The organism is Streptomyces sp. NPDC037054, assembly GCF_055606745.1.
This window is the reverse complement of record NZ_JBVJSJ010000013.1, coordinates 172,429-287,218: the sequence shown is the minus strand read 5'-3', so window position 1 is coordinate 287,218 and position 114,790 is coordinate 172,429. Positions and strand designations below refer to the sequence as shown.

General features: G+C 72.3%; 93 protein-coding genes, 1 pseudogene and 2 riboswitches (1 of these 96 cut by a window edge). Of the genes and pseudogenes, 61 read left to right on the top strand and 33 right to left on the bottom strand.

Translation table 11 applies throughout. From position 1 onward, the window contains the following. Positions 1 to 334: 334 nt before the first annotated feature. The 7 genes from ACZ7D7_RS28290 to glgX all read right to left on the bottom strand — a co-directional run bounded on the left by ACZ7D7_RS28290 (position 335) and on the right by glgX (position 13,382). A complete protein-coding gene (locus tag ACZ7D7_RS28290) occupies positions 335 to 2,386 on the bottom strand; it encodes a M4 family metallopeptidase (protein ID WP_470827912.1) in 2,052 nt (683 codons plus the stop codon). Positions 2,387 to 2,681: 295 nt separating this feature from the next. Continuing rightward, complete coding sequence (locus ACZ7D7_RS28285; protein WP_470827910.1) at positions 2,682 to 4,580, bottom strand: ABC transporter ATP-binding protein; 1,899 nt, start codon at positions 4,578 to 4,580, stop codon at positions 2,682 to 2,684. Then, positions 4,577 to 6,313, bottom strand: a complete 1,737-nt coding sequence (locus ACZ7D7_RS28280; RefSeq protein WP_470827923.1) for an ABC transporter ATP-binding protein — start codon at positions 6,311 to 6,313, stop codon at positions 4,577 to 4,579. Before ACZ7D7_RS28280 ends, ACZ7D7_RS28285 begins: the two co-directional genes overlap by 4 nt. A 214-nt stretch (positions 6,314 to 6,527) precedes the next feature. After that, positions 6,528 to 8,387 (bottom strand): ABC transporter ATP-binding protein, encoded by a 1,860-nt coding sequence (locus tag ACZ7D7_RS28275; RefSeq protein WP_470827909.1) that lies wholly within the window; start codon positions 8,385 to 8,387, stop codon positions 6,528 to 6,530. Next, a complete protein-coding gene (locus tag ACZ7D7_RS28270; protein ID WP_470827908.1) occupies positions 8,384 to 10,219 on the bottom strand; it encodes an ABC transporter ATP-binding protein in 1,836 nt (611 codons plus the stop codon). The genes ACZ7D7_RS28275 and ACZ7D7_RS28270 overlap by 4 nt, the downstream gene beginning before the upstream one ends. A gap of 11 nt (positions 10,220 to 10,230) precedes the next feature. Continuing rightward, positions 10,231 to 10,995, bottom strand: a complete 765-nt coding sequence (locus ACZ7D7_RS28265) for a DinB family protein (RefSeq protein WP_470827907.1) — start codon at positions 10,993 to 10,995, stop codon at positions 10,231 to 10,233. 134 nt (positions 10,996 to 11,129) lie between these two features. Next, positions 11,130 to 13,382 (bottom strand): glycogen debranching protein GlgX, encoded by a 2,253-nt coding sequence (glgX, locus tag ACZ7D7_RS28260; protein ID WP_470827906.1) that lies wholly within the window; start codon positions 13,380 to 13,382, stop codon positions 11,130 to 11,132. A 203-nt stretch (positions 13,383 to 13,585) separates the two neighbouring features. Between glgX and ACZ7D7_RS28255 the strand changes: the two genes are divergently transcribed. The 7 genes from ACZ7D7_RS28255 to ACZ7D7_RS28225 all read left to right on the top strand — a co-directional run bounded on the left by ACZ7D7_RS28255 (position 13,586) and on the right by ACZ7D7_RS28225 (position 20,231). Then, the gene (locus tag ACZ7D7_RS28255) at positions 13,586 to 14,818 is read left to right on the top strand and encodes a L,D-transpeptidase (RefSeq protein WP_470827905.1); all 1,233 of its coding nucleotides are present in this window, start codon (positions 13,586 to 13,588) and stop codon (positions 14,816 to 14,818) included. A 157-nt stretch (positions 14,819 to 14,975) separates the two neighbouring features. Then, positions 14,976 to 16,229 (top strand): L,D-transpeptidase, encoded by a 1,254-nt coding sequence (locus ACZ7D7_RS28250; protein WP_470827904.1) that lies wholly within the window; start codon positions 14,976 to 14,978, stop codon positions 16,227 to 16,229. A gap of 77 nt (positions 16,230 to 16,306) precedes the next feature. Further along, the gene (locus tag ACZ7D7_RS28245; RefSeq protein ID WP_470827903.1) at positions 16,307 to 17,074 is read left to right on the top strand and encodes an enoyl-CoA hydratase/isomerase family protein; all 768 of its coding nucleotides are present in this window, start codon (positions 16,307 to 16,309) and stop codon (positions 17,072 to 17,074) included. A 191-nt stretch (positions 17,075 to 17,265) separates the two neighbouring features. Then, positions 17,266 to 17,874: an ATP-binding protein gene (locus ACZ7D7_RS28240; RefSeq protein WP_470827902.1), complete on the top strand. Its 609-nt coding sequence runs from the start codon at positions 17,266 to 17,268 to the stop codon at positions 17,872 to 17,874. A gap of 107 nt (positions 17,875 to 17,981) precedes the next feature. Then, on the top strand, positions 17,982 to 19,202 hold the full coding sequence (locus ACZ7D7_RS28235; RefSeq protein ID WP_470827901.1) for a YncE family protein: 1,221 nt from the start codon (positions 17,982 to 17,984) through the stop codon (positions 19,200 to 19,202). Positions 19,203 to 19,302: 100 nt separating this feature from the next. After that, positions 19,303 to 19,920: an ADP-ribosyltransferase gene (locus tag ACZ7D7_RS28230; RefSeq protein ID WP_470827899.1), complete on the top strand. Its 618-nt coding sequence runs from the start codon at positions 19,303 to 19,305 to the stop codon at positions 19,918 to 19,920. Between the two features lie 98 nt (positions 19,921 to 20,018). Continuing rightward, positions 20,019 to 20,231, top strand: coding sequence for an EF-hand domain-containing protein (locus ACZ7D7_RS28225; RefSeq protein WP_470827897.1), 213 nt, complete (start codon positions 20,019 to 20,021; stop codon positions 20,229 to 20,231). Positions 20,232 to 20,304: 73 nt separating this feature from the next. Here the strand turns inward: ACZ7D7_RS28225 and ACZ7D7_RS28220 are convergent, their stop codons facing one another. Further along, positions 20,305 to 20,859, bottom strand: a complete 555-nt coding sequence (locus ACZ7D7_RS28220; RefSeq protein ID WP_470827896.1) for a glycoside hydrolase family 25 protein — start codon at positions 20,857 to 20,859, stop codon at positions 20,305 to 20,307. A gap of 271 nt (positions 20,860 to 21,130) precedes the next feature. Between ACZ7D7_RS28220 and ACZ7D7_RS28215 the strand changes: the two genes are divergently transcribed. Continuing rightward, entirely contained in the window at positions 21,131 to 22,099 is a 969-nt protein-coding gene (locus ACZ7D7_RS28215; RefSeq protein ID WP_470827894.1) for a tetratricopeptide repeat protein, read from the top strand. A gap of 13 nt (positions 22,100 to 22,112) precedes the next feature. On the opposite strand, the gene ACZ7D7_RS28210 is transcribed toward ACZ7D7_RS28215, so the two are convergent. From ACZ7D7_RS28210 to gcvT, 5 genes are all read right to left on the bottom strand, one after another. Further along, the gene (locus ACZ7D7_RS28210; RefSeq protein ID WP_470827893.1) at positions 22,113 to 23,873 is read right to left on the bottom strand and encodes a hypothetical protein; all 1,761 of its coding nucleotides are present in this window, start codon (positions 23,871 to 23,873) and stop codon (positions 22,113 to 22,115) included. Between the two features lie 117 nt (positions 23,874 to 23,990). Next, on the bottom strand, positions 23,991 to 25,358 hold the full coding sequence (locus ACZ7D7_RS28205; RefSeq protein ID WP_470827891.1) for an L-serine ammonia-lyase: 1,368 nt from the start codon (positions 25,356 to 25,358) through the stop codon (positions 23,991 to 23,993). A gap of 92 nt (positions 25,359 to 25,450) precedes the next feature. Next, entirely contained in the window at positions 25,451 to 26,713 is a 1,263-nt protein-coding gene (gene glyA / locus ACZ7D7_RS28200; RefSeq protein WP_470827890.1) for a serine hydroxymethyltransferase, read from the bottom strand. A 14-nt stretch (positions 26,714 to 26,727) separates the two neighbouring features. Then, entirely contained in the window at positions 26,728 to 27,105 is a 378-nt protein-coding gene (gene gcvH / locus ACZ7D7_RS28195) for a glycine cleavage system protein GcvH (protein WP_470827889.1), read from the bottom strand. A 122-nt stretch (positions 27,106 to 27,227) separates the two neighbouring features. Further along, positions 27,228 to 28,346: a glycine cleavage system aminomethyltransferase GcvT gene (gcvT, locus tag ACZ7D7_RS28190; protein ID WP_470827887.1), complete on the bottom strand. Its 1,119-nt coding sequence runs from the start codon at positions 28,344 to 28,346 to the stop codon at positions 27,228 to 27,230. A gap of 38 nt (positions 28,347 to 28,384) precedes the next feature. Beyond that, positions 28,385 to 28,503, bottom strand: a riboswitch (glycine riboswitch). Then, positions 28,504 to 28,598: riboswitch (glycine riboswitch) on the bottom strand. Positions 28,599 to 28,777: 179 nt separating this feature from the next. Here gcvT and ACZ7D7_RS28185 point away from each other — a divergent pair. From ACZ7D7_RS28185 to ACZ7D7_RS28140, 10 genes are all read left to right on the top strand, one after another. Continuing rightward, positions 28,778 to 29,452 (top strand): AAA family ATPase, encoded by a 675-nt coding sequence (locus ACZ7D7_RS28185; RefSeq protein WP_470827885.1) that lies wholly within the window; start codon positions 28,778 to 28,780, stop codon positions 29,450 to 29,452. Between the two features lie 67 nt (positions 29,453 to 29,519). After that, positions 29,520 to 30,308, top strand: a complete 789-nt coding sequence (locus ACZ7D7_RS28180; RefSeq protein ID WP_470827884.1) for an enhanced serine sensitivity protein SseB — start codon at positions 29,520 to 29,522, stop codon at positions 30,306 to 30,308. 92 nt (positions 30,309 to 30,400) lie between these two features. Then, entirely contained in the window at positions 30,401 to 31,198 is a 798-nt protein-coding gene (locus ACZ7D7_RS28175; RefSeq protein WP_470827883.1) for an enhanced serine sensitivity protein SseB C-terminal domain-containing protein, read from the top strand. Between the two features lie 311 nt (positions 31,199 to 31,509). Beyond that, complete coding sequence (locus ACZ7D7_RS28170; RefSeq protein WP_470827882.1) at positions 31,510 to 32,517, top strand: ABC transporter permease; 1,008 nt, start codon at positions 31,510 to 31,512, stop codon at positions 32,515 to 32,517. Positions 32,518 to 32,587: 70 nt separating this feature from the next. After that, positions 32,588 to 34,369 (top strand): ABC transporter substrate-binding protein, encoded by a 1,782-nt coding sequence (locus ACZ7D7_RS28165; RefSeq protein WP_470827881.1) that lies wholly within the window; start codon positions 32,588 to 32,590, stop codon positions 34,367 to 34,369. Positions 34,370 to 34,483: 114 nt separating this feature from the next. Continuing rightward, a complete protein-coding gene (locus ACZ7D7_RS28160; protein ID WP_470827880.1) occupies positions 34,484 to 35,482 on the top strand; it encodes an ABC transporter permease in 999 nt (332 codons plus the stop codon). Then, positions 35,479 to 36,576 carry an ABC transporter ATP-binding protein gene (locus ACZ7D7_RS28155; protein WP_470827879.1) on the top strand — a complete coding sequence of 366 codons (1,098 nt, stop codon included), beginning with the start codon at positions 35,479 to 35,481 and terminating at the stop codon, positions 36,574 to 36,576. The genes ACZ7D7_RS28160 and ACZ7D7_RS28155 overlap by 4 nt, the downstream gene beginning before the upstream one ends. Before the next feature lie 23 nt (positions 36,577 to 36,599). Further along, positions 36,600 to 37,856, top strand: a complete 1,257-nt coding sequence (locus ACZ7D7_RS28150; protein WP_470827878.1) for an ABC transporter ATP-binding protein — start codon at positions 36,600 to 36,602, stop codon at positions 37,854 to 37,856. Positions 37,857 to 37,922: 66 nt separating this feature from the next. Beyond that, a complete protein-coding gene (locus ACZ7D7_RS28145; protein WP_470827876.1) occupies positions 37,923 to 38,603 on the top strand; it encodes a trimeric intracellular cation channel family protein in 681 nt (226 codons plus the stop codon). A 69-nt stretch (positions 38,604 to 38,672) separates the two neighbouring features. Further along, positions 38,673 to 39,518 (top strand): thioesterase family protein, encoded by an 846-nt coding sequence (locus ACZ7D7_RS28140; protein WP_470827874.1) that lies wholly within the window; start codon positions 38,673 to 38,675, stop codon positions 39,516 to 39,518. A 69-nt stretch (positions 39,519 to 39,587) separates the two neighbouring features. On the opposite strand, the gene ACZ7D7_RS28135 is transcribed toward ACZ7D7_RS28140, so the two are convergent. Continuing rightward, the gene (locus ACZ7D7_RS28135; protein WP_470827873.1) at positions 39,588 to 40,208 is read right to left on the bottom strand and encodes a TetR family transcriptional regulator; all 621 of its coding nucleotides are present in this window, start codon (positions 40,206 to 40,208) and stop codon (positions 39,588 to 39,590) included. Positions 40,209 to 40,321: 113 nt separating this feature from the next. Here ACZ7D7_RS28135 and ACZ7D7_RS28130 point away from each other — a divergent pair, with 113 nt between their 5' ends. From ACZ7D7_RS28130 to ACZ7D7_RS28115, 4 genes are all read left to right on the top strand, one after another. Continuing rightward, complete coding sequence (locus ACZ7D7_RS28130; protein ID WP_470827872.1) at positions 40,322 to 40,489, top strand: hypothetical protein; 168 nt, start codon at positions 40,322 to 40,324, stop codon at positions 40,487 to 40,489. A gap of 44 nt (positions 40,490 to 40,533) precedes the next feature. Next, positions 40,534 to 40,800, top strand: a complete 267-nt coding sequence (locus ACZ7D7_RS28125; protein ID WP_470827871.1) for a DUF4190 domain-containing protein — start codon at positions 40,534 to 40,536, stop codon at positions 40,798 to 40,800. Positions 40,801 to 40,881: 81 nt separating this feature from the next. Beyond that, on the top strand, positions 40,882 to 42,045 hold the full coding sequence (locus tag ACZ7D7_RS28120) for a cysteine desulfurase family protein (protein ID WP_470827869.1): 1,164 nt from the start codon (positions 40,882 to 40,884) through the stop codon (positions 42,043 to 42,045). A gap of 76 nt (positions 42,046 to 42,121) precedes the next feature. Next, entirely contained in the window at positions 42,122 to 42,499 is a 378-nt protein-coding gene (locus ACZ7D7_RS28115) for a DUF1304 family protein (protein ID WP_470827868.1), read from the top strand. A gap of 1 nt (position 42,500) precedes the next feature. On the opposite strand, the gene ACZ7D7_RS28110 is transcribed toward ACZ7D7_RS28115, so the two are convergent. Then, complete coding sequence (locus ACZ7D7_RS28110) at positions 42,501 to 43,166, bottom strand: N-acetylmuramoyl-L-alanine amidase (RefSeq protein WP_470827867.1); 666 nt, start codon at positions 43,164 to 43,166, stop codon at positions 42,501 to 42,503. Positions 43,167 to 43,241: 75 nt separating this feature from the next. Here ACZ7D7_RS28110 and mnmA point away from each other — a divergent pair, with 75 nt between their 5' ends. Continuing rightward, a complete protein-coding gene (mnmA, locus tag ACZ7D7_RS28105) occupies positions 43,242 to 44,375 on the top strand; it encodes a tRNA 2-thiouridine(34) synthase MnmA (protein WP_470827866.1) in 1,134 nt (377 codons plus the stop codon). A 92-nt stretch (positions 44,376 to 44,467) separates the two neighbouring features. Here the strand turns inward: mnmA and ACZ7D7_RS28100 are convergent, their stop codons facing one another. Beyond that, positions 44,468 to 45,247: an alpha/beta fold hydrolase gene (locus ACZ7D7_RS28100; protein ID WP_470827864.1), complete on the bottom strand. Its 780-nt coding sequence runs from the start codon at positions 45,245 to 45,247 to the stop codon at positions 44,468 to 44,470. Between the two features lie 54 nt (positions 45,248 to 45,301). Then, complete coding sequence (locus ACZ7D7_RS28095; RefSeq protein WP_470827862.1) at positions 45,302 to 45,625, bottom strand: DUF427 domain-containing protein; 324 nt, start codon at positions 45,623 to 45,625, stop codon at positions 45,302 to 45,304. Between the two features lie 77 nt (positions 45,626 to 45,702). On the opposite strand from ACZ7D7_RS28095, the gene ACZ7D7_RS28090 reads away from it, so the two are divergent. From ACZ7D7_RS28090 to ACZ7D7_RS28015, 16 genes are all read left to right on the top strand, one after another. Continuing rightward, positions 45,703 to 46,506: a class I SAM-dependent methyltransferase gene (locus ACZ7D7_RS28090; protein ID WP_470827860.1), complete on the top strand. Its 804-nt coding sequence runs from the start codon at positions 45,703 to 45,705 to the stop codon at positions 46,504 to 46,506. Then, positions 46,503 to 47,042, top strand: coding sequence for an LOG family protein (locus ACZ7D7_RS28085; protein ID WP_470827858.1), 540 nt, complete (start codon positions 46,503 to 46,505; stop codon positions 47,040 to 47,042). Before ACZ7D7_RS28090 ends, ACZ7D7_RS28085 begins: the two co-directional genes overlap by 4 nt. A 17-nt stretch (positions 47,043 to 47,059) precedes the next feature. Continuing rightward, positions 47,060 to 47,758, top strand: a complete 699-nt coding sequence (locus ACZ7D7_RS28080; RefSeq protein WP_470827856.1) for an SDR family oxidoreductase — start codon at positions 47,060 to 47,062, stop codon at positions 47,756 to 47,758. A gap of 60 nt (positions 47,759 to 47,818) precedes the next feature. After that, the gene (locus ACZ7D7_RS28075; protein ID WP_470827855.1) at positions 47,819 to 48,820 is read left to right on the top strand and encodes a methionine synthase; all 1,002 of its coding nucleotides are present in this window, start codon (positions 47,819 to 47,821) and stop codon (positions 48,818 to 48,820) included. Positions 48,821 to 48,835: 15 nt separating this feature from the next. Then, entirely contained in the window at positions 48,836 to 51,031 is a 2,196-nt protein-coding gene (ligA, locus tag ACZ7D7_RS28070) for an NAD-dependent DNA ligase LigA (RefSeq protein WP_470827854.1), read from the top strand. A gap of 259 nt (positions 51,032 to 51,290) precedes the next feature. Then, complete coding sequence (locus tag ACZ7D7_RS28065) at positions 51,291 to 53,549, top strand: putative bifunctional diguanylate cyclase/phosphodiesterase (protein ID WP_470827852.1); 2,259 nt, start codon at positions 51,291 to 51,293, stop codon at positions 53,547 to 53,549. A gap of 100 nt (positions 53,550 to 53,649) precedes the next feature. Beyond that, positions 53,650 to 53,946: an Asp-tRNA(Asn)/Glu-tRNA(Gln) amidotransferase subunit GatC gene (gene gatC, locus ACZ7D7_RS28060; protein WP_031117542.1), complete on the top strand. Its 297-nt coding sequence runs from the start codon at positions 53,650 to 53,652 to the stop codon at positions 53,944 to 53,946. A 6-nt stretch (positions 53,947 to 53,952) separates the two neighbouring features. Then, positions 53,953 to 55,452: an Asp-tRNA(Asn)/Glu-tRNA(Gln) amidotransferase subunit GatA gene (gatA, locus tag ACZ7D7_RS28055; protein WP_470827851.1), complete on the top strand. Its 1,500-nt coding sequence runs from the start codon at positions 53,953 to 53,955 to the stop codon at positions 55,450 to 55,452. After that, on the top strand, positions 55,449 to 55,688 hold the full coding sequence (locus ACZ7D7_RS28050) for a hypothetical protein (RefSeq protein ID WP_470827849.1): 240 nt from the start codon (positions 55,449 to 55,451) through the stop codon (positions 55,686 to 55,688). The genes gatA and ACZ7D7_RS28050 overlap by 4 nt, the downstream gene beginning before the upstream one ends. A 16-nt stretch (positions 55,689 to 55,704) precedes the next feature. Then, positions 55,705 to 57,216, top strand: a complete 1,512-nt coding sequence (gene gatB, locus ACZ7D7_RS28045; RefSeq protein WP_470827847.1) for an Asp-tRNA(Asn)/Glu-tRNA(Gln) amidotransferase subunit GatB — start codon at positions 55,705 to 55,707, stop codon at positions 57,214 to 57,216. A gap of 89 nt (positions 57,217 to 57,305) precedes the next feature. Beyond that, positions 57,306 to 57,647, top strand: a complete 342-nt coding sequence (locus ACZ7D7_RS28040; protein ID WP_470827846.1) for a hypothetical protein — start codon at positions 57,306 to 57,308, stop codon at positions 57,645 to 57,647. Positions 57,648 to 57,799: 152 nt separating this feature from the next. Next, on the top strand, positions 57,800 to 60,046 hold the full coding sequence (locus tag ACZ7D7_RS28035) for an MMPL family transporter (RefSeq protein ID WP_470827845.1): 2,247 nt from the start codon (positions 57,800 to 57,802) through the stop codon (positions 60,044 to 60,046). Continuing rightward, positions 60,024 to 60,599 (top strand): GNAT family N-acetyltransferase, encoded by a 576-nt coding sequence (locus ACZ7D7_RS28030; protein ID WP_470827844.1) that lies wholly within the window; start codon positions 60,024 to 60,026, stop codon positions 60,597 to 60,599. Before ACZ7D7_RS28035 ends, ACZ7D7_RS28030 begins: the two co-directional genes overlap by 23 nt. Positions 60,600 to 60,634: 35 nt before the next feature. Beyond that, positions 60,635 to 61,219 (top strand): hypothetical protein, encoded by a 585-nt coding sequence (locus ACZ7D7_RS28025; protein ID WP_470827842.1) that lies wholly within the window; start codon positions 60,635 to 60,637, stop codon positions 61,217 to 61,219. Positions 61,220 to 61,403: 184 nt separating this feature from the next. Continuing rightward, complete coding sequence (locus ACZ7D7_RS28020) at positions 61,404 to 61,640, top strand: hypothetical protein (RefSeq protein WP_470827841.1); 237 nt, start codon at positions 61,404 to 61,406, stop codon at positions 61,638 to 61,640. A gap of 149 nt (positions 61,641 to 61,789) precedes the next feature. Further along, positions 61,790 to 64,834: a helix-turn-helix transcriptional regulator gene (locus ACZ7D7_RS28015; RefSeq protein ID WP_470827840.1), complete on the top strand. Its 3,045-nt coding sequence runs from the start codon at positions 61,790 to 61,792 to the stop codon at positions 64,832 to 64,834. 52 nt (positions 64,835 to 64,886) lie between these two features. On the opposite strand, the gene ACZ7D7_RS28010 is transcribed toward ACZ7D7_RS28015, so the two are convergent. Then, complete coding sequence (locus ACZ7D7_RS28010; RefSeq protein WP_470827839.1) at positions 64,887 to 66,053, bottom strand: PQQ-dependent sugar dehydrogenase; 1,167 nt, start codon at positions 66,051 to 66,053, stop codon at positions 64,887 to 64,889. A 73-nt stretch (positions 66,054 to 66,126) separates the two neighbouring features. Continuing rightward, a complete protein-coding gene (locus ACZ7D7_RS28005) occupies positions 66,127 to 67,125 on the bottom strand; it encodes an aldo/keto reductase (RefSeq protein ID WP_470827838.1) in 999 nt (332 codons plus the stop codon). A 76-nt stretch (positions 67,126 to 67,201) separates the two neighbouring features. Here ACZ7D7_RS28005 and ACZ7D7_RS28000 point away from each other — a divergent pair, with 76 nt between their 5' ends. The 6 genes from ACZ7D7_RS28000 (at position 67,202) to serA (ending at position 77,168) form a co-directional block, all read left to right on the top strand. Further along, positions 67,202 to 68,152 carry a 2-hydroxyacid dehydrogenase gene (locus ACZ7D7_RS28000; protein WP_470827836.1) on the top strand — a complete coding sequence of 317 codons (951 nt, stop codon included), beginning with the start codon at positions 67,202 to 67,204 and terminating at the stop codon, positions 68,150 to 68,152. Positions 68,153 to 68,557: 405 nt separating this feature from the next. Beyond that, positions 68,558 to 71,557: a putative bifunctional diguanylate cyclase/phosphodiesterase gene (locus tag ACZ7D7_RS27995; protein ID WP_470827834.1), complete on the top strand. Its 3,000-nt coding sequence runs from the start codon at positions 68,558 to 68,560 to the stop codon at positions 71,555 to 71,557. Positions 71,558 to 71,794: 237 nt separating this feature from the next. Next, on the top strand, positions 71,795 to 73,651 hold the full coding sequence (locus ACZ7D7_RS27990; protein ID WP_470827832.1) for an acetolactate synthase large subunit: 1,857 nt from the start codon (positions 71,795 to 71,797) through the stop codon (positions 73,649 to 73,651). A 20-nt stretch (positions 73,652 to 73,671) separates the two neighbouring features. Beyond that, positions 73,672 to 74,196: an acetolactate synthase small subunit gene (ilvN, locus tag ACZ7D7_RS27985; RefSeq protein WP_470827831.1), complete on the top strand. Its 525-nt coding sequence runs from the start codon at positions 73,672 to 73,674 to the stop codon at positions 74,194 to 74,196. A 117-nt stretch (positions 74,197 to 74,313) separates the two neighbouring features. Further along, entirely contained in the window at positions 74,314 to 75,312 is a 999-nt protein-coding gene (gene ilvC, locus ACZ7D7_RS27980) for a ketol-acid reductoisomerase (RefSeq protein WP_470827830.1), read from the top strand. 266 nt (positions 75,313 to 75,578) lie between these two features. Then, positions 75,579 to 77,168 (top strand): phosphoglycerate dehydrogenase, encoded by a 1,590-nt coding sequence (serA, locus tag ACZ7D7_RS27975; RefSeq protein WP_470827828.1) that lies wholly within the window; start codon positions 75,579 to 75,581, stop codon positions 77,166 to 77,168. A gap of 76 nt (positions 77,169 to 77,244) precedes the next feature. Here serA and ACZ7D7_RS27970 read toward each other — a convergent pair whose 3' ends face one another. Next, entirely contained in the window at positions 77,245 to 78,510 is a 1,266-nt protein-coding gene (locus ACZ7D7_RS27970; RefSeq protein ID WP_470827827.1) for a PucR family transcriptional regulator, read from the bottom strand. A gap of 164 nt (positions 78,511 to 78,674) precedes the next feature. Here ACZ7D7_RS27970 and ACZ7D7_RS27965 point away from each other — a divergent pair, with 164 nt between their 5' ends. The 3 genes from ACZ7D7_RS27965 to ACZ7D7_RS27955 all read left to right on the top strand — a co-directional run bounded on the left by ACZ7D7_RS27965 (position 78,675) and on the right by ACZ7D7_RS27955 (position 81,720). Beyond that, positions 78,675 to 79,601 (top strand): proline dehydrogenase family protein, encoded by a 927-nt coding sequence (locus ACZ7D7_RS27965; RefSeq protein ID WP_470827825.1) that lies wholly within the window; start codon positions 78,675 to 78,677, stop codon positions 79,599 to 79,601. Positions 79,602 to 79,639: 38 nt separating this feature from the next. Further along, positions 79,640 to 81,271 (top strand): L-glutamate gamma-semialdehyde dehydrogenase, encoded by a 1,632-nt coding sequence (gene pruA / locus ACZ7D7_RS27960; protein WP_470827824.1) that lies wholly within the window; start codon positions 79,640 to 79,642, stop codon positions 81,269 to 81,271. 317 nt (positions 81,272 to 81,588) lie between these two features. Beyond that, positions 81,589 to 81,720, top strand: coding sequence for a hypothetical protein (locus tag ACZ7D7_RS27955; RefSeq protein ID WP_010048656.1), 132 nt, complete (start codon positions 81,589 to 81,591; stop codon positions 81,718 to 81,720). Between the two features lie 15 nt (positions 81,721 to 81,735). Here ACZ7D7_RS27955 and ACZ7D7_RS27950 read toward each other — a convergent pair whose 3' ends face one another. After that, a complete protein-coding gene (locus ACZ7D7_RS27950; protein WP_470827822.1) occupies positions 81,736 to 83,310 on the bottom strand; it encodes a purple acid phosphatase family protein in 1,575 nt (524 codons plus the stop codon). A 144-nt stretch (positions 83,311 to 83,454) separates the two neighbouring features. On the opposite strand from ACZ7D7_RS27950, the gene ACZ7D7_RS27945 reads away from it, so the two are divergent. Continuing rightward, on the top strand, positions 83,455 to 84,498 hold the full coding sequence (locus ACZ7D7_RS27945) for a 3-isopropylmalate dehydrogenase (protein ID WP_470827821.1): 1,044 nt from the start codon (positions 83,455 to 83,457) through the stop codon (positions 84,496 to 84,498). 247 nt (positions 84,499 to 84,745) lie between these two features. Then, positions 84,746 to 85,834, top strand: coding sequence for a branched-chain amino acid aminotransferase (locus ACZ7D7_RS27940; RefSeq protein WP_470827820.1), 1,089 nt, complete (start codon positions 84,746 to 84,748; stop codon positions 85,832 to 85,834). A 107-nt stretch (positions 85,835 to 85,941) separates the two neighbouring features. Here the strand turns inward: ACZ7D7_RS27940 and ACZ7D7_RS27935 are convergent, their stop codons facing one another. Then, on the bottom strand, positions 85,942 to 87,402 hold the full coding sequence (locus ACZ7D7_RS27935; RefSeq protein ID WP_470827819.1) for a cytosine permease: 1,461 nt from the start codon (positions 87,400 to 87,402) through the stop codon (positions 85,942 to 85,944). Positions 87,403 to 87,548: 146 nt separating this feature from the next. Here ACZ7D7_RS27935 and ureA point away from each other — a divergent pair, with 146 nt between their 5' ends. The 5 genes and pseudogenes from ureA (at position 87,549) to cimA (ending at position 93,459) form a co-directional block, all read left to right on the top strand. Continuing rightward, positions 87,549 to 88,229, top strand: coding sequence for an urease subunit gamma (ureA, locus tag ACZ7D7_RS27930; RefSeq protein WP_470827818.1), 681 nt, complete (start codon positions 87,549 to 87,551; stop codon positions 88,227 to 88,229). Then, positions 88,226 to 89,896 (top strand): annotated as a pseudogene (locus ACZ7D7_RS27925) (urease subunit alpha). The gene ureA and the pseudogene ACZ7D7_RS27925 overlap by 4 nt, the downstream one beginning before the upstream one ends. A gap of 9 nt (positions 89,897 to 89,905) precedes the next feature. Then, positions 89,906 to 90,943 carry an agmatine deiminase family protein gene (locus ACZ7D7_RS27920; protein ID WP_470827817.1) on the top strand — a complete coding sequence of 346 codons (1,038 nt, stop codon included), beginning with the start codon at positions 89,906 to 89,908 and terminating at the stop codon, positions 90,941 to 90,943. A 9-nt stretch (positions 90,944 to 90,952) separates the two neighbouring features. Continuing rightward, positions 90,953 to 91,552 (top strand): TetR/AcrR family transcriptional regulator, encoded by a 600-nt coding sequence (locus ACZ7D7_RS27915; RefSeq protein WP_470827816.1) that lies wholly within the window; start codon positions 90,953 to 90,955, stop codon positions 91,550 to 91,552. A gap of 302 nt (positions 91,553 to 91,854) precedes the next feature. Next, the gene (gene cimA / locus ACZ7D7_RS27910) at positions 91,855 to 93,459 is read left to right on the top strand and encodes a citramalate synthase (RefSeq protein WP_470827815.1); all 1,605 of its coding nucleotides are present in this window, start codon (positions 91,855 to 91,857) and stop codon (positions 93,457 to 93,459) included. A 51-nt stretch (positions 93,460 to 93,510) separates the two neighbouring features. On the opposite strand, the gene ACZ7D7_RS27905 is transcribed toward cimA, so the two are convergent. Further along, positions 93,511 to 95,400, bottom strand: coding sequence for a ricin-type beta-trefoil lectin domain protein (locus ACZ7D7_RS27905; RefSeq protein ID WP_470827813.1), 1,890 nt, complete (start codon positions 95,398 to 95,400; stop codon positions 93,511 to 93,513). A 257-nt stretch (positions 95,401 to 95,657) separates the two neighbouring features. Here ACZ7D7_RS27905 and ACZ7D7_RS27900 point away from each other — a divergent pair, with 257 nt between their 5' ends. Next, positions 95,658 to 98,681 carry a glycoside hydrolase family 3 protein gene (locus tag ACZ7D7_RS27900; RefSeq protein WP_470827812.1) on the top strand — a complete coding sequence of 1,008 codons (3,024 nt, stop codon included), beginning with the start codon at positions 95,658 to 95,660 and terminating at the stop codon, positions 98,679 to 98,681. 90 nt (positions 98,682 to 98,771) lie between these two features. After that, positions 98,772 to 100,130 (top strand): hypothetical protein, encoded by a 1,359-nt coding sequence (locus ACZ7D7_RS27895; protein ID WP_470827810.1) that lies wholly within the window; start codon positions 98,772 to 98,774, stop codon positions 100,128 to 100,130. Between the two features lie 129 nt (positions 100,131 to 100,259). On the opposite strand, the gene ACZ7D7_RS27890 is transcribed toward ACZ7D7_RS27895, so the two are convergent. Then, on the bottom strand, positions 100,260 to 100,877 hold the full coding sequence (locus ACZ7D7_RS27890) for a YceI family protein (protein ID WP_470827808.1): 618 nt from the start codon (positions 100,875 to 100,877) through the stop codon (positions 100,260 to 100,262). A gap of 176 nt (positions 100,878 to 101,053) precedes the next feature. On the opposite strand from ACZ7D7_RS27890, the gene ACZ7D7_RS27885 reads away from it, so the two are divergent. After that, a complete protein-coding gene (locus tag ACZ7D7_RS27885; RefSeq protein WP_470827807.1) occupies positions 101,054 to 102,337 on the top strand; it encodes a glycosyltransferase in 1,284 nt (427 codons plus the stop codon). Here the strand turns inward: ACZ7D7_RS27885 and ACZ7D7_RS27880 are convergent. Then, a complete protein-coding gene (locus ACZ7D7_RS27880; protein WP_470827806.1) occupies positions 102,305 to 103,261 on the bottom strand; it encodes a DMT family transporter in 957 nt (318 codons plus the stop codon). The genes ACZ7D7_RS27885 and ACZ7D7_RS27880 overlap by 33 nt on opposite strands. 205 nt (positions 103,262 to 103,466) lie before the next feature. Between ACZ7D7_RS27880 and ACZ7D7_RS27875 the strand changes: the two genes are divergently transcribed. From ACZ7D7_RS27875 to ACZ7D7_RS27865, 3 genes are all read left to right on the top strand, one after another. Beyond that, complete coding sequence (locus ACZ7D7_RS27875; protein WP_470827805.1) at positions 103,467 to 104,300, top strand: SDR family NAD(P)-dependent oxidoreductase; 834 nt, start codon at positions 103,467 to 103,469, stop codon at positions 104,298 to 104,300. 191 nt (positions 104,301 to 104,491) lie between these two features. Further along, positions 104,492 to 106,075 (top strand): acyl-CoA carboxylase subunit beta, encoded by a 1,584-nt coding sequence (locus ACZ7D7_RS27870; protein ID WP_470827804.1) that lies wholly within the window; start codon positions 104,492 to 104,494, stop codon positions 106,073 to 106,075. Between the two features lie 57 nt (positions 106,076 to 106,132). Continuing rightward, complete coding sequence (locus ACZ7D7_RS27865) at positions 106,133 to 106,330, top strand: acyl-CoA carboxylase subunit epsilon (RefSeq protein ID WP_470827802.1); 198 nt, start codon at positions 106,133 to 106,135, stop codon at positions 106,328 to 106,330. A 173-nt stretch (positions 106,331 to 106,503) separates the two neighbouring features. Here the strand turns inward: ACZ7D7_RS27865 and ACZ7D7_RS27860 are convergent, their stop codons facing one another. From ACZ7D7_RS27860 to ACZ7D7_RS27825, 8 genes are all read right to left on the bottom strand, one after another. Continuing rightward, positions 106,504 to 107,085 (bottom strand): GTP-binding protein, encoded by a 582-nt coding sequence (locus tag ACZ7D7_RS27860; protein ID WP_026243582.1) that lies wholly within the window; start codon positions 107,083 to 107,085, stop codon positions 106,504 to 106,506. Continuing rightward, a complete protein-coding gene (locus tag ACZ7D7_RS27855; protein WP_470827799.1) occupies positions 107,066 to 107,638 on the bottom strand; it encodes a DUF742 domain-containing protein in 573 nt (190 codons plus the stop codon). Before ACZ7D7_RS27855 ends, ACZ7D7_RS27860 begins: the two co-directional genes overlap by 20 nt. A gap of 94 nt (positions 107,639 to 107,732) precedes the next feature. Beyond that, positions 107,733 to 108,146 (bottom strand): roadblock/LC7 domain-containing protein, encoded by a 414-nt coding sequence (locus ACZ7D7_RS27850; protein WP_004983065.1) that lies wholly within the window; start codon positions 108,144 to 108,146, stop codon positions 107,733 to 107,735. A gap of 10 nt (positions 108,147 to 108,156) precedes the next feature. Further along, on the bottom strand, positions 108,157 to 111,384 hold the full coding sequence (locus ACZ7D7_RS27845) for a sensor histidine kinase (RefSeq protein WP_470827797.1): 3,228 nt from the start codon (positions 111,382 to 111,384) through the stop codon (positions 108,157 to 108,159). 377 nt (positions 111,385 to 111,761) lie between these two features. Further along, positions 111,762 to 112,337 carry a GTP-binding protein gene (locus tag ACZ7D7_RS27840; RefSeq protein WP_470827796.1) on the bottom strand — a complete coding sequence of 192 codons (576 nt, stop codon included), beginning with the start codon at positions 112,335 to 112,337 and terminating at the stop codon, positions 111,762 to 111,764. Next, on the bottom strand, positions 112,318 to 112,713 hold the full coding sequence (locus ACZ7D7_RS27835) for a DUF742 domain-containing protein (RefSeq protein ID WP_159535968.1): 396 nt from the start codon (positions 112,711 to 112,713) through the stop codon (positions 112,318 to 112,320). Before ACZ7D7_RS27835 ends, ACZ7D7_RS27840 begins: the two co-directional genes overlap by 20 nt. Positions 112,714 to 112,824: 111 nt before the next feature. After that, the gene (locus tag ACZ7D7_RS27830; protein WP_279551389.1) at positions 112,825 to 113,238 is read right to left on the bottom strand and encodes a roadblock/LC7 domain-containing protein; all 414 of its coding nucleotides are present in this window, start codon (positions 113,236 to 113,238) and stop codon (positions 112,825 to 112,827) included. Positions 113,239 to 113,247: 9 nt separating this feature from the next. After that, positions 113,248 to 114,790, bottom strand: partial view of a sensor histidine kinase gene (locus ACZ7D7_RS27825; RefSeq protein WP_470827793.1) — the 3' end only. It continues 2,171 nt past the right edge of the window; only the last 1,543 of its 3,714 coding nucleotides appear in the window; the start codon falls outside the window, past its right edge; the stop codon is at positions 113,248 to 113,250.

Below are 114,790 nucleotides of genomic sequence, written 5' to 3'. Positions count from 1 at the left end.
ACCCCCCAGGTCATGCCTTCGACAGAGGGGACACAGTCATACCGGGCCCGGAGGCCAGCAGCCCCATTGCAGGACCGCGAAGAACATAACGGGGGCGCTGGGCGCCGCCGGACGCGGCCTTCGTCCGGGCCGCCCATCAGCGGATGAGGGTGCGGAGTCTCGCGAGGGTGTGGGCCGCTCTGGCGGCGGGCGGCTCGCTCGTCGTGCACCGGACCGTGCTGCGGGTCCTGCGTTGGCGGGCGGTGACGGGCGGGCGCCGCCCCGGGGAGTCGAACCACCGGGGCGGCGCCCTGTCGGAGGAGGCGGCGGGCCGTGTCCGGACGGCCCGGGCGCTCTACGGGAAGGTCAGCTTCCAGCCGTTGATGTGGCCGGTGTCGTACCGGGCCGTGTCCTGCACCCTCAACTGCCAGGTGCCGTTGGCCGTTTCGGAGGACGCGTCGACCGTGTACGTCGCGTTGACGTTGTCCGCCGAGTCGGAGGAGCTGGCGCTCTTGAGGCGGTACGCCGTCCCGTCCGGGGCCAGCAGGTCGATCACCAGGTCACCGCGCCACGTGTGCACGATGTCCACCGCGACCTGGAGGTTGCTCGGCGCGTTGCCCGCGCGGCCCGAGACGGTGATCGACGAGGTCACGGCCGTGCCGGCGTCCGGGATCGCCACGTCGGCGGTGTTCTCGAAGGAGGTGCCGCCACCGCCGCCGTCGCCGGGGCGCGTGCCGACGTTGACGCCCGCCCACGCGTCCTGGACCGCCTTGTACTCGGCGCTGGTCGTGCCGTAGAGCTCACCGGCCGCCGCGAGGGTGCCGGTGCGGGCGCCCGCGTAGTTGGTGGTCGAGGTGAACTTCGTCGTCAGCGCGCGGAACCAGATCTTCTCCGCCTTGGCGCGGCCGATGCCGGTGACCGGAAGGCCGTCCGAGGTCGGCGAGTTGTAGGTGACACCGTTGATGGTCTTGGTGCCGCTGCCCTCGCTCAGCAGGTAGAAGAAGTGGTTGGCCGGACCCGAGGAGTAGTGCACGTCGATCGAGCCGATGCCCGAGTACCAGGCGTCCTTGGACGAGCCGTCCCTGCTGGGCTTGTCCATGTAGCGCAGCGGGGTGCCGTCGCCCCGGATGTTGATCTCCTCGCCGATGAGGTAGTCACCGACGTCGGAGGCGTTGTTGGCGTAGAACTCGACCGTGGCGCCGAAGATGTCGCTGGTGGCCTCGTTCAGGCCGCCGGACTCGCCCGAGTAGACGAGGCCCGCGGTGTTGGACGTCAGGCCGTGCGTCATCTCGTGCGCCGCCACGTCGATCGACGTCAGCGGGTTGGCGTTGCTCGCGCCGTCGCCGTAGGTCATGCAGAAGCAGCTGTCCGACCAGAAGGCGTTGACGTAGTTGTTGCCGTAGTGCACCCGCGAGTAGGCGGCCCGGCCGTCGCCGCGTATGCCGCTGCGGCCGTGCACGTTCTTGTAGTAGTCCCAGGTCAGCGCGGCCCCGTAGTGGGCGTCGGCGGCGGCCGACTCCAGGTTGGACGGGCTGCCGTTGCCCCACACGTCGTCGGGCCCGGAGAACAGCGTGCCGGTGCCCGAGGTGCCGCGGTTGAGGTTGTACGTCTTGTGGCCGCCGCGCGCGCCGTCGGTCAGGTTGTACGTCGTCCCGGACTGCGTGGTGCCGAGGGTGACCGTGCCGCTGTAGACCGTGTGGCCCGTGCCGGTCTCGATGGCCTCCCACTCGTACAGCTTCTCGCCCGTGGTGGCGTCGGTGACGACGTGCAGCTCCTGCGGGGTGCCGTCGTGCTGGAGGCCGCCGACGACCGTCTCGTACGCCACGACCGGCTTGCCCTCGGCCGCCCAGATCACCTTGCGGGGGGCGCGGTCGACGTCCGGGTTCTTGGCCTTCTCGGCCTTCGCCGCGTTCAGCGCCTGCCGCTCGGCGTCGGCGGCGGGCAGCGCGGCCTTCGTCGTCGCCGGCTTCACGGCGGTGCGGGTGGCCTTCACGACGCCCTCGGTCGCGCCCGACTTCGACGTCTCGACGACGAGGTCGCCGCCGAGCACCGGCAGGCCGTCGTAGGTGCGCTCGTAGCGCGTGTGCACGGTGCCGTCGCGGTCCTTGAGGACGTCGCGGACGACGAGCTTCTCCTTGGCGCCGAGGCCCAGTTCGCGGGCGGTCTCCGCCGTGCCGGCGTCGGCCTGCCGGAGCAGCTCCGCGCGCTGCGCGGGGGACAGCCGCACGGACTCCGAGGCCGGAGCCGCCTTCGGGGCCTGCTCGGGGGCGGCGGTGGCGGTGCCCGTCTGGACGGCCGCGGCGATGAGGGCGGCGACACCGGCGAGGGCGACGGCCGCGGTGCGGCGGCGCGGGGTGGTGCGGGGTGCGGTGTGGGAGGTGCGTCTGTGGGAGGAGCTGCTTCTCAACACTGACTCCTTCTGCGGGCCGCGGGTCGCGCGGCCGGGGGGAGACCGGTCGGCGGGTGGGCCGGCCGGGCAGAGCTGGGTCTTGCGCAGAACCACGTGCGGGAGCGTCGGCCGCGCAACAGCGTCTTTTCGCCGAAGCTGTGGGGTTGCTGTGCAGCGGCCGTGGGAAGCGTGGCAGGAGACCCCCGGGTCTGTCAGGGTCGCGTCAGAAAGTTGGCTGGAAACGGTCCGTTGTCCGGGCGTTCACGTTCGATAAACGGACGCTTGGCGGATGTTCTGTGGGATGCGCGGCGGGTCAGACCGCGCCGGACGGGCGGTCGCCGTGCCGGTCCTCTCCGGACGGGCGGTCGCCGTGCCAGGAGTGCCACAGCGCCGCGTACGCGCCGCCGGCCGCCACCAGCTCGTCGTGCGTGCCCAGTTCGGTGAGCCGCCCGTCCTCCATCACGGCCACCCGGTCGGCGTCGTGCGCGGTGTGCAGCCGGTGCGCGATCGCGATGACGGTGCGCCCCTTCAGTACGGCCGCCAGCGCGCGCTCCGTGTGCCGGGCGGTCGTCGGGTCCAGCAGCGCCGTCGCCTCGTCCAGGATCAGTGTGTGCGGGTCGGCCAGCACCACGCGGGCCAGGGCGAGTTGCTGCGCCTGCGAACCGTCGGTGCGGTGACCGCGCTGCCCCAGCTCCGTGTCCAGCCCGTCCGGCAGCTCGCGCACCCACTCGGCGGCGCCGACCGCGTCCAGCGCGGCCCACAACTCCTCGTCACCGGCGGACGGTTCGGCGATGCGCAGGTTGTCGCGGACCGTGCCGAGGAACACGTGGTGCTCCTGCGTCACCAGCACGACCTGACGGCGCAGTGCCTCGGGGCCGAGCGCCACGACCGGCACCCCGCCGACCGTGACCGTGCCCTCGGTCGGCGCGTCGACGCCCGCCAGCAGCCTGCTCAGCGTGGTCTTGCCCGCCCCGGAGGGCCCGACGACGGCCAGCCGCTCCCCGGGCCGCACCGTCAGATCGACACCCCGCAGCACCTCGCCGCCGCGCTCGTAGGCGTAACGCACGCCGGTCACGTCGATGCGGTCGCCGGACGGCGTGGGCGAGCCGTCGTCCGCCGACCTCGGGGCGTCGGCCAGGCCCTCCACGCGGGCGAACGAGGCGCCGCTGCTCTGCAGTTGCTCGACCCGGATCAGGATCTCGTCGATCGGCGCGTTCAGTTGGTGCAGGTACAGGGCGGCCGTGACGACCGCGCCGAGCGACACTTCGCCCCGCGCGTGCAGCAGCCCGCCCACCAGCAGGGCGCCGGCCACGGGCAGGACGTAGGAGAGCTCCACGGTCGGGAAGAGCACCGAGCGCAGGAACAGCGTGCGCAGGCGGGTGCGCCGCGCCACCTCCACCGCGTCACGGCTCGCCGCGATCCGCCGCTCCCGCAGCCCGAACGCCTCGACCGTGCGGGCGCCCGACGCCGTCGCCGCGAGGATCTCCGCGACGTCGGAGGTGGCCGCGCCCTCGGCGAGATAGGCGGTCCGGGCCCGGCGCAGATACCAGCGCAGGGCGACCCAGATCGGCGTCAGGGCGAGCACGCCGACGGCGCCGAGCAGCGGGTCCAGGACGAAGACCGCGCCGATCACGCACAGCGCCTGCACGGTGTTGACGAGCAGTTCGGGACCGGCGTCGCGCAGCGTCGTGCCGACGGCGGTCACGTCGGACGTGCCGCGCGCCGTCAGGTCCCCGGTGCCGGCCCGCTCCACCACGGACGCGGGCAGCGCAAGCGCCCGGCCGACGAACCGCTCCCGCACGCGGGCCAGCGTGCGCTCCCCGAAGCGGTGACCGACGTAGCGGGCCCAGCGGGCGAACAGCAACTGGGCCAGGGTGCACAGCAGGATGGCGAGCGCCATCCGGTCCACGGCACCGACGTCGGCCCCGGCCCGCACCTCGTCGACGATCCGCCCGAGCAGCCACGGTCCGGCGAGACCGGCGGCCGCCGCGAGGGTGTTGAGGACGAGGACGGTGCCGAAGGCGCGCCGGTCGGCACGCACCAGCGCGAGGGCGGCACGGCGGACGGCGTGGCGGGAGGCCACGGGGAGCCGGTCGGCGGGGAGCCCGTCGGCGGTGTCCGGGGCCTGCGGGCGGGCGCCGGCCGGGGTACGCCGCCGCGCGCCGGCCGGCGAGTCCTTCTCCTCCGGGCTCTGCGCCGTCGTCGCGGTCATCGTGCGGATCCCTTCGCCGTACGCCCGTCCTGCGTGCCCCTCGCGTCTTTCGCGTCCTCCGTGCCCTCCGCGTCCTCCGTGCCCTCCGCGTCCTCCGTGCCCTCCGCGTCCTCCGTGCCCTCCGCGTCCTGCGTGCCCTCCGCGCCCTCCGTGTCCTCCCCGTCCCTGGCCACGAGGGCGCGGTAGCCCGGCTCGTGGTCGAGGAGCCAGTGGTGGGTGCCGGTGGCGGTCACCTTGCCCTCGTTGACGTGGATCACCGTGTCCGCGCGGGCCAGCACCAGGGGTGACGTCGTCGCGAGGACCGTCGTACGGCCGGTCCGCGCCGCCCGCAGCCGGTCCGCGACCGTGGCCTCCGTGTGCGCGTCGAGTGCCGACGTGGGCTCCGCGGCGAGCAGCACCTCCGGGTCGGCGTGCAACGCCCGTGCCAGCCGGACGCGTTGACGCTGGCCGCCGGACAGGTCGCGGCCCTGCGCGGCGATCTCCGAGTCGAGCCCGTCCGGCAGTCCGAGCACGATGTCGTCGGCGGCGGCCGCGTGCAGCGCACGCCGGATCGCGTCGTCGCCCCGGCCCTGCGGACCCCACCGCCCGCCGACCAACTCCCGCAGCGGGCCGGCGAAGAGGTCGGCCTCGTGGTCGGCGACGAGGATCCGCTCCCGCACGTGGCGCAGCGCGATCTCGTCCAGGCGCACCCCGCCCCAGGTGGCGTCCGACGGCGCGTACCGGCCCAGCCGGTCGAGGACGGCCGCGGCGTCGGCCGGCCGGGCGCAGGCCAGCGCCGTCAGCCGGCCCGGCAGCACCCGCACGCCGGACTCCGGGTCGTGCAGCACCGACGGCTCGGCGGGCGCGTCCCGCGTGCCGGTGTCCGGCGGGGGCTCGAGGCGCAGGAACTGCGCGACGCGACGCGCGGCCACGAGAGCGCGGCTGATCTGGTAGCCGGCCTCCACCCAGAAGCCCACCGGCCCGACCAGCACCGCGACATAGCCGTACACCGACACCAGCTCCCCGACGCTGATCTCGCCCCGCGCCGCGAGCCGGGCCGCCGGCCACGTCACCGCGGCCAGGAACAGCGTCGGCAGCCCGACCCCGAGCGCCTGCACCCAGCTGGTCACCGCGCCGACCCGGTAGCCCTGTTCGCGCAGCCGCCGCGAGTCCGCGCGGAACGCGTCGGCGACCAGGCCCTTGCCGCCCAGCCCGTTCAGGACGCGCAGCCCGCCCGCGAGGTCGCCGATCCGCGCCGTCAACACGCCCTGCCGCTCCCGGTATTCGGTCTCCGTGCCCTGCAACCGCCTCAGCAGCGGCCCCACCACCAGCACGATCACCGGGATGCCGAGCAGCACCAGCGCGGCGATGAGCGGGGACATCGACACCAGCAGCACCGCGACCGTCAGATACGCGACGATCGAGCCGACCCCCGGTCCGACGACGGTGAGCGACCAGCTGATCGTCTGGACGTCGCCGACGCCGATCGTCATGACCTCCCCGGCGCCCACCTGCCGCGACAGCGCGGAGCCGAGCCGCACGGCCTGCCCGACGACGACCTTCACCGTGCGGAAGTTGGCGTCCATCCGCACCCGCGTCATCGTGCGGTGCCGCAGCGCGCCCAGCCACGCCGAGAGCGCGCCGAAGGCGACCAGCGCGCCGCACCACCCGGCCAGCGCGCCCGTGTCGCCCCCCTCCAGGCCCTCGTCGATCGCCCGGGACATCAGATACGGCGTCGCCGCGAGCAGCACCATCCACACGGTGGCGATCAGCGCCCCCGCCGCACACCGCCCGGGCTGCCGCCGCACGAGCCACCACAAATACCGCGCCCCGCCCCGCGCGTCCGGCGTACCGGGGTCCTCGTACGCGTCGATGCCCTTCACCCTCTCGGCCGTAGGTTCCCCGAACGCTAGCCGCCGTTCCCACGGAGGCGCTGAAATCCGGACCCCGCACCCGACGCGTCCCGCGTCACGCCAGGCTGTCCCGCCAGGCGCGGTGCAGGTCGGCGAAATCGCCCGCGCCGGCCACGAGTTCGGCGGGCGTGCCGTCCTCGACGACCCGGCCCCGGGCCATGACCAGTACCCGGTCCGCGATCTCGACCGTGGACAGGCGGTGCGCGATGACGACCGCCGTACGGCCCTTCAGCACCGTCGCCATCGCCCGCTGCACGGCCCGCTCCCCGGGGACGTCCAGCGAACTCGTCGCCTCGTCCAGGATCAGCACCCCCGGGTCTGCCAGCAACGCCCGCGCGAACGCCACGAGTTGGCGCTGTCCGGCGGAGATGCGGCCGCCGCGCTTGCGGACGTCGGTGTCGTAGCCGTCGGGCAGCGCGCTGATGAAGTCGTGCGCGCCGATCGCCTTCGCGGCCCGCTCGATGTCCTCGCGGGAGGCGTCCGGGCGGCCGATCGCGATGTTCTCGGCGACCGTGCCGGAGAACAGGAACGCCTCCTGCGTCACCATCACCACCCCGCGCCGCAGCTCGGGGAAGGCCAGGTCGCGCAGGTCCACGCCGTCCAGCAGCACCCGGCCGTCGGACGGGTCGTAGAACCGGGCGAGCAGCTTGGCCAGCGTCGACTTGCCCGCGCCGGTCGAGCCGACGACCGCGACGGTCTGCCCGGCCGGGATCGTCAGGTCGAAGCGGGGCAGCACCTCGCCGCCGGTGCGGTACCCGAAGGAGACCCCGTCGAAGACCACCGTGCGGCCGGGCCGGTCACCCGCCGCCGCAGGCAGCTCCTTCGGCGTGACCGGCTCGGGCACGGACGGCGTCTGCGCCAGCAGCCCCGCGATCTTCTCCAGCGACGCCGCCGCCGACTGGTACGAGTTGAGGAACATGCCGAGCCGGTCGATCGGGTCGTACAGCCGCCGCAGGTACAGCACCGCCGCCGCCAGCACACCCAGCGCCAGCGTGCCGTCCGCCACCCGGTACGCGCCCCACAGCACGATCAGCGCCACGGCCGTGTTCGCGACCAGCCGCGAGCCGACGACGTACCGCGCCATCTCCAGCAGCGCGTCGCCGTTGCTGCGCTCGTGCCGCCGGTTCAGGACCCGGAAGTCCGCGTCGTTGACGGCCTCGCGGCGGAACGCGCGAACCGGCCGGATGCCGTTCATCGTCTCCACGAACTTCACGATCACCGAGGCGATGGCCGTGGACCGCTCCCGGTACACCCGCGCCGCGCGCCGCCGGTAGACCCGCACCAGCAGGTACAGCGGACCGAACGACGCCACCGCGACCGCGCCGAGCCCCAGGTCCAGCCAGAGCAGCAGCGCCGAGATGTAGACGAACGACAGGACCACCGAGACGAGCTCCTGGAGCCCTTCGTCGAGGAGTTCGCGCAGCGACTCGACGTCCGTGGTGGCCCGGGAGATGAGCCGGCCCGAGGTGTAGCCCTCGTGGAAGTCGAGGCTGAGCGCCTGCGCGTGGCGGAAGATCCGGCCGCGCAGATCGAGCAGCACGCTCTGGTTCACCCGGGCGGAGGCGCGGATGAACCCGTACTGGAGCACACCCGAGGCGACCGCGCACAGCAGGTAGCCGACGGCCACCGCGATCAGCGGACCCCGGTCGTCGGCCCGGAACGCGGGCACCGCGCGGTCGATGGCGTACGCCACCAGCAGCGGGCCCGCCTGCACCGCCGCCTGCTGGAGCAGCAGCAGGAGCGTGGTCACCGCGACGCGCGCCTTCATCGGCGCGAGCAGGGAACGCAGCAGCGCGCCCGTCGCGCCCGGGGGCGAGGGCAGGACGTCCCGGTCGAACGCGTCGCCCTTCCCGGGCACGGGCTCCGGCCGGTCCTCGTCGCCGGTGGCCGGGGCGGACGTCGTCGGCGCGGTCATCGGTCGGCCTCCGCCTTCTCGGCCACGGGTGCGTCGTGTGCTGCCGGGGCGCCCTTCAGGGGGTCGTCGAGTCCCGACATCAGATGGGCGTACTCGGCGCTCGTACGCAGCAGTTCGTGATGGGTGCCGACGGCGGTGATCCGGCCGCCGGACAGCAGGGCGACGCGGTCGGCGAGCTGCACCGTGGACGGGCGGTGGGCGACGATCAGCGCGGTCGTGTCGGCGAGCACGCGCCGCAGCGCGGCCTCGACGGCGGCCTCCGTGTGCACGTCCAGCGCGGACAGCGGGTCGTCCAGGACGAGGAACCCGGGCCGTCCGACGACCGCGCGGGCCAGCGCGAGCCGCTGCCGCTGACCGCCGGACAGGCTGAGCCCCTGTTCGCCGACCTGCGTGTCCGCGCCCTGGGGCAGGGCGTGCACGAAGTCCGCCTGGGCGACGGCGAGGGCGCGGCGCAGCTCCGGGTCACCGGCGTCCGGGCCGGCGCCCATCAGGACGTTCTCCCCGACGGACGCCGAGAAGAGCGTGGGCTCCTCGAACGCCACGGCGACCTTGGCGCGGAGGTCCTCGCGGGACATGTGGGTGATGTCGACGCCGTCTAGGGTGATCCGGCCGGAGGTCGGCTCGTGCAGGCGGGGGACGAGGGCGGTCAGCGTGGTCTTGCCGCTGCCGGTCGCCCCGACCAGGGCCATGGACTCGCCGGGGCGGATGTGGAGGGTGACGCCGTCGAGGGTGGGCGGGGAGTCGGGGGAGGCATCGGGATACCGGAAGGTGACGTCCTCGAACCGGATCCCGTCGGGCACGTCGGCCTCGCCGGGGACGGACACGACGGCGCTCTCCGCCTCCTCGCCCTCGTCCATCACCTCGAAGTACCGCTCGGTCGCCGTCGCGGCCTCCTGGCTCATCGCCAGCAGGAAGCCGATCGAGTCGATCGGCCAGCGCAGGGCGAGGGCGGTGGACAGGAACGCGACGAGCGTCCCGGCCGACAGATCACCGTCGGCGACCTGCACGGACCCCACGACCAGGGCCGCGCCGATGGCCAGTTCGGGAAGGGTGACGATGACGCCCCAGATCGTCGCCAGCAGACGCGCCTTGCGCAGCTCGGTGCCGCGCAGGGTGCCCGACAGCTCGCGGAACGCCCGCGCCTGACTGCGGTGCCGGCCGAACCCCTTGATGATGCGGATGCCGAGCACGCTCTCCTCGACGACCGTCGTGAGATCCCCGACCTGGTCCTGCGCGAGCCGCGCCACGCGCGCGTACCGCTTCTCGAACACCACGCACGTGATCATCACGGGCACGGCGGGCCCGAGGATCACCAGCCCGAGCGTCCAGTCCTGCATCAGCATGATGGCGACACCGACGAGGATCGTCACGCCGTTGACCAGGAGGAACGTCAGCGGGAACGCGAGGAACATGCGCAGCAGCATCAGGTCGGTCGTCGCGCGGGAGAGCAACTGCCCCGACGCCCACCGGTCGTGGAAGGCGACCGGCAGCCGCTGGAGGTGCCGGTACAGATCGGCCCGCATCTCCGCCTCGACGCCCGACAGGGGCCGCGCCACGAGCCACCGCCGGAACCCGAACAGCAGGGCCTCGGCGAGCCCGAGCAGCAGCAGATACAGCGCGCCGAGCCACACGCCCGCCGGATCCCGCTCGGCGATGGGCCCGTCCACCATCCACTTCAGGACGAGCGGGATGACGAGCCCGAGACAGGAGGCGAGCACGGCGACGAAGGCGGCGCTGAACAACCGCACCCGCACCGGCCGCACGTACGGCCACAGGCGCAACAGGGCACGAACGGCGGAACGGTCCTCGGCGGCGACGGTTTCGGTGGACATCAGCAGCGAGCCTACGGAACACCACTGACACTGCCCACCGAGTTTTCCGCCCGCCCGAACCCGCGTCCGCCCCGCGTGGTCCGCCACAGGTCGCGCAGCAGCGCGATCTCGGCCATGTGGTGGATGAATTCCAGGTTGGCGCCCCACACAACGGAGATGAACGGCTCGTCGGGGGCGGAACCGTACGGGTACTGGCACAGGCCGACCGTGTCGAGCCGGTCCTCGGTGAGGCCACCGACGGCCTCGCGCCAGCGGTCGACCACCGGCCAGAAGCGCTCCAGGGTCACGGAGGCCGAGGGGGAGAAGTCGACCATCCGCTTCGGGTCCCGCCGGCGCTCGCCGAAGGTCCACTCCCAGGTGCCCGCGAACTCGTAGTGCAGATGACCCAGTCGCCACGCGATGGTCGTGACCGCGGTCTCGTCCGGCTCCGGCTCACCGGTGTGGGCCAGGACCTCCCGGACCCGCTCGACGGTCACGCTCCAGTCCTCGGCGATCCTCTCCACCGACATGCCGTCGGCCGCCTGTCTCGCGACCTCCGCGTACTCGCTCGCGGGGATGTCCGGCGCGCCCAGGTCCAGCACCCACTCGCCCGGCCCGAACGCCCGCGGTGTCGTCGCCTCGCCGCGCCGCCGCAGTGACCAGCAGCCGGGCACCGGCTCCCACAAGTACTCCTCGTCGCAGAGACCCGTCAGCCGCACCTCGGCCATCTCCCGGGCCTTGTCGAACTGGTCGAGCAACAGCCCCAGCCGGTCGGTCCGTACGCCCTCGATCTCCATGAAACGGCTCCCCTCGCGGACACGGATCCGGCGGAGCCTAACGGCCCCGCCGCACGAGGAGCGAACGATTTCGCGGCTGACGCGGCCCGTCGGCCACCTCGATGCTGGCCCGCCTCCGCCGGGTCCGGCGGGGTTCACCGCACCCGCAGCAACAACACCGCCCGCCCCGGCACCCCGATCACCGCCCCCGCGGCATGCACCGCTCCCGGCTCCCCGGACTGGTCCTCGCGCGACGTGTCCACCACCACCTCGTACTCCTCCGCCCACGGCGCCCCCGGCAGGACGAAGTCCACCGGGTCCTCGCCGGCGTGGAGTACCGCGAGGAAGCTGTCGTCGACCACCGGGTCGCCCCGTTCGTCGCGGCCCGGGATGTCGCGGCCGGAGAGGTACATGCCGAGTGTGGCCGCCGGGGCGTACCAGTCGGACTCCGTCATCTCCTCGCCCCGTGCCGTGAACCACGCCAGGTCGCGCAGGCCGTCCGCGGAGTGGGGACGGCCGGAGAAGAAGGCGCGGCGGCGCAGCACCGGGTGGCGGTGGCGCAGGGCGATCAGGCGGGCGGTGAGGTCGAACAGGGCCCGCCAGCCGGGGTCGTCCAGCAGGCTCCAGTCGAGCCAACTGATCTCGTTGTCCTGGCAGTACGCATTGTTGTTGCCGCCCTGCGTGCGGCCCATCTCGTCGCCCGCGACCAGCATCGGCACACCCGTCGACAGCAGCAGCGTCGTCAGCAGGTTCCGCAACTGGCGGCGCCTCAGCGCCCGTACCGGCTCGTCGTCCGTCTCGCCCTCGGCGCCGCAGTTCCACGAGCGGTTGTCGTCCGTGCCGTCGCGGTTGCCCTCGCCGTTCGCCTCGTTGTGCTTGCGCTCGTAGGAGACCAGGTCGCGCAGCGTGAAACCGTCGTGCGCCGTGACGAAGTTGACCGACGCGTACGGGCGGCGCCCGCCCCACGCGTACAGGTCGCTGGAGCCCGACAGGCGGTAGCCCATCTCCCGTACGTCCGGCAGCGCGTGCCGCCAGAAGTCCCGCACCGCGTTGCGGTAGCGGTCGTTCCACTCCGTCCACAGGGGCGGGAACGCGCCCACCTGGTAGCCGCCCGAGCCGACGTCCCACGGCTCGGCGATCAGCTTCACCCGGCGCAGCACCGGGTCCTGCGCGATCACCGCGAGGAACGGGGACAGCATGTCGACGTCGTGCATGGAGCGGGCCAGCGCCGCCGCCAGGTCGAAGCGGAAGCCGTCCACGCCCATCTCGGTCACCCAGTACCGCAGCGAGTCCGTGATCAGGCGCAGCACGTGCGGCTGCACCACGTGCAGCGTGTTCCCGCAGCCGGTGTAGTCGGCGTAGCGCCGCGCGTCCGACTGGAGCCGGTAGTAGCCGCGGTTGTCGATGCCCTTCAGCGACAGCGTCGGCCCCAGCTCGCCCGCCTCCGCCGTGTGGTTGTAGACCACGTCGAGGATCACCTCGATGCCGGCCGCGTGCAGCGCGCGCACCATGCGCCTGAACTCGCCGACCTGCTGACCGGTCGTGCCGGACGCGGCGTACGCGGCGTGCGGGGCGAAGTAGCCGATCGAGTTGTAGCCCCAGTAGTTCTTCAGCCCGCGCCGCAGCAGATGGTCCTCGTGCGCGAACTGGTGCACCGGCAGCAGTTCCACCGCCGTCACCCCGAGCCGCGTCAGGTGCTCGACCGCCGCCGGGTGCGCGAGCCCCGCGTACGTGCCGCGCAGCTCCTCCGGGACGCCCGGGTGGCGCATCGTGAAGCCGCGCACGTGCAGCTCGTAGATCACCGAGTCCGCCCACGGCGTCTTCGGCCGCCGGTCGTCCATCCACTCGTCGTCGGTGGCGTCGTCGTGCACGACCACGCCCTTCGGGACGTACGGCGCCGAGTCACGCCCGTCGCGCACCGTGTCGGCGACGTGCTGCTCCGGCCAGTCCCGGACGTGCCCGTACACCTCCGGCGGCAGCCGGAAGTCGCCGTCCACCGCGCGCGCGTACGGGTCGAGGAGCAGCTTCGCCGGGTTCCAGCGCGCGCCGGTCCACGGGTCCCAGCGGCCGTGCACCCGGTAGCCGTACCGCCGCCCCGGCAGCACGCCCGGCACGAAGCCGTGCCAGATCTCGTGCGTCAGCTCGGTCAGGCGCAGCCGCGTCTCCGTGCCGTCCTCGTCGAACAGGCACAGGTCGACCGCCTCGGCGCCGCCCGCCCACAGCGCGAAGTTGGTGCCCGCCACCCCGTCCGGGCCCACCCGGAACCGGGCACCCAGCGGCGTCGGCGCACCCGGCCGCGCGGCCGGCGACGGCGCCCGGCGCGACACGCCGTTCACCACGACGGCCGCGGGCCGCCCGTCCCCGGCGGCGCGCCCGGCCACCGCCTCCTGCTCGGCTGCGCTGGACACCTGTCCGCCTCCCACGGCTCGCGGAACGACCCGACCACGGGGCCCCGGCGGCCCGCCGGGGCCCCGCGTCCCGGCCAGGACCCCCGGCGCCCCCGCCGGAGCGCCGTCGGCCGGCCCCGTGGCGTCGTCCTTCCCCACAGTCTGCCCACCGCACGGCTCGCACTCACGTTTCCCCGGGGCGGGGCTGATCGTTGTGCCCTCACGTGAGGCACGTAGAAGGGCGCGCGCGGCGCGTGGCGGCCGGTCTGGCCGCCGTACTGACATGGGCAGGACTGCTGGCCGGAGCCGTCGGCTGCACGGGTGACACCCCCGGCGGCACCGGCATGGGCGGACTCGGCAAGCCCCCCGCACCCGACGAACACATCCGCATCACCCCCGACGACGGCAGCCGCGGTGTCCGGCCCGACGGGAAACTGCGCGTACGCGTGCCCGAGGGCCGGCTGGAGAAGGTCACGGTGGCCAGGTCCCAGGACGCCCAGGAGACGCCGGTGCCCGGCCGGATCTCCGCCGACGGCCTGACCTGGAAACCCGCCGAGGACCGGCTGGCCCTCGCCGCCCGCTACACCGTCGACGTCGTCGCCCTCGACGGCCACGGCCGCCGCTCGGCCCGGCACGCCACGTTCACCACCCACGTCCCGGAGGAACGCTTCATCGGATACGTCACCCCGGAGAACCGCGCCACCGTCGGCACCGGCATGATCGTCTCCCTGGAGTTCAACCGGAAGATCGCCCACCGCGCCGCCGTCGAACGCGCCGTCCGCGTCACCGCCAGCCCCGCCACCGAGATCCGGCCCCACTGGTTCGGCAGGGACCGCCTCGACTTCCGCCCCGAGCACTACTGGAAGCCCGGCACGCGCGTCACCGTCGACCTCCGTTTCCGCGACATCGAGGGCGCGCCCGGCGTCTACGGCCTCCAGGACAAGACGCTCACCTTCACCGTCGGCCGCAGCCAGGTCTCCCTCGTGGACGCCGCCCGGCACACCATGGAGGTCCGGCGCGACGGCGCCCTCCTCGCCACCGTGCCCGTCACGGCCGGCGCCCCGAAGACCACCACGTACAACGGCAAGATGGTGGTCACCGAGATGCTCGACGTGACCCGCATGGACAGCCGCACGGTCGGCTTCGGCGGCGAGTACGACATCCCCGACGTGCCGCACGCCATGCGGCTGACCGAGTCCGGCACCTTCCTGCACGGCAACTACTGGGCGCCGCCCGCCGTGTTCGGACGCGACAACGTCAGCCACGGCTGCGTCGGACTGCGCGACGTGAAGGGCGGCGGCGCGGACACCCCGGCCGGCTGGTTCTTCGACCGCAGCCTCGTCGGCGACGTCGTCGAGGTCGTCGGCAGCGACGACCGGAAGGTCGCCCCCGACAACGGCCTCGGCGGCTGGAACATGAACTGGCGGGAATGGAAGGCCGGCAGCGCGGTGAAGTGAACCGCACATCCAGCTTCCCCGCTCTCCCCGGGTTCGGTACGGAACGGTGACAGTCGCACCACGTCAACGCCCCTGACCATGCGGTTAATATGCGCCAAGTGCGCGCGGGACGCGCTTGGGGGTGGGCCCCGGCGGGGCCCTGCGAGGGGAGAAACAAGTGAACGTGCGACCGATACCGGGGGCTTCGGTTGACGCGCGGGGGCGGCACCGGCGCCGGGGCGCCACGGCGCTGGTGCTCGGGGTGCTGATGCTGGCCGTCACCGCGTGCGGGGGAGGCGGCGCGGGCTCCGCCTCGGGCGGCGAGGACGGCAAGGGCGGCGGCAAGGGCTCCGGCGCCGCGCAGAGCAAGCAGTCCGAGGCGGTGGTCACCATCGCCCCGAAGGACGGCGCGAAGTCCGTCGACACCAGCGGCGCCCTGAAGGTCACCGCGGCCAAGGGCAAGCTGACCGACGTCGTCGTCAAGGACTCCGACGGCGACCGGATAGCCGGGAAGATATCCGGCGACGGCGCCACCTGGACGCCGTCCTCCCACCTGGCCGCCTCCACCAAGTACTCGGTGCACGCGGTCGCCAAGGACTCCGAGGGCCGCACGGCCGCCGCCGAGTCCGGCTTCACCACCCTCACGCCGCAGAACACCTTCATCGGCCACTTCACCCCGGAGGACGGCTCCACCGTCGGCGTCGGAATGCCGTTCTCCCTGCGCTTCACCCGGGGCATCACCAAGCCCGAGGACGTGGAGAAGGCCGTCACCATCAAGACCGAGCCGGCCGTCGAGGTCGAGGGCCACTGGTTCGGCAACGACCGCCTCGACTTCCGCCCGGAGAAGTACTGGAAGGCCGGCACGAAGGTCACCGTCGAACTCAACCTCAACGGCGTCGAAGGCCGCCCCGGCGTGTACGGCGAGCAGGCCAAGACCGTGAAGTTCACCATCGGCCGCAGCCAGGTCTCCACCGTCGACGTCAAGACCAGGAAGATGAAGGTCGTCCGCGACGGCAAGCTCATCAGGACCATCCCCGTCACCACCGGCAAGCCCGGCTACGACACGTGGAACGGCCAGATGGTCATCAGCGAGAAGCTCACCGTGACCCGCATGAACGGCGAAACGGTCGGCTACGGCGGCGAGTACGACATCAAGGACGTCCCGCACGCCATGCGCCTGACCACCTCCGGCACCTTCCTGCACGGCAACTACTGGGGCGGCGACGCCTTCGGCAACTACAACGCCAGCCACGGCTGCGTCGGCCTGCGCGACGTGCGCGGCGGCTGGGACAAGAAGGCGCCCGCCGCCTGGTTCTTCAACCGCTCGATGATCGGCGACGTCGTGATCGTCAAGAACTCCGACGACAAGACCGTGGCCCCCGACAACGGGCTCAACGGCTGGAACATGCCGTGGGAGAAGTGGAAGGCCTGAGCACCGCGTGCGACGGCGGGCCCGGTGTGAGGTACGGCACCGGGCCCGCCGCCGTTAGTGCCCGTTAACCTGCCTGCATGACCGTGAATCTCGAAGTCGCCGAAGGCGTCGGCACGCTCCGCCTGGACCGCCCGCCGATGAACGCCCTGGACATCGCCACACAGGACCGGCTCAAGGAACTCGCCGAGGAGGCCGGCCGCCGCGACGACGTGCGCGCCGTTGTGGTCTACGGCGGCGAGAAGGTGTTCGCGGCCGGCGCGGACATCAAGGAGATGCAGGCCATGGACCACGCCGCGATGGTCCTGCGCGCCCGCGCCCTCCAGGACTCCTTCACCGCCGTCGCCCGCATCCCCAAGCCCGTCGTCGCCGCCGTCACCGGCTACGCCCTCGGCGGCGGCTGCGAACTCGCCCTGTGCGCGGACTTCCGCATCGCCGCCGACAACGCCAAGCTCGGCCAGCCGGAGATCCTCCTCGGCCTCATCCCGGGCGCCGGCGGGACCCAGCGACTGGCCCGGCTCGTCGGCCCCTCCAAGGCCAAGGACCTCATCTTCACGGGCCGGATGGTGAAGGCCGACGAGGCGCTCACGATGGGTCTCGTGGACCGCGTCGTCCCGGCCGCCGACGTCTACGCCGAGGCGCACGCCTGGGCCGCCAAGCTCGCCCAGGGGCCGGCCATCGCGCTGCGCGCCGCGAAGGAGTCCGTCGACACCGGCCTGGAGACGGACATCAACACCGGGCTCGCCGTGGAGCGCAACTGGTTCGCCGGCCTGTTCGCCACCGAGGACCGCGAGCGCGGCATGCGCAGCTTCGTCGAGGAGGGCCCCGGGAAGGCCAAGTTCCTCTGAGACCGGTCTCGGCGGGACCCCGGAAAACCGGCCGAACGCCTTGCAATTGACACGATGTCTCATCCGGCCCCCTCGCCCCGACGGCGTGTGGCAGCCTTGGGCCTGCCTCAACTCCGCCTTGTCGAGGGAGCTGTCGATTGCCTCCAACCGATCCGTCGCCGCAGGTCACGTGGGGTGCCGCTGACGCCGAGGTGTCAACGGCATATGCCGATCGGCCGCCGGGAACCGTGGCGTTCCGGGGGGCGCATTCCCCCGGAACGGCCCCGGAGCCGCCCCGGGGCGGCCATGATGGGGGCATGGCGGGGCTGGAGGGCATGGATCAGCCGCGGGGAGACGCACGTGCGACCGCCGCGCGCTGGTCGCCGGCGGTCGAGGACGAACGCGCGCTGCGCGCACTGGAGTTGTACGGCAACCCTGCCGAGCGCGAGGTGCCGCTGCCGTCCCTCCCCGAGTCCGCCGCCATCGCCCGCCGCCTCGCCCAGGTCGTCGTCCTGCGGCACTGGGGACTCTCCCCGAAGCTCGCCGAGGGCGCCGTCCTTCTCGTCTCCGAACTCGTCGGCAACGCCGTACGGCACACCGGCGCCCGCATCTTCGGGCTCCGCCTCAAACGCCGCCCCGGCTGGGTGCGCTTCGAGGTGCGGGACCCGTCCCGGGGGCTGCCCTGCCTGATGCCGGTGCAGGAGACGGACGTCAGCGGCCGAGGGCTGTTCCTCGTCGACAAGCTGTCCGACCGCTGGGGCGTGGACCTGCTGCCGCGCGGCAAGACGACGTGGTTCGAGATGCGGGTCACCGACCGGTAACGGGTCGCCGACCGGTAACGGGTCTTCGACCGGTCATACGGGTCGCCGACCGGTGAGAACACCCGCGACCGGGTGAATGACCCGATTTCCCCCCTGACGCCCCTTAAATGGTGCGCGTGACCACGCCTTCACGCCGCAAGACCCGCGCCACACCCGCCCGCGCCACCCTCACCCGCGCCCTGCTCGCGGGCACCGCGCTCGCCGCCCTCGCCGCCTGCGGCGCGGGCACCGAGGACCGTGCCGCGCAGGCCCGCGGCACCGGAGCCGCCGTACCCGCGCCGCGCGAGAAGCACGCCGACGGGCTGCCCGGCATGCCGCCCGTGCTCGACCCGGAGGACGTGTACGCCGCCGACCGCCCCGGCAAACTCTCCCCGGTCGTCAAGGACTTCCCGTCCCGCGTCTACGTCCCCAACACCGAGTCCGACACCGTCACGGTCATCGACCCGAAGACGTACGAGGTCGTCGACACCCTCCGCGTCGGCCGGCAGCCCCAGCACGTCGTCCCGAGCTGGGACCTGAAGACCCTGTGGGTCAACAACAACCGCGGCCACACCCTCACCCCCATCGACCCGAGAACCGGCAAGGCCGGCAAGCCGGTGGAGGTGCACGACCCGTACAACCTCTACTTCACGCCCAACGGCAGATACGCCGTCGTCATGGCCTCCCTCGACCGCGAACTCGTCTTCCGCGACCCGCACACCATGAAGCGGAAGAAGACCGTGCCCGTCAGCTGCTACGGCGTCAACCACGCCGACTTCTCCCTCGACGGCCGCTACTTCATCGTCTCCTGCGAGTTCAGCGGCGAACTGCTCAAGGTCGACACCGAGAGGATGAAGGTCGTCGGACAGCAGCGGCTGCCGTTCGACGGCGCCATGCCGCAGGACGTCAAGATCTCGCCCGACGGCAAGGAGTTCTACGTCGCCGACATGATGGCCGACGGCATGTGGATCGTGGACGGGGACACGTTCGGCAAGCCGCGCTTCCTGCCCACCGGCAAGGGCTGCCACGGCCTCTACGTCAGCCGCGACTCCCGCGAGATGTACGTCTCCAACCGCGGCGAAGGCACCGTCTCCGTCTTCGACTTCACCCGCGGGAAGATCACCAAGAAGTGGCGCCTGCCCGACGGCGGCAGCCCCGACATGGGCGGCGTCTCCGCCGACGGCAAGGTCCTGTGGCTGTCCGGCCGCTACGACGCCGAGGTGTACGCCATCGACACCCGCACCGGTACGCAGCTCGCCCGCGTCAAGGTCGGCAGCGGGCCGCACGGCCTCGCCGTCTACCCGCAGCCCGGGCGCTACTCCCTCGGCCACACCGGCGTCTTCCGCTGAACGACCGGCTCCCGCGGCGGCGGTTGGGGACGGCGCGGGACACGCCCCCGATGGGGTGATGATCCACGAACCGCCGCCGCCGGACGGCCATGGTGCTCCCATGATCACAACTCGCCTGCGGCGGCGGACCGCTGCCGCCGCCGTGTCCCTCGCCGCCGTCCTCGCCACCACGGCGGCCGCCAACGCCGAACCGGCCGCGCCCGCGAAGCCCGCCGCGCCCGCCAAGGCGGCCCCGGCCTGCCCGCAGTTCGACGACAAGCTGAAGGCCGCCGCCAACCGCGACGTCGACGTGAACCGCATCACCCCCGAGCCCGTGTGGCGCACCACCTGCGGCACCCTCTACCGCAGCGACAGCCGCGGCCCGGCGGTCGTCTTCGAACAGGGCTTCCACCCCAAGGACGTGGTGAACGGCCAGTACGACGTCGAGAAGTACGTCCTGGTCAACCAGCCCTCCCCGTACGTCTCGACGACGTACGACCACGACCTCTACAAGACCTGGTACAAGGCGGGCTACAACTACTACATCGACGCGCCCGGCGGCGTCGACGTGAACAAGACCATCGGCGACACGCACAAGTGGGCCGACCAGGTCGAGGTCGCCTTCCCCGGCGGCATCGCCCGCGAGTACATCATCGGTGTGTGCCCGGTCGACAAGAAGACCAAGGTCGAGATCATGAGCGACTGCGAGAGCAACCCGCACTACAAGCCCTGGCACTGAGCCGGACCCCGCCCCTGCCGTGTCCCGATCGCCGGTTAATCTGACCGGCGACAGTAGGACGATCCACGTGATCACAGCATGGAATGAGGGGCGGGCCGGTGGCCGACATCGAGGAAGCGCGCAAGCAGTTCGAGCGGATCGATCTGGACGGGGACGGCCTCATCACCGCCGCCGAGTTCAAGACGGCCCTGGCGCGACAGGGCGACTGGAACGTCACCGAGTCGGTCGCCGAGGCGATCATCAACAGCCGTGACCTGAACGGCGACAAGATGATGTCGTTCGACGAGTTCTGGGCCTACCTGAACAAGTGACACCCACCGAAGGGGCGCCACCTCCTGACGGAGACCCCGGCGCCCCTTCGGCATGCCCGCGCTTGCGCGGCCGTCAGCGCTTCGCCCACTCCCGCAGGGCGGCCCGGCTCTCGAAGTCGGCGACGTTCTTGTCCAGCGGGTCGTCGGTGTACTGGTGGAAGCGCCACCTGGCCTTGATGCGGGGCTTGCCCGCGGTGACGTAGTCGGCGATCCAGAGGGCGTCGCCGGCGTACGAGGTCGTGTCGACGTTGAGCCAGAAATGGCGGTTCGCGTACAGAATCACGCGGTTGTTCGGGCGGAGTTCCTTCACTTTCCGGATAAAGCGGTCCTTCTCGGCGTTGCTCGCATGGGTGCCCTCGCTCGTCGATTCCCAGTCGACCGCGAGGATGTCGCCCGCTCTCTCCGGGGCCTTGCTGACGAAGTACTCGGCCTGGGCCGTGAGGTTGCCCGGCCAGAGGAAGTGGTAGAAGCCGACGACGAGGCCGGCGTCGCGGGCCGTCTTCGTCTGGGCCGCGAGTTTCGGGTTGACGTAGCTGCGGCCCTCCGTCGCCTTGACGAAGACGAAGGACAGGCCGTCGGTGTCGTAGGAGGAGGGCTGGTAGGCGCTCACGTCGATGCCGCGCAGCATGGGGAACTCCCTTGAAATGCCGGTCGGGGGAGTGGAGTCGGGACTGTTGTTATGCCCCGGACCGGCACGGATGATCCCCCTCCGTCCTCCGGATCCTGTCGATACGATTGCGGGCACGGCGAATTGGGGGAGTTCTGCGCGGAACCGCTGATGGGAATGGTGCTCTCGGCCGTCGGGACCGTCGCCTCGGGCGCGCTGTCCGGAGCGGGCGGGGAGATGGGCAGACGGACCTCCGAGCGGCTGTTCGGTCTGCTGAGCCGGACGCCGGGTCATGCCGCTGCGCTGGCGCCTCGGTCCCGCCTACCGGGGCCTCGAACTGCCGCGGGACCGCGATCCGGCCGACGGCAGGCGGGCGTTGGCGGAACTGCGCCGCGAGCGGGAGAACCTGGCGGCCGTGATCCGGGCGGCCGACCACCACGGCTTCGACGACCTCGTGTGGCAGTTGTGCGAGGCGATGTGGGGCCTGCACCTGCTGTTGGGCTTCCACGCCCAGTGGATCGACACCCACCGGCTCGGTGTGGAGGCGGCCCGGCGCCGCGCGGCGGAGTTCGACGACCCGCGTGCGGTGGGCCGCATGCTGACGCAGCTCGCGTTCGGGTACATGGGCGCGGGGCAGGCCGACGACGCCGAGGCGGCGCTGGTGGCGGCGGCGGAGGCGGACCGGGAGTGCGGCCACCACCGGGGGCGGGCGAGCGCGGTCGAGGCGCTGGGGCTGCTCCGCCTGAAGCAGTGGCGGTACGCGGACGCGCAGCGGTGCTTCGAGGAGGCCCGGCGGATCCTGGGCCGGATCCGGGAGGGCGACGACGGGTGGCCGGACGTGCCCCGCGCGACGGCCCTGCTGGAACACCACATCGGCCGCGCCGAGGCCCGGCAGGGGCGCTTCCCGGCGGCCGTCACCCGGCTGAACGACGCGCTGGCGAGTTTCCGCCGGCTGCCGGGCGGGGGCGACGCGTACAACGCGGGCCGGGTCTACATGAGCCTGGGCGAGACGCACCTCGACGCGGGGGACACGGATCTCGCGCGGGTGTGCCTGGACCGGGCCGTCGAGACCATGGAGCGGGCCGGTGCGGGACTCCAGCTCGCGGACGCCACCGAGCTGCGGGCCCGCAGCCACCGCCTCGCGGGCCGCCCGGAGCAGGAGGCGGCGAATCTGCGTGCCGCGGCCGAGCGGTACGAGGAGCACGGCGACCGGATCGGCGCCGACCGCGTGCGGGAGCGGCCGGCCGAACTGGACGCGTGAGCCGCCCGGCCGGTCAGCGCGGGGCGTCGGTCAGCGGCTCGACGGTGACGTGGTGTGCCGTCGCGCCGGTGCGCACGATGAGCCGGGGCACGGCCTCGGCGAGGGTGCGGCCACCGGCCAGCCAGGCGTGCAGCGCGGAGGCGTGGGCGGCGGGGTCGCACAGGTCGGGCCGCCCGTCCGGACCAGGGGCGGCGGTCAGCCGTACGAGGTCGCCGGCGCGGGTGCGGACGACGCAGCGGTCCGGGCCGTCGACGTAGACGGCGAGGGAGCAGTACGGGTGGCGGGTGAGCGTCTCCGAGGTCCACGCGGCCGGTGGTCCGAGGCGCGGGTCGTCCTCGGCGGCGTGCCGTACGACGACGTCCGCGATCCGCAGCCGGCCGGCCTCGCGGGTCTCCTCGTCGACGACGGTGTGGGCGAACGCGGCGTGCTCCGAAGGGCTTTCGGCCTGATCGGGCGCGTCGCCGCCGACGGCGTACCGGACGATCGTGACGCCCGGCGGGTCCGTGTCGAGGGGACCGGCCAGGACGCGGACCGGGGCGGTGCGGCGGGCGGGCCGGAACGGCGGCAGGGGCAGCGGGTCGAGCAGCGCGGGGTGGCTCGTGGGCTCGGTGAGGTCCATGAGGCGGTAGAAGAGGCGGCGCAGCAGTGCGGCGGACTCTCCCGGTGACGAACTGGTCTGCTCCGCCAGGTCCTTGTAGCGCTCCGGCTCGTGGGAGGCGATCGTCCGGTCGAGCTGTGCCCGCAGGCTCGCGCCGGGGCGCAGGCGGGGCGCCGTACGGCCGAGGGCGGCGACGGGGGAGAGCGGGTCGAGGTCCTGGTGCGGGAAGGCGCCGAGCAGGACGGGGACGCCGATGGACGCCGCGTAGTAGGTGACGCTGGAGTGGTCGCCCAGGACGCAGTCGGCGGCGATCAGGGCCTGCCGCCATTCCGTGAGCGGGTCGACGGTGTCGAGGCCGGCCCGGCGGGCGTGGTCGAGCCAGGCGCGGACCTGGCCGGGTCCGTGTCCGTACCAGATGTTGGGGTGCAGGACGGCGACGGCGCGGTACTCGTCGGCGGGCAGTTCACCGGTCAGGCGGCACAGCAGCCCGGGCAGCAGGTCGGCGCCGAAGAGGGAGCGGGCCGACCAGGTCGAGTTGAGCACGATCAGCCGCTGGCCCGGTGCCACGCCGAGGGCGCGGCGGAAGCGGTCGCGTTCCGGGAGGGCGGCGAGGACGCGGTCGTAGCAGGGGTCGCCGGCGAGGACGGCCGTGGGTGCCGCCTCGGGGCAGGAGGCGCGCAGCCGGTCCAGTTGCTCGGGGTGGGACAGGACGGTCGCCCTGGCGATCGGGCGTCCGTCGACCAGGACCCACTCGCGCGAGAGGCCGAAGACCGGGCTTTCCGTCCGGGGGGTACCGGGTTCGGCCAGCCTCTTGTTGTAGCCGACGCCGTGCGACAGCACGACCAACTCGGCCTGGATCTCGTGGAGTTCGCCGCCGTAGCCGGCCGTCACCGCCAGGTCGAACGCGGTGTCCCTGGCCTGGTCCCACGGCAGCACCGGCAGCCCGGCCCGCGCCAGCAGCTCGGGCACGCCGGCCAGGAACGGGGACGATCCGGTGCACGTGGCGAACAACTGCACCCGTACGTCACCGTGGAACAGCGGCAGCACGTCCAGCAGCCGGGTCGCGGAGGTCACGTTGTGCACGACGTACAGCACCCGCCGGCACCCGGCCCGCGTGACCCACCGCTCGGCATCCGCCCCCACGGGCACCCGCAGCCGCGCCCCCTCGCCCGTCACCGCAGTCCCGCTCCCTGACTCCGTCACCAGGCGCCGAGGCCACCAGCTCTCTGACCTGCGCATTCAGGACGGCCCGAAGGACCGACACGCCGTGGGCAAGGCGAGCGCGGTGCGCCCTCAGCACTCGATGATGTTCACCGCCAGCCCGCCCCGCGCCGTCTCCTTGTACTTGACCGACATGTCCGCGCCGGTGTCCTTCATCGTCTTGATGACCTTGTCCAGGGACACCTTGTGGGAGCCGTCGCCGCGCATCGCCATGCGGGCGGCGGTCACGGCCTTCACCGCGGCCATGCCGTTGCGCTCGATGCACGGGATCTGGACGAGGCCGCCGACCGGGTCGCAGGTCAGGCCCAGGTTGTGCTCCATGCCGATCTCGGCCGCGTTCTCGACCTGCTCCGGGGACCCGCCCAGTACTTCGGCGAGCGCGCCCGCCGCCATCGAGCAGGCGGAGCCGACCTCGCCCTGGCAGCCGACCTCGGCGCCGGAGATGGAGGCGTTCTCCTTGAACAGCATGCCGATCGCGCCGGCCGCCAGCAGGAAGCGGACCACGCCCTCCTCGTCGGCGCCGGGCACGAAGTTGATGTAGTAGTGCAGGACCGCCGGGATGATGCCGGCCGCGCCGTTCGTCGGGGCGGTGACGACCCGGCCGCCGGCCGCGTTCTCCTCGTTCACGGCCATCGCGTACAGGGTGATCCACTCCATGGCGAGGGCCTGCGCGTCGCCCTCGGAGCGCAGCTTGCGCGCGGTGTTCGCGGCGCGGCGGCGCACCTTGAGGCCGCCGGGCAGGATGCCCTCGCGGGACATGCCGCGCTTCACGCACGCCTGCATGACGCGCCAGATCTCCAGCAGCCCGTCGTGGATCTCCTCCTCGGTGCGCCAGGCCCGCTCGTTCTCCAGCATCAGCGCGGAGATCGACAGGCCGGTCTCCCGGGTCAGGCGCAGCAGCTCGTCCCCGGTACGGAAGGGGTACTTGAGGACGGTGTCGTCCAGCTTGATCCGGTCGGCGCCGACCGCGTCCTCGTCGACGACGAAGCCGCCGCCCACCGAGTAGTACGTCTTCGACAGCAGCTCCGTCCCGGAGGCGTCGTGGGCCCACAGGGTCATGCCGTTGGCGTGGTAGGGGAGGGTCTTGCGGCGGTGCAGGACCAGGTCGTCGTCGAAGGAGAAGGCGATCTCGTGGGTGCCGAGGAGGCGGAGCCGGCCGGTGGACCTGATCGTCTCCACGCGCTCGTCGGCGCTCTCCACGTCGACCGTGCGGGGCGAGTCGCCCTCCAGGCCGAGCAGCACCGCCTTGGGCGTGCCGTGGCCGTGCCCGGTCGCGCCGAGCGAGCCGTACAGCTCGGCGCGCACCGAGGTGACGGCGTCGAGCAGGCCCTCGTTGCGCAGTCGCCGGGCGAACATGCGCGCCGCCCGCATCGGGCCCACCGTGTGGGAGCTCGACGGGCCGATGCCGATCGAGAACAGATCGAAGACCGAGATGGCCACGGGGGACTCCTCAACAGCGGGGGTGGTGCAGAAGTGGTGCGAAGGGGTGCGGGCGGGGCACGCCGGGTCCCGGGTGCCCCGCCGCCGCGGCGTTACTTGCCGATGTTCGGGTACAGCGGGTGCTTGTCGGCCAGCGCCTTCACGCGGCCCTTGAGGGCCTCGGCGTCGTACGACGGCTTGAGCGCCTCGGCGATCACGTCCGCGACCTCGGCGAAGTCCTCGGCCGTGAAGCCGCGGGTGGCGAGGGCGGGCGTGCCGATCCGCAGGCCGGACGTCACCATCGGCGGGCGCGGGTCGTTCGGGATCGCGTTGCGGTTGACGGTGATGCCGACCTCGTGGAGGCGGTCCTCGGCCTGCTGGCCGTCCAGCTCCGAGTCGCGCAGGTCCACCAGCACGAGGTGCACGTCCGTGCCGCCGGACAGGACGTCCACGCCCACGGCCCGCACGTCGTCCCGGACGAGGCGCTCGGCGAGGATGCGGGCGCCCTCCAGGGTACGGCGCTGGCGCTCCTTGAAGTCCTCGGACGCGGCGACCTTGAACGCGACGGCCTTGGCGGCGACCACGTGCTCCAGCGGACCGCCCTGCTGACCGGGGAAGACGGCCGAGTTGATCTTCTTGGCGAGTTCGGCGGTCGACAGGATCACACCGCCGCGCGGGCCGCCCAGCGTCTTGTGGGTCGTGGTGGTGACCACGTGCGCGTGGGGGACGGGGTTGGGGTGCAGCCCGGCCGCGACGAGACCGGCGAAGTGCGCCATGTCGACCATGAGGTACGCGCCGACCTCGTCCGCGATCCGGCGGAACGCGGCGAAGTCCAGCTGCCGCGGGTACGCCGACCAGCCGGCGACGATCAGCTTCGGCTTGGCCTCCTTGGCGAGGCGCTCGACCTCGGCCATGTCGACGCGGCCGTCGTCGCCGACGTGGTAGGCGACCACGTCGTAGAGCTTGCCGGAGAAGTTGATCTTCATGCCGTGGGTCAGGTGCCCGCCGTGCGCGAGGTTCAGACCCATGATCGTGTCGCCGGGCTTGAGCAGCGCGAACATCGCGGCCGCGTTGGCCTGCGCGCCCGAGTGCGGCTGCACGTTGGCGTGCTCGGCGCCGAAGAGTTCCTTCACGCGGTCGATGGCGATCTGCTCGACCACGTCGACGTGCTCGCAGCCGCCGTAGTAGCGGCGGCCCGGGTAGCCCTCGGCGTACTTGTTGGTGAGGACCGAGCCCTGGGCCTCCATGACCGCGACCGGCGCGAAGTTCTCGGAGGCGATCATCTCCAGGGTGGACTGCTGACGGTCCAGCTCGGCGTCGACCGCGGCGGCCACGTCCGGGTCGAGCTCGTGCAGGGGCGTGTTCAGAAGCGACATGGGACTACGACCTCTCAGCCGGCGGAGTAGGCGGTGTACTCGTCGGCGGAGAGCAGGTCGCCGGGCTCCTGGGTGACACGCACCTTGAACAGCCAGCCGCCCTCGAAGGGCGCGGAGTTCACCAGCGACGGGTCGTTGACGACGTCCTCGTTGACCTCGGTGATCTCACCGGAGACGGGGGAGTACAGGTCGGAGACCGACTTCGTCGACTCCAGCTCGCCGCAGGACTCGCCCGCGGTCACGGTGGCACCGACCTCCGGGAGCTGGACGAAGACGACGTCGCCGAGCGCGTTCGCCGCGTGCTCCGTGATGCCGACCGTCGAGACGCCGTCCTCGGCGGCCGACAGCCACTCGTGCTCCTTGCTGTAGCGCAGCTGCTGGGGGTTGCTCATGGCCTGAATTCTCCTGTACGCGAGGGAGTGCTGGTGAATGAGGTACTGCTCAGAGCGCTGTTGAACAGCGGAAACGTGCGCGGCGTCACGCCGTGACCAGCGTAGGCCGCGCTGAAAAGTGTCTACTTCTGGCGCTTGTAGAACGGCAGCGCCACGACCTCGTACGGCTCGTGGCTGCCCCGGATGTCCACGCCGACCCCGGGCGTGCCCGGCGCCGCGTGCGCCGCGTCGACGTACGCCATCGCGATCGGCTTGCCCAGCGTGGGCGACGGGGCGCCGGACGTGACCTCGCCGATCACCTCGCCGCCGGCGACCACGGAGTACCCGGCGCGCGGGACGCGGCGGCCCTCGGCGACCAGGCCGACCAGGACCCGCGGCGGGTTCTCCTGGGCGCGGGAGGCGGCCTCGGCGAGCGCCTCGCGGCCCACGAAGTCGCCCTCCTTCTCGAACTTCACGACGCGGCCGAGCCCGGCGTCGAACGGCGTCAGCTCCGTCGTCAGCTCGTGCCCGTACAGCGGCATGCCCGCCTCAAGGCGCAGCGTGTCACGGCAGGACAGGCCGCAGGGCACCAGACCGGCGCTCTCGCCGGCCTTGGTCAGCGCCTGCCACAGCTCCACGGCGTGCTCCGGCTTCACGAACAGCTCGAAGCCGTCCTCGCCGGTGTAGCCGGTGCGCGCGATCAGCGCCGGGACGCCCGCGACGGTGCCGGGCAGACCGGCGTAGTACTTCAGGCCGTCCAGGTCGGCGTCCGTCAGCGAGGCGAGGATCCCCGGCGACTCGGGGCCCTGTACGGCGAGCAGCGCGTACGCGTCCCGGTCGTCGCGCACCTCCGCGTCGAAGCCGGCCGAACGCTCCACGAGCGCGTCCAGCACGACCTGGGCGTTGGAGGCGTTCGCGACCACCATGTACTCGGTCTGGGCGAGCCGGTACACGATCAGGTCGTCGAGGATGCCGCCGTCGGCCCGGCAGATCATGGTGTAGCGGGCGCGGCCGACGCCGACGGAGGCGATGTTGCCGACGAGGGCGTAGTTCAGGAGCGCGGCGGCCTCGGCGCCGGTGACGGTGATCTCGCCCATGTGCGAGAGGTCGAACAGGCCGGCCCGGGTGCGCACGGCGACGTGCTCGTCGCGCTCGGAGCCGTAGCGCAGGGGCATGTCCCAGCCGGCGAAGTCGGTCATGGTCGCGCCGAGCGAGCGGTGCAGGGCGTCGAGCGCGGTACGGCGGGGTTCGTTACTGCTCATCGGACGGTCGTCTCCAAGGGCATGACAGGCGAGGTCGGTCCTCCCCATCTGTCATCGGAACCTGAGAGGTTCGCCATGACCAGCCCGGGAAAGGGATGGGCAATGGCTTGCACCTTGGGTGGAGCCACTGACACAGCGGCCCGCTTTTCAGATGTGCCTCGCCCGCGCGGTAACGGGGCCTGAGAGATTCAAGGGAGGGACTTGCTCCTTCGGCGCCCCGGACAGTGCCGGGGACTCTCCCGCGCGGATTCAAGCGGCCGGTATGCAGTTGGCGGCCACATCATTGCACGCCCGGCCGACTCGCCGACAGGGCGTACTTGTCACCGTCTTGTGGCAGTAAGCGAACGAAAAAGCGGGACGGTCTGCATTACCTTCTCTTTACACTCGGCGGGAACGGGACTCCGTACCCGACCCCAGGGGGGACGATCACGGTGAACAGGACCACGGCGTACGCCACGACCTCGGGCCTCACGCTGCCCAAGCAGGCCACTGTCCCGGCCCGGGCCCGGGGAGCCTGCGGCCCGCAGCCCGCCCCCGTCGTCCGCGACCTGCGCGACCGCGGCGGACACAGCCCGCGCGCCCTCCTCTTCGGACCACGCGACCTCGTCGTCGTCACCGGCCTGCCCGGCAGCGGCAAGTCCACGCTGATGCGACGCGCCGTGCCCGGCAGACGCGTCGACTCCCAGGACACCCGCGACCGCTGGGACCGGCGTGTGCCCGGCTTCCTGCCGTACGCCGTCTACCGCCCGCTGGTCCGCCTCGCGCACTACGCCGGGCTGCGGCGCGCGCTGCGCTCCGGCGAGGGCGTCGTCGTGCACGACTGCGGCACCCAGGCCTGGGTGCGCGGCTGGCTGGCCCGCGAGGCCCGCCGCCGGGGCGGCAAACTGCACCTGCTGCTGCTCGACGTGACGCCGCAGGAGGCGCTGGCCGGCCAGCGCGACCGCGGCCGGGGCGTCTCCCGCTACGCGTTCCGCAGGCACCGCTCGGCCACGAACCGGCTGCTGCGCGCGGTCGCCGAGGGCGACCTGCCGGCCGGCTGCGGCTCGGCGGTCCTCGTCGACCGGGACGCGGCGAACGCGCTGCGCAGGATCGGCTTCACGGGCTGACCGGACCGCGCCCGGCACCCGTTAGCCTTTTCAGCCACAGCAGTGGCACCAGTCAGGCGGTAGGCAGATGGACTTCCCGGCGGAATTCTCCGCGGACTTCCCGGCGCAGGCGCACCCCCACCCGCACGGTGGATGGCCCGGCAACGAACTGGAGGAGGTGCTCTCCGCCTCCCTCGGCGTCCCCTCGGCCGGCGGCCGGATCGTCGAGGTGCTCGGCCGCAGCTTCGTCTGGGTGCCGCTGCCGGGCGGCGGCCCGCACAGCGGCCCGCTGGACCTGCCCACACTGGAGATCGAGGGCCAGGCCTACGTGCCGGTGTTCAGCTCCGAGGAACAGTTCCGCCAGGTCGTCGGCGCCCACATGTCGTACGCCATCGCGCCCGCCGTGGAGTTCGCGCGCGGCCTGCCCCCGCAGGCCGGCATCGCCGTCAACCCCGGCGGAGTGGTCGGCATACCCCTGCCGCCGCCCGCCGTCGCCGAGTTGTGCCGCGCCGGGCGCACCCCGCTGGACGGGCCCGCGAGCGGCGGCCGGGTCCGCCTGTTCGAGCCCGACTGGCAGGACGACCCGGTCGGCTTCCTGTCCGCCGCCGCCACCGAGTTCGAGGGCATCGGCGTGGTCCGCACGGCCCGCCGCTGCCTCGCCGCGATCGAGACGGCCGACCCCGTCATGTTCGTCGGCGTCGAACTCTCCCAGTGGGAGGGCGACCTGAGAGCCCTGCCGATGGACGCCCTCGGCCGCGCCCTCGGTACCTCCCCGGTCAAGTGGCCGGTCAACCTCGTCCTCCTGGACGTGGCCCAGGACCCGGTGGGCGACTGGATGCGCGAGCGGGTCAAGCCGTTCTACCAACGGCAGGCGTGAGGACGGGCGCGCGGGCCACCGAACTCCCACCCCGGCCCCGCCACACTTAATCTGGTTTCATAACCGACGGCACTTTCCCGAAGGGGCACAACGTGAGCGCGAGCGGCACAGCCGCGGCCGGACAGGTCGAGCACATGCTGCGCCAGGTGACGCCCGGGCGCTACGACGCCTACGAGGCGCTGCTCCGCGCGCTCGCCACCCCGTCGTCCGGCCAGATCTGGATGCTGCTGTGGCACGGCCAGGCCGGCTCCCCGGACGCCCAGTACGGGAACATGGAGGTCGACGGCCACGGCTACGCCCCCTGCGTGACCTCCGCCCAGGAACTCTCCGCCAGCGGCTGGAACCGCTCGTACGAGGTGGTCGACGGCCTGGAGGTGGCCCGCGCGCTCTACCCGGAGCGCTTCGGCCTCTGGCTCAACCCGCACGCCCCGGGCGGCGGCGTCGGCATCCCCTGGCTGGACCTGCGCCGCATCGCCACCGGCCTGGACCGGCAGCCCGCCGGACCCCTGCGGCTGTCCGAGCCGGCCATCGAGATCCCGCAGTTCTACGCCCTGATCGCGCAGAACGCCCACCGCACCCCGGCAGTCCGCTCGCTGCGCCGCGCCTGGGTGCAGCCGGCGCTGGGCGCGCCGTACCTCGCCATCGGTCTCGACGTCTACGACACGAGCCCGCCCGCCGTGGACGCGGTGCGCGCGATGATGCAGCAGTCGATCGGCGCGGTCCCGGAGGGCCTGCCGGTGTCGACGGTCGCGCTGTCCGACGAACACGACCCGGTGGCGATGTGGCTGCGCGCCAACGCCCGCCCGTTCTACGACCGCGAGGCGCACGGGGCCCCCGCGCAGGCGCCCGCCGCGGGGTACGGATTCCCTCCCGCGCAGGGCCGCTACTGATCCGACCGAATGGCAGACGGGCGGCTCGCCCGCGGTGACTCTCCGCGCGTAGAGAAGGGTGGTAGGACAGGAAATGTGCCGAACAACCCGACTCGCCCGCGTCCGACGGCCGTAACCGTCCGTTCGGATAACGGAACCCCCCGGACAGCATCACGGTTGCGCATCCATTCTCCGTCAAGTCTGGCAACAAAACGCCGAAGCGTTGAAGACTCCCGCACCAGGGGTGTTCACCCCTGCGTACGACGGACTGAAACGCCGCCACAGCGGCAAGTGCTGGCCGGCCACCGCCGGTTGAGAGGGGTCCCTGCCAGATGACGGCACCATTGCACGAGCCGACCGCGGAAGCGGCTCCGAGTGCGGCCGAAGAAGCGGCGGTAGTCAGTTCCGACGCGAAGGCCGTGCAGGGGCGCTCCTTGGGCCGGATCGCCTGGGAGCGCCTGAAGCGGGACAAACTCGCCCTCGCGGGAAGCGTCGTCGTGCTCTTCCTGATCGCCGTCGCGCTGCTCGCGCCGGTGATCACGAGCCTCGTCGGACAGGATCCCGAGACCCACCACGAGGACCTCATCGACCCGCTGTTCGGCACCCCGACGGGCTCCTGGGGCGGCATCAGCGGTGAGCACCTGCTGGGCGTGGAGCCGGTCAACGGCCGCGACATCTTCGCCCGCATCGTCTACGGCGCCCGGATCTCGCTCCTCGTCGGCTTCCTGTCGGCGCTGGTGGCGGTGGTCATCGGTACCGTGCTGGGTATCCTCGCCGGTTTCTTCGGCGGGTGGGTCGACGCCGCGATCAGCCGCGTGATGGACGGTCTGCTGGCCTTCCCGCAGCTGCTGTTCATCATCGCCCTGGTCTCCGTCATGCCGAACGAGATGCTGGGGCTGACCGGTACGGGCGTCCGCCTGTTCGTGATGATCCTCGTCATCGGTTTCTTCGGCTGGCCCTACATCGGACGCGTGGTGCGCGGTCAGACGCTCTCCCTGCGTGAACGGGAGTACGTCGAGGCGGCCCGATCGCTGGGCGCGGGGCGGTTCTACATCCTCTTCAAGGAACTGCTGCCCAACCTCGTCGCGCCGATCATCGTGTACACGACGATGATGATCCCGACCAACATCCTCACCGAAGCGGCACTCAGCTTCCTGGGCGTGGGCGTCAAGCCGCCCACGGCCTCCTGGGGCCAGATGCTCTCGAGCGCGATCGACTACTACGACTCGGACCCCATGTACATGGTGATCCCGGGCGTGGCGATCTTCATCACCGTTCTTGCCTTCAACCTCTTCGGCGACGGCGTGCGTGACGCGCTCGACCCGAAGGGCTCCCGCTGAACTGCCGTACCCCAAGCGACCCGTGGCATCTGGCACGGGACCTCTCATCACAACCGGAGGATCCGAGATCGTGACTACCCAACGCACCTCAGGGCGGCGCAAGCAGGCCATGGCCGCTGCCGCTGTGGTCGCGGCGCTGCTGGGCACGGCGGCGTGCGGCGGCGGCGAAGACAGCAACGGCGACAGCAGCAAGGGGGCCGGCTTCGACGCGGCCAACAACAAGCTGGCCAACCAGGCCTCCGCCAAGGGCGGCGAGCTGAAGTTCGCCGGAGCCCAGGACGCCGACTCGTGGGACACCACGCGCGGCTACTACGGCTTTGCCTGGAACTTCATGCGCTACTACAGCCGTCAGCTGCTCAGCTTCAAGACCGAGCCGGGCAAGGCGGGCGCCGAGCTCACGCCCGACCTCGCCACCGACGCGGGCAAGGTCTCGGACGACGGCAAGACCTACACCTTCACCCTGCGTGACGGCGTCACCTGGGAGGACGGCAAGCCGATCACGTCCCAGGACGTGAAGTACGGCATCGAGCGCCAGTGGGCGCAGGACGTGCTGTCCGGCGGCCCGGTCTACCTGAAGGACATCCTGGACCCGAAGGGCGAGTACCAGGGTCCGTACAAGGACAAGTCCGCCGACAAGCTCGGCCTGAAGGCCATCGAGACGCCGGACGAGAAGACCATCGTCTTCAAGCTCCCCGCGGCCAACAGCGACTTCCCCGAGATGCTCGCGATGCCGTCGGCGTCCCCGGTCCGCCAGGACAAGGACACCAAGTCGAAGTACGGCCTGAAGCCGTTCTCCAGCGGCCCGTACAAGTTCCAGTCGTACTCCCCGGGCAAGTCCCTGGTCCTCACCCGCAACGCGGAGTGGAAGCAGGACTCGGACCCGATCCGCAAGGCGCTGCCGGACAAGATCAGCGTCCGGTTCTTCACCAACGCCAACGACATGGACCAGCGCCTGATCAACGGCGACTACCACCTGGACATCAACCAGACCGGCATGTCGCCGCAGGGCCGCACCACCGCCCTGAAGCAGCACAAGGAGAACCTGGACAACCCGGTCACCGGCTACATCCGTTACGCGGTCTTCCCGCAGACGGTGAAGCCGTTCGACAACATCCACTGCCGCAAGGCCGTGATCTACGGTGCCGACCACGTCTCGCTGCAGAACGCGCGCGGCGGCCCCATCGCCGGCGGTGACATCGGCACCAACATGCTGCCGCCGTCCGTGCCGGGCTCCGAGGGTCAGAAGTACGACCCGTACGAGATCGCCGGTGCGAACAAGAAGGGCAACGTCGAGAAGGCCAAGGAAGAGCTGAAGGCCTGCGGCCAGCCCAACGGCTTCAAGACCCGCATCGCGGTCCGCAACAACAAGCCGGTCGAGGTGGCCACCGCCGAGTCGATGCAGGCCTCGCTGAAGAAGGTCGGCATCCAGGCCGAGATCGACCAGTACGACGGCTCGCAGACCTCCGGCATCATCGGCAGCCCTTCGAACGTGAAGAAGAAGGGCTACGGCATCATCATCATGGGCTGGGGTCCGGACTTCGCCACGGTCCAGGGCTTCGGTCTGCCGCTGTGGAGCAGCAAGTACATCCTCGAGAGCGGCAACAACAACTTCGCCATGATCAAGGACAAGGCGATCGACAAGCTCTTCGACGACTACGTCAAGGAGCTGGACGAGGCGAAGAAGGCCCAGATCTCGACGGAGATCAACCACAAGGTCATGGAGGGCGGCTACTACCTGCCCTTCGTGTTCGAGAAGTTCATCAACTGGCGCTCGCCCGCCCTCACGAACGTCTACACGACCGACGCGTACAACGGCATGTACGACTTCGTGAGCCTGGGCGTCAAGAAGTAATCCGGCCCGGCACACCCGCCATACGGCACGAAAGGCAGGTGAAGGCCGGGGCGGCGTGACCGTGGGCCACCGGACGAACTCCGGTGGCCCTGGTCCGCCGCCGGGCCGAGAGCTGTGCTCGCTTACCTCATCAGGCGGCTGTTCGCCGCCGCAGTGATGCTGGTGGTCATCATCCTGGTGGTCTTCAGCATCTTCTTCCTCGTCCCCAAGTGGGCGGGAGTCGACCTGGCCACGAGCTTCGTGGGCAAGCAGGCCGACCCGGCCGCCGTCGAGGCGGTGCGGCAGAAGCTGGGCCTGAGCGACCCGGTGTTCGTCCAGGTCTGGGAGTTCTTCCGGGGCATCTTCATGGGCCGCACCTACGCGGCCGGCGGCGACGTCACCGAGTGCGCCGCGCCCTGCTTCGGGTACTCCTTCCGCAGCGAACAGGCCGTCTGGCCGGTGCTGACCGACCGCTTCCCGGTGACCCTGGGACTGGCGCTCGGTGCCGCCGTGCTGTGGCTGCTCATGGGCGTCGCGGCGGGCGTGCTCTCCGCGCTCAAGCGGGGCAGCGTCTGGGACCGCAGCGCGATGGTCGTCGCCCTCGCGGGTGTCTCCCTGCCCATCTACTTCACCGGTCTGCTGAGCCTGGCGATCTTCAGCTACGGACTGGGCTGGATCGACGGCGAGTACGTGCCCTTCGAGGACAGCTTCACGGGCTGGCTCGGCGGCATGATCCTTCCGTGGGTCACCCTGGCGTTCCTGTACGCGGCGATGTACGCCCGTATCACCCGCGCCACCATGCTGGAGATCCTCGGCGAGGACTACATCCGCACGGCCCGCGCCAAGGGCCTGCGCGAGCAGGTCGTGATCCGCAAGCACGCCATGCGCTCCACGATGACGCCGATCCTCACCATGCTCGGCATGGACATCGGCGCCCTCATGGGCGGGGCGATCCTGACCGAGACCACGTTCAGCCTCCCCGGCCTCGGCCAGAAGGTGCTGGACGCGATCAAGAACCAGGACCTGCCGTTCATCCTGGGCGTCACCCTGATCACGTCGCTCGCCGTGCTCGTCGCCAACCTCGTGGTGGACATCCTGTACGCCGTGATCGACCCCCGAGTGAGGCTCACATGACCGAACTCAGCAAGACCGGAGCGGCCGTGGGCGAGCCCACCGGCGCCTCGAAGCCGCCCACCGCCTTCCTGGAGGTGCGCGACCTCAAGGTGCACTTCCCGACGGACGACGGTCTGGTCAAGTCCGTCGACGGGCTCAGCTTCCAGCTGGAGAAGGGCAAGACCCTCGGCATCGTGGGCGAGTCCGGCTCCGGCAAGTCGGTGACCTCGCTCGGCATCATGGGCCTGCACACCGCCGGCCAGTACGGCAAGCGCAAGGCGCGGATCTCCGGCGAGATCTGGCTCGACGGCACCGAACTGCTGTCCGCCGACCCGGACTACGTGCGACGGCTGCGCGGCCGCGAGATGGCGATGATCTTCCAGGACCCGCTGTCCGCGCTGCACCCGTACTACACGATCGGCGCGCAGATCGTGGAGGCGTACCGCATCCACCACGACGTCGACAAGAAGACCGCCAAGCGGCGCGCGGTCGAGATGCTCGACCGGGTCGGCATCCCGCAGCCGGACAAGCGCGTCGACAGCTACCCGCACGAGTTCTCCGGCGGCATGCGCCAGCGCGCGATGATCGCCATGTCGCTGGTGAACAACCCCGAACTGCTCATCGCGGACGAGCCGACCACCGCCCTGGACGTCACCGTCCAGGCGCAGATCCTCGACCTCATCCGCGACCTGCAGAAGGAGTTCGGCTCCGCGGTCATCATCATCACCCACGACCTGGGCGTCGTCGCCGAACTGGCCGACGACCTCCTGGTGATGTACGGCGGCCGCTGCGTCGAGCGGGGCCCGGCGGAGAAGGTCTTCTACGAGCCGCGCCACCCCTACACCTGGGGCCTGCTCGGTTCGATGCCGCGACTGGACCGCGAGCAGCAGGACCGGCTCATCCCGGTCAAGGGCTCCCCGCCCTCGCTGATCAACATCCCGTCGGGCTGTGCCTTCAACCCGCGGTGCCCGTACGCGGACGTCCCGAAGGACGACGTCACCCGCACGGTGCGTCCCGAGCTTGCCGAGGTCGGCGACCGGCACTGGGCCGCCTGCCACATGAGCGCGGAGCAGCGGGAGCGTATCTGGACCGAAGAGATTGCGCCGAAGCTGTGAGCGAGAACTCCAAGGACACAGACGTGACCACTCCCGCGACGAGCGACGGTGCCACCCTCACGAAGGACGCCGCCCCCGGCGAGGTCCTGCTGAAGGTGACCGGCCTCCAGAAGCACTTCCCGATCCGCAAGGGCCTGCTCCAGCGCCAGGTCGGCGCGGTGCGCGCGGTCGACGGCATCGACTTCGAGGTCAGGTCGGGCGAGACCCTGGGCGTCGTGGGCGAGTCCGGCTGCGGCAAGTCCACGATGGGCCGGCTGATCACCCGGCTGCTGGAGCCGACCGCGGGCACGGTGGAGTTCCAGGGCAAGGACATCACGCACCTCGGCGTCAGCGGCATGCGCCCGCTGCGCCGCGACGTCCAGATGATCTTCCAGGACCCGTACTCGTCGCTGAACCCCCGGCACACCATCGGCACGATCGTCGGTGCTCCCTTCAAGCTCCAGGGCGTCGAGCCCGAGGGCGGCGTCAAGAAGGAAGTGCAGCGGCTGCTGTCGGTCGTGGGGCTCAACCCCGAGCACTACAACCGCTATCCGCACGAGTTCTCCGGCGGCCAGCGCCAGCGCATCGGCATCGCCCGCGCGCTCGCGCTCAACCCGAAGCTTGTCGTGGCGGACGAGCCGGTGTCGGCCCTGGACGTGTCGATCCAGGCGCAGGTGGTGAACCTGCTGGACGACCTCCAGCAGGAGCTGGGCCTGACGTACGTGATCATCGCGCACGACCTGTCCGTCGTCCGGCACGTCTCGGACCGCATCGCGGTGATGTACCTCGGCAAGATCGTCGAGCTGGCCGACCGCGACCTGCTGTACAAGACGCCGATGCACCCGTACACCAAGGCGCTGATGTCGGCGGTGCCGATCCCGGACCCGCGGCGCAAGGCGGGCAAGAGCGAGCGCATCCTGCTCAAGGGCGACGTGCCCTCGCCGATCGCCCCGCCGAGCGGCTGCCGCTTCCACACCCGGTGCTGGAAGGCGACGGAGATCTGCCGCACGACCGAGCCGCCGCTGCTGGAGCTGCGGCCGGGCCAGCGCGTGGCCTGCCACCACCCGGAGAACTTCGCGGACCAGGCCCCGGGCGACACGGTGCTGCTGACCGCCGCGAAGGAGGCCGGCGCGCTGGTCGGCGACGCGGTGCTGGAGGAGTCGGCGGAGACGTCGGCGGCGGTCGCCAGGGCGGTGTCGTCCGACGAGACGCCCGCCGAGGAGACCCCCGCCACGGACACCCCCGCCACGGAGGCTCCCTCGGAGGAGGCTCCTTCCAAGGACGCTCCCTCCAAGGAGTAGTAAGCCTGAGCGAGCCCCCGCCTTTCATTGGAAGGCGGGGGCTCGCTCGTGGGTCAGAATGGAAGGGTGCTTCAGCAACTGTTCAGCCCGTCCGTCCAGCACACCCTCGACCTGATCGGCATCTTCGTCTTCGCGATCTCCGGCGCCCTGCTGGCCGTCCGGAAGAACTTCGACGTCTTCGGCATCGCCGTCCTCGCCGAGGTCACCGCGCTGGGTGGCGGACTGTTCCGCGACCTGATCATCGGTGCCGTGCCGCCCGCCGCGTTCACGGACCTCGGCTACTTCCTCACCCCGCTGCTCGCCGCCGCACTGGTGTTCTTCCTGCACCCGCAGGTGGAGCGCATCCAGGCCGGTGTGAACGTCTTCGACGCGGCCGGCCTCGGCCTGTTCTGCGTCGCCGGGACGACGAAGGCGTACGAGTACGGGCTCGGCCTCACCGCCTCCGCCTGCCTCGGCCTCGCGACGGCGGTGGGCGGCGGCGTGCTGCGGGACGTGCTCGCCAACGAGGTGCCGTCCCTGCTGCGCTGGGACCGCGACCTGTACGCGGTGCCGGCGATCGTCGGCGCCACGATGGTCGCGCTGTGCATCCGGTACGACGTCCTCACGCCGGTCACCAGCGGTCTCGCGGTGATCACCGCCTTCGTGCTGCGGCTGCTCGCGATGCGCTACCACTGGCGGGCGCCGCGCGCCTGGAACCGCCGCTCGACGGTCAGCGAGGAGGACCGCGGGGCCGCGTCGTTCACCTGACCCGCACCGTTCACACGGCCGTCACGCAGAAAGCTACCGCTTAGTAGTTTCCTGTTGTACCGTACCGCCATGGCTCAGGCATCCCAGGCGACCATCGGCAGCAGCGAGTTCGACCGCGACACCGCCGTCACCCGGCGCGCGGAAGGCGTCTACGACATCGACCTGTCCGCGGGCTGGACGATCATCAACGCCGTCAACGGCGGCTACCTGCTGGCCGTGCTGGGCCGCGCCCTCTCCGACGCGCTGCCGCACCCGGACCCGTTCACCGTCTCCGCGCACTACCTCACCGCCTCCCAGCCGGGCCCGGCGGTCGTGCGCACCGAGACCGTCCGCACCGGCCGCACCCTCTCCACCGGCCAGGCCTCGCTCCTGCAGTACGACGACGAGGGCAACGAGGTCGAGCGGATCCGCGTCCTCGCCTCCTACGGCGACCTCGACGCGCTCCCCGACGACGTCCGCACCTCGGCCCGGCCGCCCGCGATCCCGCCGATGGACCAGTGCTTCGGCCCCGAGGACGGGCCCGCCCCCGTGCCCGGCAGCTCGGCCATCGCCGACCGGCTGATGATCAAGCTGGACCCGGCCACCCTCGGCTGGGCGCTCGGACAGCCGTCCGGCAAGGGGGAGATGCGCGCCTGGTTCGGCCTCAAGGACGGCCGGGACGCCGACCCCTTCTCGCTGCTCCTCGCGGTCGACGCGCTGCCACCCACCGCCTTCGAACTCGGGCTGTCCGGCTGGGTGCCGACGGTCGAGCTGACCGTGCACGTGCGGTGCCGCCCGGCCCCGGGCCCGCTGCGGGTGTCGATCACCACGCGCAACCTCGCCGGCGGCTTCCTCGAGGAGGACGCCGAGGTCTGGGACAGCGCAGACCGGCTGGTGGCCCAGTCCCGCCAGCTCGCACGCGTGCGACTCGGCTGACGCGCGCGCTTTCGGGCCTCGGTCCCCGGTCCTGCCCGGTCCGGCCTCGCGTCGGCCGGACCGCCGGTCTCAGTCCAGCCAGTGCCGGCGGCCGAGGCTGATCAGCCTCAGCCGCCGGGCGGCCAGCCGCGTGACACGCGCCCGCTCCTCGCCCGCCGGCGCCTCCAGGAACAGCGACGCCGTCACGAGCATCTGGTCGACGTAGAGATGCGCGAGCATCGTCAGGTCGTCCTCGCTCCAGCCCGCCGACACCGGGTCCTTGGCCAGCTCCTCCTTCACCTCACCGGCGAACCGGGCCAGTTGGGCCCGGATGGCCTCCCGCACCGGCTGCACCCCGCCGTGCCGCTCCCGCGCGACGAACCGCACGTGCGCCGGGTGCGCGTCCACGTGCCCGGCGATCAACTCCACGGCGCGGTCGATGCGTTCGTCGCTGTCGCCCGTCGTGGCCACCGTCCTGCGGATCATCGGGTGCAGACTGCCCAGCGCCTCCTCGACCAGCGCCACGCCCAGGTCCGCCGTGGAGCGGAAGTGCCGGTAGAACGCGGTCGGGGCGACGCCGACCGCGCGCGTGACCTCGCGCAGCCCCAGGCTGCTCAGGCTCTGCTCCTCCAGCAGCCCCAACGCCGCCGCCAGCAGCGCCTGCCGGGTCTTCCGCTTCTGGGCCTGCCGGGCGCCGAGGGTGTGACTCATGGCATGCAGTCAACAACCGTTCTCCGTCAGGGCAAAGTCGTGACGCGCGTTAGACTGGGTAGTCAGTGAACAACTGTCACCACATTGTTCGCCCGACCGGAGGGGGAATCTCCATGCTTTTCCTGGTCGCAGCGCTCCTGCTGCTCGGCGTCGCCCTGGGCACCGTCGCCCACGCACCCCTGTCCTTCACCCTCGTCGCCGCCGTCGTGATCGCCGCGTGGCTGGGCGTCTTCGCCCTCCGCGAGCGCCACGCCCGCCGCCGCGGCACCACCGCCGGCTGACCCGCACGTCCGACCCTCCACCGACCGCCGGGAGCCGACCCACCATGCATCTGACCGCACCGGCCACTCACCGGACCGGCATCCGCGACACCGACGGCATGGCCGTCGCGTCCTTCGTCCTCGGCCTGCTCGGCCTCCTCGTGCTCAACGTGTTCCTCGGGCCGACCGCCATCGCGCTCGCCGGCGTCGCCCTGTGGCGCGGCACCGCCCGCCGCGGCCGGGCCCTCCTCGGCCTCGGGCTCGGCGTCGCCGACCTCCTCGTCCTCGCGGCGTTCGTGCACGCCGACAACACCATCTCCTGGAGCTTCTGAAACCCCTGGGACCACTGGGGCGGCGGCGCCGGGGCACGGCCCGAAGGGCGCGCGGAACAGCCCCGTAGAATCGGGGTCACCATGGCTTACCTCGACCACGCCGCGACCACCCCGATGCTTCCCGAGGCAGTCGAGGCACTCACCGCGCACCTCAGTGTCACCGGCAACGCCTCCTCGCTCCACGCGGCCGGCCGCCGCGCGCGGCGCACCGTCGAGGAGGCCAGGGAGACCCTCGCCGACGCCCTCGGCGCCCGGCCCAGCGAGATCGTCTTCACCTCCGGCGGCACCGAGGCCGACAACCTCGCGGTCAAGGGCCTGTACTGGGCCCGCCGCGACGCCGACCCCGCGCGCACCCGCGTCCTCGCGAGCCCCGTCGAGCACCACGCCGTCCTCGACGCCGTGCACTGGCTCGGCGAACACGAGGGCGCCACCGTCGAGTACCTGCCCGTGGACTCCTACGGCCGCGTCCACCCCGAGGCGCTGCGCGAGGCCATCGCCCGCAACCCCGACGACGTCGCCCTCGCCACCGTCATGTGGGCCAACAACGAGATCGGCACGGTCCTGCCGGTCCGTCAACTCGCCGACGCCGCGAGCGAGTTCGGCGTCCCGCTGCACGCCGACGCGGTGCAGGCCTTCGGTCAGCTGCCCGTCGACTTCGCCGAGTCCGGGCTCGCCGCGATGACGGTGTCCGGGCACAAGATCGGCGGTCCGTACGGCATCGGCGCCCTCGTCCTCGGCCGCGAGTACACGCCCGTGCCCGTGCTGCACGGCGGCGGTCAGGAGCGGCACGTGCGCTCCGGCACCCTCGACGTGCCCGCCGTCGCCTCCTTCGCGGTCGCCGGGCGGCTGGCCGCCGAGCAGCGCGCGTGGTTCGCCCGCGAGATCGGCGCCCTGCGCGACGACCTCGTGGCCGCGGTCCGCGCCGCCGTGCCCGACGCGATCCTCGGCGGCGACCCCAAGGACCGCCTCCCGGCCAACGCGCACTTCACGTTCCCCGGATGCGAGGGCGACTCGCTGCTGCTCCTGCTCGACGCCCAGGGCATCGAGTGCTCCACGGGCTCCGCCTGCACCGCGGGCGTCGCCCAGCCCAGCCACGTCCTGCTCGCCACCGGCACCGACCCGGAACTCGCCCGCGGCACCCTGCGCTTCTCCCTCGGCCACACCTCCACGGCGGCCGACGTCGAGGCCCTCGCCAAGGCCATCGGACCGGCGGTGGAGCGGGCGCGGGCGGCCGGACTGACGTAGGACGGACCCCCCGGCCTCCGGTCCCGCGGGCCGGGCTCGCCTTGCCGAGAAGCGGGCGGAGGCGGACACTTCGGACGTGAACGTCGTCGCGCAGGCCTTCGCGCTGCTCGCCGCCCTGATCCACGTCGTGGTCGGGATCCTGGAGCGCTTCTGCTACGGCCGCCCGGAGGTCCGCCGCTTCCTCACCACGTCCACGGCGGACGCCCCCGAGGTCACCCTCTGGCGCTCGGGCGTCGCCGTCTACAACATGCTGCTCGGCCTCGGCCTCGTCGCCGGGATCGTCGCCCTGCACACCGGGGACACCACCGCCGGCCGCACCCTGGTCGGTTACCTGTGCGCGTTCCTCGTCGTGTCCGCCGTCGTGTTCGCCGTGTCCTTCCCCCGCCTGTGGCGGGGCGCTCTCGGCCAGGGCCTCGCCCCGGCCGCCGCCCTCGCCGCCGCCGCGCTCGGCTGAGTCAGGCCGTGGCCGTCCGGGCCCGGCGTACGAGCTTCATGTAGCGGTCCCAGTCCCAGTGCGGGCCCGGGTCCGTGTGGTCCGTGCCGGGCACCTCCACGTGGCCGATGATGTGCTTGCGGTCCACGGGTATGCCGTAGCGCGCGCAGATCCGGGCCGTGAGACGGGCCGACGCCTCGTACATCTCGTCCGTGAGGTCCTGCGGCCGGTCCACGAAGCCCTCGTGCTCGATGCCCACGCTCCGCTCGTTGTAGGAGCGGTTGCCCGCGTGGTACGCCACGTCGAGCTCGCGGATCATCTGCGTGATCCGGCCGTCCTGGCCCACGATGTAGTGCGTGGCCGCCCGGTGCCCCGGGTCCTGGAAGGCCCGCACCGCGCTGTCGAAACTGCCCTGCGTGACGTGGACGATCACCATGTCGATGCCGTAGTCGTCGGGCCGGTCCGCGCGGCGCCAGTTCGCCTCCGACGCCGCCCGCCAGCGCGCACCCCGGAAGTCCACCTCGCCCGGCTTGCGCGGCTTCTCCACGCCCGGCGCCCGCCACCACAGCCGGGCCAGCTCGTCCCGGGCGAGCGCGGCCGTACCGACGGCCGCCGCCGCGCCGCCGACGATCACCGCCCGTCGCCCGATGCGCCGGTCGGTGTCCTTGGATGCTCGTCTCGCCCCCATGTGATCGTGAACGGATACCCCGGGGCCCTGGTTCCCGGTTCCGCGGTGCCGCGGCCCCCGTACCCTGGAGAGGCTATGACTGACACCCCGCAGCGCACCCGACCCCTCCGCGTCCTCGCCGCCATGTCCGGCGGCGTCGACTCAGCCGTCGCCGCGGCCCGCGCGGCCGAGGCCGGCCACGACGTCACCGGCGTCCACCTCGCGCTCTCCGCGAACCCCCAGAGTTTCCGCACGGGCGCGCGCGGCTGCTGCACCATCGAGGACTCCCGCGACGCCCGCCGCGCCGCCGACGTCATCGGCATCCCGTTCTACGTGTGGGACCTCGCCGACCGCTTCCGCGAGGACGTCGTGGAGGACTTCGTCGCCGAGTACGAGGCCGGCCGCACCCCGAACCCGTGCCTGCGCTGCAACGAGAAGATCAAGTTCGCCGCGCTGCTCGACAAGGCCCTCGCCCTCGGCTTCGACGCGGTCTGCACCGGCCACTACGCCAAGGTGATCACCCGCGAGGACGGCACCCGCGAACTGCACCGCGCCTCCGACATGGCCAAGGACCAGTCGTACGTGCTGGGCGTGCTGGACGACCGGCAGCTCGCACACGCGATGTTCCCCCTCGGCGACACGGTCACCACCAAGGACGAGATCCGCGCGGAGGCCGAGCGGCGCGGCCTCGCCGTCGCCAAGAAGCCCGACTCGCACGACATCTGCTTCATCGCCGACGGCGACACCCAGGGCTTCCTCGCGAACCGGCTGGGCCGGGCCGAGGGCGACATCGTCGACGAGTCCGGTGCCAAGCTGGGCACCCACGAGGGCGCGTACGGCTTCACCATCGGCCAGCGCAAGGGCCTGCGCATCGGCACCCCGGCCCCCGACGGCAAGCCGCGCTACGTCCTCGACATCTCGCCCGTCGACAACACCGTCACCGTCGGCCCCGCCGCCGCCCTCGACGTCACCGCGCTCACCGCGATCAGGCCCCGCTGGTGCGGAGCCGCCCCGACCGGCCCCGGCACCTACACCGCGCAGCTGCGCGCCCACGGCGACGAGACGCCGGTGACCGCCGAGCCGGTCGACGGCGAGCTGAAGGTCCGCTTCAGCGAGCCCGTCCGCGGCGTCGCCCCGGGCCAGGCGATCGTCCTGTACGACGGCACGCGCGTGGTGGGCTCGGCGACCATCGCGTCGACGGTCCGGGCGACGGCGGCGGGCGTGGCCTGAGCGACGGGACGGGCGGCGGCCGGCGAGGCCCGCGCGAGAGGACCGGCGGCGGCCGGTGAGGCCCGCGCGGCAGGACCGTCCCGGCCGCTCCGTCATTCCGCGAAGAACTCCGTCAGCACCGGCGCCAGCACGTTCGGGTCGACCATGTGGGTCTGGTCCGCCAGCGCGCGGTACGTGCCGGCCGGCGCCGCCTCGGCGACCGCCTCGGCCGCCGCGCGCATCCAGGGCGGGCTCGCGTCGCCCGCCAGCGACAGCACCGGCACGGTCAGCGCGGCCAGCTTCTCGCGCGGCACCCGGCCGTCGCCCAGACACGCGTGGTCGTAGGCGAGGGTCGGCGCGATCTCCTCCATGGCGGCCCACATCGGGGACTGCCGCGCGCCCTGGATCATCTCCTCGGCCAGCCCCGTCAGCCGCAGGAACAGCTCGACCGCGTCCCCGCGCCGCCCCTGCCCCAGCGCCTCGGCCAGCCGCTCGCCGTACTCCCGCCGCTGCCGCGCGCCGTCCTCGTCCATGACGTACGGCACCTCGTACACGGCGGCCCGGCGCACCGGCAGACCGCTCGCCACCGCCTCCAGCACCAGCGCGCCGCCCGACGAGATGCCGTACAGCGACGCCTGCCCGCCCACCACGTCGATCAGCGCCGCCAGGTCCTCCACCTCGCGCGCCACGTCGTACGGCCGCGTGTCGCCGCTCTCGCCGCGGCCCCGCCGGTCGTGCACGACGACGGTGAAGTGCCGGGAGAGCGGCCCGGACAGCGGCGCGACCGTGGCGCCCGTCGACATCGCGCCGCTCACGAGGATCACCGCGGGCCCCTGCCCGGTGCGCCGGTAGGCGATGGACGTGCCGTCCTGGGAATGGGTCTTCTTGTCCATGCCTGTGCAGACTGCCCTACCGCACGCGATTCGTCGCCCCCGACACCGCGGCGGTCAGCCGACCTCCACCTCGTAGAAGCACAGGTGGTCCTTGATCTCCGCCACGGCCGGTTTCGGGTCCGGGTACGCCCACACCAGGTCCGCCGCGTCCGGCCGGGACCAGTAGGACGCGGTGCCCTTGAACGGGCAATACGTGTGCGTGGCGGACGGCGTCAGCAGGTCGAGGCGCACGTCCTCGGGCGGCAGGTAGTAGCGGTCCGGGCAGCCCGTCTCCCGCAGGAGCAGGGCGTCGGCGCTCTCCGCGAGGACCTGGCCGTCGCGCACCACGCGCACGTGGCGGTCACTCTTCTCGACGGTGATCCGGTGTCCTTCGGTCACGATCGCCCCTCCTTGGGTAGCCGACTCCTCCGATACAGCGCACCCTGAAGCCGAGTTCTTCCCGCAGGAGGCCCCCCATGGCGACCACCCGACCGGCCAGGAACCGCAGCAGCCTCGCCCACCAGGTGCGGTACGCCCTGTCCCACCCGGACAGGGTCCCCGCCCACGTCCGGCGCGTGGCCCGCGACACGTGGCTGAGGCTCAAGCACCGCGACCACATCGCGTACTACCGGGCCGTCATGGCCTCCGACGCCGCCCGCGACCCCAGGGCCGCCGTCGGCCACAACCCGTCGGCCGAGTCCTGGGAGCGCATCGGCCGCATGCAGTTCGACTACCTGCTGCGGCACGGGCTGCGGCCCGGGCACCGGATGCTGGACATCGGCTGCGGCAACCTGCGCGCGGGGCGGCTGTTCATCGACCACCTGGACACCGGCCACTACTACGGCATCGACATCTCCCCGGCCATCCTGCTCGCCGCCCAGGACACCCTCGTACGGGAGGGCCTCCAGGCGAAGCTGCCGCACCTGATGCTCGCGAACGACCTCACCTTCGCGTTCCTGCCCGACGCGCACTTCGACGTCGTCCACGCGCACAGCGTCTTCTCGCACTCGCCCCGGCACGTCATCGAGGAGTGCTTCGCGCACGTCGGCCGGATCCTCGCGCCCGGCGGCTTCTTCGACTTCACCTTCGACCGCACCGAGGGCGAGGAACACCAGGTGCTGCACGAGGACTTCTACTACCGCACCGAGACCCTGGTGGACCTCGCCGCCCGGTACGGCCTGACCGCTCGGTTCATGGACGACTGGGAGGACCTGCCGCACCGGCAGTCCAAGCTCCGGGTGACCCCGGCGCAGGAGGCGGCGCGTACCGTGGCGCCATGAACATCTGCGTCTTCCTCTCCGCCGCCGACCTCGACGACCGTTACACGCGCCCCGCCCGGGAGTTCGCGGAGCTGCTCGGCAAGGGCGGCCACACGCTGGTGTGGGGCGGCTCCGACGTGGGCCTGATGAAGGTCGTCGCGGACGGCGTGCAGGAGGCCGGCGGCCGGCTCGTGGGCGTCTCGGTGGAGTTCCTCTCCGCCAAGGCCCGGGACGGCGTCGACGAGATGGTCGTCGCCAAGGACCTCGCCGAGCGCAAGAGGCTGCTGCTGGAGAAGGCCGACGCCGTCGTGATCATGGTGGGCGGCACGGGCACGCTCGACGAGGCCACCGAGATCCTGGAGCTGAAGAAGCACGGCCACACCGACAAGCCGGTTGTGCTGCTCAACACGGCGGGCTTCTACGACGGCCTGAAGGAGCAGTTCCGGCGCATGGAGGACGAGGGCTTCCTGCCCCGCCCGCTGACCGAGCTGGTGTTCTTCGCCGAGGAGCCGGTCGGCGCGCTGGCCTACCTGGAGGAGAGCCGGGGCGTGGCCTGAGCGCCGGTGGTGCGAGCATGGCGGGCATGGCTACACATGTGATCACCGGGGCCGGGTCCGGCATCGGCGCGGCCGTCGCCCGCCGTCTGCACGCGCGCGGGGACGACCTCGTGCTGCACGCGCGCGACGCGGGCCGCGCGAAGGAACTGGCCGCGGAGTTCCCCGGGGCGCGGACCCTCGTCGGCGACCTCGCGGACCCCGACAGGCTGAGCTGGGCCTTCTCCCACCAGACGCTGCCGGAGCAGGTGGACTCGCTGCTGCACATCGCGGGCGTGGTCGACCTCGGTCCGGTCGGCGAGCTGACGCCCAAGACGTGGCGGCACCAGCTGAGCGTCAACCTCGTGGCGCCCGCCGAGCTGACGCGGCTGTTCCTGCCCCAGCTGCGGACGGCACGCGGGCACGTGGTGTTCGTGAACTCGGGGGCGGGCCTGAACGCCCACGCGGACTGGTCGGCGTACGCCGCCTCCAAGCACGGCCTGAAGGCGCTCGCGGACTCCCTGCGGCACGAGGAGCACGGCAACGGCGTCCGCGTCACGTCGGTGTATCCCGGCCGGACCGCGAGCCCCATGCAGGCGAAGGTGCACCAGCAGGAGGGCAAGGCGTACGACGCGTCGAAGTGGATCGACCCCGATTCGGTCGCGACGACGATCGTCATGGCCCTGGACCTGCCGCGCGACGCGGAGGTCAACGACCTGACGGTACGTCCGGGACGCTGACCGCCTCCGGTGGCTCCGCCCCCGGAGCCACCGGAGCCCGAACCTCCGTAGGCTGCACCCGTGAACGACACCAAGCACTTCGGCGGAGCCACCGGTATCGGCTCCCTGCCCGGCGGTGACGTCCGTGAGGCCGTCAAGACCGTGACCGGGACCTTCGAGGACTTCCCGTTCCTGCCCGAGCTGCCCGCCCGCGGACCCGGCGCCGACATGATCGGACGGACCGCCGGGATGCTCGTCGAGCTGTACGCGCGCGTGGAGCCGAGCGGCTGGCGGCTGGGGGACCGGCCGGGACGGGACACCAAGCGGGCGCGCGCCTGGCTCCTGGAGGACCTCGACGCGCTGGAGGAGTTCACGCAAGGCTACGAGGGCCCGCTGAAGGTGCAGGCCGTCGGACCGTGGACGCTCGCCGCGAGCCTGGAGCTGAGGAATGGCGAGGCCGCCCTCTCCGACCCCGGCGCCGCCCGCGACCTCGCCGCCTCCCTCGCCGAGGGCCTGCGCCGGCACCTCGCTGAACTGCGCCGCCGCGTCCCCGGCGCACGGCTCGTCCTCCAGCTCGACGAGCCGTCCCTGACCGCCGTCCTCCAGGGCCGGGTGCGGTCGGCCAGCGGCTACCGGACCCACCGGGCCGTGGACCGGCAGATCGTCGAGGGCACGCTGCGCGACGTCCTCGCGGTCAACGACGGCGGCCCGGTCGTCGTGCACTCGTGCGCGCCGGACGTCCCCTTCGCCCTGCTGCGCCGGGCGGGCGCGGCGGCGGTCTCCTTCGACCTCGCGCTCCTCACCGAGCGTGACGACGACGCGATCGGCGAGGCGGTCGAGGGCGGCACCCGGCTGTTCGCCGGTGTGGTGCCGGGCACGGACACCGGATTGTCAGACCCTGCCGGTAGCGTCATGGGTGTCAGGACGCTGTGGCGCAGGCTGGGGCTGCATCCGGGACTTCTCGCGGAGGCGGTCACGGTCACGCCGTCGTGCGGACTCGCGGGCGCCTCCCCCGAGTACGCGCGCCGGGCCCTCGCCCACTGCGCCCGGGCGGCGAGATCCCTCGCGGACAACCCTGAGTAACGGGAGGACGACACGGTGGCCGGCGACAAGCAAGCGGACATCACGGCGGTGCCAGCCGAGGCACGGGAGAAGCACGCCCTGCTCGCCGAGCAGATCGAGGAACACCGCTTCCGGTACTACGTGAACAACGCCCCGGTCGTCAGCGACGCGGAGTTCGACAGGCTCCTGCGGGCCCTGGAGGCGCTGGAGGAGGAGTACCCCGAGCTGCGCACGCCGGACTCGCCGACGCAGAAGGTCGCGGGCTCCTACGCGACGGAGTTCACGGCGGTCGAGCACCGGCAGCGCATGCTGTCGCTGGACAACACGTTCAACGACGAGGAGCTCGCCGCCTGGGCCGACCGCATCGCGCGCGAACTGGGCGAGCAGGAGTACCACTTCCTGTGCGAACTCAAGGTCGACGGACTCGCCGTCAACCTCACCTACGAGCACGGCCGGCTCACCCGCGCGGCCACCCGCGGCGACGGCCGCACCGGCGAGGACATCACGCCCAACGTCCGGACGATCGCCGAGATCCCGGACCGCCTCCGCGGCGACGACGTTCCCGACCTCGTGGAGATCCGCGGCGAGGTCTACTTCCCGATGGAGAAGTTCGAGGAGCTCAACCGCCGTCTCGTCGAGGCCGGCGACAAGCCCTTCGCCAACCCGCGCAACGCGGCGGCCGGTTCGCTGCGCCAGAAGGACCCGCGCGTCACCGCCACCCGCCCGCTGCACATGGTCGTGCACGGCATCGGCGCCCTGGAGGGCTCCGCAGGCGTGACCCGCCTCTCCCAGGCCTACGACCTGCTGAAGACCTGGGGCCTGCCCACCTCCCGGCACAACAAGGTGGTGGACGGCCTCGACGGCGTACGGGAGTTCATCGCGCACTACGGCGAGAACCGCCACTCGGTGGAGTTCGAGATCGACGGCGTCGTCGTCAAGCTCGACCAGATCCCGCTCCAGGGCCGGCTCGGCTCCACCTCCCGCGCGCCGCGCTGGGCGATCGCCTACAAGTACGCGCCGGAGGAGGTCAACACCAAGCTCGTCAACATCCGCGTGGGCGTGGGCCGCACGGGCCGGGTCACTCCGTACGCCCAGGTCGAGCCGGTGACGGTGGCCGGCTCCGAGGTCGAGTTCGCCACGCTGCACAACCAGGACGTCGTCAAGGCCAAGGGCGTGCTCATCGGCGACACGGTGGTGCTGCGCAAGGCCGGTGACGTCATCCCGGAGATCCTCGGCCCGGTGGCCGACGCGCGCGACGGCAGCGAGCGCGAATTCGTGATGCCGTCCGAGTGCCCCGCCTGCGGTACGCCGCTGAAGGCGATGAAGGAGGGCGACGTCGACCTGCGCTGCCCCAACGCCCGGAGCTGTCCCGCCCAGTTGCGGGAGCGGCTGTTCTACCTCGCGGGCCGCAAGGCGCTCGACATCGAGGCGTTCGGCTATGTCTCCGCCGCCGCCCTCACCGCCCCGCTGGAGCCCGAGGACCCGCCGCTGAAGGACGAGGGCGACCTGTTCGACCTCACCATCGAGCAGTTGCTGCCCATCAGGGCGTACGTCCTCGACCAGGACAGCGGCCTGCCCAAGCGCGACCCGGAGACCGGCGAGGAGAAGGTCGCCCAGGTCTTCGCCAACAAGGAGGGCGGGCCCCGGAAGAACGCGCTCGCCATGCTGGAGAACATCGCCGCCGCGAAGGAGCGCCCGCTCGCCCGCATCCTCACCGGACTGTCGATCCGGCACGTCGGACCGGTCGCCGCGGAGGCGCTGGCCCGCGAGTTCCGGTCCATCGACCGCATTGAACAGGCCAGTGAGGAAGAGCTCGTCGCGGTCGACGGAGTGGGCGAAATCGTGGCAAAGGCGGTCAAGGAGTGGTTCGCCGAGGACTGGCACCAGGAGATCATCCGCAAGTGGAGGGCCGCCGGTGTCCGCATGGAGGACGAGCGCTCCGGGGAGGACGAAGGGCCGCGCCCCCTCGAAGGTCTCACCGTCGTCGTCACCGGCACCCTCGAACACTTCACGCGGGACGGCGCCAAGGACGCCCTGCAGGCCAGAGGCGCCAAAGTGACCGGATCGGTGTCCAAGAAGACGTCGTTCGTCGTGGTGGGTGACAGCCCGGGATCGAAATACGACAAGGCGATGCAGCTGAAGGTTCCGGTTCTGAACGAGGACGGCTTCAACGTCCTGCTGGAGCAAGGGCCGGAGGCCGCCGCCGGCGTCGCACTTTCGGCCGAGGAATAGCGGTTGAAGGCCACCTGATCGGCGCATATCAGATGCATAAGGGTGGCAGGGGCGCATTCGGGCAACCGTCGACGACCGCTGCCCGTAGAAGCCTTCCGCGGCCTACTGTTGAGATGTGCGCCTGCCGTGCCCAGCCGCGGCCGGTGCGTTCCCGTGCTGCCGAAGTTCCGGGGACAGGGTTTTCCAACGCGGAGCCGTTGATGGTTGTCGGGCGTCGGACCGCGTGGCGTGGGCGCCGCCGGCCGTGAGAGGGACGGGAATGGAACCGACCGAGAGCGCCGCCCCGGACACACGGCTGCGCCTGCGCCGCGTGACCAACGCGTTGCGGGCGTTCCACCGGGCCGCGCGGGCCGCGCACGCCGGCGTGGACACCCACGCCGGCCACCACCGCCCCGCGGCGCACGGCCCAGGCGCCGCCTACGCCACCGCCGGACACGCCCCGGCCCTGCCCGGCGCCGAGCAGGACCGGCGGTGGACCTGGCCCCCGCTGCACGCGGCGGTCGTCGCGGCGGCCGGGATCGTCCTCGGCGCCGGTTTCTACCGCGCGTTCGCCGAAGGCCACGCCCTCTTCCCGTCCGGCCGGGTCGGCTGGTCCCTCGCGGTGCTCACCGGCATCATCGTCGGCCACCTCGTCATGCTCGGCCGCTCCCGCTGGTGGGGCGGCACCGGCTCCGGCGCCGCCCTGACCCTCGCCGTCCTGCTGCTGTACGGCTGGGTGCCCGCCGGCATGGTCAGCCTCACCGTCGTGGTCCTGGTCGGCGTCGCCCGCCGCGGCCGCTGGCGCCAGGGCGCGCTGCACGGCGCGGTGGACATCCTCGGCATCGGCGCCGGCGCCCTCGTCCTGGCCGTCTCCGGATCCGTGCCCTCCGTCGAGCACCCCTGGACCCCGGACACCTGGACGCTCTACGCGGTGCCCGAGGTGATCCTGGTCGCCGTCGCCTACCTCGCCGTCACCCGCCTGCTGCTGTGGTACCTGCACGCCCCGAACCGCGGACTGCCCACCGTCGCCCGCACCGCCCTGGTCAGACAGGGCCTGGTGGCGGTCGCGCTGCTCGGCATCGCGCCCCTGGTGTGCGTCGTCGCCGTCGCGCGGCCCGTGCTGCTGCCGCTGTTCGCCATCCCGCTGATCGCCCTCGACTCCACCCTGTGGATGGCCCGCGCCCGGGCCGAGGAGCAACTGCGCGACCCGCTGACCGGGCTGCCCAACCGGCAGTGGCTGCTGGAGCGCATCTGGACCGCGCTGGACGACGCCGAACGCATCGACGCCCGCGCCGCCCTCATGCTGATCGACCTCGACCGGTTCCGGTCGGTCAACGACACCCTGGGCCACCTCGCCGGCGACCGGCTGCTGCTCCAGATCGCCGACCGGCTGCGCCTCGCCCTGCCGCGCGGGGCGGAGGCCGCGCGGCTCGGCGGCGACGAGTTCGCCGTCTTACTCCCCGTCGCCGACTCGACGACGTCCGCGACCCGTGTCGCCCGCACCCTCGTGGCGGCCCTCAGCTCACCCCTCGACCTCGACGGCCTCACGCTCGTGCTGGAGGCAAGCGCCGGGGTCGCCGTGTTCCCGGACCACGCGCTCGACGCCGAAGGCCTGCTGCGCCGCGCGGACGTGGCGATGTACCAGGCCAAGCGGGACCGCACGGGCGTCGAGGCCTACGAGTCCAAGCGCGACTCCAACACCCCCGACCGGCTCGGCCTTCTGGGCGACCTGCGCCGCGCCCTCGACGCGCACGAGGTCGAGCTGCACTACCAGCCCAAGGTCCGCTTCGACGGCCAAGTGGCCGGACTCGAGGCGCTGGTGCGCTGGGTGCACCCCGAGCGCGGCAAGGTGCCGCCGGACGAGTTCATCGCGATCGCCGAGTCCTCCGGGCTGATGCCCCACCTCACCGAGTACGTGCTGGAGACCGCGCTCGCCCAGGTCGCCGTGTGGCGCTCGCAGGGCCTGTTCGTGCCGGTCGCGGTCAACGTCTCCCCGCGCGACGTCCACACGCCCGGCTTCGCCGGCTCCGTCGCCGCCCGGCTGGCCCGGCACGGCGTCCCGGCCGGCGCGCTCCAGCTGGAGATCACCGAGCATGTCCTGCTGGAGGACCCGCAGCGCGCCGCCGACACCCTCAACGGCCTGACCGGGCACGGCGTGAAGATGTCGCTGGACGACTTCGGCACGGGCTACTCCTCGCTGGTGCACCTGCGGCGGCTGCCCGTCAGCGAGCTGAAGATCGACCGCTCCTTCGTGGCCCGGCTGGCCGTCGACGCCGAGGACGCGGAGATCGTGCGCTGCACCCTCGACCTCGCGCACTCCCTCGGCCTGCTCGTCGTCGCCGAGGGCGTCGAGGACGACGAGACGTGGGAGCGGCTGCGGGACCTGGGCTGCGACGCCGTACAGGGCTGGCTGGTCGCGGCGGCGATGCCGCCGGAGGAGACCACGGCGTGGCTGCGGGCGCGGGGGGACCGCGGCTGGCAGCGGCCCGCCGCCGCGCTGCCCGCGGCGGCGGGGGACGACCCGGGGTGCGTGGGCTAGGACCCGGCCCGGGGCCGGTCCCCGGACCGTTTAACGGGTACGGCCCCCGGACCCATAGGATTGGGCCAAACCCAACACACTCACCCCAGAGGATCGCTGCATGCCTGGCATCACGCGCGAGGAGGTCGCCCACCTCGCCCGGCTGGCGCGTCTGGAGCTGAAGCCCGAAGAACTCGACCACTTCGCGGGCCAGCTCGACGACATCATCGGCGCGGTCGCCCGCGTCAGCGAAGTCGCCGACCAAGACGTACCGCCGACCTCGCACCCGCTCCCGCTGACGAACGTCATGCGCCCGGACGAGGTCCGTCCCTCGCTCACCCCCGAGCAGGCGCTCTCCGGCGCCCCGGCCCAGGAGCAGCAGCGTTTCAAGGTGCCGCAGATCCTGGGGGAGGACTAACACGTCATGACGGACAGCAACATCATCAGGCTCACCGCCGCCGAGACCGCCGAGAAGATCGCTTCCGGCGAGCTCACGGCCGTCGAGGTCACCGAGGCCCACCTCGCCCGCATCGAGGCCGTCGACGAGAAGGTGCACGCCTTCCTGCACGTCGACCGCGAGGGCGCCCTCGCCCAGGCCCGCGCCGTGGACGAGAAGCGGGTCCGCGGGGAGAAGCTCGGCCCGCTGGCCGGCGTCCCCCTCGCGCTCAAGGACATCTTCACCACCGAGGGGATCCCGACGACCGTCGGTTCCAAGATCCTCGAAGGGTGGATCCCGCCCTACGACGCGACCCTCACCCAGCGGCTGAAGGCCGCCGACGTCGTCATCCTCGGCAAGACCAACATGGACGAGTTCGCCATGGGGTCCTCCACCGAGAACAGCGCGTACGGGCCGACGGGCAACCCGTGGGACCTCACCCGCATCCCCGGCGGCTCCGGCGGCGGCTCCTCCGCCGCGCTGGCCGCGCACATGGCGCCGCTCGCCATCGGCACCGACACCGGCGGCTCCATCCGCCAGCCGGCCGCCGTCACCGGCACGGTCGGCGTGAAGCCGACGTACGGCGCCGTGTCGCGGTACGGCATGGTCGCGTTCTCGTCCTCCCTCGACCAGGGCGGGCCCTGCGCCCGTACGGTCCTGGACGCGGCGCTGCTGCACGAGGTGATCGCCGGGCACGACCCGATGGACTCCACGTCCATCGACGCGCCCGTCCCGCCGGTCGTCGAGGCCGCGCGCAACGGCTCGGTCGAGGGCATGCGCGTCGGCGTCGTCAAGCAGTTCCGCGGCGAGGGCTACCAGGCCGGCGTCATGCAGCGCTTCGAGGAGTCCGTCGCGCTGCTCAAGGAGCTCGGCGCCGAGATCGTCGAGCTGGACTGCCCGTCCTTCGACCTGGCGCTGTCGGCGTACTACCTGATCGCCCCGTCCGAGTGCTCCTCCAACCTCGCCCGCTTCGACGGCCTGCGCTACGGCCGGCGGACCGGCGACGACGGCACGCACTCCGCCGAGGAGGTCACCTCCCTGACCCGCGAGGCCGGCTTCGGCCCCGAGGTCAAGCGCCGCATCATGCTGGGCACGTACGCGCTGAGCTCCGGCTACTACGACGCGTACTACGGCAGCGCCCAGAAGGTCCGCACGCTGATCAAGCAGGACTTCGACAAGGCCTTCGAGCAGGTCGACGTGATCGTCTCCCCGACGACCCCGACCACCGCCTTCCCGATCGGCGAGCGCGCCGACGACCCGATGGCGATGTACCTCGCGGACCTGTGCACCATCCCGACCAACCTGGCGGGCAACGCGGCCATGTCGCTGCCCTGCGGCCTCGCCCCGGAGGACAACCTCCCGGTCGGCCTGCAGATCATCGCCCCGGTCATGAAGGACGACAGGCTCTACAAGGTGGGCGCCGCGGTCGAGGCCGCCTTCGTGGAAAAGTGGGGCCACCCGCTGCTCGAGGAGGCACCGTCGCTGTGAGTGCACTGACCAAGGCCAAGGGCTTCAAGAAGTCCAAGTCCGGTACGTACCTGTCCATGGCCGCCACCGCGTTCGGCGCGATCGGCGTCGCCAAGCGGCTGAGGACGGCCCGCGCCGAGAAGGACACCCTGGTCCTCATCGACGCCACCGTGTCCGCCGCCGCGATCGTCACCGGCCTCGCCATCCTCTACCGCGAGCTGAAGCGGCTGGGCGACGACGACGTCCTGCTGGGCTGAGAGGGAAGTTTTCACCGTGACCACCACGACCGACCTGGTGTCGTACGAGGACGCGCTCGCGTCGTACGACCCCGTCATGGGCCTCGAGGTCCATGTCGAACTCGGCACCAAGACCAAGATGTTCTGCGGGTGCGCCACCGAGCTGGGCGCCGAGCCCAACGCGCAGACCTGCCCCGTCTGCCTCGGCCTGCCCGGCGCGCTGCCGGTCGTCAACGCGACCGGCGTCGAGTCCGCGATCAGGATCGGTCTCGCGCTGAACTGCGAGATCGCCGAATGGTGCCGCTTCGCCCGGAAGAACTACTTCTATCCGGACATGCCGAAGAACTTCCAGACCTCCCAGTACGACGAGCCGATCGCCTTCAACGGCTACCTCGACGTGCAGCTGGAGGACGGCGAGACCTTCCGCGTGGAGATCGAGCGCGCCCACATGGAGGAGGACACCGGCAAGTCGACGCACGTCGGCGGCGCCACCGGCCGCATCCACGGCGCGTCCCACTCCCTGCTCGACTACAACCGCGCCGGCATCCCGCTCATCGAGATCGTCACCAAGCCGATCGAGGGAGCGGGCGAGCGTGCCCCCGAGGTCGCGCGGGCGTACGTCCGTGAACTGCGCGAGGTCATCCGAGCGCTCGGCGTCTCCGAGGCCCGGATGGAGATGGGCCAGATGCGCTGCGACGTGAACCTGTCGCTGCGCCCGAACGGCACCGAGAAGTTCGGCACGCGTTCCGAGACGAAGAACGTGAACTCACTGCGGTCCGTGGAGCGCGCGGCCCGCTTCGAGATCCAGCGGCACGCGGCCGTGCTGTCGTCCGGCGGCACGATCGTCCAGGAGACCCGCCACTTCCACGAGGACACCGGGTCCACGACCTCGGGCCGCGTGAAGGAGGAGGCGGAGGACTACCGGTACTTCCCGGAGCCCGACCTGGTGCCCGTCGCGCCGTCCCGCGAGTGGGTCGAGGAGATCCGCGCGTCGCTGCCCGAGCTGCCGCTGGTGCGCCGCAACCGGCTCCGCGAGGAGTGGGGCATCTCCGGCACCGACATGCAGGCGATCCTCAACGCCGGCGCGCTGGACCCGATCGTCGCCACGATCGACGCCGGTGCCGACGCGGCGTCCGCCCGCAAGTGGTGGATGGGCGAGCTGGCCCGCAGCGCCAACGAGTCCGGCAAGGCCCTGGACGAGCTGGCGATCACGCCGGAGCAGGTCGCCCGGGTCACCGAGCTGGTGACGAAGGGCGACCTGAACGACAAGCTGGCCCGCCAGGTCATCGAGGGCGTTCTCGCAGGTGAGGGCACGCCGGACGAGGTCGTCGACAAGCGCGGCCTGAAGGTCGTCTCGGACGAGGGCGCGCTCACGGCCGCCGTCGAGGAGGCCATCGCCGGCAACCCGGGCATCGCCGACAAGATCCGCGGCGGCAAGGTGGCCGCGGCCGGTGCCCTGGTCGGCGCGGTCATGAAGGCCACGCGCGGCCAGGCCGACGCGGCCCGCGTGAAGGAGCTGATCCTGCAGAAGCTGGGCGTCGAGGGCTGACGGCCGGCAGCGGCGGAGGGGAGGCGCCCGGCAGTCCGGGTGCCTCCCCTCCGGCGTGCCGCGGGGCGGGCGCGCTACGCTCCCGCGGCATGAGTGGACGCGCTGATTCCGAGCCGCCCGCGGAGCCGGAGGCCCCCGGGCCCGAGGGCGACAGCCCGGACGGGGCCGAGGACGACACCCCGGTCGGCGACGCGCGGCGGGCCCGCTGGGCGGCCGCCGGGGGCGGAGCCCTGCTCGCCCTCGCGGGCCTCGCCGCCGCGCTGCTCCGGCTCGGCGGCGACGCGCCGGCCGTCGTCCCGGTCGCGTACGCCCTCGGCGCCGCCGTGTGCGCCCTCGCGGCGGTCCTCGGAGCGCGCGGCCGGACCCGCAGGGCGCTGTGGCTGCTGATCGCCGGAGTGATGGTCATGGCGGTCGGCGACCACTCCGACTGACGGCCGCCGAGGGCTTCCGGCCGTGAGCGGCCGGGGCTGTGAATAAGCCCACGAACCCGACAAACGATCATTTTTGGCTGTAACAGTGGCACTGCACGGCAGGCATCGCACTGCCGTGCCCCCGTGCAGTCCACCCCCCTGGAGCTCTTTCCGTGGCAGCCCTCGCTCGCTGGTGTGTCCGACGCCGTCTGGTCGCGGTCCTGCTGTGGCTCCTCGCCTTCGGCGGGGTGTCCGCCGCCGCGGTCGTGGCGGGCTCGGCCTACTCCAACGACTACAAGGTCCCCGGCACCGAGTCGGGCCGGGCCGCCGAACTGCTCCGGGAGAGCTTCCCGGACCTCGGCGGGGACAGCGACACGATCGTCTGGCACACCGGCTCCGGCAGCGTCCGCGCCGCAGACGTCGAGCAGACCATGACCCGCACCCTCGACCGCGTCGAGGAACTGCCCGGCGTCGCCTCCGTCACCGGCCCGTACGACGAGCAGGGCGCAGGCCGCGTCAGCGCCGACGGTCACACCGCGTACGCGACCGTCACCTTCGAGGAACAGTCGAAGGACATCGACGAGGCCGACGCGAAGGCCGTCGTGGACACCGCCAAGGACGCGGAGGCCGACGGGCTGCGGGTGGAGCTAGGCGGCAGCGCGGTCGGGCTCACCGAGACGTCCGGCGGACACCTCGCCGAGATCGTCGGCGTGGTCGTCGCCGCGATCGTGCTGTTCCTCGCCTTCGGCTCGCTCGCCGCGTCCCTGCTGCCCATCGCGACCGCACTGATCGGCGTCGGCACCGCGTACGCCGGGATCGTGCTGCTCGGGCACGTCATGACCGTCGCCGACTTCGCGCCCATGCTGGGCATGCTGATCGGCCTCGGCGTCGGCATCGACTACGCCCTGTTCATCGTCACCCGGCACCGGCGCGGCCTGAAACGCGGGCTGTCCGTCGCCGAGGCCGCGACCAACGCCGTCGCGACCACCGGACGCGCCGTCGTCTTCGCGGGCGCCACCGTGTGCATCGCCCTGCTCGGCATGCTCATCCTGCGCCTGAGCTTCCTCAACGGCGTCGCCATCGCCGCCTCGCTCACCGTCGTCCTCACCGTGGCCGCGTCCGTGACGCTGCTGCCCGCCCTGCTGTCGTTCATCGGCATGCGCGCGCTGAGCCGCCGCGAGCGGCGCCGCCTCACCGAGCACGGCCCCGAGCCCGAGGTGCCGACCGGGCTCGCCGCCCGCTGGTCGGCGTTCGTCGAGCGGCACCCCAAGCTGCTCGGCGGCATCGCCGTCGTCGTCATGGCGGTCCTGGCGCTGCCCACGCTCTCCCTGCACCTGGGCACCTCCGACCAGGGCAACGACCCGAAGACCGCCACCACGCGCCAGGCCTACGACCTGCTCGCCGACGGCTTCGGCCCCGGCGTCAACGGCCCGCTCACCCTCGTCACAGAGGTGCACGGCGCCGACGACCGACTGGCCCTCGACAACCTCGACGCCACCCTGCGCACGACCGACGGCGTCGCGTCCGTGACGCCCGTGACCTACGACGCCGGCGGCGACACGGCGTACCTCACCGTCGTCCCGGAGTCCTCGCCGCAGTCGAAGGACACCAGCGACCTCGTCGACCGGCTGCGCGACGACGTGCTGCCGCGCGCCGAGACCGGCACCGCCCTCGACGTCCAGGTGGGCGGCATGACGGCCGGCTACGACGACTTCGCCGACGTCATCGTGGACAAGCTGCCCCTCTTCGTCGGCGTCGTCATCGGCCTCGGCTGTCTGCTGCTCCTGCTGGCCTTCCGCTCCGTCGGCATCCCGCTGAAGGCCGCCGCGATGAACGTCGCCGCCGTCGCCGCCGCCTTCGGGGTCGTCGTCGCGATCTTCCAGTGGGGCTGGGGCAGCGAACTGCTCGGCCTCGGCGCCGCCGGACCCATCGAACCGTTCCTGCCCGTGATCATGGTGTCGGTGCTGTTCGGCCTGTCCATGGACTACCAGGTGTTCCTGGTCAGCCGCATGTACGAGGAGTGGCTGGAGACCGGCGACAACCGGCGTGCCGTGCGCGTGGGCCTCGCCGAGACCAGCCGCGTGATCAACTCCGCCGCGGTCATCATGATCTCGGTCTTCCTCGCCTTCGTCCTCAGCGGCGACCGCGTGATCGCCATGTTCGGCATCGCGCTCGCCGCCGCCGTCGCCCTCGACGCCTTCGTCCTGCGCACCCTGCTGGTGCCCGCCCTGATGCACCTGCTCGGCGGCGCCAACTGGTGGCTGCCCCGCTGGCTCGACAAGCGTCTGCCGCGCATCAGCATCGAGCCTCCCGAGGCCCGCGCGGCCCATGAGAGGCTGGCCGCCGCGACGGACGCCGAGGTGGCGGACGTCCTGGCGGAGGAGGAACGGCAGCGGCATGTACGCGATACCACTGGGTGACGACGGCGCGGAACTGCGGCCCCTGGAGCCCTGGCACGCCGAGGAGTTCCTGGCCCATCTGGACCGGGGCCGGGAGTTCATCAACCGCTTCGTCCCCTTCGCCGCCAGGGCCACGGACGCCGACGGCGCCCGGGAGGTCCTCCAGAGGTACGCCGACTGGCGCGCCGCCGACACCGCCTCCCTGCACGGCCTGTGGCTGGACGGCAAGCTCGTCGGCGGCGTACTGACGCTGAACTTCGACGCCGCGAACGGCACCTGCGAGGTCGGCTGCTGGCTGGAGCCCGCCGCCACCGGACGCGGCCTCGTCACGCGCGCGATGCGCGTGCTCATCGACTGGGCGATCGAGGAACGCGGCATCCACCGCGTCGAATGGGTCGCCGCAGCCGGCAACGAGCCCAGCCTCAACACCGCCCGCCGGCTCGGCATGCGCCGCGACGGCGTCCGCCGCGAGGCCCACCTCCACCACGGCGTACGGCACGACCTGGAGGTGTGGTCCGTGCTGGCCCCGGAGTGGCGGGCGGCACGCGCGCGTACCGCTCACGACGATCATTAAGCAGACTCTCAGACTCCGTCCGTACGGTGCGTGGCATGGCAACGAAGACAGTGGACGGAACCGAGGCCGCCGAGGCCCACGAGGCCCCCGGGGCCGCGAACGACGAGGAGGCGGTGGACGTCACCGAGTCCGAGGACGCGCAGGACGCGGCGGCCGCCGACGCCGCCGAGGCGCAGGACGCGGACGACGAGGGCAAGGACGAGGACGCGGTGGCCGCGGCCGGCCCGTCCGGCGTCGGCCAGGGCGCCGGGGCCGTCGTGTCCGCCGCGCTGGGCGTCGTCTCGCTCACCGGCAGCTGGGTCGGCACCGTGGCCGCCGCGCGCGAGACGCTGATCGGCCAGCTCCGGACCTCGCAGTCGGCGAGCGTCGCCGACCAGGTCCAGGCCGTGTACGGCGACGCCTGGCAGGCCAGCGCCCTGTGGGGCGGCGTGTTCGCCGTGCTCGCGCTGGTCGTCGGCGCCGTCGTGCTCGCCCGGCCCGCGTTCGGCGCGCCGGGCAGGCCGCAGGCCGGCTGGATCAAGTCGGTCGCCCTGGGCGGCGTCGCGCTCGGCGCCGTCGGCCTGCTGCTGGCCGTCCTCAAGTACACCGGCGTCCTGCTCGGACTGCCGTCGACGAGCTGACAGCGCGTACACACAGCGCGTACACCGGGAGGGGCCTCGCGGGTCCGTAAGCACCTTACGGACCCCTCCGAGGCCCCTCACGCACGTCTGAGGTCCCGGCGGCCCCCTCTGAGGTCCCGGCGGCCCCCGAAGATGCGGAACACGCCCGATGCGGCCGTACCGCCTTGGAGACGAAGGTGGGGGCATGCCCGGAACGAGCCGGGCACCGGCCTCTCACCAGGGACACACCATGTACGAGTACGAGCTCCAGCAGTACCGCTCCGCCGACCTGATCCGCCGCGCCGACCACCAGCGCCGGGTGCGCGCCGCACTCCACGCCCGCCGCGCCGCCCACGGCACCGGCACCGGCACCCAGGACACCCGGGAGGCGGAGGACCATACGCACCCCTCCCGACGCCACCGGTACACCCGGGCCGCGTGAACACCGGACCACGGGGGGACGGCGGCCCGGGACCCGGACGCCGCGCGGGTGACCGCCACGGGGAGGACGACCGGACACCGGCCGTCCTCCCCGCGCCGCGTGCTCTCCCCACAGCGAAAACGAGTGCCGCACCGACCGGTCCGCGTGCGATGCTCGGGCCCGTGGAGACCAGGTCCGTGAGTCCCGTGTTCGTCGGCCGCGCAACCGAGTTGGACATCCTGCGCGACGCGCTCGCCCGCGCGGCGGGGGGCGAGCCGCAGGCCCTCCTCATCGGCGGCGAGGCCGGCGTCGGCAAGACCCGCCTCGTCGAGGAGTTCGCCGCCGGCGCCTCCCGGCGGGGCGCCGTCGTCGCCGTCGGCGGCTGCGTCGAGATCGGCGCCGACGGACTGCCCTTCGCCCCGTTCTCCACCGCCCTGCGCGCCCTGCGCCGCGCCCTGCCCGACGAACTCGCCGCCGCCGCTGCCGGGCAGGAGGACGAACTCGCCCGCCTGCTGCCCGAACTGGGCACGGCCACCGCCGGCCGGCACGACGAGGACGGCACCGCCCGCCTCTTCGAACTCACCGTCCGCCTCCTGGAACGCCTCGCCGCCGACCGCACGGTCGTCGTCGTCCTGGAAGACCTGCACTGGGCCGACGCCTCCACCCGGCACCTGCTCGCCTACCTCTTCCGCACCCTGCGCACCGGCCGCCTCGTCGTCCTCGCCACCTACCGCGCCGACGACATCCACCGCCGCCACCCGCTGCGCCCCCTGCTCGCCGAACTCGACCGGCTGCGCACCGTCCGCCGCGTCGAACTCGCCCGCTTCAACCGCGCCGAGGTCGGCCGCCAGATCGCCGGCATCCTCGCCCGCGACCCCGACCCCGACCAGGTCGACGAGATCTTCGAACGTTCCGACGGCAACGCCTTCTTCGTCGAGGAACTCGCCGTCGCCGCCCACGAGGGCTGCCGCACCGGGCTCACCGACTCCCTGCGCGACCTGCTCCTCGTCCGCGTCGAGGCACTGCCCGAGAGCGCCCAGAACATCGCCCGGATCGTCGCCGAGGGCGGCTCCACCGTGGAGTACGCGCTGCTCGCCGCCGTCGCCCGGCTCGCCGAGGACGACCTCATCGAGGCGCTGCGGGCCGCCGTCAACGCCAACCTGCTCACCGCCGCGCCCGCCGGCGACGGCTACCGCTTCCGGCACTCCCTGGTCCGCGAGGCCGTCAGCGACGACCTGCTGCCCGGCGAGCGCTCCCGCCTCAACCGCCGCTACGCCGAGGCCCTGGAGGCCGACCCGACGCTCGTCCCGGCCGACCAGCGCGTGATGCGCCTGGCCAGCTACTGGTACCACGCCCACGACGCGGCCAAGGCCCTGCCCGCCGTCCTCGACGCCTCCGTGGAGGCCCGCCGCCGGCACGCCTACTCCGAGCAACTGAGGCTGCTGGAACGCGCGATGGACCTCTGGGACGCCGTACCCGACGAGGTCCGCGCCACCCTGCGCCCCGTCGACTACACCGAGGTCTACCCCCCGTGCGGCTGCGACCCGGAGGTCGCGCCGCTGCGCTACCTCGACCTCATGGCGGAGGCCGCCGTCGCCGGGCGGCGGTGCGGCGAACGCGAACGCGCCCTGAAGATCACCAAGCGGGCGCTGCGGCTGCTGGAGGACGACCCGGACCCCCTGCGCACCGCCTGGTTCTGGGTCCAGCGCTCCCGCCTCGTCCAGACGATGGCCCGCGGCGACGGCTGGGCGGAGCTCGGCACCGCGCAGGAACTGGTCCGCGGCCTGCCGCCGTCCGAGGTGCACGCCGAGGTGCTCGCCATGGCCGCCGGCTGGGCCATGCTCCACGAACCCGGCCCGGAGGCCGTCACCGCCGCCGAGCGCGCCGTCGACTACGCGCGCATGGTCGGCGCCGCCGACATCGAGCTCAACGCCCGGCTCACCCTCGGCGGCCTGATGGTCGACGCCGGCGACATCGAGGCCGGGCTCGCCGAGATGTACCAGGTGAGGGACCTGGCCGTGGCGCAGAGCCGGCCCGCCGTGCTCGGCCGCGTCCACATCAACCTGCCCTCCTCCCTGGAGGGCGTCGGCCGCTCGGCGGAGGCCGCCGAGATCCTGCGCGAGGGCACCCGCCTCACCAGCCGCATGGGGCTGTTGGAGTCCGAGGGCTGGGTGTGGGTGAACCTCGCCGAGTCGCTGTGCTCCCTCGGCCGCTGGGACGAGGCCGTCGACGCGGCCGTCCGGGCCGCCCAGCGCACCGGGCAGGCCGCCAAGCCACGCGGCGGGGCCTGCCTCCAGCTCGCCGGCGTCGCGCTCGCCCGCGGCGAGGTCGCCGAGGCGGCCCGGCTGCTGGCCGACGCCCGCGCCTCGTACGGCACCCACGACCCCATGCCGCAGAACAACCTGCCCCTGACCCGCATCTGCGTCGGCGTCGCCGCCGCCGAGGGACGCGTCCTCGACGCCCGCGCCGAGGCGGACCGCGCCCTGGACGCCGGCTTCCCGCCCGGCACCCACCGCTACGCCTGGCCGCTGCTGCTCGCCGCCGCCACCGCCGAGGCCGACGCGCGCGGGCAGAGCGCCGCCGAGCAGGGCCGCGCCGCCTTCCTCGAACGCCTCTTCCGCACCGTCAGGAACCTCACCACGGCCGCCCCCGTCTGGGTCGCCCACGACAAGTGGGTGCGCGCCGAACTCCTGCGCGCCGACGGCCGCGACACCCCGGACACCTGGTCCGAGGTGGTCACCGCCTTCGAACCCCTGGAACGCCCCTACGACCTCGCCCGCGTCCGGTACCGGCTCGCCGCGTCCGTCCTGGCCGCCGGCGGCGACGACGAACGCGCCCGCGCCACCGAACTGCTCCGCCTCGTCCACGCCGTCGCCGGCCACCTCGGCGCCCGCCCGCTCGCCGACGCCGTCGCCCTCCTCGCCCAGCGCGCCCGGCTCACCCTCGGTCACCGCGCCCCGGAGCCCGCCCCGGCCGACCCCGCCGAGGCCCTCGGCCTGACCAGCCGGGAACGGGACGTGCTGCGCCTGGTCGCCCTCGGCCGCACCAACCGGCAGATCGCCGGGGAACTGTTCATCTCCCCGAAGACCGCCAGCGTCCACGTGTCGAACATCCTCGCCAAGCTGGGCGTCACGGGCCGGGGCGAGGCGGCGGCGGTGGCCCACCGGGAAGGGCTGTTCCCCGCGGACGCACCCGTGTCCGAAGCCGTGGGCTGACGGTCGCGGGCACGTCCGGGCCACCGGTGGGTGCGTTTCCGGCGGGCAGGTCCTAGGAGACCCGCAGCTCCAGGATCCGGTCGTCGCCGTCCTTCGGCTCGCCCCGCCCGTCGGTGTTGCTGGTCGTCACCCACAGCCGGTCGCCGCCCGCCGCCACGACCGTACGCAGCCTGCCGTGGTCGCCCGCCAGGAACGCCTGCGGCTCCGCCGCGGCCTCGGTGCCCTTCAGCGGCACGCGCCACAGCCGCTCGCCCCGCAGGCCCGCCATCCACACCGAGCCCTCGGCGAACGCGATGCCGCTCGGGGACGCCTCGTCCGTGCCCCACTGGGCCAGCGGGTCGTGGAACCCGCCGCCGTCCGAGCGGCCCTCCGCCTCGGGCCAGCCGTAGTTGTCGCCCGGCTCGATCGCGTTCAGCTCGTCCCAGGTGTCCTGGCCGAACTCGGCCGCGAACAGCCGCTGCTTCCCGTCCCAGGCGAGCCCCTGCACATTGCGGTGCCCGTACGAGTACACCGGGGAGTCCGGGAACGGATTGCCCGGCGCCGGCTCGCCCTCCGGCGTCAGCCGCAGGATCTTGCCGCCCAGGGACTTCCTGTCCTGCGACAGGCCCGTGTCGCCGCTCTCGCCCGTGCCCGCGTACAGCATCTTGTCCGGCCCGAACGCGATCCGGCCGCCGTTGTGCACGAAGCCCTTCGGGATGCCCCTGAACACCGTGTCGGGAGCGCCCAGTTGCTCACCGGCGGGCTTCTTCGCGTCGTACAGCATCCGGACGACGCGGTTGTCGGAGGCCGAGGTGAAGTACGCGTAGACCATGTGGTCGGTGGCGAAGTCGGGGGAGAGGGCGATGCCCATCAGGCCGCCCTCGCCCTCCGGGGCGACGCCCGGCACCTCGCCCAGCTCGGTCTTGCGGCCGGTCTTCTCGTCGACGCGCGTGATCGTCGCGTCGTCCCGGGAGGACACCAGCAGCCCGCCGCCGGGGATCGCGGCGAGGCCCCAGGGGCTGTCCAGGCCCGAGGCGACCGTGCGGACGACCTCGACCGTGCCCTTCGCGGGCGGGCCCTGCTCGGCGCCCCGCCCGGTGGGCGACGAACCGGCCGTCGTACTCGGGGTGGCGCTCCTGCCGTCGCGGTCGGGCGGTCCTCCGTCGTCGGAGGTGCAGCCGGCCGTCAGCAGGAGGGCGGCGGCCAGGGCGGCCGTCGCGGCTCGACGTTGCACGATCATGGTCCCTTCGACGCGGTGGGCTCTCCCTTGTCATACACCGCCCGGGCTCCCCAGGTTCCCGATCCGGGACCCCTCAGTCCCACGACCCCTGCGCCCGGGGCAGCCCCGCGACCTCCGCCAGGTCCCGCTCGGTCAGCCGCAGCGCCGCCGCCCGCGCGTTCTCGGTGACCCAACGTTCCTGCTTGGCGCCCGGCACCGGCACCACGTGCCGGCCCTGCGCCAGCGCCCAGGCCAGCGCGACCTGCGCCGGGGTCACCGCGTCGCCGTGCCGGGCCGCGACCCGGCGCAGCCCCGCGACGATCGGCTGGTTCGCCGCCATCATCTCGGCCGTGAAGCGGGGGTGCCGGGCCCGCAGGTCGTCCGGCTCGAAGCCCTCGCCGGGCGTCAGCGTGCCGGTCAGGAAGCCGTTGCCGAGCGGCATCGCGGCGAGGAAGCCGATGCCGCGCGCCTCGCACCACGGCAGCAGCGCCTCCAGCGCCTCCGGCGACCACACCGACAGCTCGGCCTGCACCGCGCTCACCGGGAACACCTGCTGCACCCGCTCCAGCTGCCGCAGCGTCCCGTCGTGCAGCCGGGCCCCCGCACGCCGAGCCGACCGCGCGCCCACCGCGCACAGCCCCAACGCCCGTACCTTTCCCGCCCGTACGAGCTCGGCCATCGCGCCCCAGGTCTCCTCGACCGGCACCTCCGGGTCCGCGCGGTGCAGCTGGTAGAGGTCGATCACGTCCGTCTGGAGCCGCCGCAGCGACGCGTCGCACGCCCGCCGCACATAGCCGGGGCGGCCGTTGGCCACGATGTGCTGATCGCCGACCAGCAGTCCGACCTTCGTCGACACGAAGGCGTCGGCCCGCCGCTCCTTCAACACCCGCCCCAGCAACAGCTCGTTGGTGAACGGGCCGTACATGTCGGCCGTGTCCAGCAGCGTCGAACCCAGGTCCAGCGCCCGGTGCACCGCCCTGAGCGACTCGTCGCCCCGCTGTCGCGAGGCGCTGTACGCCCAGCTCATCGGCATGCACCCGAGTCCGACGGCCCCCACCGCGAGCGCCGCCGCGCCGATCGTCCTGCGCTCCACCTGCTCGTGACCCTCCCTCTCCTGGCGCCCCCAACCTAACCTCTGCGCCCGCCGGCCCCTGACATAGCCTCCAGACATGACTGCTGACGTGTGGCTTCCCATCCCGCCGGAAGAGATCGAAGGCCTCCCCGAAGGGCCCTCCTACCGCTTCTGGGACGGCGCCGAGGAGTACCCGGCCGACCCCGCCCACTGCGCCTTCTACGTGGTGCCGTACATGAAGCCGCCGGGCCTCGGACAGCGCCCGCTGCCCGCGATGAGCTCCGTCGAGGTCGTCCAGACCCTGTCGGCCGGCACCGACCACGTCGAGCCCGGCCTGAAGCACCTGCGTCCCGGCGTACGGCTGTGCAACGCGCGGGGCGTGCACGAGGCGAGCACCGCGGAACTCACCCTCACCCTGATCCTGGCGTCCCTGCGCGGCATCCCCGACCACGTGCGGGCCCAGGACCGCGGCGAGTGGCTCGGCGGGTTCCGGCCCGCGCTGGCCGACAAGTCCGTGCTGATCGTCGGCTACGGGTCGATCGGCGCCGCCGTCGAGGACCGGCTCGCGCCGTTCGAGGTCGCGCGGGTGGCGCGCGTCGCGCGCTCCGAGCGCACCACGGCGCGCGGCCCGGTGCACCCGATCACCGAACTGCCCGCCCTGCTCCCGGAGGCCGACGTCGTCGTCCTCACCACGCCCCTCACCGACGCCACCAGGGGCCTGGCCGGCGCCGACTTCCTCGCGCGGATGAAGGACGGCGCGCTCCTGGTCAACGTCGCGCGCGGGGCGGTCGTCGACACCAAGGCCCTGCTCGCGGAGCTGGAGAGCGGCCGCATCACCGCCGCCCTCGACGTCACGGACCCCGAACCCCTGCCCCGCGAACACCCGTTGTGGCAGGCACCCGGCGTGCTGATCAGCCCGCACGTCGGCGGGCCCACGTCCGCGTTCCTGCCGCGCGCCAAGCGGCTGCTGGTGGACCAGTTGAGCCGTTTCGTGAACCGGGAGCCGTTGCGGAACGTGATTCTGACGACGGGCACGGCAAGCGTGTAATTCCGGTTCGAGTACCGTCCGCGACCCTTCGGAAGCGGTGGGTACTCGCATCTTCCCTGGTCGTCACGGAGCGTAGAGAACCTATGTCCCTGAGTGACGATCCTGGTGTATCGTCCCGACAGGGGTTGCGCCGCGCACTACGGCGCCAGGGGACGGACATTCACAACGGTGAGGGGGGCGACGGGCGATGCACGGCCTATGGACGAGCGATCCGATGTGGCGGGGCCGCCGACGGCGACCCTGGCGGAAAACCGCGCGCAGCCGCGGTTGCCACGCCCATCAAGGCGGCCTTCACAGCAGTCACACCCGGCACGGCGGGCGCCGCAGGCACGGCAGCCGCAGGAGGCACGTCCACCCGGCGCACCCCAGCCGCCGGGACGCGGGGCCGGGGACCGGGAGGGACCGGTGACGTCGCCGCCGCCCCCCGCGCCGGCCCTCGACGGCGCACCGCGCACGCAGCCGTCGCCGGGCGCCGTGCTGCCCCGCCCGCCGGACCCCGTCGAGGCCCCGGGGCGCACCGCTCCCCGCCTCGCCCTCGCCCTGACCTGCGCGGCCTACGCCGTCGGCGCCGCGCTCGGCTGGGGCTCGGAGCAACTCGCGCTGATCATGGGCGACTTCGGGCTGAGCGCCGCCGCCGCTGCCGCCGCCGTCTCCTGCCTGCTGTACGCCCGCAGCCCGCGAGTCCGGTTTCGGCCCGCCTGGCTGCTGTTCGGCCTCTCCTCGGCGATGGCGGCCCTCGGCAACCTGGTCTGGGGCTGGTACGAGGTGGTCCTCGGCGTGCCCGTGCCCAGCCCTTCCTACGCCGACCTGTTCTTCCTGTGCTTCGCGCCGCCCGCCATCGTCGGACTGCTGGTGCTCGCCAAGCGGCCGGTGACCAGGGCGGGTTGGGTCTGCCTCGCCCTGGACGCCTGGCTGATCGGCGGCTCGCTGCTCACGCTGGCGTGGAGCCTGGCGCTCGCCCAGGCGGCCAAGTCCGAGGGACCGAGCGTGGCGCACGCGGCGCTGTCGGTGGCGTACCCACTGCTGGACATCGCCCTCGTCAGCATGATCCTCGCGCTGCACTTCCGGCGCTCCTCGGTGAACCGCACGGTGCTCAACACCGCCATCGGCGGGCTCGGCCTGACCGTGCTGTGCGACGCCCTGTTCACCTCGCCGCTGCTGCACAACAGCTACCGCTCGGGCGAGCTGCTCGACGCGGGCTGGTTCGCCGGCTCACTGCTCCTGGCGTACGCACCGTGGGCCGCGCCCCGGGACGCGGCGCCGCCCCACGCGGACGGGCACACGCGCGTGGTGCACGAGCACCTGCCGGGCAGGCCCGCGGGAGCGCACCGCCCACCGCCCCCGCCGGCCGACCCCGCGCGCGGCACGGCCGCCCGGCCCATCGCCGGTTCCCTCGCCGCGCTCACCCCGTACCTCGCGGCCGCCGTCTGCACCCTGGGGATCCTCTACAACGTCCTCAACGGCCGCAGCGTCGACCGCGTCGTGCTCATCACCTGCGGCACCGTGGTGCTCGCGCTCGTCGTGCGGCAGGGCATCATGCTGCTCGACAACATCACCCTCACCCAGGAACTCGCGCAGAAGGAGAACCACTTCCGCTCCCTGGTGCAGGGCTCCAGCGACGTCATCATGATCGCCGCGCCCAGCGGCATACTCCGGTACGTCTCCCCGGCCGCCGCCGGCGTCTACGGGCGGCCCGCCGAGGAACTCGTCGGCCAGGAGCTGTCGAGCCTGATCCACCCGGAGGACCTGGGCCGCGTGGTGCACGAGGTGCGCAGATTCCTCGCCGCCGACCCGGCCGACGAACCCACTACGCGCATCGAGTACCGCTTCCGCTCCGGCGGCGGGGGAGGCTGGCTGAACGTCGAGTCGACCGTCAACCGGCACCACGGCGGCCTCATCTTCAACAGCCGCGACGTCACCGAACGGGTCCGCCTCCAGGCGCAGTTGCAGCACAACGCCGAGCACGACCCGCTGACCGACCTGCCCAACCGCACGCTGTTCACCAAGCGGGTCCAGCAGGCGCTCGGCGGCCGCCGGGCCACCGACCGCGGCGCCGCCCTGCGCGGCACGGCCGTCCTCTTCATCGACCTGGACGGCTTCAAGGCCGTCAACGACACCATCGGGCACCAGGCCGGCGACGAGCTCCTCGTCCAGGCCGCCCGCAGACTCCAGGAGGCGGTCCGGCAGGGCGACACCGCCTCCCGGCTCGGCGGCGACGAGTTCGCGGCCCTCATCGTCGGGGACGGCGCGCGCGACCGCACCGCCCGGGAACGGCACATCCTGGAGCTCGCCGACCGCCTCAGGCTGACGCTGTCCCAGCCGTACCTCATCGACGGCAACGACGTCCGGGTCAACGCCTCCATCGGCGTCGCCTTCGCGGACGCCGGCATCGGCGCGGGCGAACTGCTGCGCAACGCCGACCTCGCCATGTACCGCGCCAAGGCCGGCGGCAAGGGCCGCGTCGAGCTGTACAAGCCGCAGATGCAGCAGGACGTCGTCCGCAAGGCGGAGCTGGCCACGCGCCTGCGTGCCGCGCTGAACGACGGCGAGTTCGCCCTGCTGCACCAGCCGGTGGTCTCCCTCCAGGACGGCCGGATCACGTCCGTGTGCGCCCAGGCCCGCTGGCGTTCCTCGCAGGGCGTGCTGTTCACCCCGGCCGAGTTCCTGCGGGTCGCCGAGGACAGCGACAAGACGGCCGAGCTGTGCCGCTGGGTGCTGGAGGAGGCCGTCGAGCAGGCCGCCGAGCGCGCCGCGACCGGGCTGTCCGTACCCGTCGCCGTCCGGATCGGCGCCCGCCGCCTGCTGGACCGCTCCATGCCGCTCGGATCCATCGAGGCGCTGCTCACCCGGCACGGACTGTCGCCCGGCTCCCTGGTCCTCGAACTCGCCGACACCGACCCGCGCGTGGCGCTGGACGACCTGGAGCGCCGCCTCGGCGCCCTCAAGCGGGTGGGCGTACGGATCGCGCTGGACGGCTTCGGCAGCGGTTACGGCACGATAACGGCCCTCAGACGGCTCCCCGTCGACGTACTGAAACTCGACCGCGGCCTCGTCGAGGGCGTCGTGGAGTCCGCCCGGCTGCACAAGATCACCAGCGGGCTGCTGCGCATCGCCACCGACCTCGGCCTGCAGTCCGTGGCCGACGGCGTGGACCTGCCCGAGCAGGTGGTCGCCCTGCGCGCGATGGGCTGCACCCACGGGCAGGGCATGGCCTTCTCCGGGCCGCTGGACGAGTACCGGCTGCGCCGGGCCCTGACCGCCGGCCACTATCCGGTGCCGCACGGGCCGGCCGAACCGGCGTTCGTGAGCGGCGCCGCGGGCGTGTACTCCAGTGGAGTGACAGCCGTCCTCAGAGGCGGGACGGCCCTCCGCTCACATAATGAGACTCCCGTCCCACCCACTTGACAGTGAGTGCGTGCCGGGGGGAGGGTCAGTGCCATGCGCACCCGAATTCTCGTACTTGGAAAGCGCGTCGGCTGAAGCTGGTGACGTCCGGACGGACCCGGAACTCCCAGCGACCCCACCCGGCGCGCTCCCCTCGCTTGCCTTTTGGCACGAGGGGTTTTTTGTTGCACAGGCACCTGCCGAGCAGCACGCGTGACCCGCACGAACCTCGCAAAAACCCTCAGCATCGAGAAGAGAATGCCGATGACCGAGCAGGCCACCGGGGCCCATCACCCGCAGCCGCGGCCCCGATCCGGAGGACAGCACTCCGCCCCCGAGCACGTCACGGGCGCGCAGTCCCTCATCCGCTCTCTCGAGGAGGTCGGCGCCGACACGGTATTCGGCATTCCCGGTGGTGCCATCCTTCCGGCGTACGACCCGCTGATGGACTCCACCCGGGTCCGCCACGTCCTGGTCCGCCACGAGCAGGGCGCCGGCCACGCCGCCACCGGCTACGCGCAGGCCACCGGCAGGGTCGGCGTCTGCATGGCGACGTCCGGACCGGGCGCCACCAACCTGGTCACGCCCATCGCCGACGCCCACATGGACTCCGTGCCGCTGGTCGCGATCACCGGTCAGGTCGCGTCCAAGGCCATCGGCACGGACGCCTTCCAGGAGGCGGACATCGTCGGCATCACGATGCCGATCACCAAGCACAACTTCCTCGTCACCAAGGCCGAGGACATCCCGCGGGTCATCGCGCAGGCGTTCCACATCGCCTCCACCGGCCGCCCCGGCCCGGTCCTGGTCGACATCGCCAAGGACGCCCTCCAGGCGAAGACCGTGTTCACCTGGCCGCCCACCATGGACCTGCCCGGCTACCGCCCGGTGACCAAGCCGCACGCCAAGCAGATCCGCGAGGCCGCCAAGCTGATCACCACCGCCAGGCGGCCCGTCCTCTACGTCGGCGGCGGCGTCCTCAAGGCCGGCGCCACCGCCGAGCTGAAGGTCCTCGCCGAACTCACCGGAGCGCCCGTCACCACCACCCTGATGGCGCTCGGCGCGTTCCCCGACAGCCACCCGCTGCACGTGGGAATGCCGGGCATGCACGGTGCGGTCACCGCCGTCACCGCGCTGCAGAAGGCCGACCTGATCGTCGCCCTCGGAGCCCGCTTCGACGACCGCGTCACCGGCAAGCTGGACAGCTTCGCCCCGTACGCCAAGATCGTCCACGCCGACATCGACCCCGCCGAGATCGGCAAGAACCGCGCCGCCGACGTGCCGATCGTCGGTGACGCCCGCGAGGTCATCGCCGACCTGGTCCAGGCCGTGCAGAAGGAGCACAGCGAGGGCCACCGGGGCGACTACACCGCCTGGTGGAACGACCTGAACCGCTGGCGCGAGACCTACCCGCTCGGCTACGACCAGCCCGGGGACGGCTCGCTCTCCCCGCAGCAGGTCATCGAGCGGATCGGCCAACTCGCCCCGGAGGGCACGATCTTCGCGGCGGGCGTCGGCCAGCACCAGATGTGGGCCGCGCACTTCATCGAGTACGACAGGCCCGCCACCTGGCTCAACTCCGGCGGCGCCGGAACCATGGGCTACGCCGTCCCCGCCGCGATGGGCGCCAAGGCCGGCGCGCCCGACAAGGCGGTCTGGGCGATCGACGGCGACGGCTGCTTCCAGATGACCAACCAGGAGCTCACCACCTGCGCCCTGAACAACATCCCGATCAAGGTCGCCATCATCAACAACGGCGCCCTCGGGATGGTCCGCCAGTGGCAGACCCTGTTCTACAACCAGCGGTACTCCAACACCGTGCTGCACTCCGGCCCCGAGGCCGACGGCAAGGCACCGAGTTCCGGCACCCGGGTCCCCGACTTCGTGAAGCTGTCCGAGGCGATGGGCTGTTACGCGATCCGCTGCGAGTCCCCCGACGACCTCGACAAGGTCATCGAGGAGGCCAACTCCATCAACGACCGCCCCGTCGTCGTCGACTTCATCGTCCACGAGGACGCGATGGTGTGGCCGATGGTCGCCGCCGGCACCTCCAACGACGAGATCATGGCCGCCCGGGACGTCCGCCCCGACTTCGGCGACAACGAAGACGACTGAGCGAGGAAGAGCACCCGAACATGTCCAAGCACACGCTCTCCGTCCTGGTGGAGAACACCCCCGGCATCCTCGCCCGCATCGCCGCCCTGTTCTCCCGGCGCGGCTTCAACATCGACTCGCTCGCGGTGGGCGTCACCGAGCACGCCGACATCTCCCGCATCACCATCGTGGTGAACGTCGAGGACCTGCCGCTCGAACAGGTCACCAAGCAGCTCAACAAGCTCGTCAACGTCCTGAAGATCGTCGAGCTCGAGCCGTCCCAGGCCGTTCAGCGCGAACTCGTCCTGGTGAAGGTGCGCGCCGACAACGAGACGCGCTCCCAGATCGTGGAGATCGTCCAGCTGTTCCGCGCCAAGACCGTGGACGTCTCCCCGGAGGCCGTGACCATCGAGGCCACCGGGTCCAGCGACAAGCTGGAGGCCATGCTCAAGATGCTGGAGCCGTACGGCATCAAGGAACTGGTCCAGTCCGGCACGATCGCGATCGGCCGCGGTGCCCGTTCGATCACGGACCGCTCGCTGCGCGCTCTCGACCGGTCGGCATAACGACGGAACCGGGCGGCCGGGCAACAGGGCCGCCCGCATTCCGAGATCCCCAGACTTCCCCTCCCCTCACCGTCATACGGTGGGACGCGACACCTGCACACAAGGAGAGAACCCAAAGTGGCCGAGCTGTTCTACGACGCCGACGCCGACCTGTCCATCATCCAGGGCCGCAAGGTCGCGGTCATCGGTTACGGCAGCCAGGGCCACGCCCACGCGCTGTCGCTCCGTGACTCGGGTGTCGACGTGCGCGTCGGTCTGCACGAGGGCTCCAAGTCCAAGGCGAAGGCCGAGGAGCAGGGCCTGCGCGTGGTGAGCCCGTCCGAGGCCGCCGCCGAGGCCGACGTCATCATGATCCTCGTCCCGGACCCGATCCAGGCCGAGGTCTACGAGAAGCACATCAAGGACAACCTGAAGGACGGCGACGCCCTGTTCTTCGGCCACGGCCTGAACATCCGCTACGGCTTCATCAAGCCCCCGGCCGGCGTGGACGTCTGCATGGTCGCCCCGAAGGGCCCGGGCCACCTGGTCCGCCGCCAGTACGAGGAGGGCCGCGGCGTTCCCTGCATCGCCGCCGTCGAGCAGGACGCCACGGGGAACGCCTTCGCGCTGGCCCTGTCGTACGCGAAGGGCATCGGCGGCACGCGCGCCGGCGTCATCAAGACGACCTTCACCGAGGAGACCGAGACCGACCTGTTCGGTGAGCAGGCCGTCCTCTGCGGTGGCACCGCCGCGCTGGTCAAGGCGGGCTTCGAGACGCTGACCGAGGCCGGCTACCAGCCGGAGATCGCCTACTTCGAGTGCCTGCACGAGCTGAAGCTGATCGTGGACCTCATGTACGAGGGCGGCCTGGAGAAGATGCGCTGGTCGATCTCCGAGACCGCCGAGTGGGGCGACTACGTCACCGGCCCGCGCATCATCACGGACGCCACCAAGGCCGAGATGAAGAAGGTCCTCGCCGAGATCCAGGACGGCACCTTCGCCCGCCAGTGGATGGACGAGTACCACGGCGGTCTGAAGAAGTACAACGAGTACAAGCAGCAGGACTCCGAGCACCTGCTGGAGACCACCGGCAAGGAGCTGCGCAAGCTCATGAGCTGGGTCGACGAGGAGGCGTAAGCCCCCCGCCCGAAGGGGCCGGAGCCGTTCGCTCCGGCCCCTTCGGCGAACCTCGGGTAACGTCGATGAAGAGGCGTTGTCCATCCCGTCCCACCACGGACGGGTGATCCTTCCGAAGCGGCGTGGGACGACGCCCTTGGCGCCACTACACTGCTGCAGAACATCGCGTCAGGCCCACAGCGTCGTGCGTCTTCCACGCGGCTAGCACTTCTTCACCGCATGCGGCCGTCGGGACGGCCGTCCGCATTGGACTTGTGAGGACTCACGTGAGCTCGAAACCCGTCGTACTCATCGCTGAAGAGCTGTCGCCCGCCACCGTCGACGCGCTTGGTCCGGACTTCGAGATCCGCCACTGCAACGGCGCCGACCGGGGCGAGCTGCTCCCGGCCATCGCCGACGTGGACGCGATCCTGGTCCGTTCGGCCACCAAGGTCGACGCCGAGGCGATCTCCGCCGCGAAGAAGCTGAAGGTCGTCGCACGAGCCGGCGTCGGCCTCGACAACGTGGACGTCTCCGCCGCCACCAAGGCCGGAGTGATGGTCGTCAACGCGCCCACCTCCAACATCGTGACCGCCGCCGAGCTGGCCTGCGGCCTGATCGTCGCCACCGCCCGCAACATCCCGCAGGCCAACGCCGCGCTGAAGAACGGCGAGTGGAAGCGCAGCAAGTACACGGGCGTGGAGCTGGCGGAGAAGACGCTCGGTGTCGTGGGCCTCGGCCGCATCGGCGCCCTCGTCGCCCAGCGCATGTCCGCCTTCGGCATGAAGGTCGTCGCCTACGACCCCTACGTGCAGCCCGCCCGGGCCGCGCAGATGGGCGTCAAGGTGCTGTCCCTGGACGAGCTGCTCGAGGTCTCCGACTTCATCACCGTCCACCTGCCGAAGACCCCCGAGACCCTCGGCCTGATCGGTGACGAGGCGCTGCGCAAGGTCAAGCCGAGCGTCCGCATCGTCAACGCCGCGCGCGGCGGCATCGTCGACGAGGAGGCGCTGTACTCGGCGCTCAAGGAGGGCCGCGTCGCCGGCGCCGGCCTGGACGTGTACGCGAAGGAGCCGTGCACGGACTCGCCGCTGTTCGAGTTCGACCAGGTCGTCTGCACCCCGCACCTCGGCGCCTCCACGGACGAGGCGCAGGAGAAGGCCGGTATCGCCGTCGCGAAGTCGGTGCGCCTGGCCCTCGCCGGTGAGCTGGTCCCCGACGCGGTGAACGTGCAGGGCGGTGTCATCGCCGAGGACGTCAAGCCGGGCCTGCCGCTCGCCGAGCGCCTCGGCCGCATCTTCACGGCGCTCGCCGGAGAGGTCGCGGTCCGCCTGGACGTCGAGGTCTACGGCGAGATCACCCAGCACGACGTGAAGGTGCTGGAACTCAGCGCCCTCAAGGGCGTCTTCGAGGACGTCGTCGAGGAGACCGTCAGTTACGTCAACGCTCCGCTGTTCGCCCAGGAGCGCGGCGTCGAGGTCCGGCTGACGACGAGCTCCGAGTCGGCCGAGCACCGCAACGTCGTCACCGTGCGCGGCACGCTCGCGAGCGGCGAGGAGGTGTCGGTGTCCGGCACGCTGGCCGGCCCGAAGCACGTCCAGAAGATCGTCGCCGTCGGCGAGTACGACGTGGACCTCGCGCTCGCCGACCACATGCTGGTGCTGCGCTACGAGGACCGTCCCGGCGTCGTCGGCACGGTCGGCCGCATCCTCGGCGAGTCGGGCATCAACATCGCCGGCATGCAGGTCGCCCGCGCGGCGGTCGGCGGCGAGGCGCTGGCGGTGCTGACGGTGGACGACACGGTGGGCACCACGGTGCTGGCCGAGGTCGCCGCGGAGATCGGCGCCGCGTCGGCGCGTTCGGTGAACCTCGTCTGAGACGAACGGATCGGCGCAAGGGCGCCGGACGGGCCGGACTCCGGCTCGTCCGGCGCCCTTTCGTGTACTCCGTGGCTCAGAGCCGGTGCGCCTTGAGGGCCATGTGCAGCAGCAGGCGGTCCTCGCCGTCGTCCAGGTCCAGGCCCGTGAGCTTCTCGACGCGGGAGAGGCGGTAGTAGAGCGTCTGCCGGTGGATGCCCAGCTCGGCCGCCGTGCGGCCCGCCTGGCCCGCGCGGTCGAGGTAGAGCTCGGCGGTGCGGGCGAGTTCGCGGTGGGCGGGGGAGAGCAGCGGGCGTACCGCCGGGTCCTGCGGGGTGTCCGGCGGCAGCGCCGTGAGCAGGCGGAACGGGCCGATGGACGCCCAGTCGGCGACCGGTCCCAGCCGGGGTTCGGCCAGGGCGGCGCGGGCCGCCGCCGACGCCTCCCGCCAGGCCGTCCCCAGTTCCGCGAGCCCGGCCCGCGCGGCCCCGAGCCCGGCGGCGACATCGCCCGCACCGCCCGGCCCGCTCGCACCACCGGGCCCGCTCGCACCGCCCGGCCCGCTCGCACCGCCCGCGCCCGTGCTCGCCCGTGCTCGCTCCAGCAGCCGGGCCGCCGCCGACGTCGCCGGGGCCGGGACGTCCGCCGAGCGCAGCCGGACCAGCAGGGCGAGGCAGAGGTGCGAGCCGGTCCACGGCAGGGTGCACAGGGCCGTCGCGCCCGGGACCGTGCGGACCGACGGGGCGTCGTCCGGGTCGGCCGAGGGCCAGGGGGCCACGCAGACGACCGTGTGGACGCCGTCCGCGCGCGGGCCCAGCGCCGTGCGCAGCTCGGCGACCGCCATGTCCCGCTGCCAGTCCCGCTCGGCGGTCAGCACCGCGCGCAGCTCGCGGGTGAGGTCGGCGCCGTGCTGGGCCTCGTCCGCGAGCAGCGCCCCGATCCGGGCGGCCACCCCCATCGCCGCCGTGAGCCGGCGCTCGTCGGGGCCGGGGTCGCCGTCCAGCAGCCAGACGTAGCCGAGGACGACGCCCCGGTGGCGCACCGGCAGGCAGATGCGGCCCCGGTAGACGCCCGCCTCGGTGCTCGGCGGGATGCGGACCGGGCCCGTCGCGCGCGTGATGCCGAAGCCCTCGAACCAGGCGCGGACCGCCGCCGTCGAGCGGCGCGTGAGGATCGAGCGGGTGCGGACCGGGTCGAGCGCCGACGGATCGAGGTCGCCCTCGCTGTCGTAGGCGCCGAAGGCGATCAGCTCGAAGTCGCGGTTCTCCAGCGTCGCCGGGGCGCCGAGCAGCTCCGAGATCTCGTCCACCAGCTCCTGGTAGTCACCGCTGTGTTCCGACGTCACTCGGGCATTCTGCCGCATATCAGGGGCGCCTTCATACATCTGTCTGAGATCTGCGGCACGGATGCGTGACAGCTGTCGATGGCCCACGATCGGAGGGATCCTTAGGTTTCACGGTGGTTCTCCGTGCCGTACCCGGACCGTCGGGTCACGGCCTCGTGTTGGTCGTCTTGTGGAGGTGCCCCGTGCTGGGTCCCGTGATTCTCGCCGCGTCGCGCAGTGACCGGATGCGACGCCTGGTCTCGGCGGCCCCCGTGACCAAGCAGGTCGTCAACCGCTTCATCCCGGGCGAGACCGTCGACGAGATCCTGCCGATCATCGAGGACATCGCGGCCAAGGGCCTGGAGCTGACGATGGACGTCGTCGGCGAGGACATCACCACCCCCGCGCAGGCCGCCGCCGCCCGGGACGCGTACCTGGAGCTGGTCGACCGGCTCAAGCCGCTGGAGCTCGGCCCGCGCGCCGAGATGTCGGTGAAGCTGTCGATGTTCGGCCAGGCGCTGGAGGGCGGCCACGAGCTGGCCCTGGAGAACGTCCGCCCGGTGGTCGAGGCCGCCGCGGAGATCGGCACCACGGTCACCCTGGACGCCGAGGACCACACCACCCTCGACTCGATGTTCGCGATCCACGACGAACTGCGGAAGGACTTCCCGCAGACCGGCTGCGTCATCCAGGCGTACCTCTTCCGCACCGAGGCCGACGCCCGCCGCCTCGCCGGGAACGGCAGCCGGGTGCGGCTCGTGAAGGGCGCGTACAAGGAGCCCGCCGAGGTCGCGTACCAGCACAAGCACGAGATCGACAAGGCGTACGTCCGCATCCTCCGCACGCTGATGGAGGGGGAGGGCTACCCGATGATCGGGTCGCACGATCCGCGTCTGATCTCCGTCGCCCAAGAACTCGCCCGGGCGGCAGGGCGCAAACTGGACGAGTACGAGTTCCAGATGCTCTACGGCATCCGTGGCGACGAGCACGTGCGGCTGGCCGCCGAGGGTCACCGCATGCGCGTCTACACCGCCTACGGCACCGACTGGTACGGCTACTTCATGCGCCGTCTCGCGGAGAAGCCCGCCAACCTGCGGTTCTTCCTCCGCTCGATGGTCACCAAGGGCTGAGCCCCCACCCACCCGCTCAACAAGGAGTTACGGAACCCATGGACGCTGTGACCCAGGTCCCCACCCCCGTCAACGAGCCGGTGCACGGCTACGCCCCCGGCTCGCCGGAGCGTGCCCGACTGGAGGCCAAGCTCAAGGAGCTGGCCGACAACCCGATCGACCTGCCCTGCACCATCGGCGGCGAGCGGCGGATGGGCGGCGGCGAGGCCTTCCAGGTCGTCCAGCCGCACAACCACAAGGCCGTCCTCGGCACCTTCCGCCACGCCACGCAGGCCGACGCCCAGGACGCGATCGACGCCGCGCTGGCCGCCGCCCCCGCCTGGCGCGCGATGTCGTTCGACGACCGCGCGGCGATCATCCTGCGCGCCGCCGAGCTGCTGGCCGGCCCCTGGCGCGAGACGCTGGCCGCCTCCACCATGCTCGGCCAGGGCAAGACCGCCCAGCAGGCCGAGATCGACACCCCCTGCGAGCTCGTCGACTTCTGGCGCTTCAACGTCCACTACGCCCGCCAGATCCTGGCCGAGCAGCCCCCGGCCAACTCCCCGGGTGTGTGGAACCGCCTCGACCACCGCCCGCTGGAGGGCTTCGTCTACGCGATCACGCCGTTCAACTTCACGGCCATCGCCGGCAACCTGCCGACCGCGCCCGCCCTCATGGGCAACGTCGTCGTGTGGAAGCCGTCCCCGACGCAGACCCACGCCGCCGTGCTGCTCATGCGGCTGCTGGAGGAGGCGGGGCTCCCCAAGGGCGTCATCAACCTCGTCACCGGCGACGGCATCGAGGTCTCCAAGGTCGCCCTCGAGCACCGCGACCTCGCCGGCATCCACTTCACCGGGTCGACCAAGACCTTCCAGTACCTGTGGAAGACGGTCGGCAACAACATCGAGAAGTACCGCACCTACCCGCGCATGGTCGGCGAGACCGGCGGCAAGGACTTCCTCGTCGCGCACCCGTCCGCCGACCCGGCGATCCTGAAGACGGCGCTGACCCGCGGCGCCTTCGAGTACCAGGGCCAGAAGTGCAGCGCGACCTCCCGCGCCTATGTGCCCGCCTCGATCTGGAACTCCGGCTTCAAGGAGGAGTTCGCCGCCGAGGTCGACGGCATCAGGATGGGTGACGTCACCGACCTGTCGAACTTCATCGGCGCCGTCATCGACGAGCGTGCCTTCGCCAAGAACAAGGCCGCGATCGACCGTGCCAAGGAGGACCCGACCTGCACGATCGTCGCGGGCGGCTCCTACGACGACTCGGAGGGCTGGTTCGTCCGCCCGACCGTCATCGAGTGCGACGACCCGGAGAACGAGGTGTTCCGCACCGAGTACTTCGGCCCGATCCTCGCCGTGCACGTCTACGAGGACGACAAGTACGACGAGATGCTGGCGCAGATGGAGTCGGTCTCCGACTACGCCCTCACCGGCTCGGTCATCGCGAACGACCGCGCGGCGGCGGCCCACACGATGGAGAAGCTGCGCTACGCGGCCGGCAACTTCTACATCAACGACAAGTCGACCGGCGCCGTCGTCGGCCAGCAGCCCTTCGGCGGCGGTCGCGCGTCCGGCACCAACGACAAGGCCGGCGCCCCGCAGAACCTGATGCGCTGGACCCTGACCCGCGCCATCAAGGAGACGCTGGTCCCGCCGACCGACTACACGTACCCGCACATGGGCTGATCCGCCCCGCGGCCGTACGGGCCGGGCCGCTTCCCTCCGGGGAGGCGGCCCGGCCCTTCGCGTTGACGGAGAAACCGCAGGTCGGGGCCGTGTGAGGCACCGCACTGTCTCAGATAGTAGGAAGCCCAAGTAATTGTGGAGACAGCGGCGCGGTCCTCGCCTACTTTTGTAGGAGCCGAACGTCTCGCTCGATCCAGCGAATGGCGGTCGTGAGCCGGGCCCGCGCAGGCAACCCCTGCGGTCCGACGCTCCCCGCCCCTTCCGGCGTCTCGATACCCCCTTTCCGCACTCCGTGATGTCGAAGGAGTCGATCTCCCATGGCCGAGACGACCGTCCGCCGCCGAGTCCGCCACGTGTCCCGCACGAGCGAGTCCGACCGCAAGAACGCCGCCGCCGCCCTCCAGCGCGCCCTGGACCGCAGGGACAACGGCGGATCCACCGGGCACTGAGCCCGCCCCGGGTCCTCACCCGCCGCGCCGCACCTCGAAGTGGTCGATGCGCTCGCCGCCCGGCGTCAGCGCCGACACCGCCAGCCGGGGTGCCGCGCCGGACTCCGCCTCGACCCTGAGGAAGGAGAAGCCGCGGTAGCGGACCCGGGACCACTCCACCGTTTCCGGCCTGGTCCCGCGCGACGCGGTCCAGCGGAAGGTGTCGACCGACTCGCGGTCGGCGACGTCGCCCTCGTAGCTCTCCTTGACGCCCGTCGGGAAGCCGTACAGGTCCTTGCCGCCGCCGCCCGCCGTCACGTACACGATCCCGTCCCGCGCCGGATCGGTCGACCCGCCGACGGGCACCTGCCTGCCGACCTCGCCGTCCCGGATCGCGTCGGTCCGCTCGTAGACGTGGTTGTGGCCGTTGATCACCAGGTCCACCCGGTGCCGGGCGAACAGCGGCACCCACGTGGCGCGGACCCCGCCGTCCGAGGCGTGCGTCGACGTCGAGTAGGCGCAGTGGTGGAAGAAGACCACCACGAAGTCGACCTCGGGCGCCGCCCGCAGCTCCTTCAGCGTGCGGTCCAGCCACGCCGTCTGCCGTCCGTCCGTGTAGCCGCGGTTGGCGGGCAGTTCGTACGACCCGTCGTTCGCGTCCAGCGCCACGACGGCGACGTTGCCGTACCGGAACGCGTACACCCCCGGCGCCCGGCGTGGGTCGAAACCGCTGTCCGGCAGGGAGAACCGGGCCAGTTGGCCGCCGTAGCCCTCCGGCGAGTACCAGGCCTCCATGTCGTGGTTGCCGGTCGTCACCATCCACGGCACCGACCGCGCGACCGGCTCCGTCTGCTTCAGGAACCGGTCCCACTGGGAGGCGTCGAAGGCGTCGGACTTCTCGCCCCTGCCCTTGGAGTTGGCGTAACAGATGTCGCCCGCGTGCAGGTGGAAGGCGGGGTCCTGGCGCCGCAGCAGACGGTTGTTGGCCATCGCCTCCGCGCCCACGCCCTGGTCGCCGAACGCCGTGAACACGAAGCGGTCCGGCGGCGTCGCGGGCGCCGTGCGGAAGGACGCGACCGTCGAGCGGTGCGGGGCCGCGGCCGGGTCGAAGCCGTCGTGGCCGACGCCGTACCAGTACGTCGTGCCGGGGCGCAGCCCGTCCAGGGCCGCGTGCACGTAGTACTGCTCGACCGCCGGGCGCACGGCCCCCAGCTCGGGCGTACGCAGGTCGCGCACTTCCGCCGGGATCCGCCGGTCCAGGTCGTCGGGGCGCAGGCCCACCCGCACGTACGGCCGGCGCACCGGCAGCGGCACCTGCCAGGAGATCCGCATCTGGGTCATCGGGTCGGCGCCGAAGGCGAGATGCCGGCCGAACGGGGAGATCACCGCGCCGGAGACCTCGGTCGACGGGGTCGCGGTGGGCGACGGGGACGTCGTCGCGCCGCTCCGCCCGGACCCGTCGGAACAGCCCGCGAGCAGTCCGCCCGCCACCGCGCCCGCCGTCACCAGCGTCCGGCGCCGGGTCAGCCGCAGCCGCAGGTACTCGTGCTGCTCCGCCATGCTCATGCGGCGGGCGAGCGCGGGCGGGATGCCGAAGTCGGGGATGTCCATGGCAGTGAACTTCCCAGCACCGGCCAACACCCGTCGTACGTACGGGTGAACGGCGGTCGACGCGACGGGAGGCGTCCCGCGCGCGGGTGTCCGCATCGCGGACGGTCCGTGTCATCCCATGGGACGAGGAGTAGGGTGCCCCGCATGTCTCGCAGCATCAATCTCGCAGTGATCCCCGGTGACGGCATCGGCCAGGAGGTCGTGACCGAAGGCCTGAAGGTCCTCTCCGCCGTCCTCCCGCAGGATGTGAAGCTGGAGACCAAGGAGTACGACTTCGGCGCCCGGCGCTACCACGCCACCGGTGAGACCCTCACCGACGCCGACCTCGACGCCCTGAAGCAGCACGACGCCATCCTGCTCGGCGCGATCGGCGACCCCTCCGTGCCGTCCGGCGTCCTGGAGCGCGGCTTCCTGCTCAAGCTCCGCTTCGCCTTCGACCACCACGTCAACCTGCGGCCGAGCAAACTGCTGCCCGGCGTCGCGACCCCGCTCGCGGGCGAGCCGCAGATCGACTTCGTCGTCGTCCGCGAGGGCACCGAGGGCCCGTACACCGGCAACGGCGGCACCATCAGGAAGGGCACCGAGCACGAGGTCGCCACCGAGGTCTCCGTCAACACGGCCTTCGGTGTCGAGCGCGTCGTCCGCGACGCCTTCGCCCGCGCCCAGGCCCGCCCCCGCAAGAAGCTGGCGCTGATCCACAAGAACAACGTGCTGACCTTCGCGGGCCACCTGTGGACGAACATCTTCAACAAGGTGGCCGAGGAGTTCCCCGAGGTCACCACCGAGTACATGCACGTCGACGCGGCGACCATCTACCTGGTCACCCAGCCCGAGCGGTTCGACGTGATCGTCACCGACAACCTCTTCGGCGACATCATCACCGACCTCGCCGCGGCCGTCTCCGGCGGCATCGGCGTCGCCGCCAGCGGGAACATCAACCCCTCCGGCGACTTCCCGTCCATGTTCGAGCCCGTCCACGGCTCGGCCCCGGACATCGCGGGACAGGGCAAGGCCGACCCCACCGCCACCGTCCTGTCCGTCGCCCTGCTGCTGCGCCACCTCGGCCTGGACGCCGAGGCGACCCGCATCGAGGACGCGGTCGCCGCCGACCTCGCCGAGCGCGTGGGCGGGCCCGCCCGCAGCACCTCGGAGATCGGCGACGCGCTCGCCGTACGAGTAGCCGGCTGACCCCGCGCCGCTCGATTCACCTTCGAAGCCGCCGGGGCGCTCGCACCCGGCGGCTTTCGCATGTTCGCCGCCGGGTGGGACCATCGACCCCTGGGCCGCATTCACGCCGTTTCGTCCGCGGTTTCCGCTTGCGATAATCGGACGCGGAGCCGCGGAATGAGGGAATGCTCGGACGTCCTAGCACTGGCCACTGGCAGTACAGGCGCGAGCGCGGCCCGTCACTACAACCGGTGAAGGACATCAACCCATGACGACGCCCACGATCGAGCTCAAGCCCTCCGCCAGCCCGCTCGCCGACGCCGAGCGCGAGGCGATCCTGGCCAGCCCCGGCTTCGGCCGCCACTTCACCGACCACATGGTGACGATCAAGTGGACCGAGGGCCGCGGCTGGCACGACGCCCAGCTCGTCCCGTACGCGCCGATCTCCCTGGACCCGGCCACCACGGTGCTGCACTACGCGCAGGAGATCTTCGAGGGCCTCAAGGCCTACCGCCGGCCCGACGGCTCGGTCGCCACGTTCCGCCCCGAGAAGAACGCCGAGCGCTTCCAGCGCTCCGCCCGCCGCCTCGCCATGCCCGAGCTGCCCGTCGAGACGTTCCTCGCCGCCTGCGACGCCCTCGTCCAGCAGGACCAGGCGTGGGTGCCGGCGCACGGCGGCGAGGAGTCCCTCTACCTGCGCCCGTTCATGATCGCCACCGAGGTCGGCCTCGGCGTGAAGCCCGCGAGCGAGTACCTGTTCCTCGTCATCGCCTCGCCCGCCGGCGCCTACTTCCCCGGCGGCGTCAAGCCGGTCTCCATCTGGGTCTCCGAGGACCGCGTCCGCGCCGTCCCCGGCGGCATGGGCGACGCCAAGACCGGCGGCAACTACGCCGCGTCCCTGCTCGCCCAGGCCGAGGCCGCCCGCAAGGGCTGCGACCAGGTCTGCTACCTCGACGCCGTCGAGCACAAGTGGGTCGAGGAACTCGGCGGGATGAACCTGTACTTCGTGTACGGCGACAAGATCGTCACCCCGGCCCTGACCGGGTCCATCCTGGAGGGCGTCACCCGCGACTCCCTGCTCACCGTCGCCCGCGACCTCGGCTACGAGGCCGTGGAGGAGCGCGTCTCCGTCGACCAGTGGCAGCGCGACTCCGAGAACGGCAGCCTCACCGAGGTCTTCGCCTGCGGTACGGCCGCCGTCATCACCCCGGTCGGCACGGTCAAGCGGGCCGGGGCGGAGTGGCAGCAGAGTGGCGGTGAGCCGGGTGAGGTGACCGCCCGACTGCGTCAGGCTCTGCTGGACATTCAGCGGGGGACGGCCGAGGACAAGCACGGGTGGATGCGGACGTTGGCCTGACGGTGGGCTTGGCGACCCCGGCGTTGTGAAGGCACCCCTCGCTGGTGCCGGTCCCGCCGGGGGCCGCCGCCCCCGGACCCCCGCTTCGGCCCCGAAGGGCCTCGTCCTCAAACTCCCCCACTCTCGACTTCGCTCGAGCGCGGGGACCCCCACGGCGGGCTGGATGAACTCACCTCGGCTCGTGGGGTCGCCCCCGTCGGCGTCAGCAGCACATACGCCAAGCCCCCCACCGCCCCCGACAGCAGGAAGCTCACGTCCACCCCGCCCGTCAGGGACAGCAACGGACCCTCGTACTCCGGCAGGGACACCGACAGCAGGCCGGTCACCGCGCCCAGCGCCCACGACACCGTCGCCGGGACGTTCCAGCCGCGCGTGTACCAGTAGACGCCGCCCTTCGCGCGGCGGTTGAAGACCTGGAGGGCCTCCGCGTCGTAGACGCCGCCGCAGCGGGCGAAGCCGATCAGCGTGATCACCGCCCAAGGGGTGCCGATCGCCGTCAGGAGCAGGACGAACGACGTCATCGCGTCCTGCGCCGTCGAGGCGTAGTGCCCGACGAAGACGCAGGCCGTGGCGACGACGGCGACCGTGTACGTGGCCGTGGCGCGGGAGGCGCGGGGCACGATCGCGTCCAGGTCGAGGCCCATCGAGTAGAGCATCAGACCGGCGTTGCCCACCGAGCCCGCCGTGGCCGCGAGCAGCAGCGGCAGCAGGTACCAGCCGGGCGCGGCGTCCACCAGCGGTCCGGCGTAGTCGAGGGCAGCGCGCGCGGCGAACGCCGTGAAGGTGCCGAAGAGCTGGGGCACCAGCAGGCCGAGCATGAGGCCGAGCCAGGTCGCGCGCAGCACGCGGCGCGAGGAGTGCCGCGCCGGTGAGATGTAGCGGGTGTAGTCGCCGAGCAGCGTGATGAAGGCGATCGGTCCGGACAGTCCCGCGGCCACCGCCGACAGCAGCCAGGTCGGCCAGAACCCGCCCAGCAGGTAGCCGCCGGCCTCGGGCAGCGCCCCGGTCGTGAAGTGCGGGGCGTACGCGAACACGCCGAGGAGCAGCAGGGCCGTCATGCCGAACGCCAGCACGCGGGACATCGCGAGCAGCACGCGGTAGCCGTACACGGCGCCCGCGACGGTCGCCGCGGCGAGCAGCGCGTACACGAGTCCGTACGTCACGCCGTTCACCGGCAGTCCGGTGAGCCGGGCGAGGACGCCCAGCATCACGTCGCCGCCGATCCACACGGTCAGGGCCGTGTAGCCGAGGGCGAGCAGCAGGCCCACGACCGAGCCGACGAGCCGGCCGCGCACGCCGAACTGGGCGCCCGACGAGGTGGACAGGTTCGTCGCGGTGCGCAGGGAGATCAGCGCCAGCGGGGCCGTGAGCACCGTGCCGACCACCGTGCCCGTGACGACCGAGCCGACCGACGCCCACCAGTCCAGGCCGAAGGACGGCGGCAGCCAGCCGAAGACGATCACGCCCAGGCAGAGGTTGGAGCCGAGCAGGATCGTCACGAGGTCCCGTGGGCCGCTGGTGCGTTCCTCCTCGGGGATGGTGTCGACTCCGCGCTGTTCCATGGGCATGGCTGGGTCTCCCTCGACGGCCGGGCTTGTGTTTGAGTGCCGTTCAATGTGAGGTTCTCGGAGTGCATCCGTCAATGGTGTCAGCTTGCTGATTTCCGGTTTAGAGTGATGCTCTAATCGGAGGCAGGCAAGGAGGTGACCGCGTCATGAGACTGACCCCCACGGAACGTGACCGGCTGCTGCTCTTCGGGGCGGCCGAGCTGGCCAGGGCGCGCCGGGCGCGCGGCCTGAGACTGAACGTGCCGGAGGCGACCGCGCTGATCGCCGACACGGTGTGCGAGGCGGCCCGGGACGGGGCGCGGCTCGCGGAGGCCGTCGAACGGGCCCGGTCCGTGCTCGGCCCCGACGACGTGCTGCCCGGCGTCGCGGACGTCGTCACGGAGGTGCACGTCGAGGCCGTCTTCGACGACGGCTCCCGGCTGGCCGTGGTCGCCGACCCCATCGGCGGCGGACTCGGCGACGACGCCCCGGGCGCGCTGCTGCCCGGCCCCGAACACACCGAACCCGCGCCGGCGGTGCGGCTGACGGTCACCAACACCGCGACCGTGCCGGTCTCCGTCACCTCCCACTTCCACTTCTTCGAGGCCAACCCGCGGCTGGACTTCCCCCGCGAGCGCGCCTACGGCATGCGGCTCGCCGTGCCCGCCGGGTCGTCCGTCCGGTTCGGGCCCGGGCAGAGCGTGGAGGTCGGGCTGCTGCCGATCGGGGGCGACCGGATCGCCATCGGCTTCGCCGGACTCGTCGACGGGCCGCTGGACGCGCCGGGAGCGAAGGAAGAGGCCCTGCGCAGGGCCGCCGCCTGCGGATATCTGGGAGCCGCGCAGTGAACCCCTACGAGTACGCCGCCACCCACGGCCCGCGCGCCGGCGACCGCGTCCGGCTCGGCGACTCGGGTCTGGTGATCCGCGTCGAGTCCGACGCGCAGCGGCACGGCGACGAGTTCCTCGCCGGGTTCGGCAAGACGGCCCGCGACGGGCTGCACCTGAAGGCCGCGGCCGTCCGCGAGACCTGCGACGTCGTCGTCAGCAACGTCGTCGTGATCGACGCGGCCCTGGGCATCCGCAAGGTGTCCATCGGCATCCGGGAGGGCCGGATCTGCTCGATCGGGCGGGCCGGCAACCCCGACACCCTCGACGGCGTGGACGTCGTCGTCGGCACCGGCACGTCCATCGTGTCCGGCGAGGGCCTGATCGCCACCGCCGGGGCCGTGGACACGCACGTCCACCTGCTGTCGCCGCGCGTCATGGAGGCGTCGCTGGCGTCCGGCGTGACCACGATCGTCGGCCAGGAGTTCGGTCCCGTGTGGGGCGTGGGCGTCAACTCGCCCTGGGCGCTGCGGCACGCGTTCAACGCCTTCGACGCCTGGCCCGTCAACATCGGCTTCCTCGGCCGGGGTTCGTCCTCCGACCCGGCGCCGCTCGTCGAGGCGCTGGCCGAGGGCGGCGCGAGCGGCTTCTAGGTGCACGAGGACATGGGCGCCCACACCCGCGCCCTGGACACCGCGCTGCGCGTCGCCGAGGAACACGACGTCCAAGTGGCCCTGCACAGCGACGGGTTGAACGAGTGCCTGTCCGTGGAGGACACCCTCCGGGTGCTGGAGGGCCGCACCATCCACGCCTTCCACATCGAGGGCTGCGGCGGCGGACACGTCCCGAACGTGCTGAAGATGGCCGGTGTGCCGAACGTCATCGGCTCGTCCACCAACCCCACCCTGCCGTTCGGCCGGGACGCCGTCGCCGAGCACTACGGCATGATCGTCTCCGTCCACGACCTGAAGACCGACCTGCCGGGCGACGCCGCCATGGCCCGCGACCGCATCCGCGCCGGGACCATGGGCGCCGAGGACGTGCTGCACGACCTGGGCGCCATCGGCATCACCTCGTCCGACGCGCAGGGCATGGGCCGCGCGGGCGAGACCGTCCGCCGCACCTTCGCCATGGCCGGGAAGATGAAGGCCGAGTTCGGCGCCCCGGACGACCACGACAACGAGCGCGTCCTGCGCTACATCGCCAAGCTGACCATCAACCCCGCGATCGCGCACGGCCTGTCGCACGAGGTCGGCTCCCTGGAGGCCGGCAAGCTCGCCGACATCGTGCTGTGGCGCCCCGAGTACTTCGGCGCCAAGCCGCAGCTCGTCCTCAAGTCCGGCTTCCCGGCCTACGGGGTGACCGGCGACCCCAACGCCGCCACCGACACCTGCGAACCCCTCGTCCTCGGGCCGCAGTTCGGCGCGCACGGCGCCACCCCCGCCGACCTCTCCGTCGCCTTCGTCGCGCGGGCCGCCCTCGACCAGGGCGGCGACCGGATGCCGACCCGCCGCCGCCGGGTCGCCGTGCGCGGCACCCGCGGCATCGGCCCGGCCGACCTGCGGCTCAACTCCCGTACCGGACAGGTCGACGTCGACCAGCGCACCGGCCTCGTCACCCTCGACGGCGAACCCGTCCGCTCCGAACCGGCCGACTCCGTCACCCTCAACCGCCTCTACTTCCTCTAAGGACCCGTCATGTCCGCAGCCGCCGACGGCTTCCGCATGCCCGCCGAGTGGGCCCCGCACGAACGCACCTGGATGGCGTGGCCCGGCGCCAACGCCACCTTCGAAGGGCCGGAGGAACTGGCCGCCGCCCGCCGCGCCTGGGCGTCGGTCGCCCGTGCGGTCCGCCGCTTCGAGCCCGTGACCGTGGTGTGCGGCCCCGGGCAGTCCGCCGCGGCGCGCGCCCTGCTCGGCGCGGACGTCGACACCGTCGAGCGCGACCTGGACGACGCCTGGATGCGGGACATCGGGCCGACCTTCCTGACCAACGGCGCCGGTGAACTCGCCGCGGTCGACTGGGTGTTCAACGGCTGGGGCGCCCAGGACTGGGCCCGCTGGGAGCACGACGCGAAGATCGCCGCGCACGTCGCGGACCTCGCGGGGGCGCGGACGTACCCCTCGCGGCTGGTCAACGAGGGCGGCGGCGTCCACGTCGACGGCGAGGGCACCGTGCTGCTCACCGAGACCGTGCAGCTCGGCCCCGAGCGCAACCCCGGCTGGAACCGGGAGCGCGTCGAGGCCGAGATCCACGCCCAGCTCGGCACCCGCAAGGCGATCTGGCTGCCGCGCGGCCTCACCGGCGACTACCCCCCGCACGGCTTCGGCACCCTCGGGCACGTCGACATCGTCGCCGCCTTCGCCGCGCCCGGCGTCGTCGTCGCCCACCACCAGCCCGACCCGGCGCACCCCGACCACGAGGTGACCCAGGAGGTCATCGGCCTGCTGCGGGCGCAGACCGACGCCCGGGGCCGCCGCCTGGAGGTCGTGGAGGTGCCCGCCCCGACCGTCCTGGAGGCCGACGGCCACTGGGCCGACTACTCCTACATCAACCACTACGTCTGCAACGGCGGCGTCGTCCTGTGCGCCTTCGACGATCCGCGCGACGAGATCGCGGCCGGGATCTTCCGCCGCCTGTACCCGAACCGGACGGTCACCCTCGTGGACGCGCGTACGATCTTCGCCGGTGGAGGAGGCATCCACTGCATCACCCAGCAGCAGCCCAGGACTTAGGAGCCGTCGATGGCCGGTGCGCGGAAGAACGCCCCGCCCCGCGAGCGGGTGCTCGCCGCCGCCATGGAGATGATCGCCGATCGCGGCCTGGAGAAACTCACCATGGCCGCGCTCGGCCGCGAGGTCGGCATGAGCAGCGGCCACCTCCTGTACTACTTCCACTCCAAGGACGAGCTGCTGCTCCAGACCCTGGAGTGGAGCGAGGGGCGCCTCGGCGCCGAGCGCGGCCGGTTGCTGATCCGCACGGGCACCGCCCGCGAGCGCCTGGACGCCTTCGTCGACCTGTACGTCCCCGACGGCCACCGCGACCCGCACTGGACCCTGTGGCTGGAGGTGTGGAACCGCTCGCAGAACGCCGAGGACGACGCCCGCGACCGGCAGGCCGCCATCGAGGGTGCCTGGCACCGCGACCTCGTCGCCCTGCTCGCCGAGGGCGTCTCGCACGGCGAGTTCCGGGCCGTCGACCCCGACCGGTTCGCGGCCCGGCTGCGCGCCCTGCTCGACGGCTTCTCCATCCACGTGGCCATCGGACTGCGCGGCACCGGCCGGGAGCAGGTCCTCGGACACGTCCAGGAGTTCCTCGCCGAGCAGCTCCTCGTCGAGGGATGATCACGCACCGCCCGCATCCTGAGACACCCCGTGGGCAACGGTCCCTTCTGTGCCAGACTGCCCCCGTGCTCTCGTTCGCCATGATTATTGGCAGCAGGCGCGCCGGTCCGCAGTGACCGCCACGTACGACCAGGTACGGGCGGACACCGTCGTCCTCGACCCGCGCGCTGACCTCTCGCACCCGCGAGAGGTTTTTCTGTTTCCCGGCCCACCACAAGCCGGGAGACGAGCGCGAGGATCACAGGGGCGGTGGAACCGGTCATTCCGGTAGACCGAGATCCCATATCAGGAGCCTTCAGATCATGACCGCAACCAGCGAGCTCGACGATTCCTTCCACGTCTTCGACACCACCCTGCGCGACGGCGCGCAGCGCGAGGGCATCAACCTCACCGTCGCGGACAAGCTGGCCATCGCCCGGCACCTGGACGAATTCGGCGTGGGCTTCATCGAGGGCGGCTGGCCCGGCGCGAACCCGCGCGACACCGAGTTCTTCGCCCGTGCCCTGAAGGAGATCGAGTTCCGGCACGCCAAGCTCGTCGCGTTCGGCGCCACCCGCCGCGCCGGCGCCAAGGCGAGCGAGGACCCGCAGGTCAAGGCGCTCCTGGACTCCGGCGCCGAAGTGATCACGCTGGTCGCCAAGTCGCACGACCGGCACGTCGAGCTCGCCCTGCGCACCAGCCTGGACGAGAACCTCGCCATGGTCCGCGACACCGTGGCCCACCTGCGCGAGCAGGGCCGCCGCGTCTTTGTGGACTGCGAGCACTTCTTCGACGGCTACCGCGCCAACCCCGCCTACGCCAAGGCCGTCGTCCGCGCCGCCTCCGAGGCCGGTGCCGACGTCGTCATCCTGTGCGACACCAACGGCGGCATGCTCCCCGCGCAGATCCAGGCCGTCGTCGCCACCGTCCTCGCCGACACCGGCGCCCGGCTCGGCATCCACGCCCAGGACGACACCGGCTGCGCCGTCGCCAACACCCTCGCCGCCGTCGACGCGGGCGCCACCCACGTGCAGTGCACGGCGAACGGCTACGGCGAGCGCGTCGGCAACGCCAACCTCTTCCCGGTCGTCGCCGCCCTGGAGCTCAAGTACGGCAAGCGGGTCCTGCCCGAGGGCCGGCTGCGCGAGATGACCCGCATCTCCCACGCCATCGCCGAGGTCGTCAACCTCACGCCCTCCACCCACCAGCCCTACGTCGGCGTCTCCGCCTTCGCGCACAAGGCCGGACTGCACGCCTCCGCGATCAAGGTCGACCCGGACCTGTACCAGCACATCGACCCCGAGCAGGTCGGCAACACCATGCGGATGCTGGTCTCCGACATGGCCGGCCGCGCCTCCATCGAGCTCAAGGGCAAGGAACTCGGCATCGACCTCGGCGACGACCGCGAACTGGTCGGCCGGGTCGTCGAGCGCGTCAAGGAACGCGAGCTGAAGGGCTACACCTACGAGGCCGCCGACGCGAGCTTCGAACTGCTGCTGCGCGCCGAGGCCGAGGGCCGGCCGCTGACGTACTTCCGGGTCGAGTCCTGGCGCGCCATCGTCGAGGACCGCCCCGACGGCAGCCACGCCAACGAGGCCACCGTGAAGCTGTGGGCCAAGAGCGAGCGCATCGTCGCCACCGCCGAGGGCAACGGCCCGGTCAACGCCCTGGACCGGGCGCTGCGCGTCGCCCTGGAGAAGATCTACCCGCAGCTCGCCAAGCTGGAGCTCGTCGACTACAAGGTCCGCATCCTGGAGGGCAAGCACGGCACCCAGTCCACCACCCGCGTGCTGATCTCCACGTCCGACGGCACGGGGGAGTGGTCCACGGTCGGCGTCGCGGAGAACGTCATCGCCGCGAGCTGGCAGGCCCTGGAGGACGCCTACACCTACGGCCTGCTGCGGGCCGGGGTGGAGCCGGCCGAGTAGGGTCCGCCCGCCGCGACGGCAGGCCCGCCCACCCGGCCGGCCCCGGCGGCGCTACTGCAACCGCCACTTCTGGTTGGCGGCGCCCGTGCAGCTCCAGATCTGCGCGCGGGCGCCGTTGGCCGACGAGTTGTCCGTGACGTCCAGGCACTTGTCGGCCGCGAGGTTCACCACGTCACCTGTGGACGCGTTGTACGACCAGCGTTGCGCGCCGGTGCCGTTGCAGTCGTACAGCTGCGCCTTCGCGCCGTCCGCCGTCGAACCGCCCGTCACGTCCAGGCACTTGCCGAGCGCCCGGACCGAGCCGTCCGCCTGCACCGTCCAGCGCTGCGCCGCCGAGCCGTTGCAGTCGTAGAGCTGCACGGGCGTGCCGTTGGCGGCCGAACCCCCGGCCACGTCCAGGCACTTGCCCGCCAGGCCGACGAAGGCACCCGAGCGGCCGGACTCGCCGGACTGGGTTCCCGACCAGGTGAAGGTCGCCGAGGTCTTGCCCGGCAGCGAGTAAGTGGCGTGCTGGCCGCCCCAGTTGATCGTGACGGTCCTCGCGCTCGACGCGTCGTTGTACGCGATCAGCGCCTTGGAGCCGTCCGGGTTGCGCCACGCCACGTTCGGCACCGCCGAGGACGCGGTGGACGCGATGCGCTGCGCGCCCGGCCTCACGAACTTCGTCAGGTGGCCCATCGTGTAGTACTCGATGGTGAAGTCGACCTGGCCGTGCCGGCTGTCGCCGTTGTGCACGGTGATCAGGCCGTCGCAGGTGCCGCAGCCGCCGTTGTGCGGACCCCGGTTCTGGTCCAGCGCGAGGGACCACTTGGTCACCGACTTCGCCCAGTTGCGGGTGTAGTCGATGATGTTCATCATGTCCTCGCGCTGCTGGTTCGCGATCCACGTGCCGCCCGAGTGCTCGGTGCCGAACGCGTCCAGCTGCGGGTACTGGTTGTGCACGGCCGTCTGCTTGGCGACGTCGCCGCCGTAGCCGTGCCAGGCGATCCCGCCGAAGTTCGGGTGCGAGCGGACCGCCGCGTCGTCCACCGTCTGCGCCGCGTACGCGTCGTAGGTGTCCCAGTTCCAGTCGTGCGCCAGCACCTTCGTGGACAGGCCGGCCGCCTGGAGCTTCGGCAGCAGCTCATTCTTCGTGAAGTAGGCGAGACCGGAGGCGTTCCAGCTCATCGACGGATAGCCCGCGCAGCAGGTCGGCTCGTTCTGCGCGGTGACGTACGAGATCGGGATGCCCTGCGCCTGGTAGGCCTGGACGTACTTCACGAAGTACTGCGCGTACGTCCCGTAGTGCTCGGCCTTCAGCCAGCCGCCGTTGAGCTGCCCGCTGTCCTTCATCCAGGCCGGCGCCGTCCACGGGGAGGCCATCACCGTCAGCGCCGGGTTCAGCTGCTTCGCCTGCTTCGTCAGCGGCACGACGTCCTGGAGATCATGTGCGATCGAGAACTCCGACAGGTCGGTGTCGGTCTGCCCGGCCGGCATGTCGTCGTACGTGTAGCCGAACCGCGCCAGGTCCGAGCCGCCCATCGGATTGCGCAGGAACGACAGGCCGATGCCGTCCGTCGGCGAGAACAGCTTCCGCATGGTCGCGTCGCGGGTGGCCTGGGACAGCGCCCCGCTGCCGTCCATCAGCCAGGCCGCGGTGTCCGTGAAGGACGCGCCGCCGCCCGTGAAGCTCTGGTAGCGGGTGTTCTCGTCGACGGTGATGTTCTCGCCGCTGCCGCCGGAACCGGCCTGGAAGGCGAACGGGGTCTGCGGCTGCAGGCCCCGCACCACGTGCCGGCCACCGGTGTCGTCGGTGGTCGTGAGGTGCGCGGTCACCTGTTCGCCCGCGGCCCGCGCGGGCGTTGCGTTCGTGAAGCCGGCCGCGGTGACACCGGCCGTGGTGAGCAGCCCGGCCAGGAGCAGGCCGAGCGTCCGGGTGGGGGGTCTGGTGGATCTCCGCATGGAGCGCCGCCCTTCTGAGTGGGGAGTGGGAGGCGTGCGAGCCGTGAGTAAATGACGCCGGCGAAGGGCCGTCAAGAGGGCGCGTGTTCACTTGTCGAAGGGCCAACCCCGTGAATCCGGCCGTGACTTGGGGATGTACCGGTTCCGGTGTGAAGCCTTGACGGCAACACGCCGCACCAGTTAACTCACGCCCTGATCTAAGTCATGAGATGACTGTGGTCGACCATGCAACGACCAAGAGAGCCGAGGGAAGGTCCATGCGAAGAACCGCCCTGCTCGCCTCCGCCGCACTCCTCACCACCCTGCTGCCGCTCACCGCGGCCACGCAGGCGGTCGGCGCCGACGACCCCGCCCCCGTCCCGGTGGACCGCTTCGAGGGCGAGGTGCCGTTCGCGAGCCAGCCCGCGGAAGGCCTGTTCACCTGGGGCGGCGACACCGACGACCCGCCCGCCCTGGAGCTGACCGCCCGCGACGACGCCCCCGAGGGCGACAAGGTGCTCACCGGCACCTACGACATCAGCGGCTACGGCGGCTTCACCCACGACTACGCCGCCGCCGGGCCCGCCCGCGACTGGTCCGCGCACCGCGGCATCCGCTTCTGGTGGGAGGGCCGCGACACCGGCAAGAAGATCGCCTTCGAACTCAAGGACGGCGGCGCGCACGGCGAGGCCTCCGAGCTGTGGACCACGTCCTTCACGGACGACTTCACCGGCTGGAAGCAGATCGAGATCCCCTTCGCCGACTTCACCTACCGCACGGACTACCAACCGGTCGGCGGCATCGACCAGGTCCTCGGCCTCACCGAGATGTGGGGCTACGCCGTCACCCTCCCCACCGGCCTCAAGAGCGACTTCGCGATGGACGCCGTCGAGTTGTACGGCCGGGCCGACCAGTCGCTGCGCGCCGCGGTCACCACCGGCGCCGCCGTCCACCCGGTCAAGGAGGGCGGCACGGCGTCCGTCGAGATCCGGGTCGCCACGACCGGCGAGGCCCCGCTCGACGAGCCGGTCACCGTCGCCTACGAGACCGCCGCGACCGGCGGCGCCGAGCCAGGCGAGGACTACACCCCGGTCAGCGGCACGCTCACCTTCCCGGCGGGCACCGCCTCCGGCACCACCCGCGCCGTCGAGGTGCCGACCCTGAAGGACGGTCCGGCCGAGTCCGCCGAGACGATCCCGCTGAAGCTGACCGTGACGGGCGCCAAGGCCCCGGCCGAGACGCCGCGGGTCGTCGTCAACGCGCACGGACTGCCGTACCTGGACAGCAAGCTGCCGGTGAAGAAGCGCGTCGCGGACCTCGTCTCCCGGCTGTCCCTGGAGGAGAAGGCCGGGCAGATGACCCAGGCCGAGCGCGGCGCGCTCACCGCCCCCGGCGACATCGCGGCGTACGACCTCGGCTCGCTGCTGTCCGGCGGCGGCTCCACCCCCTCGCCCAACACCCCCGAGGCGTGGGCGAAGATGATCGACGGCTACCAGCTGCGCGCGCAGGCCACCCGCTTCCAGATCCCGCTGATCTACGGCGTGGACGCGGTGCACGGCCACAACAACCTGGTCGGCGCCACGATCATGCCGCACAACATCGGCATCGGCGCCACCCGCGACCCCGAACTCGCCCGCCGCACCGGCGCGGTGACCGCCGCCGAGGTGCGCGCCACCGGCGTCCCCTGGGACTTCGCGCCCTGCCTCTGCGTCACCCGCGACGAACGCTGGGGCCGCTCCTACGAGGCCTTCGGCGAGGACCCGGCGCTCGTCGAGTCGATGGAGACCGTCATCCAGGGCCTCCAGGGCCACGCCGACGGACGCGACCTGGACCGCTCCGACAAGGTGCTCGCCACGGCCAAGCACTTCGTCGCCGACGGCGGCACCGAGTACGGCTCCTCCACCACCGGCTCGTACACCATCGACCAGGGCGTCACCAAGGTCACCCGGCAGGAGCTGGAGGCCGTCCACCTCGCGCCCTACCACGACGCGGTGAAGCGCGGCGTCGGCACGGTCATGCCGTCGTACTCCTCCCTCGACCTCGTCGGCGACGGCAAGGGCCCCGTCAGGATGCACGCCCGCGCCGACATGCTGAACGGCGTGCTCAAGGACCGCATGGGCTTCGAGGGCTTCGTCATCAGCGACTGGCAGGCCATCGACCAGATCCCCGGCGACTACGCCTCCGACGTGCGCACCTCGGTCAACGCCGGCCTCGACATGATCATGGTGCCGTACGAGTACAAGAACTTCCGGGCCACGCTCGTGGACGAGGTGCGGGCCGGGCGCGTCGACGACAAGCGCGTCGACGACGCCGTGTCCCGCATCCTCACGCAGAAGTTCCGCCTCGGCCTCTTCGAGAAGCCCTACGCCGACACGAGCGGCGCCGACCGCATCGGCTCCGCCGGACACCGCGCGGTGGCCCGCGAGGCGGTCGCCGAGTCCCAGGTGCTGCTGAAGAACGCCGGCGGCCTGCTGCCGCTGAAGAAGGACCGGAAGGTGTACGTCGCCGGCTCCAACGCCGACGACATCGGCAACCAGTCCGGCGGCTGGACCGTCACCTGGCAGGGCGCCTCCGGCGACATCACCCCCGGCACGACCGTCCTGGAGGCGCTGCGCAAGCACTCCCCGGGCCTGACGTACTCCAAGGACGCCTCCGCCCCGCGCGCCGGGCACGACGTCGGGGTGGTCGTCGTCGGCGAGACCCCGTACGCCGAGGGCGTCGGCGACGTCGGCAACGGCCACGACCTGGAGCTGTCCGACGCCGACAAGGCCGCGGTCGACACGGTGTGCGGCGCCATGAAGTGCGTGGTGCTGGTCGTCTCCGGCCGCCCCCAGCTGCTCGGCGACCGGCTCGGCGCCATCGACGCCCTCGTCGCGTCCTGGCTCCCGGGCACGGAGGGCGACGGCGTCGCCGACGTCCTCTACGGCAGGCGGCCCTTCACCGGGCAGCTCCCCGTCACGTGGCCCAAGACGCAGGCGCAGCTCCCGATCAACGTCGGCGACAGCGCGTACGACCCGCAGTTCCCCTACGGCTGGGGCCTGACCACCGGCACCGAGGCGCCGCGGGGCGGGGCGGCCACGCTGAAGGCGCTGGGCGTCGCGGCGACGGCCGCGGAGCGCGCGGGCGCCGAGTCCGCCGGGCGGGCACTGGTCACCAAGGCCCGGCTGATCGTCCAGCAGAAGGCCGACGGACACCTGACGGCGGCGGTGGCGAAGCCCTTCGCCGAGGCGGACCACCTGCTGCTCACGGGCCGGTACGGAGCGGCCGTCGCGAAACTGGCGGAGGCCTACCGGGCCGCGTGACCCGGCGGTACACGCAGGCGTGGGCCCGGCGGGGAAATCCCCGCCGGGCCCGACGCCCGTTTCCGCCCTGATTCGGGTACTTTCGAACGTATGAAGGGCGCAATGGTGCGTACCCTCGTACGCCTGCTGATCGTGCCGGTCGCCGCCGTCCTGGCGGTGCTGATGGCCGGTGCGCCCGGGGCGCACGCGGCCACCGATGTCTCCCGGATCGCCGCCGCACTGCGCGAGAGTCCCGTCTACGTGGATCCCGCCGCCTCCGACCTGCTGTCCGCGTCGGACGCCGAGGCGCTCGCCGACAAGATCGAGGACGCGGACAAGCCCGTCTTCGTCGCCGTCCTGCCCGCCGACCAGCCGACGGCGAACCTCTTCCAGAACCTGCGCACCGAGACCGGCGTGACCGGCCTGTACGGCATCCGCCTCGGCGACCGCTTCGACGCGCGCGCCGACAGCGCGGTCCTCGGCCGCGACGGCGTGCGCAACCTGGTCACGGCCGTGCGGGACGCGGGCGACACCAAGGCCCAGCTGAACGACTTCGTGGACGACGCGATCCGCAGCGTGGACGGCACCGCGCCCAGTTCCTGGAGCGAGGGCGGCGACGGCGTGCCGACGGCCGCGCTGGTCACCACCGGCGCGGTGCTGGTCGCGGGCGGCGCCGGCGCGTACGCCATCGCCCGGCGCAACCGGCGCCGGCACGAGGAGGAGCAGCGGGCGGCGCTGGAGAAGCTGCGCGTGGTCGTGGACGAGGACATCACGGCGTTCGGCGAGGAACTCGACCGACTTGACTTCCACCCCTCGGAGCCCGGCGCGGACGACGCGATGCGCGCCGACTACGAGCACTCCCTGGACGCCTACGACCAGGCCAAGACCCTGATGGCCGCCGCCCGGCACCCGGAGGAGGTGCGGGGCGTCACCCAGGCGCTGGAGGACGGACGCTTCGCGCTGGCCCGGCTCACGGCCCGCCGCGAGAACAGGCCGCTGCCGGAACGCCGGCCGCCGTGCTTCTTCGACCCGCGGCACGGCCCGTCGGTGGCCGACGCCACGTGGACCCCGCCGGGCGGCGCCACCCGCGAGGTCCCGGTCTGCGCGGCCGACCGCGCCCGGCTGGCCGACGGCCGCGACCCGATGGTGCGCGAGGTCGACACCGTCGACGGCCGCCGCCCGTACTGGGACGCGGGCCCGGCGTACGGCCCCTGGGCGGGCGGCTACTTCGGCGGCGGCATGCTGCCGGGGCTGCTCGTCGGCACGATGCTCGGCAGCATGATGGCCGGCCCGGCCTACGCGGCCGACTACGGCGCCGGGTACGGCGACTTCGGCGGCCACGAGGGCGGCGACGTCTCCGGTGCGGACTTCGACTCGGGCGACTTCGGCGGGGACTTCGGCGGCGGTGGTTTCGGGGGCGGCGACTTCGGTGGCGGAGGCGGGGGCGGGGACTTCGGCGGAGGCTTCTGACGCCCCGGGGCCTCGCGGTGGGGGTGCGGCCGGGTGTGCGCGGCCGGGACGGGCGAGCGCCCGCCGTCTGCGGGGGAGGCAGAGAGCGGGCGCGCTCGGGTGGCGGCCGTCGGGCCGCCGGGGGGAACGTCAGGCGTTCCGGATCGCCGAGATGTCGAAGTTCAGCTTGATCTTGTCGGACACCAGGACGCCACCGGTCTCCAGGGCCGCGTTCCAGGTCAGGCCCCACTCGGAGCGCAGGATCTCGGCCTTGCCCTCGAAGCCGACGCGCTCGTTGCCGAACGGGTCCTTCGCGGCGCCGTTGAACTCCAGGTCGATGGTGAGCGGCCGGGTCGTGCCGAGGATCGTCAGGTCACCGGTGATGCGGTAGTCGTCGCCGCCGAGGGCCTCCGCCTTGGTGGAGCGGAAGGTCACCGTCGGGAACTCGTCCGTGCGGAAGAAGTCCGAGCTCTTCAGGTGGCCGTCGCGGTCCGCCGAACCGGTGTCGATGCTGTCCATCTTCACGTCGATGGAGGCCGTCGAGCGCGCCGGGTCGGTGCCGTCGAGCCGCAGCGAGCCACTGAAGTCGAGGAACTTGCCCTTGACGTTGGTGACCATCGCGTGCCGGGCGACGAAGCCGATCGTGGTGTGCGACGGGTCGATCGTGTACTCGCCGGTGAGGGCGGCGAGGTCCGGGTTCACCGGGGCCGGGGCGGTGGCGGTGGCGACGGTCTCGGTGTCGGTGGTCTTGCGGCCGAAGATGCCCATGACTGCTCCTTGGGGGACGGGCCACGGTTCAGACGGGTACCGCGGCTGTTTCTGTTGAACATTCAACGATGCCAACGACTTCGACCGTAGAGCTATTCCGTTCAAAGTTCAACCTTTCTGGGAGTGTCGGCGAACTTTTCGGTTGAATCGCCCGTCCCGGGTGGTACCCGGTGCTCGTGACCTCGGTCGCTGTCCTGGTCGAGCTGGTGCGAAACCGCACGTCGGGCGGCCACGTGAAGTGCTGGGAGCGGTTCGCGGAGAGCGCCGCCCGGCTCGACGCGCCCGCCCTCGACCTCACCGTCTACTTCCTCGGCGAGCGGGAACGCGTCGAGGACCTCTCGCCCCGCGTGCGCCTCGTCGCCCTGCGTCCCGTGCTCAGCACCGCCGCCCTGACCCGCGCCGACGCCGCCGTCGACGTCACCGACCTCGCCCCGCACCACCCCCGCCTCGCCGCCCTGCTGCCCCGGCACGACGTCTGGCACCTCACCCACGACTTCGCGTACGCCGCCACCGCCACCCGCCTCGCCCGCGCCGCCGCCGCCCGCCGGGGCGTGAGCGGGCCGCGCCTCGTGGCCTCCGTGCACACCGACGTGCCCGCGCTGGCCTCCGTCTACAGCCGCTCTCTCGCCGACCGGTTGCTGCCCGCCGCGCAGGGCCCCGTGGGCGACGCGCTCGCCGCACGCGCCGAGGCCTGGACCCGGCGGCGGCGCGACCGGCTGCTCCACCACTGCGAGACCGTCCTCGTCCCCACCGAGGACGGCCGCGCGGAACTCGCCGCCCTGCTCGGCCCCCACCGCGTCGGCCCGCTGCGCCGCGGCGTCGACCACCGGCGCTTCCGGCCCGACGGCACGGCCCGCGCCCGGCTCACCGCCGAGTACGGCGTCCCGGCCGACCGGCCGCTGGTGCTGTTCGCCGGGCGCCTCGACGCGTCCAAGGGCCTGCCGCTGCTGGCCGCCGCCATGCGCCTGCTGCGGGACCGGGGGAGGGCCGCCCACCTGGTGCTGGCCGGCACGGGCGCGGAGGCCGAAGCGGTCCGGCGCACCCTCGGCGCCGACGTCACCCTGCTCGGCCGGCTCCCGCAGGAACACCTCGCGCGCGTGTACGCGGGCTGCGACGTCTTCGCCTTCCCGTCCCGCACGGAGACCTGCGGCAACGTCGTCGCCGAGGCGATGGCGAGCGGCCTCGCGGTCGTCCTGCCGCAGGGCGCGGCGACCACCCGCTGGCTGTCCGAACCGGGCCGCGACGGCATCGTCGTGCGCCACGACGACCCCGACGCGTGGGCGGACGCCCTGTGCGCCCTCGTCGACCGCCCCGGCCTGCGCACCGCGACCGGCCACCGGGCGACGGCGACGGCCAGGACCACCCACCCGACCTGGGACCGGGTGCTGGCGGAGGACCTGCTGCCGGTGTGGACCGGGGCGGCACGCTCACCGGGGTGGGCGCCGCCCCGGGCCGCGTGACGGGCCGCCCGGGTCCACCGGGTGCGGGCCGAGGAGCTGCCGCCGCCCGGTCGCAGCGCCGTGCAGGGCCGCGATCAGGGGAGACGAGTCCAGGGCGACGATGCCCGCCGCCACCAGGGCGAGCCCCGCCGCCGTCACCGCGCTCACCGGCCACCCCGTGTGGATCGCCTCGCCGAAGACCAGCGTGCCGACCGTCACCGCGACCACCGGCTCCGTCGCGTCGATCACCGTCATGCCCGCCGCCAGCGGCCCCTGCTGGAACGCGCTCTGGATGAGCAGCAGCCCGCCGGCACTGGCCAGGACCAGCGCGTACGTCTGCCAGGCGGCCAGCGTCACGAGCAGCCCGTGCCGCAGGTGCTCCACCGTCGCCGCCAGCAGCACCGACTGGGTGCCCATGACCGCCCCCGCCGCCAGCGCCGTCGCCGACGCCCGCCACGGCCCCGTGACCGACCGCCCCACCGCCAGCGCCGCGCACACCAGCGCCGCCGTCGCGCCCACCACCAGCAGCCAGGACGTGAGGTCCGCCGAGCCGGGACGGCCGCCGTGCGGGCGCGCCGAGGCCAGGGCGAGGGCCAGGCCGACGGCCACCGCGAGCGTGCCGAACCACTCCCGGCGCCCCAGCCGCATCCGGTGCAGCCGCGCCGACAGCGGCACCGCGAACACCAACTCCGCGACGATCAACGGCTGTACGAGACTCAGCGGGCCGAACGCCAGCGCCAGCATCTGGAATCCGTAGGCCAGGACGGCGAGCCCGATGCCGTACCGCCACAGCGGCTCCCGGGCCAGGCGGCCCAACAGCCGCCACGACAGCGCCTCTTCGTCCGGCCGCGCGCCCGCCGCCCACTGCTGCAGGACCCCGGCCCCGGCGAAGCACAGCCCGGCGGCGAGCGACGCGAGCACGGCGATCGGCACGACGACGGTCACCTCGCCACGAGAGCCGGACGGGACCCCTCCTTGGTATCCCGGCCGCCCCCGGCCCGCACGGCCGCCCGCACCGCCGTACGCCCGCATGGCCGCACCGCGCGCAGCGGTGGCCCGGAGCCGGGGGAAGCGATGTCCTGGAAGGAGGCCGGGACACGCAGAACACCCTCGGCACCAGGCCGCAGCACAGCGCAGGGAGAGACCGACCGTGACCCCCACCGGCCCCACCCACGACCGGGGCTCCACCGATGTCCGCCCCGCGGCCGTCGCGCCCCTCACGGCCCCGCCCCCGCGCGCGGACAGCCGCGTCGCGCTGGTGACCGGTGCGTCCTCCGGGATCGGCGCCGCCACGGCACGCCGCTTCGCCGCGGGCGGCTGGCACCTGCTGCTCAGCGGCCGGGACCGGTACCGCCTGGCGGAGACGGCCGCCGGCCGCCCGGCCGTCGTGCTCCCCGCCGACCTCGCCGAACCGGACGGGCCGCGCCTGCTGGCCGAGTCCGCGCTGCGCGCCGCCGGACGCGTCGACGTGCTCGTCGCGGGCGCCGGGATCGGCTGGGCGGGACCCTTCACGACGATGGCCCACACGGACATCGACCGCGTCCTGACCGTCGACCTCGCCGCCACGATGCACCTGGTGCGCGAGGTCCTGCCCGCCATGGTGGCGGCCGGCCGGGGACGCGTCGTGCTGATCGGCTCCGTCGCGGGCAGCGTGGGCGTGCGGCACGAGGCGGTGTACTCCGCCGCCAAGGCCGGTCTCGCCGCGTTCGCCGAGGCGCTGCGGCAGGAGCTGCGCGGCACCGGCGTGGGCGTCACGCTGGTCGTGCCCGGCCCGGTGGACACCCCCTTCTTCGCCCGGCGCGGCACCCCGTACCTGCGCTCCCGGCCGCGCCCCACGACACCCGACCGCGTCGCCGGGGCGGTGTGGCACGCGGTCGGGACCGGGCGCGACGACGTGTACGTACCCGGCTGGCTGACCCTGCCCGGCCGGGTGCGGGGCCTCGCGCCCAGGGTCTTCCGGCGCCTGCTTCACCGCTTCGGCTGACTCGGACGCTCACGATGTGAGACGACTCTCAGGCCGACGCCTTTGTGAGAGCCCTACAACCGGCAGGCCCTCTGAGCAGTCGGAACGGCTGCATGGCTCCATGGTTCTGTTCAGGGCTACCAGGAAAACGGGCCCGAGACTGTACGGAGTCGACGGCCCGCTTTTCTTGCCGCGCTTCGTATGGTCACTACATGACCGTTTTGGAAGAGGCGCCGGGTGAGCCGACGGACGCGCGCGGGCGGGTGGCCGAACTGCACAACATCCGTGCGGCGGCACTGGCCGGGCCGAGTGAGAAGGCGACCGAGGCGCAGCACGCCAAGGGGAAGCTGACGGCTCGGGAGCGTATCGAGCTTCTTCTCGATCCTGGTTCTTTCCGTGAGGTCGAGCAGTTGCGCCGGCACCGGGCGACGGGCTTCGGCCTGGAGGCCAAGAAGCCCTACACCGACGGTGTGATCACCGGCTGGGGGACGGTCGAGGGCCGGACGGTCTTCGTCTACGCGCACGACTTCCGGATCTTCGGCGGCGCGCTGGGCGAGGCGCACGCGACGAAGATCCACAAGATCATGGACATGGCCATCGCGGCAGGTGCTCCGCTGGTCTCCCTCAACGACGGCGCGGGCGCCCGCATCCAGGAGGGCGTCTCGGCCCTCGCCGGCTACGGCGGCATCTTCCAGCGCAACACCAAGGCCTCGGGCGTCATCCCGCAGATCAGTGTGATGCTCGGCCCGTGCGCGGGCGGCGCGGCCTACAGCCCCGCCCTGACGGACTTCGTGTTCATGGTCCGTGAGACCTCGCAGATGTTCATCACCGGCCCGGACGTCGTCAAGGCCGTCACCGGTGAGGAGATCACGCAGAACGGTCTGGGCGGTGCGGACGTGCACGCCGAGACCTCGGGCGTGTGCCACTTCGCCTACGACGACGAGGAGACCTGCCTCGCCGAGGTGCGGTACCTGCTGTCGATGCTCCCGCAGAACAACCGGGAGAACCCGCCGCGTCACGAGTCGACGGACACCGTCGAGCGCCGCTCCGACGTCCTGCTGGACCTGGTGCCGGCGGACGGGAACCGTCCGTACGACATGGCGAAGGTGATCGAGGAGATCGTCGACGACGGGGACTACCTGGAGGTCCACGAGCGCTGGGCGCGGAACATCATCTGCGCGCTGGCCCGGCTGGACGGCCAGGTCGTCGGCATCGTCGCCAACCAGCCGCAGACGCTGGCCGGTGTGCTGGACATCGAGGCGTCCGAGAAGGCCGCGCGCTTCGTGCAGATGTGCGACGCGTTCAACATCCCGATCCTCACGTTCCTCGACGTCCCCGGCTTCCTGCCCGGTGTCGACCAGGAGCACGGCGGCATCATCCGCCACGGCGCGAAGCTCCTGTACGCCTACTGCAACGCGACCGTTCCCCGCATCTCGCTGATCCTGCGCAAGGCCTACGGCGGCGCCTACATCGTCATGGACTCCCAGTCCATCGGCGCCGACCTCACCTACGCCTGGCCCACCAACGAGATCGCGGTGATGGGCGCGGAGGGCGCGGCCAACGTCATCTTCCGCCGGCAGATCGCCGGGGCCGAGGACCCCGAGGCCATGCGGCAGAAGATGGTCAAGGAGTACAAGGCCGAGCTGATGCACCCCTACTACGCGGCCGAACGCGGACTCGTCGACGACGTCATCGACCCCGCCGAAACCCGCGAAGTCCTCGCCCGCTCCCTCGCCATGCTCCAGACCAAGCACGCCGACCTGCCCTCCCGCAAACACGGCAACCCGCCCCAGTAACCCGGCGGACCCACCGCGGCAACCCCGCGGACCCCTCTCTCACGGAGACTGACACTCATGGACACGCCTGACATCCGCGTCGAGAAGGGCCACGCCGACCCCGAGGAAGTCGCCGCCATCACGGCCATCCTCCTGGCGCGCGCGGCGGCCCGGCCCACCGAGACGGCGGGACCGGCCCACCGCGGCCGCCTCCGCGCCGGCTGGCGCCGCCTGGAGCGCGAGCCGGGCTTCCGCGCCCCGCACAGCTGGCGCTGACGGCACGCACGCACACGGAAGAGGGCCCCTCCTCACACAGGAGGGGCCCTCTTCCGTGCCCGGAGAGCCCTGCGTACCGCCCGCACGCACCGCCCGGCCCCGCCCCGCGACGCGACAGCCCCCCGTGGCCACGGGGGGCTGTGCACGACCGGAACCGACCGGCCGGCGGGCGACTAGCGCAGGCGCGCCATCAGGGCGTGCTCCACCAGCGTGATCAGCGTCGACTTGGCGTCGGCGCGGTGCCGGGCGTCCGTCGTGATGATCGGGGTGTCCGGGCCGATCTGCAGCGCCTCACGGACCTCGTCGGGGTTGTACGGCTGCTGCCCGTCGAAGCCGTTGAGGGCGATGACGAACGGCAGGCCGCTGTTCTCGAAGTAGTCGACCGCGGGGAAGCAGTCGGCGAGTCGGCGGGTGTCCACGAGGACGACCGCGCCGATGGCGCCGCGCACGAGGTCGTCCCACATGAACCAGAAGCGGTCCTGACCGGGGGTGCCGAACAGGTACAGGATCAGGTCCTGGTCCAGGGTGATGCGGCCGAAGTCCATGGCCACCGTGGTGGTGGTCTTGTCCCCGGTGTGGGTCAGGTCGTCGATGCCCGCCGAAGCGGACGTCATGACGGCCTCCGTGCGCAGCGGATTGATCTCCGAGACGGCGCCGACGAACGTGGTCTTGCCCACGCCGAAGCCGCCCGCCACCACGATCTTCGCGGACGTGGTGGAGCGGGAAGGCCCTCCGCTAGAGCTTGCGAAGTCCACTGAGCACCCTTTCGAGCAGTGTCACGTCTGGCTGGCCGCCGGCGTTCTCGTCGCCGCCGGGCTGATGGATGGCGACCAGTCCCGCCTCCGCCAAGTCGGCGACGAGGATCCTGGCCACGCCGAGGGGGATCGTGAGGAGAGCCGAGACCTCGGCCACCGACTTGATCTCTCGGCAGAGGTTGCAGATCCGCTGATGCTCGGGCAGCTGGCCCTGCATCTGGTGCGGCTGCGCGGTGGTGTGCACCAGCGCCTCGATGGCGAGCTGGTAACGCGGCCTGGTGCGGCCGCCCGTCATGGCGTACGGACGCACCAGAGGGTTGTTCGACGACCCGGCGGGCGCCGGCTCGGGATCGCGGCGCGGGGGCTGCACGGGCTGGATGCGCGGCGCGGGCGGCTGGTCGTACGGCGACGGGCCGGGGCCCTGCGGCGCGTACGGCTGCCGGTGGCTCGGGGTGGAGGGGAAGTTGTACCGGTTCTGGGAACCGTCGTTCGGGCCCTGGGCAGGGCCGTACGACCAGTTGCCCGAGGGCGAACCGCCTGGGGGTGTTGCCACTTTCTCCTCCTCCGACGTGCCTGGCACCCATCGCTGTGGTAGCCGCGTCCCGAAACCTTACGGCCACGGGACGCCAAAACGCACCGTCCGTCTGTTAGTTGAGCAGGCTCCCTTGGAGCTCCGCGCGAAGGTCGGGCGTCAGGACCGTACCGGCGCGGTCGACCAAAAGTGCCATCTCGTACCCAATGAGGCCGATGTCCGCCTCCGGGTGTGCGAGAACCGCGAGCGACGAACCGTCGGAAATGGACATGATGAAGAGGAATCCCCGCTCCATCTCCACAACCGTCTGGTTCACGCTGCCGCCCTCGAAGATGCGGGAAGCGCCTGCCGTCAGAGACGTCAGACCGGAGGCGACGGCCGCGAGCTGATCGGCGCGGTCGCGGGGAAAGCCTTCGGACATCGCCAGAAGGAGTCCGTCGGCGGAGACCACCACCGTGTGGGACACCCCCGGGGTGTTGTCCACGAAGTTGGTGATCAACCAGTTCAGGTTCTGTGCCGCCTGGCTCATCGGGCTCACACTAACGCTCCTGGTTGTAGGTGCTGTCAGGACCGAAGCCCTGGCCGTTCGTTTCACTGCCTGCGCTGCGGCCTCGCTGGACACCGCGGCGCAGGTTGCTCAGCCTGCCCCGGACGTCCTCCGGGGCACGGGAGACCTGCGGGCCTCCCTGGGGGGTGGTGTCGGCGGAGCCCTCGACCAGGTTGGCCCTGGGCACCCGCCGCGGCAGGCCGGAGGAGGTGACCCCGCCCGCCTTGGGCTTGCGGAGCTGCGAGGCCTGCTGCCAGCGCTCGTCGTTCGCCGATCGCCAGCCGCTGTCGCCGTTGCTCGCCGCCGCCGGGGCCGACGGCTCCTGGTTCGCCTGCCGCGCTCCGCCCGTGCCGTTCGTGCCGCTCGCGGTGGAGCCGCGGCGCGGAAGTCCGGCGTCGGTCAGCTCGTGGACGGCGGAAGGAGCCGGTCCCGGACGGTCGAAGCCTACGTGGTCCTGGTCACGCGCGTCACCGGCCTGCCCGGACTCCGCTTCCGGGGCATCCGAAGGGTACTGGTTCGGATACCCGTTCTGGTAGCCGTTCTGCTGCGGCCAGTCGTCCTGGTACGACGACTCCTCGTAGGAGGCGTACGTCTCGCCGCCGGCGGCGCGGGCGCCGTCCTGGGCCGGCTCGGCGTAGCCCGGCTCCGGGTAGCCGCCGTTCGGCGCGTAGGCGTCGGGCTGCGGAACCCCGCCGTTCGGCGCGTAGTAGGTGTCGTCGTACGCCTGCTGCCGCGGCTCCTCGTAGGCCTGCTGCTGGTCGTACCCGGCGTTCTGCCCCTGGTAGCCGCCGCGGCCGTCGTCGTAGCCGTGCTGCTGTCCGCCGAACTCGTCGGCGTAGGCGGCCTGTTCGGCGCTCTCGTGGCCGTGCTGCGAGTCGTCCTGGTCGCGGCCCTGCTCCAGGGCGGCGCGGCGCTCCTCGCGCATCAGGGAGCGGCCGACGGGGTCGAGCTCGCGGATGTCGTCGGGGACGTCGGAGTAGCGGCTGTCGTCGAAGCCCAGCTCCGCCGCGGTGCGCATCGGCCGGCCGAAGTCCTCGCCGCCGAAGTTCTGCTCCGGGATGATCTGGGAGACGGTGAACTCGTCGCCGGCCATCTGGCCCTCGCCGCCACCGCCGTGCGTGATCGCGTCCGGCAGCATGACGAGCGACGTCGTGCCGGCCTGCTCGCCGGAGGGGCGCAGCTGGACGCGGATGCCGTGCCGGTCGGACAGCCGGCCGACCACGAACAGGCCCATGCGCTGCGAGATCGCGGCGTCCACGGTGGGCGGGTTGGCCAGCTTGTGGTTGATGTCCGCGAAGTCCTCGGCGGTCAGGCCGATGCCCTTGTCGTGGATCTCGATCATCACGCGGCCGTCGGGCAGCCGGGTCGCGGTGACGCGGACCTTGGTCTGCGGGGAGGAGAACGTCGTCGCGTTCTCCAGCAGCTCGGCCAGCAGGTGCACGAGGTCGGTCACGGCGCGGCCGTGGATCTCGGCCTCCGGGACACCGGACAGCTCGATGCGCTCGTACTGCTCCACCTCGGAGGAGGCGGCGCGCAGCACGTCGACCAGCGGGACCGGCTGGTCCCAGCGGCGGCCCGGCTCCTCGCCGGCGAGGACCAGGAGGTTCTCGCCGTTGCGGCGCATACGGGTCGCGAGGTGGTCCAGCTTGAAGAGGTTCTCCAGCTGGTCCGGGTCGGCCTCGTTGTTCTCCAGGTCGGTGATCAGGGTCAGCTGGCCCTCGATCAGCGACTGGTTGCGGCGCGAGAGGTTGGTGAAGATCGCGTTGATGTTGCCCCGCAGCAGGGCCTGCTCGGCGGCGAGCCGGACCGCCTCGCGGTGGACCTGGTCGAAGGCGCGGGCGACCTCGCCGATCTCGTCGGTGGTGGTGATCGGGATGGGCGCGACCCGGGTGTCGACCCGGCCGGGGTCGGTGCGCGACAGCTGGTCGACCAGCATCGGCAGGCGCTGCTCGGCGATGCCGAAGGCGGCGTTGCGCAGCCGGCGCATCGCGAGGCTCATCTGGCGGGCCACCATGCCGGCCAGGATGAACGCGGCGAGCAGGGCGATCACGACGGCGGCGCCGGTGATGTAGGCGTCGCGCTGGGCGTCGTCGGCGATCGTGGAGGCCTCGGCCACCGCCGTGTCGGCGAGGTCGGACTCGATCTGCCGGTACGCGTCGAACTTGAGCGTGTTGACCGCCCACCAGTTCGCCGACGAGATGCCGCGCTGGGCGAGCTGGGCGCGGGCGCTCTCGTCCGTGCTGCTCAGCCTGGCCAGTTCCCCGATCATGGTCTTCGGGTCGGCGGGCGGCGGCACGTAGTCGGGGTTCTTGCGCTTGGCCTCCGCGGCCTGCCGCGCGCCGTCCTCCTTCAGCTGCTCCTCGGCACGCGCTAGCTTGTCGGCGTCCGCCTGGGTGCCACCGCCGAGGTACTCCTCGATGGCGATGCGCTCGAGGTAGGCGTAGGAGGAGAGCGCGACGCGCTGGCTGGCGAGCTGGCTGTCGGTCGGGCCCGGCTTCTCCAGCATGTGCATGCCGATGGAGCGCTGGAGCGACAGCGCGGCCTTGGTCAGGGAGATCGCGTAGACGGTACGGCCGTACGAGGTGATGTTGCCGGTGCCCAGACCGAGCTCGTTGGCGAACTCCATCAGGGGGTGGGCGATCTGGACGTAGCCCTCTTCGGTCTCCACGCCCTTGAGCTTGGAGGTGTAGGCGGCGGCACGCAGCGCCTGGAGCCTCGGCTCCACCTCGCGGAACAGCTTCAGACGGCGTTCCAGACCGGCCTTGTCCGGCATGTTCTGCGCGGCCTTGTCGAAGGCGTCGGCCGCCTCGTCCGTGTTCTTGCGGAGCGTCTCGACGGTCTTCTTGTCCGCGGCGCTCTGCGCGCTGCCCTTCAGCAGGGGGGCCGCCGTCGCGTCGCGCTCGATGTAGAGGGCGTTGCCGTAGGTGAGGGAGGCCTGCACGAGACGTGCGGTGCTCTTGGCGTCCTCGGCGTCCCGCCAGGTGTCGATCGAGCTCTTGACCTGGAAGCCGCCCATGACGAGGCCGACCAGCACGGGTATGAGGAGGATCGCGTTGAGCCGGGTCGCCACGCGCCAGTTGCGCGGGGAGATGCGGCCGCCGCTCGGGGCGGGCGGGGGCGTCGGCTCCGAACCGGGCACGGGAGCGGGCGCCGCTGTGCGCGGCGGCGGGGTGAAGTTGCCCCGGGCCGACGGCTCGGGACTGTTCTTGCTTCGCCTCACTCGACCAACAACCTCTCGGCGGTCGGCACCTGACTTTGTGCCGCAGTGTCTCAGAGCCCAGGGCGCCACCGACTGTTGAGTACGTCGTTGACCATTGGGCAGTTCAGGCATTCCAGCACGGTCTCCTGCCCTCCACCAAACATGGCAAGGGAGACATTGCCGCTGGCGCGACGCCCAGATAAAACGGGCATAAAGAGCGAGGGGCGGCAAAAGGCAGGCAATTTGTGAGCGCAGCGACACCACCCGACCGCGTCGAGTGGTGGCCTTTGCGGAATCCTCTGCCGAAACGTTATGAACAGCGGGGCCGACCGTGTCCAAGGACACAGCCGGCTCCGGGGCCCCTACGGCAACTGCCGTACTTCGCCTCAGTTTTGGTGCTAGCGCAGCCGCGCCATCAGCGCGTGCTCCACCAAAGTGATCAGCGCGTCCTTGGCATCGGCGCGGTGCCGGGCGTCCGTCGTGATGATCGGAGTGTCCGGGCCGATCTGCAGCGCCTCCCGCACCTCCTCCGGTGCGTAGGGCTGCTGGCCGTCGAAACCGTTCAGCGCGACGACGAACGGCAGGCCGCTGTTCTCGAAGTAGTCGACGGCCGGGAAGCAGTCGGCCAGCCGGCGGGTGTCCACCAGCACGACCGCGCCGATCGCGCCGCGCACCAGGTCGTCCCACATGAACCAGAAGCGGTCCTGGCCCGGCGTGCCGAACAGGTACAGGATCAGGTCCTGGTCGAGCGTGATGCGGCCGAAGTCCATGGCCACCGTGGTGGTGGTCTTGTCCCCGGTGTGGGTCAGGTCGTCGATGCCCGCGCTGGCGGACGTCATGACGGCCTCCGTGCGCAGCGGGTTGATCTCCGAAACGGCGCCCACGAACGTGGTCTTGCCCACGCCGAAACCGCCCGCCACCACGATCTTCGCCGAGGTGGTCGCGCGGCCCCCGTCAGAGCTTGCGAAGTCCACTGAGCACCCTTTCGAGCAGTGTCACGTCCGGCGCACCGGTCGTCTCGTCGCCGCCGGGCTGGTGGATCGCGACGAGACCGGCCTCAGCCAGGTCCGCGACGAGGATCCGGGCCACGCCCAGCGGCATGTTCAGCAGCGCGGACACCTCGGCGACCGACTTCACCTCACGGCACAGGTGGCAGATGCGCTGGTGTTCCGGGAGCAGCCCCATGAGTGCTGCCGGGTCGGCCGTCGTGCTGATCAGCGCCTCTATGGCGAGCTGATAGCGCGGCCTGGTCCGGCCGCCGGTCATCGCGTACGGACGAACCAGCGGCTGGTCGCCCTCGTCCTCGTACGGCTCCGCGTACGGATCATGAGAGGCGGTGGGCGGGGTCATGAATCCTCCGGACGGGACAGCAGGTTGGTCAGTCGTGCCGTCTGACAGGGCCGGTGGGGGGATTGTGGCGGCCGGACGGTGATTTCGTGAGACGGGTGGTGCCGGGGCCGATCAGTGAAGCAGACTTCCCTGGAGCTCGGCGCGCAGGTCTGGCGTGAGCACCGCGCCCGCGCGGTCGACCAGCAGCGCCATTTCGTAGCCGACGAGGCCGATGTCGCACTCCGGGTGCGACAGTACGGCGAGCGACGATCCGTCCGAGATGGACATCAGGAAGAGGAACCCCCGTTCCATTTCCACGACCGTCTGTGCCACCGTGCCGCCGTCGAAGATCCGGGAGGCCCCGGCCGTCAGCGAGGTCAGCCCCGAGGCGACCGCCGCGAGCTGGTCGGCGCGGTCGCGCGGGAAGCCCTCCGACATCGCCAGGAGGAGACCGTCGGCGGACACGACGACGGTGTGGGACACCCCTGGGGTGTTGTCCACGAAGTTGGTGATCAACCAGTTGAGGTTCTGTGCCGCCTGGCTCATCGGGCTCAACTAACGCTCCTGCTGGTGAGTGGGCCGTGGGAAGCTGCCGGTCTGGCCGGACCCGGCCTGACGACCCTGTGCGATACCCCGACGCAGATTGGTCAGCCGGCCGCGCACGTCGTCGGGCGCGCGCGAGACCTGCGGACCGCTCTGGTGCGGTTGCTGCTGAGCCGTGCCCGGGACGAGGTTCGCCCTGGGCACCCGACGCGGCAGGCCGGAGGTGGTCACGCCACCGGCGGCCGGCTGCCGCACTCGTTCTGCCTGCCGTACGAGATCGTCGTTCGGCGAGCTGCGCCACGGGGTGGCGCCGGGACGCTGCGGGCCCGTGGGGGCCTCCGGCTGCTGCGGCGACGCCGGTGCGGAGCCGTTGCTCTGCTCCTGCGCCTCCTGCCGCCCCGCGCCGTGGAACCAGTTGGTCTCCAGCGTGTCGTACAGCGGCGTACGACCGTCACCGGGACCGGCCGGGGGCAGCGCCTCCGGGTCCTGGCGGGCCGGCCGCTGCGGGGCCGACGGGCGCGAGGCGCCGAAGTCGAAGCCGCCGCGCGTGCCGCCCGAGGGCCGCTGGAAGTCGCCCGCGCCCTGCGGGGTGTCCGCCCCGTTTCCGCGGCCCGGCAGCGCGTGCCGGCCGGTCGAGCCGCTGTCCTGGCCCGGACCGGCGAACTGGCCGGCCGAACCGGCGTCGTAGGCCTGCGGCGCCGCGAACTGGCCCGTCGAGGACCCGTTGTCCCGGACGGCCGGGGCACCGAAGACGTCCGGGCGGACGAACTGGCCGCCGCCCTGCTGGGACTCCGTGCCGGGACGGGTGAACCGACCCGCGTCGTGAGGGCTCTCGGGAGCGGCGTGGTCGGGGCGGGCGAAGTCGCCCGCGGGGCCCTGCCGCTCGTCGTGACGCGGGACCACCGGGATCTCGGCCGTCGAGCCGGGACCCTGCCGGTCGTCGATCCGCGGCATGCGCGAGGTGCGGCCGGAGTCCTGCTCGTCGTGGCCGCGCGGGGCGTCCAGCGAGGCGCGCGGCACCGGCGGCTGGGCGTTCTCGTCGCTCCAACTGGGCCGGGACGGCTGGGGGTTGCCACCGGGCAGCTCGGCACGCGGACCACCGCGCGGCGGGAGCTGCGGGCGACGGCCCTGCTCGTCGTTGCCGCCGCGCTGCCGGCCGGCGAACGCGTCCTGGTCGCCGCCGTGCGGCCCATTGGCCCCCATGCCCTGCGGCCCGTTCGGAGCGGCCGCCTGCAGGCCCTGCGGGGCACCCGGGGCCTGCGCGCCGAAACCGGCGCCCGCGCCGGCCGGAGCCGGACGCTGCTGGGGAGGAACGGGGCCCTGCGGGCCGCGTGCGCCGCCCGGCGCACCCGGGCGAGCGCCGTCCCGGCCGGGCAGCGCGGCGCGCGGACCCTGACCGGCGCCGAGCCGGCCACCGCCGGACGGACCGGCGCCGAGCGCGCCGCCACCGGGACCGCCGGAACCGAGCGCGCCACCGGGTCCACCGCCCTGACCGGCCGCACGGCGGGCGGCCGCCACACCGGCGGCGGCCTGCGCGGCGGCGGGACCGCCACCG

Coding starts and splice junctions, on each gene's coding strand:
- ACZ7D7_RS28065 (WP_470827852.1), top strand. CDS start 51,291: ATGGAACCGACCGAGAGCGCCGCCCCGGACACACGGCTGCGCCTGCGC.
- ACZ7D7_RS28025 (WP_470827842.1), top strand. CDS start 60,635: ATGGCAACGAAGACAGTGGACGGAACCGAGGCCGCCGAGGCCCACGAG.
- gcvH (WP_470827889.1), bottom strand. CDS start 27,105: ATGAGCAACCCCCAGCAGCTGCGCTACAGCAAGGAGCACGAGTGGCTG.
- ACZ7D7_RS27915 (WP_470827816.1), top strand. CDS start 90,953: ATGGCCGGTGCGCGGAAGAACGCCCCGCCCCGCGAGCGGGTGCTCGCC.
- ACZ7D7_RS28135 (WP_470827873.1), bottom strand. CDS start 40,208: ATGAGTCACACCCTCGGCGCCCGGCAGGCCCAGAAGCGGAAGACCCGG.
- ACZ7D7_RS28080 (WP_470827856.1), top strand. CDS start 47,060: ATGGCGGGCATGGCTACACATGTGATCACCGGGGCCGGGTCCGGCATC.
- ACZ7D7_RS28170 (WP_470827882.1), top strand. CDS start 31,510: ATGACGGCACCATTGCACGAGCCGACCGCGGAAGCGGCTCCGAGTGCG.
- ACZ7D7_RS28215 (WP_470827894.1), top strand. CDS start 21,131: ATGCCGCTGCGCTGGCGCCTCGGTCCCGCCTACCGGGGCCTCGAACTG.
- ACZ7D7_RS27905 (WP_470827813.1), bottom strand. CDS start 95,400: ATGCGGAGATCCACCAGACCCCCCACCCGGACGCTCGGCCTGCTCCTG.
- gcvT (WP_470827887.1), bottom strand. CDS start 28,346: ATGAGCAGTAACGAACCCCGCCGTACCGCGCTCGACGCCCTGCACCGC.
- ACZ7D7_RS28285 (WP_470827910.1), bottom strand. CDS start 4,580: ATGACCGCGACGACGGCGCAGAGCCCGGAGGAGAAGGACTCGCCGGCC.
- cimA (WP_470827815.1), top strand. CDS start 91,855: ATGACCGCAACCAGCGAGCTCGACGATTCCTTCCACGTCTTCGACACC.
- ACZ7D7_RS27895 (WP_470827810.1), top strand. CDS start 98,772: ATGAAGGGCGCAATGGTGCGTACCCTCGTACGCCTGCTGATCGTGCCG.
- ACZ7D7_RS27865 (WP_470827802.1), top strand. CDS start 106,133: ATGGACACGCCTGACATCCGCGTCGAGAAGGGCCACGCCGACCCCGAG.
- gatA (WP_470827851.1), top strand. CDS start 53,953: ATGACGGACAGCAACATCATCAGGCTCACCGCCGCCGAGACCGCCGAG.
- ACZ7D7_RS27955 (WP_010048656.1), top strand. CDS start 81,589: ATGGCCGAGACGACCGTCCGCCGCCGAGTCCGCCACGTGTCCCGCACG.
- mnmA (WP_470827866.1), top strand. CDS start 43,242: ATGACTGACACCCCGCAGCGCACCCGACCCCTCCGCGTCCTCGCCGCC.
- ACZ7D7_RS27830 (WP_279551389.1), bottom strand. CDS start 113,238: ATGAGCCAGGCGGCACAGAACCTCAACTGGTTGATCACCAACTTCGTG.
- ACZ7D7_RS27945 (WP_470827821.1), top strand. CDS start 83,455: ATGTCTCGCAGCATCAATCTCGCAGTGATCCCCGGTGACGGCATCGGC.
- ACZ7D7_RS27900 (WP_470827812.1), top strand. CDS start 95,658: ATGCGAAGAACCGCCCTGCTCGCCTCCGCCGCACTCCTCACCACCCTG.
- ACZ7D7_RS28040 (WP_470827846.1), top strand. CDS start 57,306: ATGAGTGGACGCGCTGATTCCGAGCCGCCCGCGGAGCCGGAGGCCCCC.
- ACZ7D7_RS28125 (WP_470827871.1), top strand. CDS start 40,534: ATGCATCTGACCGCACCGGCCACTCACCGGACCGGCATCCGCGACACC.
- ACZ7D7_RS27950 (WP_470827822.1), bottom strand. CDS start 83,310: ATGGACATCCCCGACTTCGGCATCCCGCCCGCGCTCGCCCGCCGCATG.
- glyA (WP_470827890.1), bottom strand. CDS start 26,713: ATGTCGCTTCTGAACACGCCCCTGCACGAGCTCGACCCGGACGTGGCC.
- ACZ7D7_RS28280 (WP_470827923.1), bottom strand. CDS start 6,313: ATGGTGCTGCTCGCGGCGACGCCGTATCTGATGTCCCGGGCGATCGAC.
- ACZ7D7_RS27850 (WP_004983065.1), bottom strand. CDS start 108,146: ATGAGCCAGGCGGCACAGAACCTGAACTGGTTGATCACCAACTTCGTG.
- ACZ7D7_RS27890 (WP_470827808.1), bottom strand. CDS start 100,877: ATGGGCATCTTCGGCCGCAAGACCACCGACACCGAGACCGTCGCCACC.
- ACZ7D7_RS27920 (WP_470827817.1), top strand. CDS start 89,906: ATGTCCGCAGCCGCCGACGGCTTCCGCATGCCCGCCGAGTGGGCCCCG.
- ilvN (WP_470827831.1), top strand. CDS start 73,672: ATGTCCAAGCACACGCTCTCCGTCCTGGTGGAGAACACCCCCGGCATC.
- ACZ7D7_RS28120 (WP_470827869.1), top strand. CDS start 40,882: ATGGCTTACCTCGACCACGCCGCGACCACCCCGATGCTTCCCGAGGCA.
- ACZ7D7_RS28000 (WP_470827836.1), top strand. CDS start 67,202: ATGACTGCTGACGTGTGGCTTCCCATCCCGCCGGAAGAGATCGAAGGC.
- ACZ7D7_RS28090 (WP_470827860.1), top strand. CDS start 45,703: ATGGCGACCACCCGACCGGCCAGGAACCGCAGCAGCCTCGCCCACCAG.
- ACZ7D7_RS27870 (WP_470827804.1), top strand. CDS start 104,492: ATGACCGTTTTGGAAGAGGCGCCGGGTGAGCCGACGGACGCGCGCGGG.
- ACZ7D7_RS28155 (WP_470827879.1), top strand. CDS start 35,479: ATGACCGAACTCAGCAAGACCGGAGCGGCCGTGGGCGAGCCCACCGGC.
- gatC (WP_031117542.1), top strand. CDS start 53,650: ATGCCTGGCATCACGCGCGAGGAGGTCGCCCACCTCGCCCGGCTGGCG.
- pruA (WP_470827824.1), top strand. CDS start 79,640: ATGGACGCTGTGACCCAGGTCCCCACCCCCGTCAACGAGCCGGTGCAC.
- ACZ7D7_RS28110 (WP_470827867.1), bottom strand. CDS start 43,166: ATGGGGGCGAGACGAGCATCCAAGGACACCGACCGGCGCATCGGGCGA.
- ACZ7D7_RS27935 (WP_470827819.1), bottom strand. CDS start 87,402: ATGCCCATGGAACAGCGCGGAGTCGACACCATCCCCGAGGAGGAACGC.
- ACZ7D7_RS28235 (WP_470827901.1), top strand. CDS start 17,982: ATGGTGCGCGTGACCACGCCTTCACGCCGCAAGACCCGCGCCACACCC.
- ACZ7D7_RS28010 (WP_470827839.1), bottom strand. CDS start 66,053: ATGATCGTGCAACGTCGAGCCGCGACGGCCGCCCTGGCCGCCGCCCTC.
- ACZ7D7_RS28180 (WP_470827884.1), top strand. CDS start 29,520: ATGGACTTCCCGGCGGAATTCTCCGCGGACTTCCCGGCGCAGGCGCAC.
- ACZ7D7_RS28130 (WP_470827872.1), top strand. CDS start 40,322: ATGCTTTTCCTGGTCGCAGCGCTCCTGCTGCTCGGCGTCGCCCTGGGC.
- ACZ7D7_RS27970 (WP_470827827.1), bottom strand. CDS start 78,510: ATGCGGCAGAATGCCCGAGTGACGTCGGAACACAGCGGTGACTACCAG.
- ACZ7D7_RS27940 (WP_470827820.1), top strand. CDS start 84,746: ATGACGACGCCCACGATCGAGCTCAAGCCCTCCGCCAGCCCGCTCGCC.
- ACZ7D7_RS28100 (WP_470827864.1), bottom strand. CDS start 45,247: ATGGACAAGAAGACCCATTCCCAGGACGGCACGTCCATCGCCTACCGG.
- ACZ7D7_RS28270 (WP_470827908.1), bottom strand. CDS start 10,219: ATGTCCACCGAAACCGTCGCCGCCGAGGACCGTTCCGCCGTTCGTGCC.
- ureA (WP_470827818.1), top strand. CDS start 87,549: ATGAGACTGACCCCCACGGAACGTGACCGGCTGCTGCTCTTCGGGGCG.
- ACZ7D7_RS28140 (WP_470827874.1), top strand. CDS start 38,673: ATGGCTCAGGCATCCCAGGCGACCATCGGCAGCAGCGAGTTCGACCGC.
- ACZ7D7_RS28030 (WP_470827844.1), top strand. CDS start 60,024: ATGTACGCGATACCACTGGGTGACGACGGCGCGGAACTGCGGCCCCTG.
- ACZ7D7_RS27990 (WP_470827832.1), top strand. CDS start 71,795: ATGCCGATGACCGAGCAGGCCACCGGGGCCCATCACCCGCAGCCGCGG.
- ACZ7D7_RS28265 (WP_470827907.1), bottom strand. CDS start 10,995: ATGGAGATCGAGGGCGTACGGACCGACCGGCTGGGGCTGTTGCTCGAC.
- ACZ7D7_RS27835 (WP_159535968.1), bottom strand. CDS start 112,713: ATGACCCCGCCCACCGCCTCTCATGATCCGTACGCGGAGCCGTACGAG.
- ACZ7D7_RS28275 (WP_470827909.1), bottom strand. CDS start 8,387: ATGACCGCGCCGACGACGTCCGCCCCGGCCACCGGCGACGAGGACCGG.
- ACZ7D7_RS28015 (WP_470827840.1), top strand. CDS start 61,790: ATGCTCGGGCCCGTGGAGACCAGGTCCGTGAGTCCCGTGTTCGTCGGC.
- ACZ7D7_RS28085 (WP_470827858.1), top strand. CDS start 46,503: ATGAACATCTGCGTCTTCCTCTCCGCCGCCGACCTCGACGACCGTTAC.
- ACZ7D7_RS28245 (WP_470827903.1), top strand. CDS start 16,307: ATGACCGTGAATCTCGAAGTCGCCGAAGGCGTCGGCACGCTCCGCCTG.
- ACZ7D7_RS28020 (WP_470827841.1), top strand. CDS start 61,404: ATGCCCGGAACGAGCCGGGCACCGGCCTCTCACCAGGGACACACCATG.
- ACZ7D7_RS28230 (WP_470827899.1), top strand. CDS start 19,303: ATGATCACAACTCGCCTGCGGCGGCGGACCGCTGCCGCCGCCGTGTCC.
- ACZ7D7_RS28220 (WP_470827896.1), bottom strand. CDS start 20,859: ATGCTGCGCGGCATCGACGTGAGCGCCTACCAGCCCTCCTCCTACGAC.